103 protein-coding genes and 6 tRNA genes (1 of these 109 running past the window's edge) are annotated in these 115,343 nt (G+C 49.0%); 35 read left to right on the forward strand and 74 right to left on the reverse strand.

The window, feature by feature from the left end:
* Nucleotides 1-571 precede the first annotated feature (571 nt).
* Nucleotides 572-985: a hypothetical protein gene (locus tag CWE15_RS06660; protein WP_126757317.1), complete on the reverse strand. Its 414-nt coding sequence runs from the start codon at nt 983-985 to the stop codon at nt 572-574.
* A 16-nt stretch (nt 986-1,001) separates the two neighbouring features.
* Complete coding sequence (locus tag CWE15_RS06665; protein WP_241971863.1) at nt 1,002-1,574, reverse strand: nucleotidyltransferase domain-containing protein; 573 nt, start codon at nt 1,572-1,574, stop codon at nt 1,002-1,004.
* A gap of 109 nt (nt 1,575-1,683) precedes the next feature.
* On the opposite strand from CWE15_RS06665, the gene CWE15_RS11935 reads away from it, so the two are divergent.
* Nucleotides 1,684-1,824, forward strand: coding sequence for a hypothetical protein (locus CWE15_RS11935; protein ID WP_157980726.1), 141 nt, complete (start codon nt 1,684-1,686; stop codon nt 1,822-1,824).
* Between the two features lie 328 nt (nt 1,825-2,152).
* Here the strand turns inward: CWE15_RS11935 and CWE15_RS06670 are convergent, their stop codons facing one another.
* From CWE15_RS06670 to CWE15_RS06715, 10 genes are all read right to left on the reverse strand, one after another.
* Nucleotides 2,153-2,995, reverse strand: coding sequence for a pirin family protein (locus CWE15_RS06670; RefSeq protein WP_126757318.1), 843 nt, complete (start codon nt 2,993-2,995; stop codon nt 2,153-2,155).
* Between the two features lie 153 nt (nt 2,996-3,148).
* On the reverse strand, nt 3,149-3,697 hold the full coding sequence (locus CWE15_RS06675; protein ID WP_126757319.1) for a response regulator transcription factor: 549 nt from the start codon (nt 3,695-3,697) through the stop codon (nt 3,149-3,151).
* Between the two features lie 4 nt (nt 3,698-3,701).
* Entirely contained in the window at nt 3,702-4,913 is a 1,212-nt protein-coding gene (locus CWE15_RS06680; protein ID WP_126757320.1) for a sensor histidine kinase, read from the reverse strand.
* 18 nt (nt 4,914-4,931) lie between these two features.
* Nucleotides 4,932-6,986 carry a TonB-dependent copper receptor gene (locus CWE15_RS06685; RefSeq protein WP_126757321.1) on the reverse strand — a complete coding sequence of 685 codons (2,055 nt, stop codon included), beginning with the start codon at nt 6,984-6,986 and terminating at the stop codon, nt 4,932-4,934.
* Between the two features lie 168 nt (nt 6,987-7,154).
* Nucleotides 7,155-7,700 carry an EAL domain-containing protein gene (locus tag CWE15_RS06690; protein ID WP_126757322.1) on the reverse strand — a complete coding sequence of 182 codons (546 nt, stop codon included), beginning with the start codon at nt 7,698-7,700 and terminating at the stop codon, nt 7,155-7,157.
* Entirely contained in the window at nt 7,697-8,002 is a 306-nt protein-coding gene (locus CWE15_RS06695; RefSeq protein ID WP_126757323.1) for a PAS domain-containing protein, read from the reverse strand. The genes CWE15_RS06690 and CWE15_RS06695 overlap by 4 nt, the downstream gene beginning before the upstream one ends.
* Nucleotides 8,003-8,029: 27 nt before the next feature.
* Entirely contained in the window at nt 8,030-8,464 is a 435-nt protein-coding gene (locus CWE15_RS06700) for an MgtC/SapB family protein (protein ID WP_126757324.1), read from the reverse strand.
* Nucleotides 8,465-8,479: 15 nt separating this feature from the next.
* Nucleotides 8,480-8,809 carry an NINE protein gene (locus tag CWE15_RS06705; protein WP_126757325.1) on the reverse strand — a complete coding sequence of 110 codons (330 nt, stop codon included), beginning with the start codon at nt 8,807-8,809 and terminating at the stop codon, nt 8,480-8,482.
* Between the two features lie 123 nt (nt 8,810-8,932).
* Nucleotides 8,933-9,853, reverse strand: a complete 921-nt coding sequence (locus CWE15_RS06710) for an HAAS signaling domain-containing protein (protein ID WP_198674986.1) — start codon at nt 9,851-9,853, stop codon at nt 8,933-8,935.
* Between the two features lie 43 nt (nt 9,854-9,896).
* On the reverse strand, nt 9,897-10,259 hold the full coding sequence (locus CWE15_RS06715; RefSeq protein WP_126757326.1) for a PadR family transcriptional regulator: 363 nt from the start codon (nt 10,257-10,259) through the stop codon (nt 9,897-9,899).
* A 198-nt stretch (nt 10,260-10,457) separates the two neighbouring features.
* On the opposite strand from CWE15_RS06715, the gene CWE15_RS06720 reads away from it, so the two are divergent.
* Nucleotides 10,458-12,017, forward strand: coding sequence for a sensor domain-containing diguanylate cyclase (locus CWE15_RS06720; protein WP_126757327.1), 1,560 nt, complete (start codon nt 10,458-10,460; stop codon nt 12,015-12,017).
* 35 nt (nt 12,018-12,052) lie between these two features.
* Here the strand turns inward: CWE15_RS06720 and zapE are convergent, their stop codons facing one another.
* On the reverse strand, nt 12,053-13,189 hold the full coding sequence (gene zapE / locus CWE15_RS06725) for a cell division protein ZapE (protein WP_126757328.1): 1,137 nt from the start codon (nt 13,187-13,189) through the stop codon (nt 12,053-12,055).
* A gap of 162 nt (nt 13,190-13,351) precedes the next feature.
* Between zapE and CWE15_RS06730 the strand changes: the two genes are divergently transcribed.
* Nucleotides 13,352-14,842 carry an MDR family MFS transporter gene (locus tag CWE15_RS06730; RefSeq protein ID WP_198674987.1) on the forward strand — a complete coding sequence of 497 codons (1,491 nt, stop codon included), beginning with the start codon at nt 13,352-13,354 and terminating at the stop codon, nt 14,840-14,842.
* Here the strand turns inward: CWE15_RS06730 and CWE15_RS06735 are convergent.
* The 7 genes from CWE15_RS06735 to CWE15_RS06765 form a co-directional block, all read right to left on the reverse strand.
* Nucleotides 14,839-16,020: a multidrug effflux MFS transporter gene (locus CWE15_RS06735; protein WP_157980727.1), complete on the reverse strand. Its 1,182-nt coding sequence runs from the start codon at nt 16,018-16,020 to the stop codon at nt 14,839-14,841. The two genes, CWE15_RS06730 and CWE15_RS06735, sit on opposite strands and share 4 nt — an antisense overlap.
* A 163-nt stretch (nt 16,021-16,183) precedes the next feature.
* Entirely contained in the window at nt 16,184-16,930 is a 747-nt protein-coding gene (locus tag CWE15_RS06740; RefSeq protein WP_198674988.1) for a DUF5020 family protein, read from the reverse strand.
* A 1-nt stretch (nt 16,931) separates the two neighbouring features.
* Entirely contained in the window at nt 16,932-18,866 is a 1,935-nt protein-coding gene (locus CWE15_RS06745) for a methyl-accepting chemotaxis protein (RefSeq protein ID WP_126757330.1), read from the reverse strand.
* 94 nt (nt 18,867-18,960) lie between these two features.
* Nucleotides 18,961-20,868 carry a diguanylate cyclase gene (locus tag CWE15_RS06750; RefSeq protein ID WP_126757331.1) on the reverse strand — a complete coding sequence of 636 codons (1,908 nt, stop codon included), beginning with the start codon at nt 20,866-20,868 and terminating at the stop codon, nt 18,961-18,963.
* Nucleotides 20,869-20,956: 88 nt separating this feature from the next.
* Nucleotides 20,957-22,108 (reverse strand): cytochrome P450, encoded by a 1,152-nt coding sequence (locus CWE15_RS06755; RefSeq protein ID WP_126757332.1) that lies wholly within the window; start codon nt 22,106-22,108, stop codon nt 20,957-20,959.
* Between the two features lie 23 nt (nt 22,109-22,131).
* Nucleotides 22,132-22,815 carry a dienelactone hydrolase family protein gene (locus tag CWE15_RS06760; RefSeq protein WP_126757333.1) on the reverse strand — a complete coding sequence of 228 codons (684 nt, stop codon included), beginning with the start codon at nt 22,813-22,815 and terminating at the stop codon, nt 22,132-22,134.
* 80 nt (nt 22,816-22,895) lie between these two features.
* Complete coding sequence (locus tag CWE15_RS06765) at nt 22,896-23,120, reverse strand: hypothetical protein (protein WP_126757334.1); 225 nt, start codon at nt 23,118-23,120, stop codon at nt 22,896-22,898.
* Nucleotides 23,121-23,204: 84 nt separating this feature from the next.
* On the opposite strand from CWE15_RS06765, the gene CWE15_RS06770 reads away from it, so the two are divergent.
* On the forward strand, nt 23,205-23,645 hold the full coding sequence (locus CWE15_RS06770; protein WP_126757335.1) for an RrF2 family transcriptional regulator: 441 nt from the start codon (nt 23,205-23,207) through the stop codon (nt 23,643-23,645).
* Here the strand turns inward: CWE15_RS06770 and wrbA are convergent.
* Complete coding sequence (gene wrbA / locus CWE15_RS06775) at nt 23,629-24,228, reverse strand: NAD(P)H:quinone oxidoreductase (RefSeq protein ID WP_126757336.1); 600 nt, start codon at nt 24,226-24,228, stop codon at nt 23,629-23,631. The genes CWE15_RS06770 and wrbA overlap by 17 nt on opposite strands.
* Nucleotides 24,228-25,358 (reverse strand): GNAT family N-acetyltransferase/peptidase C39 family protein, encoded by a 1,131-nt coding sequence (locus tag CWE15_RS06780; protein WP_126757337.1) that lies wholly within the window; start codon nt 25,356-25,358, stop codon nt 24,228-24,230. The genes wrbA and CWE15_RS06780 overlap by 1 nt, the downstream gene beginning before the upstream one ends.
* 169 nt (nt 25,359-25,527) lie before the next feature.
* On the opposite strand from CWE15_RS06780, the gene purM reads away from it, so the two are divergent.
* Both purM and purN read left to right on the forward strand, forming a co-directional pair.
* Complete coding sequence (gene purM, locus CWE15_RS06785; protein WP_126757338.1) at nt 25,528-26,568, forward strand: phosphoribosylformylglycinamidine cyclo-ligase; 1,041 nt, start codon at nt 25,528-25,530, stop codon at nt 26,566-26,568.
* Nucleotides 26,568-27,212 carry a phosphoribosylglycinamide formyltransferase gene (gene purN, locus CWE15_RS06790; RefSeq protein ID WP_126757339.1) on the forward strand — a complete coding sequence of 215 codons (645 nt, stop codon included), beginning with the start codon at nt 26,568-26,570 and terminating at the stop codon, nt 27,210-27,212. The genes purM and purN overlap by 1 nt, the downstream gene beginning before the upstream one ends.
* Here purN and CWE15_RS06795 read toward each other — a convergent pair.
* On the reverse strand, nt 27,209-27,979 hold the full coding sequence (locus CWE15_RS06795) for a DUF3108 domain-containing protein (protein WP_126757340.1): 771 nt from the start codon (nt 27,977-27,979) through the stop codon (nt 27,209-27,211). The two genes, purN and CWE15_RS06795, sit on opposite strands and share 4 nt — an antisense overlap.
* 177 nt (nt 27,980-28,156) lie before the next feature.
* Between CWE15_RS06795 and fadE the strand changes: the two genes are divergently transcribed.
* Nucleotides 28,157-30,586, forward strand: a complete 2,430-nt coding sequence (gene fadE / locus CWE15_RS06800) for an acyl-CoA dehydrogenase FadE (protein ID WP_126757341.1) — start codon at nt 28,157-28,159, stop codon at nt 30,584-30,586.
* 74 nt (nt 30,587-30,660) lie between these two features.
* On the opposite strand, the gene CWE15_RS06805 is transcribed toward fadE, so the two are convergent.
* Both CWE15_RS06805 and CWE15_RS06810 read right to left on the reverse strand, forming a co-directional pair.
* On the reverse strand, nt 30,661-31,221 hold the full coding sequence (locus CWE15_RS06805) for a thioesterase family protein (protein WP_126757342.1): 561 nt from the start codon (nt 31,219-31,221) through the stop codon (nt 30,661-30,663).
* A complete protein-coding gene (locus tag CWE15_RS06810) occupies nt 31,218-32,150 on the reverse strand; it encodes an isopenicillin N synthase family dioxygenase (protein ID WP_126757343.1) in 933 nt (310 codons plus the stop codon). Before CWE15_RS06810 ends, CWE15_RS06805 begins: the two co-directional genes overlap by 4 nt.
* Before the next feature lie 306 nt (nt 32,151-32,456).
* On the opposite strand from CWE15_RS06810, the gene CWE15_RS12120 reads away from it, so the two are divergent.
* From CWE15_RS12120 to CWE15_RS06830, 4 genes are all read left to right on the forward strand, one after another.
* The gene (locus tag CWE15_RS12120) at nt 32,457-36,521 is read left to right on the forward strand and encodes a S8 family serine peptidase (RefSeq protein ID WP_126757344.1); all 4,065 of its coding nucleotides are present in this window, start codon (nt 32,457-32,459) and stop codon (nt 36,519-36,521) included.
* A gap of 72 nt (nt 36,522-36,593) precedes the next feature.
* Nucleotides 36,594-37,052: a hypothetical protein gene (locus CWE15_RS06820; RefSeq protein ID WP_126757345.1), complete on the forward strand. Its 459-nt coding sequence runs from the start codon at nt 36,594-36,596 to the stop codon at nt 37,050-37,052.
* 11 nt (nt 37,053-37,063) lie between these two features.
* Entirely contained in the window at nt 37,064-37,759 is a 696-nt protein-coding gene (locus tag CWE15_RS06825) for a 2OG-Fe(II) oxygenase (protein WP_126757346.1), read from the forward strand.
* Nucleotides 37,760-37,833: 74 nt separating this feature from the next.
* Nucleotides 37,834-38,181 (forward strand): hypothetical protein, encoded by a 348-nt coding sequence (locus CWE15_RS06830; RefSeq protein WP_126757347.1) that lies wholly within the window; start codon nt 37,834-37,836, stop codon nt 38,179-38,181.
* Here CWE15_RS06830 and rrtA read toward each other — a convergent pair.
* Together rrtA and CWE15_RS06840 are read right to left on the reverse strand one after the other, a co-directional pair.
* Nucleotides 38,173-38,736, reverse strand: a complete 564-nt coding sequence (rrtA, locus tag CWE15_RS06835; RefSeq protein ID WP_157980728.1) for a rhombosortase — start codon at nt 38,734-38,736, stop codon at nt 38,173-38,175. The two genes, CWE15_RS06830 and rrtA, sit on opposite strands and share 9 nt — an antisense overlap.
* 30 nt (nt 38,737-38,766) lie before the next feature.
* Nucleotides 38,767-41,208 (reverse strand): alpha/beta hydrolase family protein, encoded by a 2,442-nt coding sequence (locus CWE15_RS06840; protein WP_126757349.1) that lies wholly within the window; start codon nt 41,206-41,208, stop codon nt 38,767-38,769.
* A gap of 178 nt (nt 41,209-41,386) precedes the next feature.
* Between CWE15_RS06840 and CWE15_RS06845 the strand changes: the two genes are divergently transcribed.
* From CWE15_RS06845 to CWE15_RS06865, 5 genes are all read left to right on the forward strand, one after another.
* The gene (locus CWE15_RS06845; RefSeq protein ID WP_126757350.1) at nt 41,387-41,974 is read left to right on the forward strand and encodes a hypothetical protein; all 588 of its coding nucleotides are present in this window, start codon (nt 41,387-41,389) and stop codon (nt 41,972-41,974) included.
* Nucleotides 41,975-42,089: 115 nt separating this feature from the next.
* Entirely contained in the window at nt 42,090-43,664 is a 1,575-nt protein-coding gene (locus tag CWE15_RS06850) for an AbgT family transporter (RefSeq protein ID WP_126757351.1), read from the forward strand.
* A 103-nt stretch (nt 43,665-43,767) separates the two neighbouring features.
* Entirely contained in the window at nt 43,768-44,943 is a 1,176-nt protein-coding gene (gene argE / locus CWE15_RS06855) for an acetylornithine deacetylase (protein ID WP_126757352.1), read from the forward strand.
* Nucleotides 44,940-45,545 (forward strand): ribonuclease HII, encoded by a 606-nt coding sequence (rnhB, locus tag CWE15_RS06860; RefSeq protein WP_126757353.1) that lies wholly within the window; start codon nt 44,940-44,942, stop codon nt 45,543-45,545. The genes argE and rnhB overlap by 4 nt, the downstream gene beginning before the upstream one ends.
* A complete protein-coding gene (locus CWE15_RS06865) occupies nt 45,542-46,321 on the forward strand; it encodes an SDR family oxidoreductase (protein WP_126757354.1) in 780 nt (259 codons plus the stop codon). Before rnhB ends, CWE15_RS06865 begins: the two co-directional genes overlap by 4 nt.
* Before the next feature lie 94 nt (nt 46,322-46,415).
* Here the strand turns inward: CWE15_RS06865 and CWE15_RS06870 are convergent, their stop codons facing one another.
* The 5 genes from CWE15_RS06870 to CWE15_RS06890 all read right to left on the reverse strand — a co-directional run bounded on the left by CWE15_RS06870 (nt 46,416) and on the right by CWE15_RS06890 (nt 52,102).
* A complete protein-coding gene (locus tag CWE15_RS06870) occupies nt 46,416-47,990 on the reverse strand; it encodes a dihydrolipoyllysine-residue acetyltransferase (RefSeq protein WP_126757355.1) in 1,575 nt (524 codons plus the stop codon).
* An 11-nt stretch (nt 47,991-48,001) separates the two neighbouring features.
* Nucleotides 48,002-48,979, reverse strand: a complete 978-nt coding sequence (locus CWE15_RS06875; RefSeq protein WP_126757356.1) for an alpha-ketoacid dehydrogenase subunit beta — start codon at nt 48,977-48,979, stop codon at nt 48,002-48,004.
* Nucleotides 48,979-50,163, reverse strand: coding sequence for a thiamine pyrophosphate-dependent dehydrogenase E1 component subunit alpha (locus CWE15_RS06880; protein WP_126757357.1), 1,185 nt, complete (start codon nt 50,161-50,163; stop codon nt 48,979-48,981). The genes CWE15_RS06875 and CWE15_RS06880 overlap by 1 nt, the downstream gene beginning before the upstream one ends.
* A gap of 148 nt (nt 50,164-50,311) precedes the next feature.
* On the reverse strand, nt 50,312-51,349 hold the full coding sequence (astE, locus tag CWE15_RS06885) for a succinylglutamate desuccinylase (RefSeq protein ID WP_241971865.1): 1,038 nt from the start codon (nt 51,347-51,349) through the stop codon (nt 50,312-50,314).
* A 24-nt stretch (nt 51,350-51,373) separates the two neighbouring features.
* On the reverse strand, nt 51,374-52,102 hold the full coding sequence (locus CWE15_RS06890; protein ID WP_126757359.1) for a DUF599 domain-containing protein: 729 nt from the start codon (nt 52,100-52,102) through the stop codon (nt 51,374-51,376).
* A gap of 182 nt (nt 52,103-52,284) precedes the next feature.
* On the opposite strand from CWE15_RS06890, the gene CWE15_RS06895 reads away from it, so the two are divergent.
* Nucleotides 52,285-53,190, forward strand: coding sequence for a GGDEF domain-containing protein (locus CWE15_RS06895; RefSeq protein ID WP_126757360.1), 906 nt, complete (start codon nt 52,285-52,287; stop codon nt 53,188-53,190).
* On the opposite strand, the gene tilS is transcribed toward CWE15_RS06895, so the two are convergent.
* Genes tilS through dnaE form a run of 3 tightly spaced genes read right to left on the reverse strand, consistent with a single transcriptional unit; the run spans nt 53,187 to nt 58,607 of the window.
* Nucleotides 53,187-54,155, reverse strand: a complete 969-nt coding sequence (tilS, locus tag CWE15_RS06900) for a tRNA lysidine(34) synthetase TilS (RefSeq protein WP_126757361.1) — start codon at nt 54,153-54,155, stop codon at nt 53,187-53,189. The genes CWE15_RS06895 and tilS overlap by 4 nt on opposite strands.
* Complete coding sequence (gene accA, locus CWE15_RS06905; protein ID WP_126757362.1) at nt 54,142-55,098, reverse strand: acetyl-CoA carboxylase carboxyl transferase subunit alpha; 957 nt, start codon at nt 55,096-55,098, stop codon at nt 54,142-54,144. Before accA ends, tilS begins: the two co-directional genes overlap by 14 nt.
* 14 nt (nt 55,099-55,112) lie before the next feature.
* Entirely contained in the window at nt 55,113-58,607 is a 3,495-nt protein-coding gene (gene dnaE / locus CWE15_RS06910; protein ID WP_126757363.1) for a DNA polymerase III subunit alpha, read from the reverse strand.
* A 245-nt stretch (nt 58,608-58,852) separates the two neighbouring features.
* On the opposite strand from dnaE, the gene CWE15_RS06915 reads away from it, so the two are divergent.
* On the forward strand, nt 58,853-60,880 hold the full coding sequence (locus CWE15_RS06915; RefSeq protein ID WP_126757364.1) for a sensor domain-containing protein: 2,028 nt from the start codon (nt 58,853-58,855) through the stop codon (nt 60,878-60,880).
* A 24-nt stretch (nt 60,881-60,904) separates the two neighbouring features.
* Here the strand turns inward: CWE15_RS06915 and CWE15_RS06920 are convergent.
* The 5 genes from CWE15_RS06920 to dnaQ all read right to left on the reverse strand — a co-directional run bounded on the left by CWE15_RS06920 (nt 60,905) and on the right by dnaQ (nt 63,327).
* Nucleotides 60,905-60,981 (reverse strand) — tRNA-Asp (locus tag CWE15_RS06920).
* 25 nt (nt 60,982-61,006) lie between these two features.
* Nucleotides 61,007-61,083: transfer RNA gene (locus CWE15_RS06925), tRNA-Asp, on the reverse strand.
* A 41-nt stretch (nt 61,084-61,124) separates the two neighbouring features.
* A tRNA-Asp gene (locus CWE15_RS06930) sits at nt 61,125-61,201 on the reverse strand.
* A 138-nt stretch (nt 61,202-61,339) separates the two neighbouring features.
* Nucleotides 61,340-62,620, reverse strand: coding sequence for a TIGR03503 family protein (locus tag CWE15_RS06935; RefSeq protein WP_126757365.1), 1,281 nt, complete (start codon nt 62,618-62,620; stop codon nt 61,340-61,342).
* Nucleotides 62,599-63,327 (reverse strand): DNA polymerase III subunit epsilon, encoded by a 729-nt coding sequence (gene dnaQ / locus CWE15_RS06940; protein ID WP_126757366.1) that lies wholly within the window; start codon nt 63,325-63,327, stop codon nt 62,599-62,601. The genes CWE15_RS06935 and dnaQ overlap by 22 nt, the downstream gene beginning before the upstream one ends.
* Before the next feature lie 54 nt (nt 63,328-63,381).
* Between dnaQ and rnhA the strand changes: the two genes are divergently transcribed.
* Complete coding sequence (rnhA, locus tag CWE15_RS06945; protein WP_126757367.1) at nt 63,382-63,861, forward strand: ribonuclease HI; 480 nt, start codon at nt 63,382-63,384, stop codon at nt 63,859-63,861.
* Nucleotides 63,862-63,869: 8 nt separating this feature from the next.
* Here the strand turns inward: rnhA and CWE15_RS06950 are convergent, their stop codons facing one another.
* From CWE15_RS06950 to CWE15_RS06975, 6 genes are read right to left on the reverse strand one after another with little or no spacing between them, the layout of a single operon-like run.
* Nucleotides 63,870-64,931, reverse strand: coding sequence for an efflux RND transporter periplasmic adaptor subunit (locus CWE15_RS06950; protein WP_126757368.1), 1,062 nt, complete (start codon nt 64,929-64,931; stop codon nt 63,870-63,872).
* Complete coding sequence (locus tag CWE15_RS06955; RefSeq protein ID WP_126757369.1) at nt 64,928-68,293, reverse strand: efflux RND transporter permease subunit; 3,366 nt, start codon at nt 68,291-68,293, stop codon at nt 64,928-64,930. Before CWE15_RS06955 ends, CWE15_RS06950 begins: the two co-directional genes overlap by 4 nt.
* Nucleotides 68,294-68,332: 39 nt before the next feature.
* The gene (locus tag CWE15_RS06960; protein ID WP_126757370.1) at nt 68,333-68,536 is read right to left on the reverse strand and encodes a YgaP family membrane protein; all 204 of its coding nucleotides are present in this window, start codon (nt 68,534-68,536) and stop codon (nt 68,333-68,335) included.
* A 60-nt stretch (nt 68,537-68,596) separates the two neighbouring features.
* Nucleotides 68,597-68,905: an ArsR/SmtB family transcription factor gene (locus tag CWE15_RS06965; protein WP_241971866.1), complete on the reverse strand. Its 309-nt coding sequence runs from the start codon at nt 68,903-68,905 to the stop codon at nt 68,597-68,599.
* 53 nt (nt 68,906-68,958) lie between these two features.
* Nucleotides 68,959-69,357, reverse strand: a complete 399-nt coding sequence (locus CWE15_RS06970) for a rhodanese-like domain-containing protein (RefSeq protein WP_126757371.1) — start codon at nt 69,355-69,357, stop codon at nt 68,959-68,961.
* Between the two features lie 15 nt (nt 69,358-69,372).
* Entirely contained in the window at nt 69,373-70,131 is a 759-nt protein-coding gene (locus CWE15_RS06975) for a methyltransferase domain-containing protein (RefSeq protein ID WP_126757372.1), read from the reverse strand.
* A 48-nt stretch (nt 70,132-70,179) separates the two neighbouring features.
* Here CWE15_RS06975 and gloB point away from each other — a divergent pair, with 48 nt between their 5' ends.
* The 3 genes from gloB to CWE15_RS06990 all read left to right on the forward strand — a co-directional run bounded on the left by gloB (nt 70,180) and on the right by CWE15_RS06990 (nt 73,149).
* Nucleotides 70,180-70,944, forward strand: a complete 765-nt coding sequence (gene gloB, locus CWE15_RS06980) for a hydroxyacylglutathione hydrolase (RefSeq protein ID WP_126757373.1) — start codon at nt 70,180-70,182, stop codon at nt 70,942-70,944.
* Nucleotides 70,945-71,020: 76 nt separating this feature from the next.
* A complete protein-coding gene (locus CWE15_RS06985; RefSeq protein ID WP_126757374.1) occupies nt 71,021-72,616 on the forward strand; it encodes a lytic transglycosylase in 1,596 nt (531 codons plus the stop codon).
* A 2-nt stretch (nt 72,617-72,618) separates the two neighbouring features.
* Nucleotides 72,619-73,149 (forward strand): hypothetical protein, encoded by a 531-nt coding sequence (locus CWE15_RS06990; protein WP_126757375.1) that lies wholly within the window; start codon nt 72,619-72,621, stop codon nt 73,147-73,149.
* On the opposite strand, the gene ligA is transcribed toward CWE15_RS06990, so the two are convergent.
* From ligA to CWE15_RS07005, 3 genes are read right to left on the reverse strand one after another with little or no spacing between them, the layout of a single operon-like run.
* Nucleotides 73,126-75,159, reverse strand: a complete 2,034-nt coding sequence (gene ligA / locus CWE15_RS06995; protein WP_126757376.1) for an NAD-dependent DNA ligase LigA — start codon at nt 75,157-75,159, stop codon at nt 73,126-73,128. The genes CWE15_RS06990 and ligA overlap by 24 nt on opposite strands.
* Nucleotides 75,160-75,186: 27 nt before the next feature.
* On the reverse strand, nt 75,187-76,188 hold the full coding sequence (gene zipA / locus CWE15_RS07000; protein ID WP_126757377.1) for a cell division protein ZipA: 1,002 nt from the start codon (nt 76,186-76,188) through the stop codon (nt 75,187-75,189).
* A gap of 23 nt (nt 76,189-76,211) precedes the next feature.
* Nucleotides 76,212-79,676 (reverse strand): AAA family ATPase, encoded by a 3,465-nt coding sequence (locus tag CWE15_RS07005; protein WP_126757378.1) that lies wholly within the window; start codon nt 79,674-79,676, stop codon nt 76,212-76,214.
* A 163-nt stretch (nt 79,677-79,839) separates the two neighbouring features.
* Between CWE15_RS07005 and CWE15_RS07010 the strand changes: the two genes are divergently transcribed.
* Complete coding sequence (locus CWE15_RS07010) at nt 79,840-80,514, forward strand: hypothetical protein (protein ID WP_126757379.1); 675 nt, start codon at nt 79,840-79,842, stop codon at nt 80,512-80,514.
* On the opposite strand, the gene rmuC is transcribed toward CWE15_RS07010, so the two are convergent.
* Nucleotides 80,480-81,685, reverse strand: a complete 1,206-nt coding sequence (gene rmuC, locus CWE15_RS07015) for a DNA recombination protein RmuC (protein WP_241971867.1) — start codon at nt 81,683-81,685, stop codon at nt 80,480-80,482. The two genes, CWE15_RS07010 and rmuC, sit on opposite strands and share 35 nt — an antisense overlap.
* Before the next feature lie 33 nt (nt 81,686-81,718).
* Nucleotides 81,719-83,233 (reverse strand): fumarate hydratase, encoded by a 1,515-nt coding sequence (locus CWE15_RS07020; RefSeq protein WP_126757381.1) that lies wholly within the window; start codon nt 83,231-83,233, stop codon nt 81,719-81,721.
* Between the two features lie 127 nt (nt 83,234-83,360).
* Here CWE15_RS07020 and CWE15_RS07025 point away from each other — a divergent pair, with 127 nt between their 5' ends.
* The 5 genes from CWE15_RS07025 to yciH are packed head-to-tail and all read left to right on the forward strand — an operon-like array spanning nt 83,361 to nt 87,254.
* Complete coding sequence (locus tag CWE15_RS07025) at nt 83,361-84,731, forward strand: anthranilate synthase component I family protein (RefSeq protein WP_126757382.1); 1,371 nt, start codon at nt 83,361-83,363, stop codon at nt 84,729-84,731.
* Between the two features lie 24 nt (nt 84,732-84,755).
* A complete protein-coding gene (locus CWE15_RS07030; protein ID WP_157980729.1) occupies nt 84,756-85,352 on the forward strand; it encodes a CoA pyrophosphatase in 597 nt (198 codons plus the stop codon).
* A 45-nt stretch (nt 85,353-85,397) separates the two neighbouring features.
* Nucleotides 85,398-86,102, forward strand: a complete 705-nt coding sequence (locus CWE15_RS07035) for a sensor histidine kinase (RefSeq protein ID WP_126757384.1) — start codon at nt 85,398-85,400, stop codon at nt 86,100-86,102.
* Between the two features lie 55 nt (nt 86,103-86,157).
* Nucleotides 86,158-86,916, forward strand: coding sequence for a hypothetical protein (locus CWE15_RS07040; protein WP_126757385.1), 759 nt, complete (start codon nt 86,158-86,160; stop codon nt 86,914-86,916).
* Between the two features lie 5 nt (nt 86,917-86,921).
* Nucleotides 86,922-87,254 carry a stress response translation initiation inhibitor YciH gene (yciH, locus tag CWE15_RS07045; RefSeq protein ID WP_126757386.1) on the forward strand — a complete coding sequence of 111 codons (333 nt, stop codon included), beginning with the start codon at nt 86,922-86,924 and terminating at the stop codon, nt 87,252-87,254.
* On the opposite strand, the gene CWE15_RS07050 is transcribed toward yciH, so the two are convergent.
* From CWE15_RS07050 to CWE15_RS07060, 3 genes are all read right to left on the reverse strand, one after another.
* Entirely contained in the window at nt 87,251-87,556 is a 306-nt protein-coding gene (locus tag CWE15_RS07050) for an STAS domain-containing protein (protein WP_126757387.1), read from the reverse strand. The genes yciH and CWE15_RS07050 overlap by 4 nt on opposite strands.
* Before the next feature lie 174 nt (nt 87,557-87,730).
* Nucleotides 87,731-89,017, reverse strand: coding sequence for an amidohydrolase family protein (locus tag CWE15_RS07055; RefSeq protein ID WP_126757388.1), 1,287 nt, complete (start codon nt 89,015-89,017; stop codon nt 87,731-87,733).
* On the reverse strand, nt 89,017-92,103 hold the full coding sequence (locus CWE15_RS07060) for an amidohydrolase family protein (RefSeq protein WP_126757389.1): 3,087 nt from the start codon (nt 92,101-92,103) through the stop codon (nt 89,017-89,019). The genes CWE15_RS07055 and CWE15_RS07060 overlap by 1 nt, the downstream gene beginning before the upstream one ends.
* Before the next feature lie 187 nt (nt 92,104-92,290).
* Between CWE15_RS07060 and CWE15_RS07065 the strand changes: the two genes are divergently transcribed.
* Genes CWE15_RS07065 through CWE15_RS07075 form a run of 3 tightly spaced genes read left to right on the forward strand, consistent with a single transcriptional unit; the run spans nt 92,291 to nt 93,764 of the window.
* Nucleotides 92,291-92,758 carry a c-type cytochrome gene (locus tag CWE15_RS07065; RefSeq protein WP_126757390.1) on the forward strand — a complete coding sequence of 156 codons (468 nt, stop codon included), beginning with the start codon at nt 92,291-92,293 and terminating at the stop codon, nt 92,756-92,758.
* Nucleotides 92,759-92,763: 5 nt separating this feature from the next.
* Nucleotides 92,764-93,390 carry a cytochrome b/b6 domain-containing protein gene (locus CWE15_RS07070; protein ID WP_126757391.1) on the forward strand — a complete coding sequence of 209 codons (627 nt, stop codon included), beginning with the start codon at nt 92,764-92,766 and terminating at the stop codon, nt 93,388-93,390.
* 2 nt (nt 93,391-93,392) lie between these two features.
* The gene (locus CWE15_RS07075) at nt 93,393-93,764 is read left to right on the forward strand and encodes a response regulator (RefSeq protein WP_126757392.1); all 372 of its coding nucleotides are present in this window, start codon (nt 93,393-93,395) and stop codon (nt 93,762-93,764) included.
* Nucleotides 93,765-93,824: 60 nt separating this feature from the next.
* Here CWE15_RS07075 and rplS read toward each other — a convergent pair whose 3' ends face one another.
* The 5 genes from rplS to ffh form a co-directional block, all read right to left on the reverse strand.
* Entirely contained in the window at nt 93,825-94,187 is a 363-nt protein-coding gene (gene rplS, locus CWE15_RS07080; RefSeq protein ID WP_126757393.1) for a 50S ribosomal protein L19, read from the reverse strand.
* A gap of 30 nt (nt 94,188-94,217) precedes the next feature.
* Nucleotides 94,218-94,967: a tRNA (guanosine(37)-N1)-methyltransferase TrmD gene (gene trmD, locus CWE15_RS07085; RefSeq protein ID WP_126757394.1), complete on the reverse strand. Its 750-nt coding sequence runs from the start codon at nt 94,965-94,967 to the stop codon at nt 94,218-94,220.
* Nucleotides 94,967-95,509, reverse strand: a complete 543-nt coding sequence (rimM, locus tag CWE15_RS07090; RefSeq protein ID WP_126757395.1) for a ribosome maturation factor RimM — start codon at nt 95,507-95,509, stop codon at nt 94,967-94,969. Before rimM ends, trmD begins: the two co-directional genes overlap by 1 nt.
* Before the next feature lie 13 nt (nt 95,510-95,522).
* Nucleotides 95,523-95,777, reverse strand: a complete 255-nt coding sequence (rpsP, locus tag CWE15_RS07095) for a 30S ribosomal protein S16 (protein ID WP_126757396.1) — start codon at nt 95,775-95,777, stop codon at nt 95,523-95,525.
* Nucleotides 95,778-95,904: 127 nt separating this feature from the next.
* Nucleotides 95,905-97,272 (reverse strand): signal recognition particle protein, encoded by a 1,368-nt coding sequence (gene ffh, locus CWE15_RS07100; RefSeq protein ID WP_126757397.1) that lies wholly within the window; start codon nt 97,270-97,272, stop codon nt 95,905-95,907.
* A gap of 256 nt (nt 97,273-97,528) precedes the next feature.
* On the opposite strand from ffh, the gene CWE15_RS07105 reads away from it, so the two are divergent.
* Together CWE15_RS07105 and CWE15_RS07110 are read left to right on the forward strand one after the other, a co-directional pair.
* Nucleotides 97,529-98,191 carry a cytochrome C assembly family protein gene (locus tag CWE15_RS07105; protein WP_157980730.1) on the forward strand — a complete coding sequence of 221 codons (663 nt, stop codon included), beginning with the start codon at nt 97,529-97,531 and terminating at the stop codon, nt 98,189-98,191.
* Nucleotides 98,192-98,246: 55 nt separating this feature from the next.
* Nucleotides 98,247-99,539: an HlyC/CorC family transporter gene (locus CWE15_RS07110; RefSeq protein ID WP_126757399.1), complete on the forward strand. Its 1,293-nt coding sequence runs from the start codon at nt 98,247-98,249 to the stop codon at nt 99,537-99,539.
* Here the strand turns inward: CWE15_RS07110 and CWE15_RS07115 are convergent.
* Both CWE15_RS07115 and gshA read right to left on the reverse strand, forming a co-directional pair.
* Entirely contained in the window at nt 99,536-100,159 is a 624-nt protein-coding gene (locus CWE15_RS07115; protein ID WP_126757400.1) for a transglycosylase SLT domain-containing protein, read from the reverse strand. The genes CWE15_RS07110 and CWE15_RS07115 overlap by 4 nt on opposite strands.
* Nucleotides 100,160-100,247: 88 nt before the next feature.
* A complete protein-coding gene (gene gshA, locus CWE15_RS07120; protein ID WP_126757401.1) occupies nt 100,248-101,855 on the reverse strand; it encodes a glutamate--cysteine ligase in 1,608 nt (535 codons plus the stop codon).
* 221 nt (nt 101,856-102,076) lie between these two features.
* Here gshA and CWE15_RS07125 point away from each other — a divergent pair, with 221 nt between their 5' ends.
* Complete coding sequence (locus CWE15_RS07125; protein WP_241971868.1) at nt 102,077-104,590, forward strand: response regulator; 2,514 nt, start codon at nt 102,077-102,079, stop codon at nt 104,588-104,590.
* Between the two features lies 1 nt (nt 104,591).
* Nucleotides 104,592-104,765, forward strand: a complete 174-nt coding sequence (locus CWE15_RS11960) for a hypothetical protein (RefSeq protein ID WP_198674989.1) — start codon at nt 104,592-104,594, stop codon at nt 104,763-104,765.
* A gap of 16 nt (nt 104,766-104,781) precedes the next feature.
* Here CWE15_RS11960 and CWE15_RS07130 read toward each other — a convergent pair whose 3' ends face one another.
* From CWE15_RS07130 to CWE15_RS07190, 13 genes are all read right to left on the reverse strand, one after another.
* On the reverse strand, nt 104,782-105,912 hold the full coding sequence (locus CWE15_RS07130; RefSeq protein ID WP_126757402.1) for a sodium ion-translocating decarboxylase subunit beta: 1,131 nt from the start codon (nt 105,910-105,912) through the stop codon (nt 104,782-104,784).
* 1 nt (nt 105,913) lies between these two features.
* On the reverse strand, nt 105,914-107,707 hold the full coding sequence (oadA, locus tag CWE15_RS07135) for a sodium-extruding oxaloacetate decarboxylase subunit alpha (RefSeq protein WP_126757403.1): 1,794 nt from the start codon (nt 107,705-107,707) through the stop codon (nt 105,914-105,916).
* 10 nt (nt 107,708-107,717) lie between these two features.
* A complete protein-coding gene (locus CWE15_RS07140) occupies nt 107,718-107,978 on the reverse strand; it encodes an OadG family transporter subunit (protein WP_126757404.1) in 261 nt (86 codons plus the stop codon).
* A gap of 108 nt (nt 107,979-108,086) precedes the next feature.
* A tRNA-Arg gene (locus tag CWE15_RS07145) sits at nt 108,087-108,163 on the reverse strand.
* A gap of 24 nt (nt 108,164-108,187) precedes the next feature.
* A tRNA-Arg gene (locus tag CWE15_RS07150) sits at nt 108,188-108,264 on the reverse strand.
* A gap of 12 nt (nt 108,265-108,276) precedes the next feature.
* A tRNA-Ser gene (locus CWE15_RS07155) sits at nt 108,277-108,369 on the reverse strand.
* Between the two features lie 196 nt (nt 108,370-108,565).
* The gene (gene csrA / locus CWE15_RS07160; RefSeq protein WP_126757405.1) at nt 108,566-108,757 is read right to left on the reverse strand and encodes a carbon storage regulator CsrA; all 192 of its coding nucleotides are present in this window, start codon (nt 108,755-108,757) and stop codon (nt 108,566-108,568) included.
* A 180-nt stretch (nt 108,758-108,937) separates the two neighbouring features.
* The gene (gene alaS / locus CWE15_RS07165; protein ID WP_126757406.1) at nt 108,938-111,553 is read right to left on the reverse strand and encodes an alanine--tRNA ligase; all 2,616 of its coding nucleotides are present in this window, start codon (nt 111,551-111,553) and stop codon (nt 108,938-108,940) included.
* A 75-nt stretch (nt 111,554-111,628) separates the two neighbouring features.
* Entirely contained in the window at nt 111,629-112,132 is a 504-nt protein-coding gene (locus CWE15_RS07170) for a regulatory protein RecX (RefSeq protein WP_198674990.1), read from the reverse strand.
* Complete coding sequence (locus CWE15_RS07175) at nt 112,125-113,213, reverse strand: agmatine deiminase family protein (protein WP_126757407.1); 1,089 nt, start codon at nt 113,211-113,213, stop codon at nt 112,125-112,127. Before CWE15_RS07175 ends, CWE15_RS07170 begins: the two co-directional genes overlap by 8 nt.
* Nucleotides 113,210-114,049 carry a 23S rRNA pseudouridine(2605) synthase RluB gene (gene rluB, locus CWE15_RS07180; protein ID WP_126757408.1) on the reverse strand — a complete coding sequence of 280 codons (840 nt, stop codon included), beginning with the start codon at nt 114,047-114,049 and terminating at the stop codon, nt 113,210-113,212. Before rluB ends, CWE15_RS07175 begins: the two co-directional genes overlap by 4 nt.
* A gap of 4 nt (nt 114,050-114,053) precedes the next feature.
* A complete protein-coding gene (gene scpB, locus CWE15_RS07185) occupies nt 114,054-114,614 on the reverse strand; it encodes an SMC-Scp complex subunit ScpB (protein WP_126757409.1) in 561 nt (186 codons plus the stop codon).
* Nucleotides 114,611-115,343, reverse strand: partial view of a segregation and condensation protein A gene (locus tag CWE15_RS07190; protein WP_126757410.1) — the 3' portion only. It continues 98 nt past the right edge of the window; 733 of the gene's 831 nt are visible here — the last part of the coding sequence; its start codon lies off the right edge, out of view — the gene reads right to left on this strand; it ends in the stop codon at nt 114,611-114,613. Before CWE15_RS07190 ends, scpB begins: the two co-directional genes overlap by 4 nt.

A 115,343-nucleotide genomic window follows, 5' to 3' on the forward strand; every position in this document is an offset into this window, starting at 1 on the left:
ACCGGTAAGGTCTTTGCCCTCACGCAATTGCGCTAAGGCAGCTTCCATGTCGAAGTTTGGTTTGGTCATGTGTCATCTCGTTTTTGCTTAGTTTATCGAAATGACACAGAATTCTGAACACTACCGCACAAATTCATCGCTCTGTGACCTGGGGTTTTATTGATTTTGTTAACGGCAACTGTAACAGAGCGCACTACTGTGTATTCCTGCATGTATTCCAATAGCAACATTAATAAAAACAAATCACCAAATATCAAAGCAATAGCATGTCAATTAAACTTCCCCCAGCTCCACCAAACAAAATAACCCTAAGCCTTTGGCTTGGGTTTTTTTGTTTCTGGGGTGGATGAGAGCCCCCGTAAGGGTTCGCCAAAATGCCGGGAGCATTTTGGTATCAAGGCGAAGCCGCAGACCCGAAGGGCGAAAGCCAGGGACGGCTTTCGTAATCCCCCAGCTCCACCACATTCAAATAAAAAAGGCGCTACCTTTCGGTAACGCCTTTTTGTTCATAACCCGTAGGTAAGGCATTGCCTTACGTTAATGCATCATTTGGTTTTGATGAACGTCGCCACTATTCTAGCTTTAGCTCTTTCACTAAGCCTTGCACTTCTCTAGCTATGTTTAGTAATTCATTTAGTAGCTGAGAGTTCACATCTAATTGCCCTTCATACTCTGCCAGGTTACGCGCATTATGGCATTGATCCAGAATACGGCACTTTACCCTATCCAGTGCTAGCCTATGCTGTAAACACTGGAACACTATGTAACGACTATCTGCACGATAGCCATGCCAGCGTAACGCTGCTAAAGAAAAGGTATATGCTGCTCCATAAGCCAGCATAAACTGGCTATCTTCACTTAGCTCTTTAAGCGATGCATCGTTTAATTTGTTATCGCCTGCCCGCAACATGCCAGCAAATTCAACTTCGTCAAACGGCTCTAATTTTAACTGGTTTATTCTTACTAAATTTTTTAGCGCTTCCATGTGGGCTCCTGCAGTGTTAATCCTTTAACAAATCCAGTCTCGCCTGTGCCAATACTTTAGTCAAAAAGTTTTGGCCTTCGGCTATCCGGGCTGCAAACTCTTTGGCTGTATAAATAGTGGGGTTTATAGTGCGTTGCAACTGTTCTTCGGCGGGCTCTAATAATTGTAGTATGTCGCTATAGCTAAGGTTTTCACCAACTAACATAACATCCACATCACTGTCTGCATGCTCTGTACCCTTAGCAATAGAGCCATAAATAAAAGCTTGTTCAAGCTGTCCCAGTATAGGTGTTAACGCGTTTTGCATTATGGCGACAACACCAAAGGTTTTTTTGACAATCGCAATTAGCTCACTCGCTATGGGCGAAGCTTTGTTAGCTTGGTAATGGTTTTGGTTGCCCTGCTTTTGCATTATTAACAGGCCTGCATCGGTAAGCTTATTCAGCTCGCGGCTTATAGCGCCACGCCCCATATCTGCATAGCGCACTATTTCATTCAAATAAAAGCTTTTATCTGGCTGACCAAATAGCATAGCTAAAACTTTCTGTTGTGCTTTGGTAAAAAGCGCATCACCAATTGTTGTGTTCACTCATAACACCCCAACCAAAAGACCCATTTTGGGTACTATAAGACCTAAAATGAGTCTTGTCGAGCTAAGTTACACAACATGACCAGAAGACCAAAACGTAATTAAAGCCATGAATTTCGACTCGAAGGAGCGTGACGGAGAAAGCTCTAAGGCCACGCCAATGAAGCCAGAGCAGTTTAGAATACGTGAGCTTGATAAGCGAATTCGCGACATTGAGATGGAAAAAGACATATTAAAAAAGCTACTGTAGATTCAAATGGTCAATGCAACAGATTCACTATAATACAGGTTTGCATGAGGACTTCTGATGAAACGAGCTACCCAGTAAAGAAACTGTGTACGGTGTTCAATGTTCACCGCAGCAGAGCAGAGATGGTGACCGCTCAAGATGTACCTTAAAGCCGTTATCGCGCTGGGCGTCTGATGGAAAGGCTTGGCCTTATTAGCTGTCAGGCTCAGCCACACTTACTCCACTGGTGAAATGTTAGCTAAACACGTCACCTTGAGAGATACAAGGTAAGGCATTGCCTTACGTTAAAACATTGCCGGGAGCATTTTGGTATCAAGGCGAAGCCGCCTTATTCCGTTAAGGTACCGTCTCGATAGTCTCGCATCGCTTGCTCTAACTCTGCGTGGGTGTTCATAACAAAGGGGCCGTATTGGGCAATGGGCTCGTTAATCGGCTTGCCACTTAAAAGTAAAAAGCGGCTCGCTTGGTTTGCCTGAACGGTTAATGTACTCCCTTCTGACAAGATGCTAACAGCGTCTAAGGGGGCCACCTCACCTTCTATGGTTAACTCGCCTTGGTAGCAATATACAAACGCATTATGCCCTTCGGGGAGTTCAACGCTTAACTGTGTGGCTTGTTGCATGTCAACGTCAGCCATAATAGCTTCGGTACTTAACCCTTGAATGGCTCCTGAAAATTCGGTGTCGGCCATTTGCAGGTTGCCTGCAATCATTTTTACCTGGACGCCCTGGCGAACCGTTTGCCATGGCATACTGCTACTGGGCACATCTTGGTAACTGGCCGGTAACATTTTTTCATGGCTAGGTAGGTTTATCCAAAGTTGAAAGCCACGCATGCGGCCTTCTTCCTGCTGTGGCATTTCGCTATGAATAATGCCTCGTGCAGCATTCATCCATTGCACATCACCAGAGCGTAAGTCGCCTTTGTTTCCTAAGCTGTCTTGGTGCAGCATATGGCCTTCCAGCATGTAAGTCACCGTTTGAAAGCCCCTATGCGGGTGCTCTGGAAAGCCTGCAATATAGTCGTTGGCATCGTCTGAGAAAAACTGATCAAGCATTAAAAACGGGTCGAGCCTTGCTACTTGGCTTTGTCCAAGGCTGCGCTTAATTTTAACACCCGCACCATCACTGGCAGCACGGGCAGAAATGACCTTTGAAATTGTGCGTTGCATACAAATAACTCCTTTAGGACTGTTTGCTGACTATAAGGAGCAGCTTACTATCTATTTTGTCGTTATAAAATGGCGTTTATTCGCACGGTTCGTTCGAATAATTAGATAGGTCGAGAACAGTAAGGTGGGCGTTTTGCTCTTCTGGCATGGGTATTACTTTTCATTAGAATGGGAGCCGTAGGGGCTTTTTCGCTGTAACTTGCGTTGCAAGGTACGGCGATGCATATTCAGTGCACGCGCTGTTGCGGAAACATTGCCCTTATGTTTTAGCAACGTTTGCTGAATAAGTTCCCACTCCAACGTTTCCGGAGCAAGTGGCCTCAGCTCTACTGATGGCACACACTGTTTTTCTACTGCATGGTTTAAGCTGTCAAGCAGCGTATGTATTTCAACGGGTTTGCTTAAATAGTCATCGGCGCCATTTTTCATAGCATACACAGTCGTGGCAATACTTGCGTAGCCCGTTAACACAATCAAACGGGCCTGGGGCCAACGGTTACGAATGTCTGGAATAGCATTCAAACTCGAATCGCTTTCTAAATGAAGGTCCAACAGAACAGCATGGCATTTTGTGTTACTTGCTAAGGCACTGGAAATACTTTCATGTGGCTCACTGCTCCACTGATGCCGGGCCAGCCGGCGGGCCAATACTCGACTAAATGCGACATCATCATCAATATGGATAAGGTGTTTTTTTTGCATCGGCTTATTGGAGTGGGAGGCTCACTGTTTGTTTCAAAATAGGCTCTTGGTAATGCATCGCTAACGAGCCACCAAATCGTTCGAGTGTAGCGTGGCTTAACAAGGTACCAATACCCAGCCCTTGCGTACTTTTCACTGCCGTTTTACCAAGTTGTTGTAGCAGTGCTTCCGGAAAACTCACTACTTCATTTTCTATAGTGAAAATCCAACAGTGTTGGTGTTTCGAGGTGTCAATCCAACTGTGCACCTTTACCCAAGGCTCTTTTGCACTATTATTTTCAATCGCATTACGAAGTAAGTTTAACAGTGCCGGCAACAAACTGTAGTCGGCATACATTACTTTATCGCTGTGCTCATCCAGCCCGAACCAGCGTACGTGTGCCTGTGGAAACTGTAAATTCAATTGGTTTTTTAATGTGTGCAGTATCGAAGCGACTTTAAAGCTCTCTGCACGCTCTTGATAAATGGCTTGTGTCGTTCGCCTTAAGTCACCTAATAGGTACTTCATATGCTGTAACGGTGGTGCAAGCTCCGCTACTTGCTGTTGAGAAGCGTCACCGGTTTCTGTAATTTCATCAACCCAAAGGCTCAACGTATTTAACGGTGTAGCGAGCTCATGCGTCATTTGTACTGTTGCCGTTGCCAATGCAATAACCTGCTCTTGTCGCAACTGCTCTTCTCGTAACCGTGCCAGTTCTGTTTGCTGGTCTGCTAAAGCATGCTTCAACAAATAAATAACCACAGCAAGAATAACAGATGCAAGTAAAAAACTAACCGACATGCCGGCATAGTGTGCCTGGTGCTCATGCGCACTAGTCTCTAGCCATAAGTCACCCACATAATAAAGTTGAAAAGCGAGCAAAGGCAGTGACGTAACTAAAGCTTGCCGCAAGGGTAACGCCAAATAAATAAGCGCAACTAAAATTAACTGTAGTGCATTGGCGGAGCTCATTGCGCCACCGGCCTTCGCAACCATAAGCCCCCATAGCGTAATGGCTAAACAAAATTGAACGATTAAAGCATAACGAAACGCGTGCGTTTCAAGCCAATTACTCGTGAACAGCGCACACGCTGCAGCAACGGTAAGCCACAACCATCCAGACGGCACTTCTGGGCCAACAAATACCAAGTAGCCACTGACAAAAGAACAAACAGCTACGCTGGCAATGAAAAGTACGCGAAGTAGGAAATTTATACGCTGCTCACTATTCTGCAAACTAGCTCCTTAGGGGCACTACAATCGATAACTGATATACAACCAACCACTTCGTCCAGGCTCCGGCACCTTCATCAAGCTTGGATAGCCTGCAATAGTACTGGCATTGCGACTTAAGTGCTCTGCGTATTGTTTGTCAAACACATTGTCGATACCTAGATGAAGCTGTAACTGTGCATTCACATGCCAAGAAGCATTCAAAGCAACAACAGCGTAACCGGACGTTTCCGTATTGTCTAAGCCAACAATCGTGCCTTGTTGCGGCGCAATACGCGACTGCGCCTGTGCCGCCCGGACTTGGGCGCCTAATTGCCAATGACTTAACTGGTAAGAAGCGCCAAACTTCATTTCTAATGGCGCCTGTTGAGCTAAAGGTAACCCGTCCGTTTTATTTTTCCCTCGGGTATAGTTTAAGCTCGCAGTGAATTGCAATACATCACGTATTTGCCATTTGGTGTCAATTTCAATGCCTTGAATTTGTGCATCAATGTTTCGGCTCAACTCGGTTGAAGGCGTTTGCTCTATTAAAATATAATCATCAATGTGGTTCCAAAAATAGCTCACCGCGTAACGAAGGTCATGGCCTGCCTGCGTCGTGGTGTCTTTCATCCAACCAATGTCAAACTGCCGTAGCGTTTCCGGCTTAATATATAGCGCACTCGCACTGGTTTCCGACTCGCGCCCACGGGCTATCATTTCCCAATAGTCAGGGAAGCGGCTAGCTTGCCCCGCACCGGCATAATAGGTGGCACTTCCCTTTTGCACTTCGAAACGCATAAACCCACTGTGTAATGTGTCCTCACGTTGTTCATTCGCTGTTGGATTTACTTGAGTTTGCTGCATATCAAGGTGGCTGCGCAAGTCTTCAGCACGCCAGCGATCAGCACGATAACCATAATAAAACCTATGCGCTTCAGACAATCTCGATTGACCTTCAATATAAAGACCCATTTGCTCAATTTTAGCGTCCGTAGTGCGCTTCTGCTCAGGCAAAGGGCGCATATTGACGTTCATGCTCATTCGGTCGCGGTGTGTACTTTGCATCCCATCAAAGCCAACCTCAACGTCATGCGAATACCATGGCTCAAAACGAACCCGCCCTGACACCCCCCGCGTATATCGATCCGGGTTATGCGCTGCAGGCATGATAACGCCAGCCTCAACCGCCGAAGTATTTCGTAATGAGTAATTATCCATTATATGGTCAATGTAACCGTAATATACCCGCCCCTGCATGTTGGCAATCAGCGTACTTACATCCTGGGACTGCCAAACCAAGGACAGGTTTTCACGGTAGAAGGAGCTACCATCCATCATACGGTCAGCATAAGCAGACTCTCCATCACCTAAGCCAACCGAAAGCGTTAACTCCTGTTTGTCGGTTACATACAGGCCCGCTACAAGCGCTGCGTGCCACCGTTCATAGTGCGAATGTACGTTTGCTCCCTCACCGTCTGCATAGTTGTCAGAACGAGCAAAGGTATAGTTACCACGCAAATAACCTTCATCCGTACCCGTTTGTAACTCAGCGTTGGTTTCTGCACGCCCAAAACTTCCACCGGTCATTGAAATGAAGCCGTGCCATGGTTGTTCAGTGAAATCAGGCTTATTGCGTTCAAAGTTAACCGTTGCCGCTGCTGCAGGAGGGCCCGAGGCCACATTGTAAGGCCCTTTAGTGACGCGAATGCTATCATAGCTTTGCGGCGACACATACGCCGTTGGCGGGTCCATCCGTGACTCACAGCCCCCCAGCAGTGGCATACCGTCACTCAAAATATTGATGCGCGAGCCCGCCAACCCACGAAATACAGGATCACTACTAGCTCCTCCTTTTCGAACCACCTGAAACCCAGTAATACCCTTTAAATAATCAGCACCGTCGTGTGCGGGCAGAGGTTGACGAGGCACTTTTGTATTTTCCACCACAACACTTGGCGATTGCATTACGGTGCCCGTTACTTGAATACGCTCGAAAGACTGTTTGCTTTGTTCTTTTGTTTCTTCTGGCTCTGCAGCAACCACAGAGCCAACATAAAGCATAGGAATGGTAAGATATAAAATACGTACAACCATGACTACATCCCAAATTAGGTACAAAGGTGCTGTATTTTACGAAATAAAAAAGAAAAGAAGATGTGACAAATTGTCGCAGGGGAGCGCCCACCCTATAAATCGTAAACTGCCTCTGGCTTTTAAAATGTCCGAGGCAAAGGCCTGCTCTTCACTACTTGCTTGTAGCCCTTAAGGAAGAATGGTAGCGACAGCAAGTTCAGTCTCAACACCTTCAGCTACAAGGTTCATACTTTGCCCAAGGGTTATAATCGATTGAGCTAGCAGAGCCTCTTCAGCTTCCACATCTAAACTCCTGATAAACATTCGGTCTACCTTTAACTCATCCAATGGCAGGCGTGTCAAATAGGCCAAAGAGGCATAGCCTGTGCCGAAGTCATCCAGCGAAATGGACACGCCTAGTTCCCGTAGCCTGTTCATTTGCTGTACAACAAAGTCTATATCTTCCGCAAGCATGTTTTCCGTGAGTTCAAAGCGGAGCTTACTCGCTGGTGCGCCCGTTTTATCTAGGGTTTGTTTTACTCGCGGCACTAGGACGACACTGCGAAATTGGACAGGACTTACATTGACAGATATGCGTAAATGTTGTTTGTCACTTTGCCCACGCCAAAGCGCCAGCTTTTGACAGCTTTGTTCTAGAACCCACTCGCCAATGCTGATAATGCTTCCTGTTGCTTCCGCTATGGGAATAAAGTCATTCGGGGGAATAGAGCCTATGTCAGCATGCTGCCATCTTTATGTTTTAAACTGAGTCGAGCAGGAGGGATCTCTTTGCGGTTCTCAAACATCCAAGCAACTGACTTCTTAACGTCGTCACGCATTTCTTCGGGAATAATAAGGTCGTATAGTGTTTTTTCTAAAGCTCCATTAATGGAGTAGCCGTAAATTCTTTCCGACGCTGCATTCCAATAAACAACGGAACCGTCCATACGATAACCTTGTATCGACATGGACTGTGTGTCTTCAAAAAGCTTATGAAAACGTGTCTCATGTGTTTTATTGCTGGAAGTGTTCGTCATAAACAGTCTGTTGCTCCAAGCCCACTCTTAATTTAAATTCTTTGCCTTCCTTTTAAACACACCTGAAAATTGGAAAATGAGAAAGCCAACCAAAGAAAGGACGATGGCTATTTCGTAGCGGGAATAAGCCACTGAAACCCCGATAGCCCCTGTATTCCAAATACCTGCTGCTGTCGCTGTTCCATTGACACTGCCACTTTGCTTAAAAATGGCCCCACCCCCAATAAAACCCATGCCGGTAATTAGCCCGTACATCACCCTAGCTTCGGCGTCGGAGCCTTGGTACACGTCCATACCCACTAACATAAAAGCACAGGTAGCAATGGACACCAAGGGAAAAGTCCGCAGCCCTGCCCCACTGTCATGCAATTCGCGGTTGAAGGCAATGGGCAAGGCCAGTACAAAGGCTATGCCAATTTGATACAAGCTAAATATGATGAGCGAAATATCAAGCTCCGGCATAGGCGCTCCTTACTTTTACCCGTACTTACGGTTAAACTCTTCGTCGCTCATTACCAGGTAAATTATAAACTCGATAAAGGCAATAATGGATGGAATAAAAGTCCAGCAAAACAGTAAATATAAGACTCCTTGGCCAATGCGCCCCAAGTAAAACTTATGCACGCCTAAACCACCCAAAAAGAAGGCAAAGAGCGCTGCCGCTACTCTGTTTTTCCCACTTGCCGTAGTTGGCCCAAACACATTCGGGGGCGGGCTTTGACGCACACCACACTTGGGGCATATTTCAGCTTTCGCTTTAATAATTTCACCACACTCAGAGCAAAATACCTCGTCACTATTTTTCATTCTTCATTCCATTTTTTTGTTTTAGTTATTAGCCTATAACGGCGGTTTTATTTGAGCTACTAGTCTAATGTAGCACCGTTTTTTAAAAAACCGCAAACATTCCATAACGAACCTTATTAGTGACTATGTTAATACTCGAGCTCGTTTTCCGTCCCGCAGGCCCTCAAAAAACATGAGCAGCCCTACAACCACTAAAAACACAGTCGCCGAGCGCTCTAGCTGCGCCACGGAAAACAGCCCAGACGCTGCTTCTGCCTGGTGCAGCAAAAGCGGGTTTAAACGAGCCGTGTATAATGCAATACCCCCTAGCAGTACATTGACCACAGCATTCAGGAACAAACTCTTTTGACTCCATAATCGGGTTCGCAACTGCCATACGCTAGCCACCATGCCAAGCAAAATAACCGGGGTTGCCCAATAGAAAGCGGCTAATGCTTGGGCGCTAAACAGCATGGAGTGCGGGGACCATATAACCACGAGAAAGAAAATATAGCTGGCTAAGTTCATAAAGATATCGTGTAACTTTATATGTTGCCAAGCAGGCCCTACTGCCGGCAGTTCGGTTGGTTGCCAAGACTTAGAACAAGCCAAGGTGGGTTGTTTTTGCTGCCGCGACATCAACCAATAGGTAATTGTAATAGCAGTAAACGCAAAGTACCCTTGTTCAAGAAAACCTTGCAATACACTGAGCATAAACCTGAAAATGCTAAAGGTGTCATGGCTTGTCCAAGCCATTGCGCTGCTGAACACTTGCAATACAAACAATAAACCAAGCACTAAGCCCAATGTATTCTTGTACAGGCCCATATACGCCGTATGGATAAATGGGCTTGGCGGCACAAACTGATGCGCAACCTCGCGCGGATGCCCCAGTTTTTTTAATACCCGTGCTATTTCTTGATCCGTTAACTGACTCTGTTCAGACTTTATAGCGTCTAGCTCGTCAAGAATATTGGCCTTCAGTTCACGCCCTATTTCGTCACGTTTTTTCTCGGGTAATTCCCGTTGTACTGCTGCTATATATCGCTCCACAAGATTCATCATCTTCTCCCTTCGGCTGATTGGTTGGCCGAGGCTGTTTAGTCCATTATGATACGTTAGGCGTTGTTTGCTGCCCCATGGTCTCACTTAGTACATCTGTTAATGCGCTATTCAAGCCTTGCCACTCCTCAATTAAAGGAGCTAATAGCGTATGGCCATGGGCAGAAAGCTGGTAATAACGTCGCTCCCGGCCTTCTGCATGACGCCATTCACTTTCTAACAAGCCTTGATCGGCTAAACGCCGAACCAAGGGGTACAAGGTACCTTCGTCAATGTCTATTCCTTTTGCCTGCAGCTGTTGCCGCAAGGAATAGCCGTAATGGGGCTGCTGCAGTGAACTCAGCACCGCTAGCACCAACACCCCCCGGCGTAATTCCAATCGTATTTTGTCGAGTTGTGCCGCTGTCATGTTATTGCCCTTTTCGTTTCTTCGCTCATACTATGCGCCACATACTGTGCATCGCATAGCAATATACTAGACGCCGCACAGTATCAGTGCAAGTTTTTCTTTCTTCTTTAAACTGAATAAAGGTTGAACATGAGAAAGTTGTGGTAGACTAGCCCTGACTTACAAAATATCAACTAATAGGTATGGTCTTTTTCGAATATGCAGCACCACTGGTATAAAAAAATTAAACTTCGTAGCTTAATTTTATCTCTTGGGGTATTAAGCATATTATTGACTCTCGCAAGTAGTTACCTCGCTGCCTATAAAGTACAGCGGCAGCTACTTATTGAAAATACTCTCGAGTCAAACCGAGTTTATTCCGCCAAGCTTGCCAATGTTGCCGCAACCTTTGTTAAAACCAGCTTAGGCCATTTAGGCTATTCAGCCTCTATGTTGACCAACAATATGGATAACAGACAGCGTTTGACTGCCGAGGTGGAACGCTTACATAAGCAGTCGGGTCAATTTAACTCTGTCGTGGTCGTCGACAAAGAAGGTCGAATTATTGCGTCCTCACCTGCGGTGTTTGCCGAGAACAACCTGACTGTGTCCACACCCAGTGCTAGCCAGTCTTTAAATGCTAAACGTCCTTTGGTGACAGACCCCTTTTTATCGCCCGCTGGCAACTACCTTGTTAGTTTGTCGCAACCTATCTTTTCAGAAGCAGGCGACTATTTAGGTTACATTTCCGGTTCTATTTATTTAGAGAAACAAAACATACTCAACTTTTTGCTTGGTTCACACGACTACAAAGACGGTTCCTACTTATATGTGGTCGATCGCAATCGCACCATAATATACCACCCAGAGGCAAGCAGAGTAGGTGAACTTGTGTCCATAAACGACGCTGTTAATACTGTGACACAAGGCACCCATGGCGCTACCCCCATTGTCAATTCCAAGGGCATTGATATGTTGGCGGGCTTTGCCCCTGTAGAACTTGCTGGCTGGGGTATTGTGGCGCAGCGCCCGTTAACAGCAACACTAGCGCCATTAAATAGCCACATGAAGCAGGTGATATTGCAAAATAGCCCTTTAATTCTTCTAATTCTTTTAGGTGTATGGCTTGCTTCTACTCTAATTTCTAGACCACTTTGGCACTTAGCAAAAAGCACCAGCCCTCAAGACCCTACCCCTCGCCAACATATTAATGTCATTCGTGCTTGGTACTTTGAGGCAGCACAACTGAAGTCGGCCATTATCAAAAGCACGGAACTCCTTAACCAGCGTATTCAAGAACTCTATAACGACAGCCAAACCGACCCCATGACAGGCTTATTGAATCGCCGCGGCATGCAGCATGTATTAGAGCAATACGAGCTCAATGAAACACCATTTGCCGTGATGATGTGTGACCTAGACCACTTTAAAGTTATTAATGACACGTACGGTCACGACATTGGTGATCAGGTCATTATTACCTTCGCGGCACTCCTAAAGCAGCTTGATGTTGCAGGCATTACCTTATGCCGTAGTGGTGGCGAAGAGTTTATTGTGCTCATTCCGCACAGCACAAAAGCAGAGGCTTGCACCCACGCCCAGTCGCTACATGCACACTTAGCTCAAACCAGCTTGCCGCTAAATGCCCCTGTTACCGTGTCGATTGGCGTAGCGGAATGGACGGGGCCTACAGACACAGTGCATAGTGTTCTTAAAGTAGCAGACCAAGCCTTATACAAAGCCAAGGAACAAGGTCGAAATACCACTGTCAGCGCTTAACATAGTGAAAAGTAATTCACTCTACCTAACCCTATTTAACGCCCAAACCGCGCCAGCTGCATTTCTTGTAAGCGGCTATACGTCCGTTGAAACGGGAATAACAAGGCACCCTGTGTATAGAGTTCGTCCAACGGCACAGCAGCATTGATATAAAGAGGAACGCCCCGGTCGTAGCACTCGTCTACCAAGGCTATAAACCTTCGCACGCCGTCGTCTTTCCGCGACAACTGAGGTAAGGTGCGGTCCCCTGCTTTCACTTGCATCACACCGTCTTCGGTACCACGCGCTATATGGGTGGACTTTGAGTCACAGGTGAGCTGCGGCAGCTGGTCTAAAAAGATGGCGCTGAATTGATCGCACAACGCAATAAAGTCAACGGCAGCAAGTGGCTGCTCGCACAAGTCCGAATACTCACACCAAAGGATATGTTCGCTCCGTTGTTGCACCGTTATAGCAACCGGGCCCAGTGTGAGCTCAGGGCCTTGCAACAGGTGCTCTTGCTGCTTTTCCACTGCCTCATAAAACTGCTGGGCAAAGGCGTCCGCATTGTTCACCCAATACTTCTGTAGCACTTCACCTGGGTGCAGCCGATGGTCTTCCCCGCCATCTACGGACAGGACCTGCATATGCTGCTTGAGCGCTGCAATGGCTGGTAACAAACGCTCGCGGTTAAAACCGTCTTCGTAGAGCTGGTCTGGGTGTTGGTTGGAGGTGGCCACCATAACTAACCCTTGTGCAAACAACTCTTGCACCAAACCACTAATCAAAATAGCGTCGCCAATGTCACTCACAAACAACTCGTCAAAGCACAGTACCTTAACCTCACTGGCAAGCTCGTGAGCTAAAACGGTGAGCGGGTTTTCCTGCCCTGTTAACTGAAATAAACGCTGGTGCACCCAGCGCATAAAATGATGAAAGTGTTGGCGCTTCGCGGGCACTGCTAAGCTTTCATAAAATCGGTCCATCAGCCAGGTTTTACCCCGCCCGACTGGGCCATATAAATACACACCCTGTACTTGTTCATGGCCTGAATGTAATGCTTTATAGCAAGCCTGCAGGCTTTTAACCGCGGCTGCTTGTGCTGCGTCTGGTTTAAAACCACTCGCCAGGGCCTGCTGGTATGCCTCAAGCGGGCTTAGTTTCTCCGTTGAGGGCAAGACAGAAGATGTCATAAAATCAAATATTCCTTTTTCATATGAACAACGGGCACACGGGAATGGGCCTATGGTACACAGAACAACACCAAAGCCAACCAAGGGTACAGGCATATGGGGGTGAAAGTATGTTAAGTTGAGCCTGCTAAATCCTTCTACTTTTATTCTTACGGAGTCCGTGTGTCCCAAAAGCAAGAAACAACCCATAAGCACAGGCCTTGGGTACTCGCCGCCCTCATGTTGTTTATGATGCTGGCCGCTATGGATGTGACCATAGTGTCTACGGCAGTACCACAGGTTGTGGCTGACCTTGGCGACTTTTCTTTGTTTACTTGGGTGTTTTCTATTTACCTTTTAGCCCAAACCGTCACTATCCCCATTTATGGAAAGCTCGCCGATGTGTATGGCCGCAAACCTATTTTACTAACCGGCAGCGTTGTTTTTCTGATGTCTTCTGCCGCAGCAGCCGCTGCTTGGAATATGCATTCCCTCATTTTGTTTCGGGGCATTCAAGGGTTAGGTGCGGGGGCTATGGTGGCCACTATTACCACCCTCGCTGGCGATTTATATTCCTTGCGAGAACGGGCAAAAATTCAAGGCTTTTTGTCCAGTGTTTGGGGGGTTGCCGCGATAGCTGGCCCCTTACTTGGTGGTACTTTCACCGAGTTTATTTCTTGGCGTTGGATTTTCTTGGTGAATGTGCCCATTGGCATTGTGGCGATCAGCTTGCTCGTCGCCTTTCTGCATGAGCAGCGTGAACCAAAGCAACACCAAGTGGACTATTTAGGATCTGCCGCCATTTTAGCAGCCGTTAGCACCCTTATTTTAGCGCTATTAGAGGGCGGACAAGCGTGGCCTTGGCTGTCCTTCCAGAGCGTGGCCATTTTTACTTTGGCTTTGGTGTTTATTGCTTTTGCAGTGTGGACCCAGCGCCGAGCGGCCGAGCCTATTATGCCCGGCTGGCTGTGGCGGCGCCCGTCCCTCGCCGGGGCGAATATTTCCATGATTGGCATGGGCTTTATGGTCATGGGCCCCGTTGCTTACTTACCCACCTTTGCTCAGTCTGTGTATGGCGTGAATGCTATAACAGCTGGCTTGGTATTAGCTGTCATGAGCCTAAGTTGGCCCACGGCTTCCGCCTTGTCGGGCCGCTTATATTTGCGCATTGGATTTCGCAACACAGCGCTTATTGGCAGCAGCTTAGCCTGTACTGCCGCCCTGCTATTTCTCTTGTTGCCTTACCAAGCGCCCTTGTGGCGAGTTGCCGCTATTCAAGTGCTCATAGGCGCAGGCTTCGGCTTAATGTCCACTTCAACCCTGGTAGGCGCTCAGTCCTCGGTAGATTGGGGACGGCGCGGTGTAGTAACCGGAGCGAATATGTTTGCGCGATTTTTAGGGCAAAGTTTGGGGGTTGCTGTGTTTGGGGCTTTGTTTAATGCCAGCTTAAAGCGTGCAATTCAAAACCCACCGGCTCATTTACACACCAGCTTACCCGCTGAGCTCGACTCTATTTTAAGTGTGCTCAATACTGCAGGTATAAGCCTACCGGTTAAAGAGTACCTGCGTCAGGCCGTGTATAACGCAACCCACGACCTGTATACAGGCTTGTTTGTGGTGGCCACCCTCACGCTCTTTACCATTTGGGCCAGCCCGAAGCACTTTAGCTCTTAAGCTGGATCTGCTGGCGTCAATTGCTTACCCAGAATGCAGAACACCAAAGCTGCAAAACCCAGTACTGCGAAGGACAAAGGTAACCAAATAATGTGCGGGGTGAACAAGCTCACCACATAGCCTAAACCACCACCAATGCTAAACTGCATCACGCCCAGCAAGGCAGACGCGGTACCAGCGTTTTCTTTTACGCTGGCCATGGTAGCAGCAAACATATTCCCGGTAATAAAGCCTGTGGTTCCTATGCTCAGAGCAAGCAGTAAAGCGTAGCTCCAGAGGTTCACCTGGCCCCACTGAATAACGGCCGATAAGGCTAAACCGCAGGCGACAAAGGCTAGTAAACCTGCATACAGCAGCTGATTGGCGCTAAAGCGTTTGAGTAAGCGCATGTTCACCTGGCTCATAGCGATCATGGTGGCGGCATTGGCAGCAAACAAGAAACTAAACTGCGTCGGCGACAAGTTAAAACTGTCGATAAAGGCAAAGGGGGCGGAGCCCACATAGATAAAAATAAATCCGAAGGTTGCGCCTATGGCCATTGTGTAGAAAAAGAACCCTGGTTGAATGAGCTGACGAAGGTAGCCATGGATAATGGTCACCAGCGACAGGGGCACACGTTTTTCCACCGCCAGCGTTTCCGGTAAATGACGCATGGTCAGTAACAAGCTCACCGCACCAATCGCGGCCATAACCCAGAAGATCACTTGCCAATCGGCGTAGATCAACACCAAACCACCAATCATTGGCGCTAATATGGGCGCTAGCATCATCACTTGCCCTAAAATAGAAAACACCCGTGCCGACTCTTGTGTGTCACAGGTATCAGAAACCACAGCTCGCCCAGCTACCGAGCCTGCACTAGCCCCGAGCGCCTGAACAAAGCGTGCAATCAATAAAGTTTCAAAGCTATTACTGAAGGCCGCTGCAATTGAGCCAATAACAAACAAAGCCAAACCGCCAAGCAAGGGAGCTTTGCGTCCGAACCGGTCCAGCAAGGGGCCATAAATAGCCTGCCCTACCCCTAGACCAATCAGAAAGACAGTTAATGTTTGCTGTACTTGGCCAACGCTTATTTCTAGTTTTTCAGCAACCGTTGGAAACGCAGGTAAATACATATCAATTGCGGCCGCAACTAAAGCACTTAAAGAAGCTAGTAAAATAATGACCGCAAAGGGCAAGTTGTTTTTAGGGATGCTGGTTTTAATAATGAAAATCCTTCATGACAAAAAGCCAGGCAAGTGCCTAGCTTTAGAAACGGTTCGTTCTATCAACGTGGTTTTGGTACGGCCCGCATAATACGCTTTCCGCGCTTTTAGCTCAAGAACTAAAGCCGTACAAAGCTTAGAAGTGAACTTTCACCAAAAGGTTCATGTTCGACTCGTTGGTACGGAAAAATGGATTGTCAGCAATGCCGTACTTGTTGCGCCAATACACATATTCAAGGCCCATATAAAGCGGCTGAGACAGTCCCAGCAATGGGTGAAGACCCCATTTCAGTTGTATGTTGGTATTGAAGCTTGAACGCTGATCAGCGGTGGTATTCGTCCAGTCAAAAAAGCCATCAAACAAAAAGCTTTGTTGGCCCAGCGCAAATGGCACAGCCCAAACACCGGTTAATTGCCAGTTATTGGTTTGGTGGTCATTCACTCGACGGTAGGCATTCAGTTGTGCAAATTGAAATCCAGGTACGCTGAAATCGGCTCCCACGCCATATAGAAAATTGGTTTGTAACTCGGACATTTCCACCGTAGTACTCAAAAGCAAGTCATCTACAAAGCCGTAGCTGTAGCTTTTTCCTGTGAGCTTCGACGCACTTAAGCGTGGCGCCCATTCGGCATAGTTACTTCTGCTTCCATCGGTTTCGCGCGCGTGGTCAAGAAAGAAAAAACTGTCGCCCCAGCTGGTCGCTGCAGCATGCTCTATGGTGTACACCTGCTGAGTCGGTGTTCCTACACGGTAATGATGACCTTTCAAATACGTTACACTGAAATCCTGCCATAGAACCTCAGCACTGAGTGGTAGAGCTGCCGAGCTTGCGATAACACCCGCCATAAAACAAAAAGAAACATGCTTACTACTTTTATTCATCTTATACCTTGAATTGATTTACCAATACACGCAAATGCTCTGCTCGCTGCTGGAGAGCGCTAATAGCTTCAAGCTGCTTCTCTGCATCCATATGGATTGTACTTGCACTATCTGAAATAGACTGTGCCGATTTATTGATATGTTCGACAACGGAGCCTTGTTCTTCTGTAGCGGCTGCTACTTGGTGGTTACTCGAGCTTATATTGTCAAACTTTTCTTTAATGCTCACAAGCCCTAACGCCGATTCTTTTGTACTTATTGCTACTCGTTGGCTATTCGCAGTTCCTTCATCTATCGCTTGCGTTGACTTATGTGCTGTTTCTTGAAGGTGCGCAACTTGGTCCCGAATCTTCAAGGTAGAGTCTTGTGTTCGTTTCGCTAAATTACGAACTTCGTCAGCCACAACCGCGAAACCTCGCCCTTGCTCACCCGCTCGTGCAGCTTCAATAGCGGCATTTAACGCAAGTAAGTTGGTTTGCTCGGAGATGTCGTTAATCACCTCAACCACAGAGTTGATTGCTGCGGCTTGCTCTGCAAAGTCCATAATAGTTGACTGAATAGCGCTCATAACAGAGTTAAGCTCCTGCATGGTGCTTGATGTTAGCTCCATCCGGTCATTAGTCTGATGCGTTTCCTCTACTGCATTTTCCGTGTCTGTAGCTGTTTGCTGAGCAATGCCTGTCACTTCACGGATGGTTTGTCCCATTTCGGTAATAGCGGTAGCGACTAAATCCGTTTCAGCTCGCTGTGCATCCGTCGCATTGAACGTATTATGTGCAAGCTCTGCAAGCTCTTCTATGCTTGCCTTCATTTCTGCTTCTGTGTTCTGAATTTCTGCAACGAGTTCTCGGATACGTTCGAGAATGGCATTGAAACCTTTGGCTAGCTGCCCTAGCTCATTATCGTGGTTGTCATCCAGCCGATTCGTCAAGTCCCCACCAGCGCCTGACATTTCTACCAGACGATCTCCAACTCGGCGTATCGACTGACTTAGTGAGTTTGCAAACAGGACAGCTAAAAATACGCAAATAATCGCCAGCACAATACTGATAACAACAGAGAATGACACTGCGCTATTGATGGTACTGCTTATTTCACGTTCTGGTTGCACTGCGACCAGCTTTAACCCAGTGTTTGAAATCTGTTGAGTTGCAATATAAGCCGACTCACCACCGACTTCAGCCTTTATCAACGAGAATGCTTGTTCCCCACTTTGTTGCGTATGACTAATCGAAGCATAAGCATTCGTACCTCCCAACATACGGCCAGCATAAGAGTTATTAGGGTGAACAACTATTTGATTGTTCTGATCAACAACAAACAAATAACCATTTTGGCCCAACGTATGCCCTGTGACCATTTCAGTCACATCAGACACATCGATTCCTATCCCTGTTACCGCGGCAATCTTGCCGTCTAGGTAAACAGGCATATTGACAAACAAAGTGAGTTTGCCAGTACGTTCATCGCGATCAAGCGTGACTAAATTATATGGCTTCCCATCGACAATGGTATAAAACCAGTCATCACGCTCATCGCTTCGTGAAACCTGCTTATATATGCCTGCATCTGTATAATATTTTTGGGTTTTTGCCGAAACCCAAAAAAGAGTGTCTGCATCCGCATCTTCCTTCTGTTGCTTGAAGTATTCCATTACGCTACTCGACAGGCGAGAGCTCTGCTCGCCTTCACGCACCCATTCTTTCAGCATGCTATTTTGAGCCATATATTGAGCTGTATATATAGCGGGCATAAGTTCATTGCGAACTTCCTCAGCGATCCGTCCAACGCTATTCGGTATATACTCCGACTCCGTTTGTTCATAGTACAAACCAGAGAAGTTATACACATTCACAACTGTGGACACTAAGGTGAGTAACCCGAGTGATATAGCTGTAAAAGCAATAAATAATGTACGTAAGGTGTATTTGTTCATGGTATTACTCACAATTAAAGGACGAGAGGCTTAAAAATTTTACTCGTAAACTCTTTATCGGGTTGCATTCAACAGACTTGAAGAAAAACTCTTTTTAATGTGCAATAAATGGGCAAAACTTAACTTGCTTTCCTCCTGCATTTTTTGCCTCGTACAAACGCTCGTCGGCACGGCGAATCACATCTTCCGGTGAGTCTCCTGGTAATAAAGGAGCCACTCCAAAGCTCACCCCTAAAAACGGGTGCGGCCGGGAACTGAATTCATGGGGAATTTCTAAGCACTCAATATCATGAATCATACTTAAAATGGCTTCCCGCTGCGCTTGTGTGTCACTAACCGGTAGCAACAAAGCTAGTTCTTCGCCACCATAACGGTAAGCATGTCCATGAAACTTACTATTTAAGTAACCGGCTATGGTTTGTAAAGCCACATCACCTGCTTCATGACCGTAGTTGTCATTAAATAATTTAAAGTCGTCAATGTCGCCAAGCACTAACCAATAATGACCTTCTTCACGCAGGTGATTGCGTAAATCACGGTCGAACGAGCGCCTATTTAATAAGGAGGTTAACCCGTCTAAGTGAGCTAAACGGTCCAGTTCTTTATTTGCTTCTTCAAGCTCTGCGGTACGCTCCTTCACTTCATGCTCTAGCTGCTCTTGCGCTCGAATAAAACGGGCTGCAACGGTTCGGAATGCTTGCAGAACCAGCTCTACTTCACCCCGAGCATGCACTTTTTCTTTACTTTCTCGAACCACTTCGTTGTAGTTCTTTGCGTCTACCATGTTGGCAACCTTCGATAAATAGCGCAGGGGTTTTGACACGTCGCGCCGAATCAGCCAGTACACAACGACTAAAATAAAAAGCACAAGAATAACGCCACCAATAGTGAATTGCAGAGGCGCAATCAGTGCTTTACTGCGAATTTCCCCCAGTGGATATGCTGTGATATACCACCAGCCTGCATTCTCAATATGCTGCACAATTAATATTTGTTCGGAAAGAAAGCCATACACAACGGCATTTTCTTTCAGTTTATTCGCTGCCTCCAGGGCATGAAACATGGCCGTTGCTTGCGCGTCCTTATAGCTTGTCGCTTCACCAATAACCGGCACGCTTAAGCTTTGAAAACGAATGTTTGAAGCCCCTACCACTTCCCCTTTGCTGTTCAACACAAAGTGCTCTGCATTCGGCTTTGGCCGTGCTGTTAAGTTATTTATCAACCAGTCTAAACGCACATCAAAGCTCGCATTCACCAAGTGCTGTCCATCACGGTCAACGGGCTTTTGGTAAGTAAGCGTCCAATAACCTGCTGTGGTGTCGTGGTATAGCCCGGTCCAACCCGGCCGACGCTCTGGGTTTTCTGATTGCAATGTAGACTTCACCACAGAAAAGTCGGTAATGACTAGGTTCTTGTCGGCTAACAAGCCCCATGGGTGTTCTAGGGAGTATTGAATGAGTGCGTTTTCAGGCAATGAAAAATGCGTACCGGCCACTAAGCCTTCCCAAGCTGGGCCCAGTTTATTAAGTGTATGCTGCGCAGCAAGAATACGTAGTTTAAATTCTTGAGTTAAGGGCTGTTGGTGAGGACCAATAAATGAAGTAACCCCACGAAAATACCCTTCGTAAAAGCTGACTCCGTGGTAAAAGTCGCTTTTTAGGCGCAATACACCAGGCGACGTTTCTTCGTACCAAGCGTCGAATCGTTCTGCCCAATCCGGATGATCTAGAAAAATATCATAGCGACGTAAGAACTCTTTTTCTAAGTTTTCGGCATTTTTTTCAATATACGAAAGGAACAGTTGTGAGCGTTCAAGGCGGCTGTCGATGTCAAACTGAAGTGTTTGAATAATCGATGTTTTTGCACGCTCGTAAGTTAAGAAAAAATGAATCGTTGAAGCACATAAAAGGACTACACATGCCCAGCCACTAATTTGCAATAAAAGTTTAGTGGTAACGGTTTTTTTTGCCTGTTGCGCCCGATCATGCTTGCGTCTATCCATTGAGCCTGCTCAATGTGTGTAAGCCTTTTTATATTATTAGTCATACACAAACACATCACAACCTTTTTTCACGGGTGGAAATAACCAACTAAATGAAATGGACTGGTACCCGTTCGTAGCCACCTAATGGAGCAACTTCACGTATACACTGTAAACTGTCGTCTGCTCTCAGCTGGGGCGTTTGGCGTATCAGTTGCATAAGGACAATACGCAACTGCCACGTTGCTAAAACTTGCCCAGGGCACACATGTTTGCCGACACCATATACAAGGTTATTCGCAGCATGCCCCTTCGGGTCAAATTCGTTTTTTGCAAAAACAGACTCATCCCGATTTGCCGACGTCCAATTCAATTTAACTCGAGCACCAGCAGGTATATGGACGCCCGCAACATGCACGGGGCTTCGAGTGACACGGCGGTTCGAAACAAAAGGGCAGTCTATTCGCAACACTTCATTAATGAATTGCTCTTGCTGTTGTAATGAAAACTCTGCTATTTCAGAAAACAAATGGGGGTTGGTTTCCTTTGCTTGCACCAAGTAGGCCACCAAAACGCCAATGCAAAGAGCCATCGAGCCTAAGTCACCGCCTGTCCAGTTACGTAATATGGAAACAACTTCAGCCTCCGTTAACAACCGACCGTCAAGACAAGCCTGTTGCAACTTCTGAGTAACCGAAAGCGCTTCCTGCTTTTGTGCTGTGTGCTCTAATGCTGCCTTAATCATGTTGTCAAAGTCTTGCGCAACCTTTGCTTTCTCGTCATCACTCCCCGACCGCGTGGCTGCATGGTTGTTCTTCATCCACTGCAGAAGTGGCTGCTCTAAGTGACTAGGCCAACCAAGCCAGGCACATTGAGCCCGCACTGCAAACACAGCTCCTAAGTCGTTTACAGCGTCAATGGGTCCTTTTTGCTGCATCAGCTCTTGAACGAGTTCTGCAGCTATTTCTTCGAATACTGGAACAAAGGGTTGCAAGGCGGCGGGGGTTAAGAAGGTATCGATTAATGCTCGATAGCGGCTATGCTCTTCTCCATCTAAGCCGTTGGGTATTTGTAAAAAACGGGACACGGCACTAGAAAAGCGGCTATCGTCTTTTGCGGCTGCCACCACGTCCTTGTGACGCAGCAGCACCCACTCCCCTAAGTTGTTTTTCACCACTGCATGCTGGCTTCTTAGCTCGTCGGTAAAGGCCCTTAAGTCGCGGCCAACAGCTGAAAGGTCTTCAGGCATATGGTCTGGCATGCTGTGCTCCTGTACTTAATGGATTATTGGCTTAGCTCTTGTCGGAAGAATGTAAGGGTTTTGTCCCATGCGTCCTCAGCATAAGCTTGGTGGTACACCTCGGGGCGGGTGTTATTGAAAAATGCATGATCTGCATTCGGGTAAATATGGATGCTGACCTTTTTCCCTGCCGCTTTTAAGTCCGCTTCTAACTGCTTGGCGGCACTTGGCGGTACCGAGCTGTCGTTTTCAGCAAAAAACCCAAGCACTGGCGCTTCTAAGCTTGCAATATCTGGGGTTACGTCTGGGTGAATACCATAAAAGTTTACACACGCCCCCACTTGTTCATTACTGCATGCAGCAAACAACGAAAGCTGGCCGCCCATACAAAAACCGACGGTGCCTACGCTTTTACTGGTATTGCCTGCATGGCTTAATAAATACTGTACAGCGCCACGTAAGTCATTCGCTGTCCGCTCAATATTAATGGCCATCATCATGCGGCCCGCGTCATCTGGGCTGCTCGTCGACTCACCATGGTATAAGTCTGGAGCGAGGGCAATGAAGCCAGCAGCAGCAAAGCGGTCACAAATTTCTTTAATGTGGTCCACTAACCCCCACCACTCCTGCAACACAATGACACTTGGCCCCTTCCCACTCTCAGGTAAGGCTAAATAGCCTTGGCAAGTCCCACTCTGACTTTCAAAGGTTATCATTTCACCTTGCATTATAGACGCTCCTCATAAAGTAAACGCTTGAAATATATAGCTCTTACTTTAGCAGCTTCTTTATTTTTTGCAGCTGTGGCCTATCTTAACGCTAGACCCAGTTCGTCTTGGGCTATCAGGCGCAACACATAAGAAAGTTTAAATAAGCCGGCGAACACTATTTGCAGCATGTGCATAATAGCCACTGTTCGCAGCGGCAGCGCGTCACCTTGTATCCATGCCAGGTAAGCGGCTACAAGGAAACACAGTAACGTGAAAACCATAGCACTATTCGCTGCCATCAGAAGTTTGTTCGCTTTCGCCATAATATACATTCCTAATGTTTATTTATATTGCGCATTATTAATGTATATTAAGTAGAATTCAACCCCTAGCGCTGACGAAATTGTATGCAATTAAAAAAATATACCGACTATGGTCTCCGGGTTTTAATGTACCTTGGGTGCCAGCCAAAAGAGCACAGGGCCAATGTCCGCTTAATTTGCGAAGTGTTCAATTTGTCGGCTAACCATGTCAACAAAGTTGTACACCACTTAGCGAAGCTAGAGCTTATTGCAACCCGCCGGGGTAAACACGGTGGCTTTAGCTTAGCCAAGCCCATTGAGTCGATTCGACTAGACTATGTCGTGAGGCAATTAGAAGGTGATGAAGAATGGATTGAGTGTCGCACACCTGAGTGCGTCGCCCTGCCAGCTTGTAAGCTCAACAGTATTGTGGGGGAAGGAAAAGCTCTGTTTTACCAGCATTTAAGCCAGTTTACCGTAGCGGACTTAGTCGCAGACAATAAAACAGAGCTACAACAACTTTTTGTGGTTAACCTGCAAGCTTAGCCGCGAGCTTGGCAATATGCTCACCTTGGAAGCGGGCTCCATCAAGCTCGTTGTCGCTCGGTTGACGGCTATTGTCAGCACCTGCAATGGTGCTTGCACCATAGGGCGTGCCACCGGTTATTTCGTCCATACGAGTTTGGCCAGTAAAGCTATAAGGTAAACCCGAAACCACAAAACCAAAGTGTAATAACACAGTGTGGAAATTCAATAAGGTCGCTTCTTGGCCACCATGCTGGGTGCCCGTTGAGGTGAACACACCACCGACCTTCCCTACCAAGCTTCCGTTAGCCCATAAGCTACCGCATTGGTCGAGAAAGTTTTTCATTTGTGACGCCATCATGCCAAAGCGCGTTGGAGTACCGAAAATAACTGCATCGTAACGAGCCAAGTCAGCGGGTTTCGCCACCGGGGCTGCTTGGTCTTTCTTGTACCCTGAAGCGTCCATAACGTCCTCGGGAACTAACTCAGGTACCCGCATAATGTCCACGTCAGCGCCGCCTTGCTGTGCACCTTCTGCAACGGCCTGCGCCATGCTTTCGATATGTCCGTAACTGGAATAATATAAAACTAATACCTTCGCCATTATGTATCCTTCTTGTAATAGACAACCACTGCAGCACGTAACTTGCTTGTGCCATAGCTAAACGCCCGCATGAACCGCGCCAAAGGAACAGGCATGTACTGCCGCTCTGTTGTAGTTTGCCATGGAAGTAGGTCGTCATCCGGGTCATTGATATAAACAAAATAGTCATCCACCGATGTAATCAACACCCAATGAGGCGACTTCGTGCGATCAAACTGGTACATGCTGATCAAAGCAAGCACTAACTTTCCTTCAGCTAGGTCGGAGCGTAACCTTTCAAGACTGTAGGCAGCTTGAAACATTGGCACTTTTGCTAGTTTAAGTTTTTTAATGTCGTGCTTTTGAATACGCGCCATCACCTCACGCTTTTCCTGACTACGCACCGACTCTAGCATGACAGGCCCGGCTTGACTAACCCAAACCTCTGCCTGCAAGAAACGCTTAATTGCCGCCCCTGCTAAGCCATGTGGGCCACAACCACCGTGGCCTGAGGTCATAAATATCGTGGTCGCTTCACGCCATATCTCTAACTCTTCGTGACCAGGCTCTGCGCAAGGCAAGTTATAATAAGCAAGGGCCATGAGTAAGCACGCAGGTCCACAAGTGAAGCCGGTGGTTTGCGTCAAGAGTGGTACGACACGTGGCACGCAAGCCGTATCAAAAAAATGCAGCTGCTTTTGTAAAACCCATGCATCGGACAAGTCTTGGTAGTAAGCAGGCTTCAAGCGCAGCAACACATAGTTCCGTTGGCGGCAAAAATCTAGAACGGCTTCTTCTCGAATGCTCACTTCAAGCCTTAAAAACACGCGATGTTGATGACGAGCTTGTTGCTCTGCATATTCTAACAAAGCAGAGCCCAGACCCTGCTGCTGCCAGCTAGGGTCAATAACTAAGGAATAGAGGCGTGCCAACTGTGACCCTTTTCGGTACAGCAAAATACCATAGCCCACACATAACCAATGCTCACCAACAAGCACCTCTAACACAAACAGCGCCCCCTGCTCATGCTGAATAAAGCGCTTAAAACTACGGCGACTGATAACGTCGTAAGGTACCCCACGTTTATGAATAGACTGCAATGCATCGATATGATGCAGCTGGCCGGGAAGAATACGATGAACATATGCCATAGAGTGGCGCCTTCAGGCTTAAAAACAACAATATTTGACGCTAGAAATGCAAGCTTGGCAATAGAAATAAAAAATATCTTCGCTTTACCATTCAAGCTTGGCTCGACTGCTGTTAAAATGCCCATCCGATAAAGCCACCCTGCCTGCGAAGGCTAATTGAGGACTTCTCGTGAGCGAACAAAAATCGTCGTTAAGTTATAAAGATGCTGGTGTTGATATTGACGCTGGTAATGCCCTGGTAGAACGTATTAAGCATGTGACACGCCGCACACACCGCCCTGAAGTGATGGGAAGCATTGGCGGCTTTGGCGCTCTTTGTGAGCTACCGACAGGCTACAAGCAGCCCGTGTTGGTTTCGGGTACCGACGGTGTAGGCACCAAGTTACGCCTCGCCATCGACTTGAAGCAACACGACACCGTTGGTATTGACCTGGTTGCTATGTGTGTCAACGACTTGATCGTGCAAGGCGGTGAACCCCTATTTTTCCTTGACTACTATGCCACCGGCAAACTCAATGTGGACGTTGCCGCCGCTGTTGTAAGCGGTATTGGCGAAGGCTGTGTGCAAGCAGGTTGCGCTCTGATAGGTGGTGAAACGGCTGAAATGCCGGGCATGTACGAAGGCGACGACTACGACCTTGCCGGTTTCTGTGTAGGTGTGGTTGAAAAAAGCGAAATTATTGACGGCAGTAAAGTGGCCGCTGGCGACGCCTTAATTGCCGTTGCCTCGAGTGGTCCCCACTCGAACGGTTACTCGCTGATTCGTAAGGTAATTGAAGTTAGCAATGCCGATGTTAATGCCGATTTAAATGGCAAGCCTTTGTGGCAACACCTTATGGCACCCACCCGAATTTATGTAAAGCCAGTGCTTGAATTGATTAAGCAACTGCCTGTCCATGCTATTTCTCATATTACCGGCGGTGGCTTCCAAGAAAACATTCCACGTGTATTACCAGAAGGGACAAAAGCGGTTGTAGATCGCAGCAGCTGGACGTGGCCAGATGTCTTTAGCTGGCTACAGGAAAACGGCAACATCGCACGCGACGAAATGTTCCGTACCTTTAACTGTGGTGTTGGTTTGGCTATTGCTGTGCCTGCAGACCAGGCTGAAGCTGCAGTGGCTTTCTTAAATGATGCCGGCGAGCAAGCCTGGATTTTAGGCCATATCGCCGAAAAAGCCGACCATGAAGAGTCAGTGGAATTCGTTTAATGAAACGTATTGTTATTCTTATTTCTGGTTCGGGCAGTAATATGGTCAACATTGCTGAGCAATGCGCGAATCAGCGCATTGCCGGTCTGGTTGTTGCTGTGATTGCGAATAAGGCAGGTGCAGCGGGCATAAAAAAAGCAGAAGCTCTCGGCATTGACACTGCGGTGCTTTCCCACCGCGACTTTGAAAGCCGTGAAAGCTATGACCAAGCCTTAGCAGCCTTGGTTGAAGAGTATCAACCCGATGTGGTCGTACTGGCTGGCTTTATGCGTATTCTTACGGCTGACTTTGTCCAGCAGTTCCAAGGTCGGCTGTTGAACATCCACCCGTCGCTACTGCCTAAATACAAAGGGTTAAATACGCATGCCCGCGCCCTTGAAAATGGCGACACGGAGCACGGTGTTAGTGTTCACTTTGTCACCGAGGAGCTAGACGGCGGGCCCGTTGTATTGCAAGCGAAGGTCCCTATTTTCCCTGGCGACACGGAAGAAGAGCTTCAGCAACGGGTGCATGAACAGGAATACCGTATTTACCCCTTGGTGGTGCATTGGCTCTGTACCGACCGACTTCGACTAACAGCACAGGGCGCAGAGCTAGACGGGCAACTGCTCGGCGCTTCAGGCTACGCCGCCGAAGACGACTAACCTTGCCAATTGAGTGCGCGAAGCACCAGTTTCGCCTGCTCTTTCCCTTCTTTTAACTGTTGCATTTGGACCAATGTAAAGTGGTGCAAAGGCGAAAACCAAAAATAGGTTTCTCTGCGGTTGGTTTCACGCACACGCATTACTTTTACCGTGTCCATCAAACCGAATGGCACTTCCAAGGTTTCTTTGCCCACCACTCGAAATGTATATTCTGTGAGCCGCCCGCTTTCATCGATCAATGGGTATGTCCATTCATTCAACCCGCTCAGCGGCCGCAATGCCACGTCTATCTGCAATTGGTGCAACACCGCATTGGCATCGAGTAAGCCCGCTTGCCAAGGTGCGCTAATAGGCTCTCCTGCAAGCTGTTGTAAGCTTTCATTGTGATAGTCAAACTGAATAGCTAAAGACTTATTCGAGCCTGTTCCGGTACGCTGGTAATGAAACTCCAAGGGTTTCACCTGGGTACCTTCTAGAATAAATTCCGTTATGTGCTCACGTCTATCACTCAAAAACAGCATGGCTGCGTCTGTATAGGTGTCGTACACCCACACTCCATTTTCTTCTTTGCGCAAGGCTCGCCCTGCTTCACCCCGCTTGGTGCCACGCCGCGTTAACTCATACATGGCTTCATACGCCTGCGTCAGACGCTCGGCACGGGCCACTTGTTCCGTGTCTGGTGCGGTAGCTAGTGGGCTTGCCATGACTTGGGCCCCCATAAATAAAACCATTGGTATTACAATGGCCTTGTACCAAAACTGCGCCATAAGATGTCCTTTTCGTGTGCGCTTCTCGAGCGCTTAGTGTGCTAAAAGCTTGCCACAGCTTAGCAAAGAAATATAGACAGGAAACGACAGCCTAAGTTCCTACAAACACTTGCAAAGGAATTGTAATTGTTCTAACGTGCACCTGACTGGTCAGACCTCGAAATTAGGAGAATACCAATGAGTGTCACTTTCTGGTGTATTGCCACTTTTATTGTATTAAGTGGATTAATTTATCACCGAGCTTCATTAATAACCTTTACCATCGGAACCCTAGTAATGCTAATTATTGGGTCGTCCGTTGGTCTATTCCAATGGGTGCCTTGGGCAATTGCAGGTGTTGTTTTATTGCCTTTGCTGATAACCCCTTTTCGCCGTTCACTTATCACCAACCCAATTCTTAAGACATTTCGCAAAATCATGCCGGAAATGTCGGAAACCGAAAGTGATGCCCTCGAAGCGGGTACCGTTTGGTGGGAAGGTGACGTGTTTCGCGGTAACCCTGACTGGAAAAAATTACACGAAATTCCAGCCCCTGGTTTAACCGCTGAAGAACAAGCGTTTTTAGACGGCCCCTGTGAAGAAGTTTGCAAAATGACCAGCGACTGGGAAGCAACCCACGAGCTTGCAGACTTACCTGAACATGTTTGGCAGTACTTAAAAGACAACAAGTTCTTCGCCATGATCATTAAAAAAGAATATGGCGGCCTAGAGTTTTCTGCTTATGCACAATCCCGTGTACTGCAAAAAATTGCGGGGCATTCCACTATTTTGGCCACAACCGTCGGTGTACCTAACTCCCTGGGTCCAGGTGAGTTATTGCAAATGTACGGCACGGACGAGCAAAAGAACCATTACTTGCCACGCCTAGCCAAGGGCTTAGAAATTCCGTGTTTCGCCTTAACCAGCCCAGAAGCTGGCTCTGACGCAGGCTCTATTCCTGACACAGGTATTGTTTGTAAGGGCGAGTGGGAAGGCAAAGAAATTGTCGGTATTAAACTAAACTTCAGCAAACGTTACATTACCTTAGCACCTGTTGCTACGGTCATTGGTTTAGCCTTTAAAATGTATGACCCTGAAGGCTTATTAGGTGACAAAGAAGACATTGGCATTACCTCTGCCCTGTTGCCACGAGATATTCCTGGTATGGACATTGGCCGCCACCATTTACCGCTCAACGTGCCCTTTAATAACGGCCCTATTTTCGGTAAAGACGTGTTTATTCCTCTCGACTTTATTATTGGTGGCCCTGCCATGGCAGGGAAAGGCTGGCGCATGCTGGTAGAATGCCTGTCGGTAGGCCGTGCTATTACTCTGCCTTCAACCAGTGCTGGCGGCGCCAAGTCACTTGCCCTAGTAACAGGTGCTTACTCACGCATTCGTCGCCAGTTCAAAACGCCTATCGGTAAAATGGAAGGGGTTGAAGAAGCTCTTGGCCGCATGGGTGGTAACGCCTACCTCATGGACGCTGTCACTAAAATGTCAACCACAGGGATTGATATTGGTGAAAAGCCTTCGGTTATTTCGGCCATTGCTAAATACCATATGACTGAGCGTCTGCGCACATGCATGAATGACGCCATGGATATTCACGGCGGTAAAGGTATTTGCTTAGGACCAAATAACTACTTAGGGCGCGGCTACCAAGGCGTACCTGTCGCAATTACGGTAGAAGGAGCGAACATTCTTACCCGTAACCTGATGATTTACGGCCAAGGTGCCATTCGCTGTCATCCGTATGTATTGGAAGAAATGCAGTCAGCTCATTCAAGTAACCAGAAAGAAGGCTTAGCTCGCTTCGATAAAGCCTTGTTTGGCCATATTGGTTTTGCCATGAGCAACTTCTTCCGTTCCGTTTGGTTAGGTTTAGGTGGCTATCGTTTTGTTAGCGCTCCTGTGTCGGGCGAAACCGCTAAGTACTACAAACAAATGACCCGTTTTAGTAGCAACCTCGCCCTGCTTTCCGACGTGGCTATGGGGCTTTATGGCGGTGACTTAAAGCGTAAAGAGCGCGTTTCTGCTCGCTTAGGCGACATGCTCAGCTACTTGTATATTGGTTCAGCCGTGCTGAAACGCTATGAAGACGAGGGGCGCCCAAAAGGCGACTTGCCTTTCGTTCATTGGGCCATGCAAGACACCCTATACCGTTTACAAGAAAGCCAGCGTGCTTTATTCGAAAACTTTGCTCCTGTGGGCGGTTTAATGAAGCTGATCATGTATCCGTTTGGGCGCTTTGTAAAAGCTCCTTCTGATATGCTTGAACATAAAATTTCACGCATTTTAATGGAGCCGAACGAAACCCGTTCACGTTTAGGTGCAGGTCAATGTTTGTCAAAAGACAGTGCCTTTGGCTACGTGGAAAGTGTACTTGCTGATATTATTGCCTGTGAACCACTGCACGCTAAAATTGTGAAGGCAGCCGGCGAACGCTTGCCATTTGTCTTCTTAGACAAGCTAGCGGCTAAAGGCAAAGAACTAGGCGTGCTCAGCAATGAAGAAGTAGAACTGCTTGAACGCGCTGAACAAGGTCGTATTAAAGTGATTAGTGTAGACAACTTTGATATTGACTACATTAAAGCCGGTGTTAACGGTAAAGACATCGCCGCTTAACCACTAGCTAGGCAAGAAAAAAAACCGCTCACCTGCTAAGCACGTGAGCGGTTTTTTATATTAAAGCGTTGCTTTTACTGAGAACCTGCAGCCCGCTCTCGGCGTGACCGTTCTGAAAGTTCACTTAAGCCCTGGGCCCACGTTTGCACCCACTCGGGCAACTCTGGCGCTTCCATATGACCATTGCCGGTCGCGTCTAATAGCTCTTGTGGCTTCATACCTCCGGTTTTTTTATTCCAGAACATGCCACGAATAACCACAATGGCAGCGACCCTGTCGTGTTTGTCGAGTATTTTGTGTTCTAGGTACGCCCATTTCTGATCCCAGCCCAATAAACGCGACTCCACATAAAAACGGTCAAACGCTTTTAATTGCCGAATAAAGCGCGCGGTCACGTCGCCAATGACTGGAATGCATTTTTGCGCACGAGCCACCTGAAAGCAGCCAGTGCGAATAAACCAGTCCATGCGTCCTAAATCTGCAAAGGTTAAATAACGACCGTTATTTACATGCATATTCAAGTCTAAGTCGTGCGGCAACGCCCGTGACTGAACCCGTAATGTGTCGAGAGGATTACAACGGGGCGTGCGCGACCGTTTGAGCAAAATCCAAATTAAGCGTCCTAGTAAACTCATTTAATTAAACCTATTTCCCGTAAGCGTTCCATTAAGTAGTCATTTGCAGTAATGGGTTCGTCTTTCTTCGGATTCTCCGGCGTAACACAGCTGTCTAAAGCGTCGATCATCACCTCGGAGTTAAAGTGCAAGAAAAACGGAATAGAATAACGGCTTTTGCTGCTATAAGGGGCGGGCGGGTTCACCACTCGGTGCGTGGTCGAAGGCAACACACCATTGGTCAGACGCTGCAGCATATCGCCCACGTTACACACAATAGCCCCTTCTAAAATGGTCACTGGAATCCAAGCGCCTGACTTTGACAGCACTTCAAGCCCTGGCTCGCGCGAACCAATTAATAAGGTAATCACGTTAATGTCTTCGTGAGCTGCCGCTCGCACTGACGGCGTGCCTTCATCAATAATGGGTGGGTAGTGCAGCGGACGAAGAATGGAGTTCCCCATATTAGTGCGAGTTTTGAAGTAGTCTCGCGGCTGCTTTAAGTAGACTGCAATACCTTCTAGCACCCGGCTACCTAGAGCATCAAGCGCCTTAAACAGACTTAACATTTGATTTTTAAACTCAGGCAGCTCTTCAGGCCACACATTCGGTAGTAACGCTGGATCCGTTTGTGGACCTTCAAGCTCACGGCCAACATGCCAAAACTCTTTTAAGTCAACATGTTCTGCATCTTTAGCTATTTCTGTCCCAAAAGGGGTATAGCCACGCGCACCACCGCCCCCTTCTTGATGGTATTTTTTCTTCACATCTTCCGGCAAATCAAACAATCGTGCGGTAATGTCGAGCGCACGATGAATGTCATCTGCAGGAATACCATGGTTGGTTAAGGCGACAAAACCATTCCCTTCATAGCCTTCACCAAGGGTTTGTACAAAAGACGCAAAGTCTTTTTCATATAAAGCCACATCTACGTGAGGAATTGAACTCATTGCTACTACCTTTCAAGTCATAAGTTAACCAAACGATCCTATACCGCAGATACGTAAGGTACAAGCGCATCCTACGCTAAGAGTGGAAAACTCAGCTCTATTTTCGGTGTTCACTGCATTAAAGCATCTGCCCTACATTTACAATTTGTTACAAGATCAGGCAGAAAAAACACAATACTAACAACCAACCCCTTCCTTTTGCTGCGCGTTTTGCCTACATTACCTACTGCGGTAGACAAGATGTAACCGCATTCCAAGACAACCATAACAAATGCAACAGCCATTCTTTAAAGGGAAGGATAGAGTATGAAACCTACTAAGAAGAGCTCGCATAAGCTCAGTCTGGTGGCTACTGTTGTTGCGTCGGCATTATCGCTCGGCGTTTCAGCAAGTACACTGACACCAGTACAAACTGAGCTTGCAGCCTCCATGGTCGAGCGTGCAAACGCTGACGAAAAAGTAAAACGGCAACTCGCCCAACAAGAATTTCCAACCTACTATATTGTTGAGCTGCAGGACGCCCCCGTTGCAACCTATAAAGGGGGTATTGAAAACTTACCCGCCACTCACCGTAGTGCTACAGGCACAGAATTACTCGACGTAAATTCAGCTGAAGTGCAGTCTTACGCCGCCTATCTAGAAGCCCGTCAGAATGAACTTGTCAGTGTTCTTTCTGAGAAGTTTCCTCAAATTAACGTTGAGCGTAACTTAAGCTTATTGATGAACGGCCTTATTGTTTCACTTCCAGGCCAAGTTGACGTAAAAAGTCAGCTAAGTGCCATCCCAGGTGTGAAGCGCGTATATGAACATGAAATGTTCTATGCAAACACAGACGTCTCTCTCGACCTCATTAACGCACCAGATGTATGGGAAGCCATCAATGAGGGCGTTGCCGGCCAAGAACGGGCCGGTGAAGGTGTAAAAGTAGCCATTATCGACGGTGGTATTCGCGCTGAACACGCTATGTTCCAAAGTAATGGACATGTTCGTCCGGAAGGTCTACCAAACGACGACTACTGTTCAACTATTGAACCTACTTTCTGTAACGACAAGCTTGTGCTTGCCCGTTATTACACCCCAACCTTTGCGGTACACCCGGATGAGTACTTAAGCCCACTCGACCTAGGTGGCCACGGTACGCACGTTGCGGGTACTGCCGTTGGTAATCCAGTAGCAACCAACTACCAAGGCGTAGATGTGAATATCTCAGGTGTGGCACCGGGTGCTACGCTGATGGTGTACAAGGCTCTCTTTAGAACGCCTACCAGTCCAGGTGGTGGTTCTAACATTATGCTAGTTTCAGCACTGGAAGATGCAGTAGCTGACGGCGCCCAAGTGATCAACAACTCTTGGGGTGGTGGTGGTGGTGCAGACCCTGCAAATAGCGCCTACACGCCTATTTTTGAAGCTGCTGAAGAAGCCGGTGTGCTTATGGTTACCGCAGCCGGTAACGACGGTCCTGGCGACACGTCCATTGGTTGCCCTGCCTGTGCCGAATCTGGTTTAGCGGTAGCCAATACACAAACGGGTCGTTTCTTTGCCGACTTTACCACCACAGCACCCGGCTTAGATGGCGCACCATCTATCATGGGCTCAGGTGATTTCGACTGGCCAACAGACCCTGAAGTTGAAGAAAACGCGCCACGCATTGCTATTACTGCAGAAATTAATTTTGCCGGTGCTGTTGACGCTGAAAACGTAGAAGGTTGTAATGCTTTCGCAGAAGGTGCATTTGAAGGGCAAATCGCACTCATTTCACGTGGTACCTGTGCTTTTACCGACAAAGCCAATAATGCAGAAGCAGCAGGTGCCGTAGCTATGGTGCTATATGACAATGCTGAAACAGGCGTTATCAGTATGTCCATGCCAGGTGCAGCCCTGCCTTCTGTTGCTATTTCGAAAGCAGATGGCGAGGCCATTGTTGCCGCCTGGCAAGAAGGTGACACAGCCACTATATCGCCTGATCCAATGAGCTTCGTTGACGAAGGCTCTGTTGACATTATGGCTGCCACTAGTTCGCGTGGACCAAATGGCGACGCTAGCTTCCTGAAACCAGACTTAGCAGCACCGGGCACTAACATCTTATCTGCTTATGTTCCGCAAGGTGAGCAAGATGGTTTCGGCGCTATCTCGGGTACTAGTATGGCAAGCCCACACGTTGCAGGTGCTGCCGCGCTGGTTCGTCAGTTTATGCCGAACCTAGATGCTAAGCAGTTAAAGTCTGTTCTTATGAGCTCGACAGACTCAGGCGTTAAGATGCAAGACGCAGAAACTGCAGCAGGTCCTTTCGACCGTGGTGCAGGCCGCTTGAATGTTGCCAACGCAATTAACACGGCAATCACCTTCGACTCGCCTTCATTTGCTTCAGTAAGCTGTGTGATTAGCTGTGAGTTCGAACGCACAGTAACCAACTTGCTTGACACGGAAGGCACTTGGAACGGCACCGTTAGCTTCTCATCTGAAGGCGTTTACGGCACATTAAGTGAACCAACGCTAACACTCGACGCTGAAGGTGAAGCAAGCTTCACGCTAGCTGTTGATGTTAACTACGCGGAGCCAGGCTGGGTATTTGGTGAAGTACTCTGGCAAGACGCATCGGGTCAGTTCGCTGACGCGCGCATGCCTATTGCTCTTGTTGCCCAGCACACAGCTGACGCACAAGTACTTTCAACCACCGTTGAAGATAACGCGAACCTAACCACGGCTGCCCCGGCAACCGTCCGTTCACGCTTAGGTAGTAGCGACGATCAGTACCCTGTAAGTTTCACGATGCTGGTACCGGAAGGCACTGCTCTTGACTCAAGCTCTATCACTGTTGACGCTCGTCACTCAAGTGAAGTTGGCTTCAGTGTTGCGCAAGACGGCCGTTCCATGACTTGGGCGGGCGTAGTCAATGACTTGCCTAGCAATATTACCTTGGCGAACAACCCGTTCCCATATGCAGGTTTGTCTCTCACAGACTTACCAGTTGAGAACTTTGCTCTACCATGTGATACCGGCTGTGATGAAGTAACCTATAGCCTACCAATAGGCGCTTTAGGTGGTTTCACTTACGACGGTACTCCAGTCGAAAGTCTCTACTTCAGTGAAAACGGGATGACCACGGCTGACCAACCATTTGGTTTCTCATTCATAAACCAGCCAATGCCACACCCTGCTAACCCGAACGCAGTAATAGCACCATTCTGGTCTGACTTTGCAGTTGGTGGTGGCGATGGTGGTACCGTGTTGTACAACCTACTCAATGACAATATAGACGACTGGCTTGTTATTGAGTGGAATGACGTTGCGCAATGGGGTGACACCTCTGGTAAGCGTTACAGCTTCGCAGTTTGGTTTGCTTTAGGTAGCGACCGTGTGTACTTCAACTACATCGACATGCCTGCTGACTTAGGCTTTGGGAGTGTTGGTTTTGAAGACGTAGCGGGTGAAGCAGGCTTTACAGCTTACTATGACGGTGAAGGCCAAGCGCCAATGTCAGGTGACGCACTGCAAGTGATGTTCGACCGTGGTGAAAAAGGGTACGTTGAGTTCTCATACGATGTAACCCCTGAAACCATTGGCCAGGCCAGTGACGTAACGGCCACTGTGGTTGAAAATGAAACGGTTGAAATTGACTTCGCTGAAAGCTTTGAGCTGGGTGTGAAAACCCTGTCTCAAGTTCGCTTAACAGGCGATGAAAGCGTGCGTGAAGCCGTGCAACCTATGACCTTTAAAGCAGAAGGTGAAGGTACGGTTGAAATCGTGACCCAGCCTGAGAATGGTACTGTTGTTTCGGCGCAAGCTGAAGAAGAACCAGCACCAGGTGAAGGTGAAGAAGGCCCAGCCGCTGAAGAAGAAGCACCTGAAGAAGCGCCAGGTCCGTTTGCATTCGTGTACACGCCTGAAGCCGACTTTGTGGGCGAAGACAGCTTCACATACCGCATTGTCGACGCCAATGGTGCAACCACGTCAACAGGTACTGTCACAGTAACCGTTGAGTCGAGTAACGTAGCTCCAGTAGCAAGCGCAACAGGCGGTGGTACTGTGAACGCAGGTGACACGGTTCAATTAAGCGCAGCGGGTAGCTCCGACGAAAACGGAGACGAGCTCAGCTTCACTTGGACCCAAACCGGCGGTACGTCTGTGACCTTAACAGGTGCCGACACAGCCACAGCTTCGTTTGAAGCGCCAGCGCTGAAAACAGAAGGCACGCTCACCTTTACAGTAACGGTTTCTGACGGTGAACTCACCGACACAGCCACTGTAAGCGTGAAAGTGAACCCTGTGAAGAGCGACAAAAAGTGGTACGAAGGTAGCTTCGGAATTTTCGCAGCTTTACTTGCATTACCATTGGCAATTATTCGTCGCCGTCGTAAGCTAACAGCTTAATTCGGCTCGAATTGTCATATAACCAAGGGGCCTTACGGGGCCCCTTTTCATTGCAATAAAAGGACATTCATTATGAAAAAAACACGACGTTTTGTTACCGCTTGTGTGCTGAGCCCGTTTGTTTTTCTTGCTGCTTGCTCTCAAGAGGCTCCCCAACCCAAACAAGAAACGCCAAACTTGTCCGTTATCGACACGCCTGTGTTCGCTCCCGTGCAACCGGCTGCTGAAGGGCTAGAAGACATGCTCGCAGAAATTCGCGCCACCGCCGGTATTGCTAGAGCACAAAACCCTGCCAGCTGTAAGCTTGCAGAAGTAGGCGTAAAGCCTTGTGGTGGGCCTGAGCGCTACATTGTGTATTCAACAGAAACCGCCGATGAGAGCAAGTTACTCGAACTGATTGAACATTATAATGCGGCTAGCCAAGCTTATAATGAAAAGCATCAGCTTGTTTCTGACTGCAGCATTCAACCACGCCCACGTGTTATTTTGAACCAAGGCCTTTGCGTTCCTCAAGCCACCCAAACCCATTAGAGCAGCTACCCATGAAAGACTTTATAGGTATATACGACAACGCCCTTTCCCCCGAGTTTTGCGAGGGCCTCATACAGCGTTTTAATGCTAGCCCTCATCGGCAACCGGGTCGAACGGGTCACGGTGTTGACCCGGCAAAAAAACGCAGTGAAGACCTGTATCTCGAGCATTACCCTGAGTATCAGGCAGACCTCGAAGTCATTCGGAATGCCACCCGCACCCATGTGCTTGAGTACTTTAAAACCTATCACTTTGGCTTAATTGCGCCGGTTGCTTTAAAGGTAAAACACCCACAAACAGGCAAGGGGGTCGACTTAACCCATGAAAACTTTGCAGAGCTTGGCACTGGTAATGAAGAGGGGTATATGCGTTTGCTGTACCGACTAGGCCCCATTCAAGCACAAAAGTACCTCGCCGAAAAAGGCAACTATAACTACTGGCACTGCGAAGTGTACCCGCAAAAAGGCTCAGTAGAAGCCTTGCATCGTACCCTTTTATTTATGTTCTATTTAAACGACGTAGAAGAAGGAGGTACCACCGACTTCTACTACCAAGACAAGCAAATTAAGCCTAAGCAAGGGCGTATGGTGATTGCTCCGGCTTACTTTACTCATACTCACAGGGGCACTACACCGGTCAGTAACGACAAATACATCCTGACCAGTTGGGTGCTTATGAATACGGGCGAGTCTCTATTTGGAGGTTGACGCTGCTATATAAATAAACAATGAAAATTATGTTAAACTTAACTTATTGTTAACAGGCAACAGGAACGCGGCAGGTGTCGAAAAGTAAAGCCAAGAAACAAAAAAACACAGGGTTACCAAGCTCCGTGCGGACCTTTACTTGGTCTCTGGCCGCAAGCTTTATCATTGCTCTCGGCTTGCCTTTACTCTTTGACGTTTATCTAAGCCTGACTCCTCAGTTGGAGCCTCACCTAGAGCGTGAGAGCACAGTAATCGCCCTGTACACTGCTCGCAGCATTGCCCTTGCGGTATTTGTTATGGGCAGTTTATTAGCTTACAGGCGCTGGCGTGAAGAACAAAAACTGAAAGTTATCCAGCAAAAAGTACGAGCTTTTCGCAAGCGAAAGCAACAAGAAAAGCAAGAGTCCAACACGTTAAGCTAACTTGACGGGCTTTTGCAGTAGCCCCAACACTCCACCCGCTAACACCCCATAAAAATGAGCTGAAACAGCTAACGCATCTACCTCCGAACCGCCTAAAGAAACAGCCCCAACAAACATATCGTAGGCCACCTTTGCGCATACACCGATGAGTAATAACCAACCAAACGCAGCTTTTTGCCGCACATCTTGCACCGCTCCCCAAGCGAAAAGGCCATAGATAGTGCCGGAAAATCCAACGTAATAGGCTACCTGGGAGTCAAATAAATACATGCCCAGGTTACTCATCATAGCGACACCAAGAATAGCGAATACATACCGCTTGCCTTGGGCGTATTCAGCAAACAGTAACCAGAGCAAAAAAACACCCGCCACATTCATCACAAAGTGGCCAAGCCCCCAGTGCACCCACTGGCCTGTTAGTAAGCGCCATACTTGTCCTTGTCCAATAAGGTCTCGCTCGTAGGTCAACAACAGCTTGACTGGCTCAGGCAATATAAACACCAGCAGCAACAAAAGTACCACCGCTACGGGTGGTACTGTGTATTGCTTTGCCACTGGCACGCTTTTTAAAAAGTCCGGCACCTGTTACTCACTTCTTGGGTGTAAATAATTCCACCATTCTGGCTGGCCTTTTAAGTGCTTGTCAAAAAACGCCATGTAGGTATCCCACCAGCGGAAACGCGCGTCGCGGGGAATAATATGGTGGTCTGCGCCTTTAAACTCGACCAGCTCAACTTCCTTGCCAAGAATTTTTAATGCCGTGTACATATGGTGGCTTTCACCTGGCGGCACATTCGTGTCCGCATCGCCATGAATCAGAAGCATAGGGGCTGTCACTTTATCCGCATGGAATACTGGGCTGTGCTCCGTATACAGTTCAGGGTTATTCCAAGGGAATGAGCCTTTACTTGCTTCGCCTGAATACAAGAAGCCCCACCAACCTTCCCCCCAGTACGAGGTGATATTACTTATACCTGCATGGGACATAGACGCACTAAAAATGTCTGTTTTCGTGGCTAACAGCATGGTCATGAAACCACCATAGGAAGCACCTAAGTGCCCTACCCGGTCTGCGTCAACGAAGGAGTGGGCGGCTAAAAACTGCTTAGTACCATCAATAATGTCTTCCGCCGTATAGTCGCCCCACGCATTCACATGGCGAGCTGAAAATTCTTGGCCAAAACCTGTAGCTCCGGAAGGCTGAATAACATACACCACATACCCTTGCGCCGCCCACTGGTTAAACGGGTAGCGTCCGGTAAACGCCCGCTGCACCGGTGAAGTACCGCCATAGTAATAAACTAAAGCTGGGTAGCTGGCTTCCGGGTTAAAATTAGGCGGCAAGTGCACACGGCCGTATATGGTGTCACCCGCTTTGTTCTTAAAGTTCCACTCACGAATGTCGTGAATTTTATAGTCTTGATACTGGCTAGCACTGTCCCACAATACAGTCGGCTCGCTTGCTGTTACCGGCATATAAGCCATGCGGCTTGGTGCCGTCGCTCCCGTGCCGGCAAAATACACCCGGGGCTCTGCTTGGTCACTCACGCTAAAACTTGAAATAACATCCAAGCCCGTGGCCAGTTTTTGAAAGGTGCCTTGTTCAACCTCATAAGTATACAGCTGCGTGGTGTCGCGTTCAGTGACTGAAAGCAACACATTGCCATTTGCTAGGGCTTCTATACCACCAATGGCAGGGTCAAAGTCTAAACTCAACGCAGTAACCTGGCCATTACGCTGCAACTGGTATAGCTGTCCGTCATAGTTATTGGCTAACCAGCCTTCAGGTAAATTGCGCCCCGCTCCGTTTCCAAACTCAGGGCCTGCCACCACATAAATAGCGTCCCCCACATAGGTCACAGCACCTAATGTACGGTGCTCACCCAACTCCAGCAACTCTCCGGTTTCTAAGTTGAGCTCTTGCAGCTTTGTTAAGCTATGAGCTGGCTCTGCATAGTCTAGCAAGCGCTGGCTCAGTAACACCTGTTTACCGTTAGCATGCACACTGCGTAAGCTCACACTAGAGCTACCTTGAGTTAATTGCTGCAACACCTGCGTGCGCGTATTCAATGCATACACTTGGCTGTTGTCGCGGAAATAACTCCAACGGTCTTCTAAGGCCCGGTAATGCTTGATCATGTCACCGTCTTGCTCACCTTTTTTTGTCCAGTTGAACAACAAGGTGGTGTCGTCGGCCCAAAGCAGGTTACCTACGCCTGGCAATTCAGCGGTCAGGGTGGTGAGTTCTAAGCTTGCTACATCAAGCAGTTTAATGTGGCTGCCTTGCACAAAGGCAAGCTTTTCACTGCTGCCATGCCAAGCGAAACGGCGACTGTCACCACCTTCCCAACGGTAAACAGTACGGTTTGCCGCCACATCAAACAGCTGTAAGTCCACTTGCGCTTTATTGCCTGTAGCCGGCGTGTAGTGTGCTTTTCGCCACACGAGATACTGGCCATTCGGTGATGCTTCTACCAAAGTCGTGGTTTCCGTATCAAACACTTTTTCTTGGCTTAAGCGCAAGCTATCAGGCCGCTGTGTGTCAATTTGGTCATGCTCGGCTTTGCCTTCCCACTGCAAAGTTAGGTCATCCCAGCGCTTAGCTCCTTCCACTAACACAAGTACTTGGTGGTCGCCCGTGCGCAGCGCTAATTCAGCGGTTGTTCCTTTCGCTTCAATGCGCTCGCCATTTACATAAAAGGTTACCTGTTCTGCACCTTCCACGCTTAAACTTCCTTGGGTAAAACGCTGGGTTGCTATAGGCAACTGCAATACAGGCACGCTTTGTACTTCACCTGACTCATCTGCCAGTTTGCTCCCCGTGGGCAATTGATACATCCACTGCTGCACCAGTGAGTCACGAAGAGCATGGGTCTGAGCACTATCGGCAAGGGCCACACCCGCCAAGTTGGTGTGCACCTTTTGCACCCATACGTGGTCACGCTCCACAGCCGCAGCAGAAAAAGCAAACCATAAACTTGCCGCCAAGGCAGAGCGTTTTAAAAATGATTTTTTTGTTTTTATCATAACCGAAACCTATTTCAATATCGTTGACAGCATCATACCGTAAAGGGACACAATTTGGGTATGCCACTGGTCTTTCAAAGGCTCCCTCTGAACGTAAGCCTTTGGTAAGTCCCGTCACTTAAAACAGAAGCATGTTATACTTCTGCATTCTTTGAACGCTTTACTTTGGAGTTTTCCGATGCAGGTTAAAACTTATGCGCGACGCTCGCTTGGCGCACTCGCCGCCAGCTTACTTGCTACCTTTAGCATCACCAGCCAAGCCATCACGTTGACACAGCCAAGTTATACCCATGTGTCTGCAGCTTATACCAACAGTAACAACAATACCCGTGGCCTCTTTATCGACGTAGAATACGAACTGCAACATAAATTTTATGTCACGGGTACGTTTCAAAACAGCAAATACACGACGCAAGGGCACACCTCTCGTGAATCTATTATCGACTTAGGCTTAGGTAAATATTTCACCATAGCAGACGGGCTCACCCTCGACGCCTCGGCTTCCCTGGGACGCTACACGCCCAGCAGCAGCTTATTCGACAGCGGCAACAACTTTTATACCCTGAATACAGGCTTTAGAAACCGCTTTGAAGCCTTTGAAACGCGTCTGGGCTATCGCCATATTAAGTTTTCAGGGCAACAAGCAGACCAAGGCATTGTCGCCTCCGCTTGGTATTACCCCACCCCCCAAATGTCCATTGGCATTACCTTTAACGACGTCTACTCCAAGTCCACGTGGGGCTTTGGCGCACGCATTCTGTTCTAACAGGCTACTTTTTAACCAACTCGCTCTACCCCTAGCGCACTGTTCAATGTATTCTTAATCGGTTATGTTAACTATTCATGTATAAGAACACGTGCGCTAACCACGGGGAACAACAATGAGCACTGATAATAATGTTACAGGGAGTAACCAGAACACACGTTTAAATCGCATTTTAAACAAAGTGGAAAAAGCTGGTAACAAACTTCCAGATCCTGCCGTCATGTTCGCAGGCCTGATACTGATTATTTGGGGGCTAAGCTATGCCCTCTCCTTTTACACGTTTAAGTCACCGCTACCGGGCTCTACGGAACCCGTGCAAGTGGTGAACTTACTCGCACCCGATCGTCTCGCCGAATTCCTTTCAACCATGGTCACCACCTTTACCGGCTTTGCGCCTTTAGGCGTGGTGCTTGTGGCTATGCTAGGTGTGGGAGTGGCCGAGCGCAGTGGTTTTATTAATGTCGCCATTAAGCTGATGATCGACTCCACAGCGAAAAAGCTGCTCACACCTGTACTCATTTTGGTCGCCATTATCAGCCACACGGCTGTTGATGCAGGGTACGTATTGGTTATTCCACTCGGTGGTATGATCTTCTACGCTGCTGGGCGTCACCCTCTAGCCGGTATAGCCGCTGCCTTTGCGGGGGTGTCCGGTGGCTTTAGCGCCAACTTTATCCCGAGCGCTATCGACCCCATGATTATGTCGTTTACCCAGGTTGCTGCGGAAATGATGGATGAAAGCATTCAGCTCAACCCGCTCAACAACTGGTTCTTTACCGCTGCGTCCTCATTCTTAGTGGTTGCAGTCGGTTGGTGGTTAACCGACAAGGTCATCGAGCCACGCTTGCAAAATACCGCCATCGACGGTGACACAGACGATATTCCTGAAATTGCAGAAGTTAGCAAACAAGACCGCAAAGCGTTCCGCGCAGCCGTATTAACTATGCTTGCCGGTATTGTCTTGCTTGTGGCTATTAGTATACCAGAAGGCTCTGCCCTGCGTGATGCGGACGGTGAGTTGGCGTCATTTACAGCCCCTCTCATGCAGTCTATTGTGCCCCTCATTTTCCTCTTTTTCTGGATACCCGGCATAGTGCATGGCTATGTGGCAGGTGTTTTTAAAGAAACCCGCGACGTCATTGCAGCCATGACCAAAGCTATGGAAGGGATGGCCTACTACGTCGTCATGGCCTTTTTCTGTGCGCTCTTTATTAAGGCCTTTGGCGACTCTAAAATTGGTATTATTATGTCCATTAATGGTGCCAACTTCCTTAAAGCCTTGGCTTTACCTGGTAGTGTCACCTTGGTGGGTATTATCTTTTTGGTTGCCTTTATTAACTTGTTTGTGGGCTCTGCTTCCGCCAAGTGGGCGCTGATTGCACCTATCTTTGTCCCTATGCTCATGCAACTCGGTTACTCACCTGACTTAACCCAGGCCGCTTACCGAGTAGGTGACTCAGCCAGTAACATTATTACCCCGCTGCTGCCCTACTTCCCGTTAGTCGTGGTTTACTGTCAGCGCTACGTAAAAGGCACCGGCATTGGCACCTTGGTGTCCATTATGCTGCCTTACTCTATTGCGCTTCTGGTAACTTGGTCCGCCTTCCTTATTTTGTACTGGACTGTGGGCTCGCTGATTGGCTTACCATTAGGTATTCAAGCCAACTATTTATACCCAATGGCGGGTTAACCCAACACCAAAGCCCTCTCAACAAAAAGGAGTCCCTTAGCGGCTCCTTTTTTTTATGCTAAGTGCTACTATGAGTACTTCCATGTTTTAGTAAGAGACTCCTATGGCACAGATACCCGCATTTTTAGATATGTACCGCGCACTCGTGGCCACCCCCTCCGTGTCCTGTTTAAATCCTGAATGGGATATTTCCAATAAGGCCGTTATTGACCAGCTCGCTGTATGGCTGACTGACTTTGGCTTTCAAGTCAGCATTCAAGAGCTTGAAGCGCAGCCGGGTAAGTACAACTTACTAGCACGCATTGGCCCTAAACACCTGTCCGGTGGTTTATTGCTGTCGGGCCATACAGACACAGTTCCTTGGGACGAGGGGCGCTGGAGCAAGAACCCTTTTGAATTAACCGAAGCCGACAACAAACTCTATGGTTTAGGCAGCGCCGATATGAAGGGTTTCTTTGCTTTTGTGCTGGAAGCTTTGCGTGACATGGACCTAACGCAGCTAAGTAAGCCCCTGTATATTTTAGCCACGGCTGACGAAGAAACCACCATGTCAGGAGCCCGTGAGTTACATCGTTTTGCCAATTTAAAGCCGGAATTTGCCATTATTGGCGAACCCACCAGCATGATGCCCGTGCGCATGCACAAGGGCCACATTACCGACAGCATTCGGGTGACCGGCCGCAGTGGCCATAGCTCCAACCCAGACGCTGGCTTAAATGCTATTGAAGTGATGCACAAAGTCACCCACGAGCTGCTACAACTACAACAGCACCTACGCGACAACTACCATGAGCCCGCGCTAGAAGTGCCTTACCCCACGCTAAACCTGGGGTATATTCAAGGGGGCGACGCTGCCAACCGAATTTGTGCCTGCTGTGAACTGCACATGGATATGCGTCCTTTACCAGGCATGGGCATCGACTACTTAGACAATTTACTGGTCAAGCAGCTCAGTGAACTAACCAAGCAATACCCAGGCGCCATTGATATTACCCCCATGCATCCACCAATTCCTGGCTATAGCTGCCCAGCCGACGCCAGCTTGGTAAAACTTGCTGAAGAGATTAGTGGGCACCCTGCTGCCCCGGCCAATTACTGCACAGAGGCACCTTTTATTAACGACCTCGGCTGTGAAACCATTGTGATGGGGCCAGGCTCTATTGCACAAGCCCACCAGCCCGATGAGTTTATTCGACTGGATGAAATTAAGCCTTCCTTAGACAAGTTGCAGCAAATGATTCAGCGACTGTGCTTTAACCAAGCCCAGGAGGTTTCATGACAGTTCGTGAAGAAGTCCTTATTTGTGGTGTTGACGAAGCCGGTCGTGGTCCCATTGCAGGCCCTGTGGTTGCCGCAGCGGTCATTTTAAACCCCGCGTCCCCTATAGAAGGACTGAACGACTCTAAGAAACTTAGTGAGAAAAAACGCCTCGCCCTGAGCGAAGACATTAAAACCAATGCTTTAGCCTGGGCTATTGCCCAATGCGACGCCGACGAAATTGACCAGTTAAATATTCTGCAAGCGTCCTTAGTGGCCATGAAACGAGCAGTACATGCTCTTAGCCCGCAAGCAGAGCGCGCGTTGATTGACGGCAACCATGTACCTAAAGGTTTAACCATACCTGCGCACGCAATTGTTGGCGGTGACGCCAGCGAGCCGGCGATTGCCGCCGCCTCGATTTTAGCGAAAGTAGAACGCGACCGACAAATGCTGGAGTGGCATGAAAAGTACCCCCAGTATAACTTCAAACAACATAAGGCTTACCCTACCAAGCAGCATTTAGAGCTTATTCAGGAGCATGGTATTTGCCCTATTCACCGAAAAAGCTTTGCTCCCGTTAAACGACAGCTAGAACGAGATCACGGAGAAATAAAAGCATGAGTATGTTACAAGGAAAAACCGTCTGGTTAACGGGGGCTTCGTCAGGCATTGGCTTAGCTCTCGCTGAGGCCCTGGCCGCTAAGGGCGCACGCCTTATATTAACAGCGCGCTCAAAAGACACCCTCAATGCATTGGCCGCGCGCTTACCTGGTGAACACCAAGTTGTTCCCATGGACTTAATGCAGCCTGAGTCCGCCTTAGCGCAAGCACAGCAGCTTGCTGCCAGCCAGCCTATCCATTACCTCATTAACAATGCGGGCGTGTCACAGCGAAGCTTAGCGCTCGAAACCAATTTCCAGGTATACCGCGACCTAATGGAAATAAACTATTTTAGCGTTGTGGCGCTCACCAAGGGTGTGTTGCCACACATGGTACAACAAGGCCATGGCCATATTGTCACGGTTTCGTCTGTTGCAGGTAAGGTAGGTACAAAATTACGCAGCGGTTATGCAGGTGCTAAGTTTGGTGTTATTGGCTTTATGGACTCGCTCCGAGCAGAAGTAGCCGACAAAAACATTCGCTGCACCACTATCTGCCCGGGCTTTATTCACACGCAAGTGGCCCACAACGCACTGGGTGCCGACGGCAATAAGCGCAATCAAGCAGACCCTGACAACGCTGGGGGCATTTCTGCTGAACAATGTGCCAAGGAAATTATAATAGCCATTGAGAAAAACAAAGCGGAAGCCGTGATAGGTTCAGGGGTTAGTAAGTTGGCGCCGTTACTTCAACGCTTCTTCCCTGGTTTGGTGCGCCGCATGGTGGCTAAGCGGTAGGTCAGGCAATGCCTGACGGAGAAGGCAATGCCTGACTTTCGTAAAATTACACTGCCTGTATGGACAGTAATATCGTCCATACAGGCCCGCCTTATTAGCGCATCACGGTCAACATTTGCATTGGTGACTCTAAGAACTGCTGCCAACGTTTGTTGAAGTTAGCAATGGTGGCGCCGTCAATAATGCGGTGATCACCGGACCAACTCGCTGTCATTATTTCACGAGCCACCACAGAGCCGTCGTCCGCAAAACGAGGTAACTTTTGCACCTTGCCTAAGGCTACAATGGCTGCTTCTGGCTTGTTAATAATAGGTGTGGTTACTGTTCCACCCACAACGCCAATATTCGAGATGGTAATAGTACCGCCCTTCATATCAGCAGGCGCTACCTTGCCTTCTCGCGCACTTGCGGTGAGTCGGTTCACTTCTTCTGCCACTTCGAGTAACGACTTGGTTTGCACCGACTTAATATTCGGCACCATTAAACCAACCTTCGTTGCTACAGCCATACCAATATTGTGGTCGTCGAAATAAGTAATTTCCGTTGCGTCACTATTTAGCTGTGCATTCATAATAGGGAATTCGCTCAGCGCCAGTGACATGGCTTTAATAAAGAAAGGCATCAAAGTGAGTCGAATACCTTGTTCTGCATACTGGGCTTTTAGCTGCGCATGCAAGGCGCGCAACTCGGTTAAGTCAAACTCTTCCGCATAAGTGAAGTGAGGAATCGTCTGCACCGACTCGGTCATTAAGCGGGCCATGGCAGCGCGCACGCCTCGCATAGGCTCTGTGCGCGTACCGCCTGATGAAACAGCCGCGGTTGCTTTAGAAGACACAGGCGTCGCTTGCGCCGCTGTTTGCGGCTGTGACTGAGCCTGAGCCAAGTCTTCTTTTAAAATACGCCCTTTTTTCCCCGAGCCTTTTACCTGGGTCAGGTCAATGTCTTGCTCCCGAGCTAAGCGGCGTACTGCTGGGCTGGCCAATACTTTGCCAGGTGCAGCTGCTTGCGGTGCTTCAAACGCGCCACCCGCTGCGCGGGTCGTAGGTGCCGCTGGGGTGGTTGCAGAGGCTTGTTCTGTCGCTACCGGAGCCGCAGGTTCGCCCGTGCCAGACAATGCAAAGAGGGGCTCTCCCACTTTCGCAATATCTCCTTTCTTGTAATACAGGGTGCTAACAACTCCATCGGACTTAGCTGGTATTTCTACTACCGCTTTGTCCGTCATCACTTCAACGACCACTTGGTCTTCAACCACCTGCTCGCCTTCAGCTACACGCCACTCAACAATTTCGCACTCAACAATACCTTCACCAATGTCTGGCAAAATAAAGTCGTTACCGGGTGCTGCTGCAACCACAGCTTTGCTTTCTGCTTCGGTGGCCGAGTCTGATACCTCAGGCTCGCTCGCGGCTGGTGCAGCGGGTGCGGAAGCGCCCTCACTGTTAATGGCAAACAGTGGCTCGCCTACTTTGGCGATATCGCCCTTGCTGTAATACAGCTTCGCTACAGTGCCGTCGAATTTAGCAGGTATTTCTACCACGGCTTTATCGGTCATTACTTCAACAACCACTTGGTCTTCCTGAATGGCGTCGCCTTCTTTCACTAACCATTCAACAATTTCGCATTCCACAATGCCTTCGCCAATATCTGGCAGAATAAAGTCTGTGCTCATGGGTGCTCCTGTTAGTAGTTCAGTGAACGTTTAATGGCTTCGTACGTTTTCAGGTGATCTGAAAAATACTCTTTTTCATGGGCCAATGGATATGGCGTGTCGATACCCGACGCACGCATGACCGGCGACTCCAAGTACAAGAAACATTTTTCTTGAATGGTCGCTGCCACTTCACTACCGAATGCCATGGTATGGGGGGCTTCTTGGCTTACCACCAAACGGCCTGTTTTCATGACCGACTCAGCCACCGTGTCCACATCCCAAGGTAAAATACTGCGTAGGTCAATAATTTCAGCGTTGACTCCATCTTTCTCAGCCAGGGCTACGGCTTTTTCAATCACTTCTACCTGAGCACCCCAGCCTACAATGGTGACATCTGTCCCTTCTTTTACCACTTCTGCTTTACCTAGAGGCAGCGTGTATTCGTCTTCGGGAACCTCACCCACTGCTGCACGGTATAAACGCTTCGGCTCGAGAAAAAGCACTGGGTTCGGGTCGAAAATCGCGCTGAGTAGCAAGCCTTTCGCTTGATACGGGTTACGCGGCATAACAATTTTCAAGCCTGGCGTATGGGCAAAGTAGGCTTCTGGCGACTGAGAATGATAATGTCCGCCGTGAATACCACCACCATACGGAGTCCGAATGGTCAGTCCGCCCACATTGAATTCGTTACCCGAACGGTAACGGAATTTCGCCGTCTCGTTCACTATTTGGTCAAAGGCTGGGAATATGTAGTCACCAAATTGAATTTCTGCCACAGGGAATGAACCCTGTGCCGCTAAACCATTGGCAAAACCAATAATACCCTGTTCTACCAAGGGGGTGTTAAAGCAACGCTCACGCCCGTATTTTTCTTGTAAACCACTGGTTGCACGGAAAACACCGCCAAAATGGCCCACATCCTCACCAAAAACGCTTACTTTGTCGTTTTTAGCCATGGCAATGTCGAGCGCACTATTAACGGCTTGTAATAAGTTCATCTTGGCCATTATTTTACTCCCGCCGCAGTTGCTGGGTAAGCATCTGGGTACTTACGAATATGTTCTTTTAATGCTTCAAGCTGTTCTTTTTGTAGCTGTGTTGGCGTGTCATACACATCGGTAATAATTTCGTCGATATGTGGCGCAGGCACAGTTTCAGCTTTTTTCAGCGCTGCAAGCACTGCTTTTTTATGCGCTTCCATTTGCTCTGCGGCCGCTTCTTCAGTCATCCAGCCTTTGCCTTCTAACCACTTCTGGAAGCGAGCCATAGGGTCTTTAACGCGCCACTTGGCTTCTTCTTCTTTCGTTCGGTAACCGGAAGGGTCGTCCGACGTTGAATGCCCCGCCATACGGTACGACATGGCTTCAATCAGCACAGGCTCACCCTCTTCTAAAGCAATGCGGCGTGCTTCCTGAGTCGCCTGATACACAGCTAAAATATCGTTTCCGTCCACACGAATGGCCTTCATACCATAGCCTGTGGCTCGCGGCGCAATACCGTCACCGGCAAACTGTTCTGTGGCCGGTGTTGAAATGGCATAGCCGTTGTTACGGCAGAAGAAAATGACCGGTGCTTTATACACAGCCGCCATATTGAGGCCCGCGTGGAAGTCTCCTTCAGAAGCTGCCCCTTCACCAAAATAGACAAGCGTACAGTTCTTATTACCGTCCAGCTTTTGCCCATAGGCATAGCCAGCTGCTTGCGGTATTTGTGTGCCAAGCGGAGAAGAAATGGTCATAAAGTTCAAAGCTGCAGAACCGTAATGCACCGGCATCTGGCGTCCTTTACCTAAGTCCAGCTCGTTGGAAAAAAGCTGGTTCATAAAGTCGTCTACGGTAAAGCCTCTGAACGCCAAGGCGCCTTGTTCGCGGTACTGGCTCATGATCATGTCGTTAAAATCGATGGCCGCTGCCGAACCAATACTTGCGGCTTCTTCGCCAAGGGATGATAAGTAAAAGCTGATGCGACCTTGTCGCTGGGCAGCAAACATTCGTTCGTCAAGTAAACGAATGAATTGCATGGTGTTAAACATTTTCAGCGCCAGCTCTTTGTCGATCTCAGGTAACGCTGCGCCCTTATGCACAGTACCGTCTTCTTTAAGCAGCTGGAACATGGGAATGTTCACCGCATGTGCGGGGATTACCGTTAATTCGGAGGTAATCTGAGTTTTAGGTGTCGTTTCCTTTGCCATAATATACTCTCACTTAATTCTTTGCGGGCACTTTACCTTTACGTAAAGGTCGTTGCAAACTTCGCGATTAAACAAACCTATAACAAACTGTTCATTTGTGCGTACACTTGCGGGCTAACACTGTTTGTTACAAGCATTCAGCAACAACTCAGACCAGCTTCATGCTGTCGACTGCTATGGGCACAACCGTTAGTAACGCACGCTGCCCGAGCGCTACTTTAGCATTCGGGAAGACAATCGCTTCTCCTTCCGCTTCCACCTTGTAGCGCGTCTCGCCATCGCGCGCTAGCTCATATCCCACAGGGAAACTGGTAAAGTTTGCCACTTCGTTAGGAAAGTTCAGCTCGAAGTCGGTTTCGGTACGGTTGATATTGCGACACACTTGGTAAATATGCAGTGCTTCAGGCTGCAAAGGCGCAAGCTCCAATGTGTCCCTTAGTAGCTGCTCGAGCATGCTTTTTACCTGCGCAAAACGGCTCATGTCGTTTTGTCCGAAGGGCCGTACTTTACCCAGCTCAACAGTAAACGCATCTGCTCCAAACTCATTCACTGAAAAATAAGAGAAGGTAGTGGTGGGGCCGTCATGTAAAAGCACCACGGGCACGCCCATGGCGTGTAACAATTGTAACTGCTTCTTTTTGTATGGTTTGCCATTCGTGTAAGGATAAATAGCAAACTTCTCATGGGCTGAGTCGCGTATGGCTGTGTGCATATCGTAGTGCAAGCGTTCGCGAGGCTGCCCTTCTTGGTTTGGGGCACTTTCAAAGAAACGTGCCACATACTGTTCAAGCTGCTTGGCTCGCTCTCGTTCTTTATTCACAAGGCCAGGCTCTTGGCTATGCTCCCCACTGAATAAACGGTTCATGTTTTCTTCTACAAACCGACGACCCACATTTATTGCACCTGGGTTGGCAATTAAAAACATCACCCGCGACTTTGTTTCTAGCTCACCTGCCCGTAGTCGTTCAATCAAGTCGTCGCAAATTTCAATGGGTGCTGTTTCATCTCCATGCACCGCACAGGATAAAATAATATCGCGCTCATTCGGTTGTGCTGGCGTAAACACAATGACGCCTGTATCCCAAATGTCCACTTGGGTGCCATTGTCCAAAGTTACAGCTTGCTGAGCCGGAGCTGACCATTCGTGGTCGCGTGTCCAACGCAAAAAATTTTTTACTAATGTCAAACCAATATCTCCCTCATTGTGCGCTTAGATATCGCCCTTCGCTTTTGGGCCTGGCACATAGTTTTGAGTTGCTAATAATGCTTTTAATACGCGCGAGTGATATTCCCGACGAAACAAAACGCCCATCACCACTACGGCTGCTATCATTAACAGCCATGGGCTGACAAACCAACACAAGTAGCCCAAGGCAAAATAGTAAGCGCGTAAACCATAATTATATTCATGACCTGCTTGATCAATCACTTTTGCCGTATTCACGGCGTAGCGCATTTTCCCTTCTTCATCAACGGCCGCCTTACTCACTGAGGGTGCCATACCCAGTAAAATAGAAACAAAACCAAACTTTCGGACCGCCCACGTGAACTTAAAAAATGCATACACCATGATCATGGCTAGTACGCCAAGTTTAATTAAAACCAAGGTATGGCTTTGCTGGGTGACAAAGGGTAGCTCATGTAATACACGTACAAAGGCATCGTTCGATGCGGTGACTGTCAGTACCCCTGCTAATACAAAAATAGTTGACGAAGCAAAAAAGGTAACGGTTCGCTCAACATTGCCAATAAGGGAAGCATCGGCAATATGTAATTCTTTATAAGCTACAGCCTTCATCCACTCTACACGCAGCGTGCACAAAATACTCGACAAGCAATGGTGGGTTTTAGCCCGCTTACGAGCAAAGCGGGTATAGCCAAACCAAATTGTAAAAAACCAAACAAAAGCAATTACATCCAATAATGGAATATGTGCCATCACGTACTCATCCTTTCTAGTCTGGACAAAATAAGAAAGCGTCCTACCAATATTTCTGCTTTCTATTACAACAAAAGAAAGCTTGTCTATTTAACCACATGCGCCGTCAAATAAATAACACAAATTATGGCAGGTTATTTGCATAAAGCTCTTCAAGCACCACACAAGTAAAGGATATTCACGTGCATATTATTGAACAAGAAGACAGGAGCGTCGTTCAAGTGATGGCCTATTCACAGCGGCTACAGCAAGAAGGTAAGTTGGCCGAGCGTCTCCAAACCACCTTAGAGTTAGAGTCGCTGCTTGCCATCTATGGTTCTGAAGTGCGGCAAGCCATGGGTGTCACCAGCCTGGCATTTGCCGCTGAAGAGACCGTATTTGCCGTATTTGGCCATATTGAGCAGCAACCACAGCACCAAGCAGCTTTACACGCGGACAACCAATACTTAGGTGAACTGGTTTACAGTAAGCAGCAAGGCTTCTCTGCCGCTGACTTAAAACGGTTAGCCAAGTACCATCAGCAGCTTGTGTTTCCACTGCGCAATGCACTGCAATATGCAAAGTTACGACGCCAAGCCATGTTCGACCCTATGACAGGTGCCGGTAATCGTTTGTTACTCACCGAGACTTTGCAGCGCGCTATTGTCACAAAGCAACGAGCCAAACTCGACACGACTTTACTCCTGCTCGACCTCGACGGCTTCAAACAAGTGAATGACACAGCCGGTCACCTAGTCGGCGACGCAATTCTTAAGCGCTTTGTTGAAGTGGTCAAAGCGCAGCTACGTGGGTACGACAGTCTTTACCGTTACGGCGGAGACGAGTTTGTAGTACTGCTACAGGAAGCGGACGCATCGAGCTCTCAGCTCGTCTTTACGCGTATAAAACAAGCAGTTCTGCAAGACCCCCTACTTAGTAAGCACAAGGTGGGTTGTAGTGCAGGTGCCGTTGCTCTGTCCGATACATGCGACGAGCGCAGTTTAATGGCCCAAGCTGACAGTGCTTTGTATAGAGCAAAACGGAGCGGTAAAGGGGTTGTTAAGTTTGCCAAACAAGACAACAACGAAGCCACACCTTGTGTAGGTTAATTGCAGCTAAGGTGTAAGCTTCGTTTCACCCGCTGCACCTGCCATTGGCCCCAACGCACCCCCACCTTCCCTTGCGGTAGTCGTTGCAACTGCTGAATAAGCTCTGCAAGCACCGCTGCGCTTGGCATTCTTGCCTCATTCAATTCAAACCAGCGCCGTAACAAAGCTTTTTGCATTGGCACAGAACGGGTTGTCCAGCCGGTTAGGTCTAACACCTGCCCTTGCATGATGCCGTTTAACACTGTGTCTAACAGCTCTGACAACAAGGCGTGCTGCTCGGCACACAGCTGCGTCGAGCGCAGCACCGTTTGCTCTATAGCAGGCCATCGAGACTTTAACCGAGGTACAATGTCGTGGCGTAAAAAATTACGCTCTATGCGCGTGTCGTAGTTGGTGTCATCCTCTATCCACTGCACACCAAAGGATTCACCATAAGCATACAGTTCCGACTTACTAACCCCTAGTAACGGCCGGCAAAGCCGCCTTTGCCCCACAAATGGCGCAATAAACGCCATGGCCGACAAGCCTTTCGGCCCCGCCCCACGTTTTAATTGGAGAAAGAAGGTTTCAATTTGATCCGACCTATGTTGGCCCAATAAAATCACGGCGTCTGCTTCCGTCAGCTCAGCCATACGGGAATAGCGGGCGTCACGACCAAGCTCTTCCAAGCTTTCACGGGCCCCCTGAACAATATTTAACGGCTCAATATGGTAAGGAAATTGTCGGCGTTCGCAGTCACTTGCCAGAAACTCGGCCCATGCGCCTGACTTCGGGTGAAAGGCGTGGTCTAAGTGAATAGCAAGGTAACGAAATTCTGGATGTTCGCGACGGAAGCGATCGGTCAAGTCTAATACGGTTTGGGAGTCAACCCCACCGCCAAGCGCAACAACAATTTGCTGGTTCGGCTGCAGTTGCAACCGAGCCAGCTCATGGGTAAAGGTCGAATAGAGATCAACAGTAGCCAAAGTTCATTAGCTTTTGGTAACGCCCTTCTATCAGCTCGTCTTCTGACAAACCTTGTAGTGACTCGAGATCCGCCAGAATCTGTGCTTTTACACGCTCTGTTGTGGTCGCAAAGTCACGATGAGCACCACCGAGAGGCTCCTCAATAATTGCATCAATTAAACCAAGCTCAAGGGAACGCTGTGCTGTCACACCCATAGCCGCTGCGGCAAGGTCTGCTTTGGTGGCACTTTTCCATAAAATAGAGGCACAGCCTTCCGGTGAAATCACAGAATAGGTACTGTACTGCAACATGTTTACGCGATCACCTACGCCTATAGCTAACGCCCCACCTGAGCCGCCTTCACCAATAACGGTGCAAATCGTAGGTACTTTTAAGCGCGACATGACTTTTAGGTTGCGGGCAATGGCTTCGCTTTGCCCACGCTCTTCTGCACCAATACCAGGGTAAGCACCTGGCGTGTCAATGAAAGTAATAATGGGCATGTTAAAGCGTTCTGCCATTTCCATTAGGCGCAATGCTTTGCGGTACCCTTCCGGTTTCGGCATACCAAAGTTACGACGAACCTTTTCGCGCGTTTCCCGCCCTTTTTGCTGACCTATGACCATGACAGGCTGCCCGTTTAAACGGGCAACACCGCCTACAATGGCTTTATCGTCTGCGTAAGCACGGTCACCAGCTAGTTCGTCAAAGTCAGTGAAAATAGCTTCAATATAGTCCAAGGTGTAGGGACGCTGTGGGTGACGTGCAAGCTGGGCCACTTGCCATGGACCTAAGTTCGAAAATATTTTATTCGTTAACTCAGAACGTTTTTTCCGTAGTAATTTTACTTCGGTTTCTAAATCTATGTCTAAACCACCTTTAGCACCAACCGCTTGTAGTTCATCGATTTGTGCTTGCAGTTCTGCAATAGGCTTTTCAAACTCTAAAAAACTCTGTTTCATTTGTACGTGTCCGATTAAGATTCAAAGTTCAGACGCACATTCCCTTCACCAACCAATTGTTCTACCTGGTAAAGTAAATCGTCTGTGGGTTCGACGTACCACTGAGCTGGCGTCATTAAACTAACGCTTGCTCCCTCAATGTAACAATCCAACTGTATTGGGCAAGTCCCTCGAGGCGCTTGCTGTAATGTTTCTATCAAGCGCACACTCAAACGACTTTTCCCTTTGTCGCCTGCCGTGTCTAAGTGTACAGACACTTGAATTGATTTGACAAATTGTGCGCGGGCTTGTTCCAGTGTCATGGCTTCACTTGCGGTCATTGTATTCCCACCGCTGAAGTGATCAAACCCGACCTCTCCTTTAATCCACACAACTTGGTCTTTTGCCAGCAAGGTTTCGTATTTTTCAAACACATCGGCGTAAAAACGTACATCAATACGAGCCGACTTGTCATCGAGTGTCACTAAGCCCCAACGCTGGCCTTTTTTATTCACTAAAGAGCGGATATCAAGAATTAATCCTGCAATAGCCACTTGATTTCCACGGCCCGTTTCGCTGATATCGCTTAGCCGCCCACGAGTATAATGCTTAAGCTCTTCACGGTACCGGTTCACCGGGTGGCCCGTTAAGTATAGCCCCAAGGTTTCCCGTTCGCCTTCAAGCCATACGCCTTCTGGCCAATGGGGTACCTTCACAAAGGCACATTCAGCCGTTTCCGTAGCAACCGGCATGAGCCCAAATAAGTCTGCCTGGCCGGCTGCATCGTCTTTTGCAGCTTGTTCGGCTTGGCGCATGGCTTTCTCTAAACTCGCCATAAGCGCAGCCCGATGCGGACCCAGTTTATCTAACGCGCCCGCTTTAATCAGCCGCTCCATAACCCGACGGTTTAATTTCTTTAAATCAACGCGGCGGCAAAAATCAAACAAGTCGGTGAAAGGGCCGTCTTGGCGCGCTTGAATAATCGACTCAATTGGGCCTTCCCCTACCCCTTTAATAGCCCCTATACCATACACAATATGGAGATTTTCATCGACGGTAAACTTATACTCCCCCGTATTCACATCCGGCGGCAATATGGTTAACTTCATACGTTCACATTCGTCAACTAAGGTGACTATCTTGTCCGTGTTATCCATATCCGCTGACATCACCGCAGCCATATACTCTGATGGATAATGCACCTTCATCCACAAGGTTTGGTAGGCTACTAAGGCGTAGGCGGCCGAGTGAGACTTGTTAAACCCATAGCCGGCAAACTTTTCTACAAGGTCAAATATCTTAATAGCCAGTTCTGGGTCAATCCCATTTTGCTGTGCGCCCGTTTCAAAAAGTTCACGCTGGGCGGCCATTTCTTCCGGCTTCTTCTTGCCCATAGCTCGACGCAACAAGTCAGCGCCCCCTAAAGTATAACCCGCCATTTCTCGCGCAATTTGCATCACCTGCTCTTGGTACAAAATAATGCCGTACGTTGGTTCAAGAATAGGCTTTAAACATTCATGCTGGTACTTAGGATCAGGGTACGATATTTCTTCCCGCCCATGTTTCCGGTCAATAAAGTTGTCTACCATGCCCGACTGTAAAGGCCCTGGGCGGAAAAGGGCTACCAAGGCGATAATGTCTTCAAAATTGTCCGGCAACTGACGTTTAATCAGCTCCTTCATACCCCGCGACTCTAATTGGAAAACCGCGGTAGTTTCCGCTTTTTTCAATGACCGATAGCACTTAGGGTCGTCCAGCGGGATATTTTCAATTCGAATAGGCTCCGCCCCTTGCTTTTGCAGGCGCTCATTGGCCATATCCACTGCCCATTGAATAATAGTCAGGGTGCGTAAGCCCAAGAAGTCAAACTTCACCAAACCGGCTGTTTCTACGTCGTCTTTATCAAACTGGGTAACGGGGTGGTTGCCTTCTTCATCACAATATAAAGGTGCAAAGTCGATAATTTTGGTGGGGGCTATAACCACCCCACCCGCATGTTTACCCGCGTTTCTATTCACCCCTTCTAAGCGCCGCGCCATATCAATCAGCTCTTTTACTTCATTGTCTTCCGCATACATCTGCGGTAACCGTGGCTCGGCCTCAAAAGCTGCTTCAAGGGTCATGCCGGGTGGCATGGCCGGAATGAGTTTAGAAATACGATCAACAAAACCATAAGGGTGGCTGAGTACCCGACCCACATCGCGCACCACAGCTTTTGCCGCCATGGTTCCAAAAGTAATAATTTGTGATACAGCTTCGCGCCCATATAGCTCTGCCACGTGCTCTATCACCTCGTCCCGTCTGTCCATACAAAAGTCCACGTCGAAGTCGGGCATAGACACACGTTCTGGGTTCAAAAAACGCTCAAATAGCAGGTCAAATTCAAGGGGATCTAGGTCGGTTATTTTAAGCGCATAGGCCACCAAGGAGCCGGCCCCTGAGCCTCGGCCTGGGCCCACGGGAATCCCGTTGTCTTTACTCCATTGAATAAACTCCATGACCACCAGGAAGTACCCTGGAAAACCCATGTCGTTGATCACTTTTAGCTCTATATCCAGCCGCTCTTGGTAAGCGGGACGTTTTGCTTCCCGTACCTCGGGGTCTGGAAATAAAAAGTTTAACCGCTCTTCCAAGCCTTCTTGTGATTTCAGCACCAAGTATTCACCGGTTTCTAACCCTCCCGTAGGGAAGTTCGGTAAATAATAAGTGCCAAGCTCAAGCTCTACGTTGCATCGTTTCGCTATTTCAACGGTATTTGCCAAGGCTTCTGGAATGTCGGCAAAGAGCGCCTGCATTTCTTCAGTGCTGCGTAAGTATTGCTGTTCACTGTAGTTTTGTGGTCGACGCGGGTCAGCTAACACACAACCGTCATGAATAGCCACTCGTATTTCGTGGGCTTCGAAGTCTTCTGGTGCTAAAAACACCACTTCGTTCGTAGCCACAACGGGTAAGTTGTACTGTTGTGCTAAAGCCACCGCTTCATGAATATACTCGTCTTCACGTGCACGGCCTGTGCGGGTTAACTCAATATAAAAGCGGTCCGAAAAATGTGTTTGGTAGAAATGAAGGGAGCTTTCAAGCGCTCTTTTGTTGTTCTTCAGTAACCCTTGGCCTATGTCACCTTCACGACCACCCGATAACAGAATAACCCCCTCTGCTAAGTCCGTTAACCATGTTTGGTCGACACAAGGTGTTCCGAATTTATGGCCGCGTAAATAAGCTTTCGAAATGAGAGCAGTAATACTTTTATAGCCCGCCATGTTCATGGCCAATGCAGTTAAACGTAAAGGCGTTTCTGGCCAATGCTCATTCAGCACCCGCAAGTCAACGCCTATAATAGGTTTAATGCCCAGCTTACGTGCTTGCTGGTAGTAGCGAATTAAACCAAACATATTCATTTCATCGGTTAAAGCCATGGCAGGCATATTTAGGTTGGCCACACTTTTACACAAAGGTCCTACTTTCTGTAGGCCGTCTACCATGGAGAAATCACTATGAATACGTAAATGAACAAATGCAGGCTGACTCATTAACTCGTCTTTCGTTAGATTTATTAGATACCTTCATTGTGCCTTAAAGCTTCGGCAGGTAAAAGGTACATTACACCCGGCTGCGTGTGAAATGGGCGATAAAAATTAAACTCGCCTTTAATTAACAATGCATATACTATTTAGTTAACACCTAACCCACATAGCTATGTATATGCGAATATGCGCTGCGTGTACATTTAGCTATTCAATGAAGAGTCAGTTTTACACGCCCTGGTACCCTTTGTATGGAAAGGTTAAATATTGATGAAAGCGCCGCTGTTCTCTACAGCATGCTTGTTAAGGAAAACAATGCGCAGGCCACTTGGGTCAGTGAAAATGTGGAAAGCATTACAGGCTATTCTGCTGCGCAAATACTTCAGCCCGGTTGGTGGGAAAGTATTATTCACCCCGAAGACCGCCAAGTTGAGCAAGATGTAACGAGCCGGTTGCAGCATCAAGGCTATATTACCTACGAATACCGTGTGCTTTTTTCCGACGGAAGATACCACTGGATACGTGACCAAATTCGCGTCATGCCAAGTGAGTCAACAAATGAAACTGAACTCCTGGGTGTTTGGCGCGATATTACCCAGGAGCGCGAAATACAAGCCCTGCTGCAACAAGAACATGAACGACTGGAATATACACTTGAAGCCACTGGTGACGGCATGTGGGACTGGTGTCCTGACACTGCTACTTCATTTTGGACAGACAATAACTGGTATATGCTGGGGCTCACACCAACATCCGACGGTTTGATCGATGCCTCTCTGTGGAAATCCCTTTGCCATCCGGACGATTTCTGCTCAGTGGAACAATCTATCCAAGACATTTGCCAGCAAAGGAAACACTCTATTCACATAGAGTATCGACTTCGACACCAAGCCGGCCACTGGGTTTGGGTATTGGTCAGGGGGAAAGTGGTGGAATGGCACCCTGACGGTCGACCAGCCCGAGTGATGGGGTTGCATACCAACGTTACCGAGAAAAAGCAGGCCGAGCTGGAGTTACACCAGCAAAAACAAATGCTCGACCAATTAACCCATCAAGTACCGGGCATGCTTTCGCAATTTACCCTACACCCCAGTGGGGACGTTGAAATGACGTACATTGATGGTCAAATAACGGCTTTATTTGGCGTGACCGCGGAAGAAGCGCGGGCAAACCCCATGCTGCTTGCCAAAAATATACACCCAGACGACCTAGCGAGTTTAATCGCTTCCCGGACAGAAGCCGCGGCCCACATGGAGAACTGGGAATACAGGTACCGATTAATGTCTGAAAGTGGCGAGGTACGCTGGTTGGAAGGCGTATCTCGGTTCATCCCCCAAAGCGACGGTAGCACCGTTTGGTATGGCTACACCGCCGACGTAACAGACTCTGTACTCGCTGAACAAAAGCAACGACTTGCCGCCAGCGTGTTTGCCCATACGCATGAAGCAATTTTTATCACAGATGCTGATAGTAAGATTATCGAAATCAACCCCATGTTCACTCAAATCACCGGTTATTCCGCTGCTGAAATAGTCGGTCAGCATGTATCGGCTCTTTTATCTAGTGTTCTGGACGAGGCTTTGTATCATCAGGTAGAAAAGTGTTTGGAACAAAATGGTTTTTGGCAAGGAGAAGCATGGGGTACGAAAAAATGTGGCACGTTATATTGTCAGCGAATAACCGTGTCAGCCATTTATGACAATAGCGGAGCCCCCACGCATTTTATTGCTTTATTTTCTGATATTACAGGCTTCAAACAGCAACAACAGAAACTTGAGTATCAAGCGTATCACGATAGCTTAACAGGGCTGCCAAATCGCACGCTGCTGTTCGACCGTTTAGAGCAAGCTCTCGCTGCTGGCCGCAGAAATCATACCTATGTCAGTTTAATCTACATTGACTTAGATGACTTTAAACCTATTAACGATAAGTATGGTCACGCTACCGGTGACATGGTCTTAAAAACCATTGCGAAGCGAATTACCGAGTGCTTACGCGACACAGACACGGCGTCACGTATTGGCGGTGATGAGTTTATTGTCTTAGTAAACAGCGACACGAAGGCAGGCTATCAGTGCATTCTCGAACGTCTAGGTACGGCTATTAACACGCCTGTCGTCATAGATAGCGCTATGGTGACCGTTTCTGCCTGTGTAGGAATTACGCATGCGAAAAGCTCAGACACCAGCCCTGAAACTATGATTAAGCAAGCCGATGAGGCTATGTACTTAGCGAAGCGCGATGGGAAAAACAAGTCGGTAGAATATACTGGCACGTAATCTTGAAAGGTAAAGTGTAAATACTGGCGGAACGGACGGGATTCGAACCCGCGACCTCCGGCGTGACAGGCCGGCATTCTAACCAACTGAACTACCGCTCCAACGGTATTTACTTTATTCCAGCAGTGGCGGAACGGACGGGATTCGAACCCGCGACCTCCGGCGTGACAGGCCGGCATTCTAACCAACTGAACTACCGCTCCACTGCGGAATAATACATTCACAAAACGTCAGCCTAAGTTACTGGCGGAACGGACGGGATTCGAACCCGCGACCTCCGGCGTGACAGGCCGGCATTCTAACCAGCTGAACTACCGCTCCATTTCTAGTAACTGCGGCAAAGTCTTGCTTAATGCGGCGAGGATAATACGAGTACAGCGCATGGGAGTCAACCCCTTTTTAACCAAGAATGGCCTGTTTGTTCATCTTTGCAGCAATCTGTTCGTTTTTAGTCTCTTTTTACAGGTTGTCTGGTGTTTTCTTTCCGTGCCTGCCGCGTTTGGGACTTTTGCTCAGTAGCATAATAAGCATCCAAATGGCCACAATCGCTAAGTTTGTTGCCACAACAATCAATATTTTTGTTTGGTGTGTCATACCTGTCTCTTCAGGTGGCGCTTCTTCTAGTTCCTGCTCAGCTACTAATTCTTCAACCACTGGAGCAGGCGGCACAATACGCTGAGCCTGAAATGCATACTCGCTTAATGTCGCCACGAACTCTCGCCCTGTTACATCCGTCGCCGCTAAAGTACCCGTCAGTTCAAATACCCCAAAGCTGTAGTTGGGCACTGAGACCTCTAGGCTATCTCCCTGAGCAGTACTGATATGAATGGGTTGTCGCTCGCCATTCGGGTAATTTAACTGCGCAGATAGAACCACACTTTGTGGGTCAATTAAGGTCTCATCCATATGAAACGCTAATGTGTGCGGAGCACCTTCTTCTTCCGCAACCCTTGCATGGGCTTGCACGGGCTGTTCGTGCACCACAAGCGTGTCGCCTTTAACCAAGCGTTGATGCAGTGGTGTTTTCACCACATAACGGGGGGCATACTCGCCTGGCACCATGTCAAGCGTTAACATGCCAGTAAAAATGCCGTCTTTTGGCACTTCATCCATCCCTTTGCCATCATCCAAAAACTCGCCCACATGCACAGGCTCTACCCCAAAGTTTTGATACTCAGCATTGTTGGTGCTGTAAAACATGACGTCGAGCTGCACAATACTACGCAAATTATGCTGCTCAACGGAATGACCGTCTTGCTGCAAGTACCCCGTTACTTTAATTTTTTCGCCAATAAACGCCATCGCTGGCAGTGGCTCTGGGTGAAAGGTCAACTCGGTTAACACCATAACGCGGCTTTCCGGCAGTATGTCTCCTGTTACTTGCCAAGGGCCCGGCATAGGCTTGGTAATACGAATTAGGTCAAAGTCGTCCCCTGTCTGCCAATTCACTGTGTCCGTTGGAAATCGGCTGGAATACCATTTGCGGCCATCGGGCAAAATAAGAATGACAGGCGGTGTGTCTATTTTGCGATAAAACACTAAAGTCACTTCGTCGACTGCATAGTCAATACGAAAGCGCTCGTCGGCAAGGGGTATTTGCTGCTCGAAGGGCGAAGCTAAAGGAGTCACTGCTGTTTCCGTAGGCAGCGCTGACTCTTGTGGAAATGCTTGCCCCAGTGTCAGGCTAGTCAAAACCACAGCCGTAACCAGCTGACGCATTAATGTTTTAGTTGTTGCCAAATGGGTTCTCCATGCTGTGCCATGTCGCTTAAATACTTTTCGTGGGCAGCCTCTTCTTCGGCATTTGCAGGTAAAACCTTTAGCGCTGGCCTGTCTTTTGTGACCCACTGCGGCGCCCCGTCGCTTGTCTGGCCCTCTTTGTCTTGACTCGACTGAAAACCAAGCTTTTTTTGCCCGCCTGTTAGGAAAATATAAACGTCGGCTAGTATTTCCGCATCCAATAATGCGCCGTGTAAAACACGGTGCGTATTATCTATGTCGTAACGACGACACAAGGCATCGAGGGAGTTTCGTTGGCCTGGGTATTTTTTCCGCGCGTAGGCTAAGGTGTCAAACACCGTGGCGTAGTCAGACAGTTGACCAAGGGAGGGCTTAAGTAAACCCAACTCCATCTCTAAAAAACCCACGTCAAAAGGCGCGTTATGGATCACCAGTTCAGAGCCGCGTATAAACTCTAAAAAGTCTTTGGCCACTTGGGCAAAAACGGGTTTGTCTTCCAGAAACTCATTGCTTATGCCGTGTACGTCCATGGCGCCCTGCTCAATCACACGGCCGGGGTTGAGGTACACATGAAAACTTTCTCCCGTTAATTTACGGTCAATCATTTCCACACACCCAATTTCAATAATACGGTGCCCTTCGGCCAAACTAATCCCGGTGGTTTCTGTATCCAGGATGATTTTACGGGTTTGCTCTGTTTGTGTCATAGGCTCCTGCCACGTATACTCGCACGTTCAATTTTAATTATGGTACCAGTATCCATGGCCGGGGAAAAAGAAGTTGTTATATATACAGATGGGTCTTGCTTGGGTAATCCCGGGCCAGGCGGTTATGGTATTGTTTTGCTCTATGGTAAACACCGCAAGGAATTAGCTCAAGGGTATAAACTAACAACGAACAACCGCATGGAGTTGCTAGCCGCTGCCGTAGCGCTGGAAACCCTCACCCGCCCATGTCAGGTGGAGTTGTGGACTGACAGTCAATATGTACGCCAAGGCGTTACTCAATGGTTAGCTGGTTGGAAGCAAAAAAATTGGCGCACTGCCGCTAAAAAACCCGTAAAAAACGTCGATCTCTGGCAGCGCCTAGACGCAGCGCAAAGCCGCCACAAGGTGAATTGGCACTGGGTGAAGGGCCATTCAGGCCACCCGGAAAACGAGCGCTGTGACGAACTAGCTCGACACGAGGCAACCCACGCAGCAGTCCACGAAGACACAGGCTACCTCGCTGAGCAAACCTAAGCCGCGTCTTACTCCTGTACGACCACAAGGTCACCCACCTCGACTCCTGAATGAACTTCGAACCAAAGCATACCCGCATGCTCTAGCTGGGTGTCACCTAAGCGTACTAAGCGACGCTCAAGGCGCTGCTGTTTCGCCACATAGACATAGCTGAGCTGGCCTAAACGCACCACGCTGCTTGCTGGTACTGCGATAATATTACGGGTTCCTGTCGGCACGGTTAAGCGACCATACATGCCTGGATTTAATGCCTCTTCCGTTTGTAGTTCAAGCCTGACCTTAAAGCTGCGAGAGCCTGTGTCCGCCATGGGTACAACTTCCGTTAAAACGGCCTTGTACACCTTAGCGTGAGCATCCATATAAACTTGAAAGTGACGACCTGGCTGCATAGAAGCTAACACAGACTCACTGACAGCGGCTTCAAAGCGCACACTTTTAGGTTGATACAAACTGACTAGTTGCGTGCCGGGTGTGGCGGTGTCACCTGTGTAAACCGTGCGTTCGCTGACAACGCCGGCAAAGGGCGCAGTAATCACACTGTAACTGGCACTGGTTTCGGCTTCTGCCAACGCTTCACGGGCGCCTAAAAACTGGGCCTGCGCTGTGTCACGTTGGGCTACCGCTTCATCAAGAGCCGCCGCTGGTAATAGCCCTTGTTCAACCAAGGCAAGCACCCGCTGATAGTTGCTTCGTGACTCATTCACCCGCGCCTGAGCCGCAGCTAAAGCTTGTTGTTGCTGCCGCACCCGCGCACTTAAGTCGTCACTTTCTAAGCGCAGTAGTACATCCCCCTGCTCGACCCGGTCACCTGACTCGACCAACACCTCAGCCACACGTGCTGTGATGCGTGCAGCCACGGCTGCTTGCCGACGTGGTTGAATATGACCACTAAACTGACGTGTTTCTTCCGTTTGTAAGCTGACCACTGCACTTACCTGCTCTGCGGCTTGAGGCTCAATGGCTGCAAGCTCTTCGCCGACTTTGTCAGTCCAAGTGCCTGCCAAAAAAGTAAACACTAAAATAAGCCCAGTAAAAGCCATTACAAGTAAAATGATCCGTTGCTTGCTCATACATTTTCTCCTTCATTCGCTTTTACAGGCTTCGCTGACATTTCTTCCAACGCTTGCGCGCTCAAGCCATGTCCCGGTACGTTTTTGTATATCAGGTGATACACCACAGGTATCACCAATAAAGTAAAGAGTGTGGAAGCTGTAATGCCAAAAATAACCGACCAAGCTAAACCACTAAAAATGGGGTCTAAAGTAATCACAGTGTTGGCTAACATGGTGGTCCCCGCTGTCAGCAAAATGGGTCGCGTTCGGGCGGCGCCCGCTTCAAATAAGGCCGCTTCTAACGTGCTGCCTTGCTTTAGTCTTTGTTGAATAAACTCAATTAAAATCAACGCATTTCGAACAACAATACCCGCTAGCGCTATCATTCCAATCATGGCCGTTGCAGTGAATAAGGAAGGGTTGGGGTACCGTCCTATATCTGCGGCAAACATATTTAAAAACCAAAAGCCCGGCATAATGCCTATCACTGTCAGTGGGATAGACAACATCATAATGCCCGACACAGCCTTTAGACCTGTTTGAAGCACCATCACCAGGTACACTCCAAGCAAGGCCACGCCATAAGCGATACCTAAGTCACGGAAGACATCCAAGGTAATTTTCCACTCTCCTTCTCCACTCCAGAGCACTTGAATGTCTTCTGGTACAGACCAGCCTAAGCCAGAGCCATTGGTAAAGTAGGTACGAAGCCACTGGGGTCGGTACGAATGGGACTCGCTATTTTCATCGGCCATCATATCCACAACGGCATCGGCTGGAACACGGCCCGTTACTTCACCATATACATACACCACGGGTTTTAGATTTTTATGGAAAATAGGCCTATCAGCAGCAAGCTCTACAAATTGCCCTAACTCCGCCAGTTGCACTAAAGGAGCTGGTGCAGCGGCCACGCCACGGCCTGTCTCCACAAGTGCCGTGCCTTGCTGGCCCCGCACATACAAAGACAAGAGTTCGTTCAAACTTTCTCGACTCCCTTTTGGCAGGCGTAGGTCTATCGGTAACGGGTTTATTTCCGTAGATACCTGCAAGTAATCAAGGGTCCACCCTTGCGTAGCTGCCACTAGGGTACGATGAATATCCGTAGCCGCTATACCTGATAAAGCAGCTTTTTCACGATCCACAACAAAACGCATAACAGTGGTTTCATTCGGAGCTGACGTCACCACCTGGCTAACAAAGTCTTCCTGCGATAACCGCTGTGAAACCAGCTCTGCAGCTTGCTCTAAACGTGTGTAGGGTGTGTCATCTTGCCCATACACTTCACCTACCAAGGTCGCCATGACAGGAGGGCCTGGTGGCATTTGCACAATTTCTAGCTGACGCACGCCTAATGAATCAGCGAGCGACTCTAAGTCATCCCGTAATCGACTTACAATTTCATTCGACTGCATGGTGCGCTGGTTTTTCTCCACCAAGACCACCCGCGCTTCCCCCTGGTGCGCTGAACCACGGCGGAAGTAATGCCGCACCATGCCGTTAAAGTCCATGGGTGAAGCAATACCACTAAATGTAGACACAGACTTCACTTCGGGCACCCTTTGTAGGTACTCGGCAAAGGCATGCATCACCTCCGCACTTTGCTCCACGGAGGTGCCCACAGGCATGTCAACCACAAGCTGGAACTCCGCTTTATTGTCGTGGGGTAACAACTTTAAAGGCACCAACCGCAAGGCAGGCAAAGCAGCAGCCAGCACAAATAGCCCTGCGATGAACCATAAAAATGTTTTACTACGGCGGCGCGACTGAATTAAAGGCCGTAACGCTGCTTGGTAGCCACGGTACAGCAGGGTTGTTTTTGGGTTGTAGTCGCCGCGGCGTTCAGCCACTTTCATGAGCTTCCAAGCCAGCCAAGGTGTCACAAAGAAAGCCGTTATGGTGGAAAATATAACAGCGACCGGCACGTTAAACGCCATCGGCCCCATGTACGGGCCCATCATGCCGGTAATAAAAAACATGGGCAAAAATACAATAATAATGGCCAGGGTTGACATCAGCAGCGCACTGCGAATTTCTGTCATGCCCGAAACAATGGCTGCTTTACTTTTCTTGCCTTGGTCCGCCATGTGCCGTTCAATGTTGTCGATAGCGGCAATGGGGTCATCGACAATCAAGCCAAGGGCTAAAATAAGCGCAAACATGGTGACTCGGTTAATCGAGTAACCAAAGGCCAAGTCCATACCCAATGTAGCGCCATAGCTAATGGGAATGGCAATAGCTACTACCGCAGCGGCTCGCCAGTTTAAGAATAAACCAACAAACACCACCACCACGAGCACAGCCACTGCCAAGCTAGAAACAAGCTCTACCACCTTGTCGTCTGCTGTTTCTCCATAGTCTCGAATCACTTCAAGCCCAACACCGGCTGGTAGCCAGTCTGCTTCAAGCTCAGCAAAGGCTTGCAAAATATCGTCTGCAACCCAAACCGCATTAGCCCCCCGTTGTTTGGCAACGGAAATAAACACCGCCGGGTACTGAGCCTGCTGATACTTCTCAACCTCTCCTGCAACCCCAGGATAAAAGAAAGTATAATGTTCAGCCTGCTCAGCCCCGTCGGTGACTTCAGCCACGTCACGCAAATACACAGGGGTTCCATTCACGACATTGACAACCGTGGCGGCAAGCTCAGATGCTGAGCGAAAGAATACTCCGCTTTCCACCGACAAACGCAAACCATGGCGATAAATATCACCTGCTGTTGTTTGCGTGTTGCCGGTTTGCACGGCTCGGGCAATATCATCAATACTGGTGTTGTGCGCTGTTAAAGCTTGGCTATCAAGGGCTATATGAATACGTCGACCTTGCCCACCAATGACCTGAACTTGGTTGGTGTTTGCAATGGCTTTTAGTTTTTGGGTTGCCTGCTCGGCAATACGGCGCAACCCAAAACTATCGACTAGTTCTGCATTTGTGCTGTATAAAGCAGCCACTAGCATGGGCACGTCGTCTATTTCAATCGGCTTTACATGCCACTGCGCTACCACATCGGGAATGGCGTCCTGGTTGGAATACAGCTTATTATACAGCTTAACCAATGAGTCTGCTCGGTCTTCACCCACATAAAAGCGAACGGTTACGACGGCTTGGTCACGGTGCGATTGAGAATATACGTACTCTACCCCATCGATTTGGGACAACAGCCGCTCAAGGGGTTCTGTAACTTGCGTTGCAACTTGCTGGGCGGCCATGCCTGGGGCGGAAATAACCACATCCGCCATAGGCACAACGATTTGTGGGTCTTCTTCCCGAGGCGTTAAAAGCAGCGCAGCAACACCCACGAGCAAACTTAACACAATAAAAATAGGCGGAAAGGTACTCGACAGTACCTTGCCAATAATACTTTTATTCTTTGTCGTCATGTGGGCTCCTTTTTTATGCCTCAGGTTCAGCAGTGCTGACTACTTAAACGCCTGTCCTGGTTTCATTCCAAGCTTTTTCAGCAAAATGGCTAAGGGACAAAAGCCTGTAAAAGCTGTTTGCAATAAATTCGCCCCCACAAATGCGGTAAGTATTAGCCAGTGTTGACTGACTTGCCATGCGAGTAAAACTGAAATTAATACCACTGTGCCTGCAAAGGCCATAACAATACGTTCTATACTCATGGTGCCACCTCTATTATATATTAGTAATGCTTAATATTTATAAGCAAAAAAAATGAATCGCTAACGACAAAAAACGTCGTAGAGCGACTCTAAAATACGCAGTGCTTTTTCATCAGCAATACGATAAATTACTGAAGTCCCTTCCTTGCGAAAGGTCACTATGCCTTGGCTACGCAACCGCGCTAGGTGCTGAGACAGTGACGACTGAGACAGCTCAAGTTGTTGTTCCAGTTCACCCACAGACTTTTCGCCACTGACTAAATGGCACAACACCATCAGTCGGTGGCTATTGCCCAGCGATTTCAGGAGCTCTTCAGCTGCAGAAGCATTTTTCTGCATCTGCTTAATTGATAAGACATTCATATCCATAACTGAATATTAGCTCCTGATAATATTAAACGCAAGTGTTGTTTTGCCAACTTCTAACTTTGGGTTGGCTTTCCTGCTTCATTCCAAGCATTCATACCACCTGCAACCGAATAGACCTTTTCAAAGCCCATGTGTTGCAAAGACTGCGCGGCGAGTGCACTTCGGCCACCTGAACGACAAATTAAGTAAATCGAAGCTTCGCGTAACTGTTCTAAGGCAAGTTCAGGCGCACAACTTGCGTTGGCCACCTGTGGCAAGCTATTTAATTGGAACTCTAACACCCCGCGTGGCAAGTTTGCTGCTTGTGCAATATGCCCTGCGGCATACTCTGCAGGCTCTCGCACATCAATCACAATCACATCCTTGGCCGTTGCTTGTGCTTCAAGCTCATGAACATCTACTTCTTTTATATTTGCTTTTGCTTCTGCTACTAATTGCTGACTTGTTTTCATAATGACTCCTACTCATTATTTAGGGTGAACTTTATTCGACTGAATGCGCCCTGCTGGCACGACCCCTTTGTTTTTAACCTGTGCCGGTTGAAAACTCGGCGAACGCACTAACGTGACTGGCCATTCACGCTTTTGCACTATCATGGCATAGCCAGCGGCTAAAAAGGGTACACGCTTTAACAAGCCTTGGCCTTTCGGAGAGCCGCCATGGCGCGATGGCCATGGCACAGCATAGCCGAAATAGCCCGCATGCAGCACCTGATAATTTAACAATGACAACCAATCTAACACCCGCGCCGGCGTAAACAAGCGGCTTTGCCAAGGTGCTCGCTGCCGCCAACTCGGCCATAATCGCGCAAGGCTATGCAGAGCATAAGGGTTACTCATGGCCACCAGCATATACCCGTCGTTACGCAATGCCCTGTCGGCTTCACGCAGCACTTGGTGAGGATCATTGCTGTACTCAAGCACAAAAGGCAAGGCTACCCAGTCGATGGCGTCTTGTGTAATTGGCAAAGCGGTTAACTCTGCTTGCACATCGCTTTGGCTTCCTGGGTGAATATGAAAATGAGCTTTAATACGTGCATCGGGCCAGGGCACGTCTAACCCACTCAACGTCAGCATATATTCCCCAAATATAATAGGGTCTTCTTCTGCTAACCACTGCCCAAGCGCTTGCCGCCACCATGTCCCTTGCTCAATATCATACCAGCGTTCAGGCGCCTGTACTCCGTCTGCTTGCATGTGCTGACGCCGTGCTGATTTCAAAATCATAGCAAACCCTCGTATACTGAAGCATGAATAAATTATTCTAGGAGCACCATGCGCGTTACATACATTAAAGCTTTCAATGACAACTATATTTGGGCCATGCAAAGTGAAGACAACCGGTGTATTGTTTTTTGTCCCGGCGACGCAGCCCCAGTGCTGGCCTGGCTAGAAGAGCACAACTGCACACTCGCTGCTATTCTTGTGACGCACCATCACTACGACCATACAGATGGCATCGCTGACTTAGTGGCCGCCACACAATGCCGCGTCTACGGCCCTGCAGCAGAAACTATTCCATGCAATTCTCATCCAGTGCATCCTGGAGACACCATAACACCTGCACCTGGCTTTCCAAACTTTCAAGTCATAGCCTGCCCTGGCCACACCTTAGGCCATGTTGCATATTATGCTGCACCCCGCTTATTTTCGGGTGACACCCTATTCGCTGCGGGCTGTGGTCGCATGTTTGAAGGCACACCCGACATGTTCGTCCATTCTCTCGACACCTTTCGTGCTTTACCCGCAGACACAAAGATATATTGCGCCCACGAGTATACGGCTGCTAATCTGGAATTTGCTCTTGCTGTCGAGCCAGACAACCAAGACATTCAAGAACGAGCCGCCCTTGTGGCAAAGCAACGCAGCAACCAAGAAGCCACAGTGCCAAGCTTATTAAGTATAGAATTAAAAACGAATCCTTTTTTGCGCACCCATCTACCAAGTGTGCAAAAAGCAGCAGAACAGCGGGCTGGAAGGCAAATAACTCGAAAAGAAGAGGTGTTTGCTGTGATCAGGGAGTGGAAAGACACCTTCTAATTCCATACAATGTGCCTAGAATTTCACCAGCCATAACCACTTAAGCGTTTGCTTAAAGTGAGGAGAATAATAATAAATGAAGTACTCGTTCCTTCAGCGCAGCGCCCTTTTCGGCGCAGGTTTACTATTAAGTGGCTGTCAACTTATTGCACAAAACGAATTAGAAGCGCCCGTTACAGCAGAGCAGATCCCTCTACGAGAGGGGGTTGAACGCTATGCCATGACGCTACCCACAGAACAGCCTCAGCCTATTGAGCGCAATGACCTGTCGCCGTTGCAGCAAGCAGATCTGTGGGACCGCATTCGACTGCAGCTCACCTTAGATATACCTGAACACAGTCTTATTGAAGCCCATCGGAATTGGTATCTAAACAACCCGAATTATATCGAGCGCGTATCTCAGCGGGCCGGCCCTCTGCTGTACTTCATTGTAGAAGAAATTGAAAAGCGCGGCTTACCCCTCGAACTTGTACTTGTGCCCATTGTAGAAAGTGCCTACGACACCTTCGCTTATTCCCATGGACGCGCCAGCGGGCTATGGCAGTTCATCCCAAGTACCGCCATCCATTACGGCCTTGATATTAATTGGTGGTACGACGGCCGCCGCGATATTGTCGCTGCAACCGAAACCGCTCTTGACTACTTCGACCGCTTACACAAAACCTTTGACGGCGACTGGTTATTAGCTATTGCTGCATACAACGGCGGGCAAGGCCGTGTCGCTGCTGCTGTAAGAAAGAACAAGTCTCAAGGCAAGCCCACTGACTTTTGGTCTCTTTCACTGCCGCGAGAAACCCGCAATTATGTGCCAAAAATTCTTGCCTTAGCGAGTTTGTTGCACGAGCGCCACGAACAAACCTTAAGTTGGCGTTATGTCCCTAACCAACCTGTGCTTGACGTTATTGACGTAGGCCAACAAATGGACTTGGCCTTAGCCGCCAATATGTCAGGACTAGAGCTAGATGAGCTGCATCGTTACAACGCAGGGTATAACCGTTGGGCTACTACGCCTGAAGGTCCTTTTCATTTGTTGCTGCCTCGCCATGCAGCGGAGCAATTTAAAGAAAAGTTAGCTGAAACAGACCCTGCTACTTGGGTAAGTTGGAACCGCCACAAGGTCAAGCGAGGTGAGAGTTTAATCACCATTGCGCGCCGCTACCACACAACGCCTCGAGCACTGCAGCAGGCGAACAATATCTCAGGCAGCTTAATTCGCGCGGGTGACTACTTACTTATACCGGTAGCGAGTCAAGCGCTAAGTGACTACAGCCTGTCGACCGATCAACGGTTGGCCCAGTCTCAAAGTACTCCTAATCAAGGCCAGCGCATCGATCACAGGGTTGTTAGCGGCGACACTTTATGGGACTTAAGCCGAACATACAATGTCGGTGTAAGCCGTATAGCGCAATGGAACAATATGGCGCCTGGCGATATGTTACGTCCTGGCCAAACCCTTGCCATTTGGGTGCAAAACGAAGGCCAAACAACAAGCTCAGGTGTTACCCGTACGGTGCAATATCAGGTACGCTCGGGCGACTCGCTTGCGCGCATAGCCAGCCGTTTCCGCGTCACCATTCGTGACATTGAACGCTGGAACCAAATTAACCGAGAGCGTTACCTGCAGCCCGGGCAACGTCTCACCTTGCATGTCAATGTTGCTCAAGGAGGATAAACATGTATCACTCTTTAACTGCTGGTAAACGCACTTTTGCTTTCCTGTGCACGCTGCTGCTGGCCACATTCAGTTGCGTCAGCACCGCAGAAGAAGAGCAAGGCTTTCAAACTTCCATCGTCGGGACTGCCATTCTTGGCGACGGCACCTTGGTGAATATTAACTATCCACTGGCCTTTGAAGAGGTGAACGACATTTGGTACTTTCGCGCTGGCCAACAGCGCGTCGCCATTAGCGAGCCACCGCGCCAATACAATATGCAATTCGCCGTACAGCCTACCGACAATATGGCGTACTTAGCAGAGTTTAGCGACCGCTACATGCGTAGCTTTCAAGTCACCGTGGGCAAACATGTTATTGAGTTGCTACCGACATCTGAAGCTAAGTACGGCCTGCGATTAAGAATTGATAATCAATATTTACTGTTCGATCGCCGAACGCCGTCCTTAAGCATTCAGCTCGATAAGAATGGTATTACCGGGTTTCGTCCCGACGGCTTTATTCGCGACCTATCCATCCGCCGGGTTGAGTAACGCCAGTAAGTCTTCTTCCGTATGCACAGGAATGCCGAGCTCCTCTGCCCGAGTGCGCTTAGAGCCGGCATTCTCCCCGGCAAACACACCTGTGGTCTTACTCGAGACACTTCCTGCAACCTTTGCGCCCCGCGCTTCAAGCATGGCCTTCGCTTCCGCACGTTTTAACTGGGTCAAGGTGCCTGTTAACACATAGGTGTGCCCCGCTAAATCAAGTGCGTCTTCATCTACCGGAACCACTGCTTCCCAATGCACCGCCCGCTCGCCTTCTGTCAGCATACGAATGACATCGAGGTTATGAGGCGCTCGGAAGAAATTATATACATGAGCTGCAACCACAGTCCCTACATCACTAACTTCTTGAAGCTGTTCTTCCGAGGCCGCCATCAGCGCATCTAAGTCACCGAAGTGGGTTGCTAAGTTTTGTGCTGTCGCCTCCCCGACTTCACGAATACCTAGACTATATAGGAAGCGGGCAAAGGTGGTTTTTCGGCTTCGAGCAAGCGCATTGACTAAATTTTCTGCTGATTTTTGCCCCATACGAGGCAAACTCGCTAATTGGTGCACACTCAGTTTAAATAAGTCCGCTGGGTGCTTAATCCATTCTCTATCAACCAGCATTTCTACGAGCTTATCGCCCAAGCCGTCCACATCAAGGGCCTTGCGTGAAGCAAAGTGCTTAATGGCTTCTTTCCGCTGTGCGGCACAAAATAAGCCACCGGTACAACGTGCCACAGCTTCGCCCTCAACCCGTTCTACCGCCGACTGACAAATTGGGCAGGCCTCAGGGAAGACCACAGCGGTGCTGTCCTCAGGTCGCTCTTCAGCCACCACACCTACCACCTGAGGTATCACGTCTCCCGCTCGGCGGATAATCACGCGGTCGCCAATGCGGACGCCTAAGCGTTCAATTTCATCGGCATTATGTAAAGTGGCATTCGACACCACCACGCCCCCAACTGTGACAGGCTCAAGCCGAGCAACTGGGGTGATGGCTCCAGTGCGGCCCACTTGAAAGTCGACACCTCGTAGCCAAGTCAACTCTTCCTGCGCAGGGAACTTATGAGCAACCGCCCAACGTGGTGCCCGCGCCACAAACCCAAGTTTTTCTTGCAGGTCAATGGCATCAACTTTAAACACCACTCCATCGATTTCATAGGGCAAGTCACCCCGGCGGTCTAAAATGTCTTGATAATACACTTCACAGGCTTTGTTGCTGGTTAAGCGTTTGGTTTCGCGGCATACAGGAAACCCCCACGCCCGCAATTGTTCAAGTCGTCCGTAATGACTGTCGTTATCAAGTTGACGAGCAGGTGAGACCTCACCCATAGCGTAAGCATAAAAGTTCAGACCGCGCTCGGCCGTTATCCGAGAGTCCAATTGACGTAGGCTACCTGCAGCAGCATTGCGCGGGTTGGCAAATACTTTAGAGCCCGTGGCAAGGGCTTTTTCATTCATCCGCTCAAAGTGAGCGATATCCATAAAGACTTCCCCTCGCACTTCAAGTCGCTCTGGGTAGTCACCACGCAACCGAATAGGTATTGCGCGAATTGTTTTCACATTGGCGGTAATGTCTTCGCCTTGATAACCATCGCCACGCGTCGCACCTCGCACCAGCACGCCTTGTTCGTAAAGTAAGCTGACTGCCAAGCCGTCTAGTTTAGGCTCTGCGCACCAAGCAATATCTCCGCTCACGCCAGCTCGTTCTTGCACACGCTGTTGAAACGCCTGCAACTCGTCATGGTCAAAAGCATTGTCGAGGGAAAGCATAGGTACTGCATGCTGAACCTCCGGTAACTGGCCATGAGCTACGGCCCCCACCCGTTGACTGGGTGAGTCTGCAGAAAGCCACTCAGGGTGAGCTTGCTCTATTTCTTGCAAACGGCGGAAGAGCCGGTCGTATTCGGCGTCCGGAATACTGGGTGCGTCCAGCACGTAATAATTGTAATTATGGGTATCGAGTGCTTCGCGCAGGCGCAGCAGCTCTTGGTAAAGAGGATCAGTACTCATGGTATATAGTCCAGTTAAAACGCGACGTTAGCTTTTCTGTGCCATGCCGGCTGCGCCAGCCACATGCTGCTGACGCTCAAACTCTCGAATGCGCTGATAAGTATGCTGCACCGACTGTTTGGTAATTGGGTTGCGGTTGCTATCGAGCACAGCAGCCCGAGGCATGGCTTCCGCTATTTTATTGGCCGCGTTGTACATCATGGTAAAGGCTTTATGACCATCGCCAGGCACTGGTAACTCCATAAAGAGCACCACGCCACGGGTCGAAAAGGTTTCAATTTCGTCTAAATCAAATACGCCTGGGTTAAACATATTGGCCATACTGAACAGGGTTGGGCCTTTACCCGCTGTGTCCACATGCCGGTGGAATATGTCCATGTCGCCAAACTTAAAGCCAAGCTCTGTCACCGTTTGTAATAAAATAGCCCCTTGAATATCACCCGACACATACAAGCTAATCACTTGTGGCTCTTTCTCTGTGTTTGGTGTGTTTGTTTGTTCTGCTGCTGTGGCTTCCTCGGCAGGCTCTTCAGCACTTTCTTCTAGGTCCAAGGCACCAAGCTCGGGAGTTTTCTCCTCCGCATGCTCAGGCAGTGCTTCGCTGCTAATACTTGGTTGCTTTTGCTCTTCTTCAGGAAAGCTCATGGGCAACTGCTCTACAGCAACTTCTGGCTCTTGGCGCTCTGGGGTTGCTTTCGCACTTGTCGCTACGTTTGCAGGCTCGCTCCCCCCTTCGTCAAACAAGGTAGGTTGCTGCACTTCTTTCTTGGCCGTGTCTGCTTTAGCGGGCTGTTTTGCCGCCTTGCTGTCTGCTGTTTTAATGGTTCGCACCGCGCCAATGCCAAACTCATCGAACCCCGAACTGTCAGTTGCTCCTGGAGTGGACTGAGTCGGTGTCAATGAGGGCTCTGCTTTCCGAACCACCCGTTGTTTACGGCTGTTTTTACGAATCGACCAGAGCCCGTGCGCTAACGCCGCTAAAATAACTAAAAGACCAACAATAATGAGCAAAACTCGCAAACCATCCATCACTTATACCTTGTTCGTTGTTGTTAGGTGGCATCAGCAATTGCTAATGCTTCCTCTACGTCCACTGCAACTAAACGCGACACCCCTGGCTCTTGCATGGTCACTCCCACAAGGTGTGTCGCCATTTCCATTGCTATTTTATTATGACTAATATAAATAAACTGCACCGATTCTGACATCTCTTGCACCAAACGGCAAAAGCGACCTACGTTAATATCGTCCAGCGGTGCGTCCACCTCGTCGAGCAAACAAAACGGCGCAGGATTTAACCTAAATATGGCAAAAACAAGCGCCAATGCAGTCAGCGCTTTTTCGCCACCCGACAGCAAGTGTATAGTGCTATTTTTCTTGCCTGGCGGACGGGCCATAATAGTCACCCCCGTTTCCAACAAGTCGTCGTCGGTCAGCTCTAAGTATGCCATACCTCCCGAAAAGACTTTAGGGAACAAACGCTGTAAATCCGCATTTACTTGATCAAATGTATGTTTAAACCGCGTCCGGGTTTCTCGGTCTATTTTCTTAATGGCCTCTTCTAGTATATCGAGTGAGGCCTGTAAGTCTTCATGTTGGGCATCGAGGTAAGCTTGGCGTTCCGCTTGCGCCTCTACCTCTTCAATGGCGGCAAGGTTAATTGCCCCTAGCTGAGCTATTTTACTGCTGCATGTATCTAAGGCTTGCTGCCACTTTTTCTCTTCCGCTTCTTCCGGCAAATTCGCCAACACGTCCTTTAAAGACACACCCAGCTCATTGAAGGTGTCGAGCAATGCATGGCCACGCTCCCGAGACGCTGCTAATTCAAGTTTGCTAGCTTCCACTCGCTCGCGCTGCTTCACAATTTGCTCAAGCACCGCCGACTGACCTTTTTGTAAAACGCCTAACCGCTCTTGTACCGCGGCAAGGCTTTCCTTTTCCAGCAGTAGCCTTTGCTCTACGTCTTCTCGTTGCAGCAAGGCTTCCGCTAACTGCTCTTCAAGCAATAGCACTTCACTTTCCGTGTCCGTTTCTTGGCTCAGTGCTTGACGCTGCTCTGCCAATCGTTCTTGTTGCTCTTTCAGCCGCTGAATTTGTTGCTCTAAGTGCTGCCGTTTGCTTTGCACCTGCTGGCTTTCTAGTTGCAAACGATGCACCTGCTGTTGGCTTTCCACCACGGCCTGCTGCGCTGATTGCAACTGCTGCTGGAGTGTTTCGCCACGTTGCTCGGCCGCTTCAATACGTGGGCCGTAGTCCGCCTCGTCTTGCTCTAATTCAATTTGGCGCTGCTCTATGCTTTCTTGTTCAGCCATCAGTGCTAGCCAGCGCTCTTCCAGCGTATGCTGTTCTTCCTCTAAAGCCACTTTGCGTGCTTGTTCACGCGCGAAATCGCGCTCTGCACTTAAAAGACGCTCTTGGCTTCGTGCAACCTCTTGCTGAACAGTATTCACCTGTTGCTGAACCTGTTGCAGCCGGGACGCGTTTTCCGCCTGTACCTGTTGGTGTGCAGCCAATTCTTGCGCAAGGGCCGAACGCTGTGTTTTTAACTCCGCCAGCGCAGCGTCTAAACGTTCCGCTTCCTGTTGCCAAACCAATTGGCTATCGGCATCGTCAGGGCGACCGAGCACCCAGCCGCGGCCAAGTACTCGACCGTCTGTAAGCGCTACTGTATGCCATTCAGGTTGTTCCAGCAGCTGCTTCGCTGTGGCTTCATCCGTAGCGACAGCGACTCCTTGCAGCAACGCAAGCTGCTGTGCTTTGGCACCTAGCTGCAAAGCCAAGCTTTCTGTAGGCCACTCTAAACCTGGCGTGAAAGCCAATAAAGGCCTGTCAACAGCCACGGGCCACTGGCTGGGCTGCTCAGAAAATACCGGGGCAGCTAACCAGTGTTGTAATAGTGTTTCTGTGGCCGCAAGCCATTCATTAGGCACCTGTAAAAAATCACGCAATACACCTATGCTCGGGTGCTGTTCTAACCATGCCTTTAATGCAGGGAGCTCCTGCGGCTCTTGGCTACGCAGTAAGTGCTCTACCGAGCCTCGCTGCCCTTCAAGCTGGTGCTGTTGGCCAGCAAGCGCTTGTTCTTGTTGCTGTAATGTTTGACTCGCCTGCTCGTAGCCTTGCTGCTGCTCTTGCAACTGTGCCAGCTGGCTGTTTGCTTCTTCAAGCAAAGCTTGCTGCTGTTCCAATTCAGAACGAAATACATCGAGCGCCTTGGTGTCTTGATGCTGCAAAGTAGCAAGCTCGTCAGCCAACTGCTGTCGCCGTTGTTGCCCTTGCGTCATCAACTCTGTCGTTGCACGGCGCTCGGCTTGCAGCACAGCACTACGCTCCGTTAACTGAGACTGAGTGTCCCGCAACGACTGCCAGTCCTCTCGCCAATCCTGGTAACGCATGTCTGCTTCTTCGCGTTGCTCATTCACCAAAATGGATTGTTCTTCCGCAACCAAAAGCTGCTGCTGCAGATCTTCACCTGTTCCTTGCAACTCGTCACAAAGTGCTTGTTCTGCCGCCAACTCTTCTGCCAACTGCGTCGCATTTCTTGCGTATGTAGCCGCTTGCTCGGCTCGTTGTTGTGCCAGCTGACGTTGATAGCGAATGTCTTGTTCCAAGCTCGTGACCTGGCTCGACACCTGGTAAAATTGCGCTTGGGTTTGCTCTACCGTATCTTGCAGCGCTTGTTCTTGTTCTCGTAATTCCGTTTGACCACGCTCGCTGCCGCGCTGCTCTGCCTGCCACTTCTCCAGCTCCACTTCTTGGCTGGTGAGCTCTTGTTCCACTCGGTCGCATTGCTGCTGATAATGTAGCCAGCGCAGAGCCTGCAATTCACTTCGCAAGCGGCGCTCTTCCGCTTTTAAGGTTTGGTAACGACGCGCAGATGCTGCTTGGCGCTGTAACTTAGCCAGCTGTTTACCCAGCTCTTCGCGCACATCCGTTAGACGCTCTAAGTTTTCGCGGGTGCGGGCAATTCTATTTTCAGTTTCTTTACGGCGCTCTTTATACTTGGAAATGCCTGCCGCTTCTTCAATGAAGACACGTAATTCTTGGGGGCGCGACTCAATTAAACGTGAGATCATCCCTTGTTCAATAATGGCGTAGCTACGAGGCCCTAACCCCGTACCTAAAAACAAGTCGGTAATATCTCGTCGGCGACACTTGGTGCCATTTAAAAAGTATACGGACTGTCCTTCGCGGCTGACTTGCCGCTTCACAGACACCTCGTTGTAGTCTGCAAACTCGCCCTGCAAGCGTCTTTCCGTGTTATCGAAGACCAACTCCACACTTGCCTGAGACACGGGTTTACGGGCCGTGGAGCCGTTAAAAATAACATCCGTCATCGCGTCACCGCGCAGGTTCTTAGCACTACTTTCGCCAAGCACCCAGCGAACCGCATCAATTACATTCGACTTTCCACAGCCGTTCGGCCCGACAATGCAGGTCATCTGCTCGGGGAACGCCACTTTCGTTGAGTCTACAAAAGACTTAAATCCTGTTAATCGAATGTATTTTAGTCGCATGGAATCAGTTTAAAGTTATTTGAATGAAAATCATAGCACCTGGCTGCACTGTGAAACGTGAAGATGAGTTAAATGCTGAATTTTCATCCTTTTGCTGGGAATTTGAGCAAGCAAGGTCATACTTATCAGTTCCATTGGCATCCAAGGAAAGGAACTATTTGTTATGCACATGCAACATTATCATGCATTTTTAAATTATTTAGCCGCCGCCGATGTGGCCGCACTTATTATGGACAATCAAGGAAGGGTGTTAGCACATAACCCATTAAGCCAAGCCGTACGGCTGCATAAGGGGCAACGTCATTGGCAAGACCATTGCTTAAACTCACAAGGGCCTCGGCCTCACTCTGGGCAAACTGTGGTGTACTGGCACCCCAAATACAAGGCGACAGCTGCTCGCTTAGTAACAACCAAACTACAAGACTCCGGGCTTGTTCTGGCTCTCTTTTTAAACGCAGAAGACATTTCTAGCATCCAACAACAACTGGGTTTTGTACTCTATCACCCACAAGACAACGCCTGTTATTGGTCAGACTATGCCGCGAGCTTGCATGAGGAGTCTGCACCTTATTACAGCAAGTTGAGTATGCAACATTTTTTACAGTGGTATGTACCGCATCAGCGCGACCGTTTGCTGTACGCCATGCTTGAGTGTGAACGGGCCCATAAAGCGCAGCAGGTAACTTTACGTATAGCCCACTCGGGCAGGTGGGTCCGCTACTTGTGGCTCACCCTGCCAATCAATGGCAAACCACTAACCTGCGCGTTTATCCGGCAGGTCACCTCGCCGCGGGTCAAAGCCCTTATTCGTCCTCGTCTTCAAGTCGTTCAGGGCTGATTTTTTTGCTTGGTTGTACGCCTAATTCGCGAAACTTTTCAACGCGGCTAATTAAGTTACCTCGACCTGTCGACAACTTATTCATTGCCGCATCAAAGTGCTTGCTGGTGGTGGCTAAGCTATGTTCAATACGACTCAAGTCGTCCAAGAAGCCAACGAACTTGTCGTACAGCTTAGCCGCGTCACTGGCAATGCGCTTTGCATTCTGGCTTTGGTGTTCATATTGCCAAATGTTGTGCACCGTTCGCAGTGCCACCAGTAAATTAGTTGGGCTAACCAACATAATGTTTTGGTCCAGCGCCAGCCGAATTAATTCTGGGTCTTTGTCCACGGCTAATAAAAAAGCAGGCTCAATTGGCACAAAAAGCAATACATAGTCTAGGGTGGTCACCCCTTCGAGCTGCTGGTACTTTTTTCGCCCCAAATCTCGCACATGGTTTTTTAACGACTGAACATGCTCCGCCAAGGCTTTTTCTCGCTCCGCGTCTGTTTCAGCATTAAAGTAACGTTCATAGGCTGTTAGCGACACTTTGCTATCAACAATCACTTGGCGCTTTTCAGGTAAGTGAATAATGACATCTGGGCGGTAGTTTTTGCCTTCTTCTGCTCTGCGTTGAGCTTGCACTTCATATTCGTGACCGGCCCGCAGCCCCGACTGCTCTAAAATGCGCTCTAAAACCACTTCGCCCCATACCCCTTGCTGGCGGCTATCGCCCTTCAGAGCACGGGTTAACGACTCGGCTTCTGCTGTCATTTGCTTATTCAGTTCACGCAGGCTTAACAGCTCTTTTTGCAACGACATACGCTGACGCCCTTCCTCAGCATATTGGCTACCCACTTGCTGACGAAAAGCTTCCAGCTGCTGTTTTAAAGGATTCAAAGTAGACGCTAACCGTCGTTCGTTTGCCGTTTCAAATTGCTGCGCTTTTTGTTCAAAAATACGCTGGGCTAAGCGTTCAAATTCGTTTTTTAAGCGTTCTTCACTTTCACTTAAACTGGTGAGTTTGTCTTGCATATGTTGGTGGGCCGCACCAGCAAGTGCCCGCTGCTTATCCAGCTCCGCGGTTAGCAATACCCGCTGCTCTTGTAAATAGCGGTTGCGTGCATGGGCACGCGAAAGCAACACCAGCAACAACACAAAAAGGGCAGCAACGACTGTTGCTGCCCCCATCCAGAATGTACTTGAAAAGGTGTCAGTGACCATTTATTTGCTGTCAAGCTCTGCTATTTTAACGGACCAAATAGCCGGGCCAGCTTCATGGGCATTATTCCCTAAACTGTCCACTGCTACGGTGACCGGCATGTCTTCCACTTCAAATTCATAAATGGCTTCCATACCTAGGTCTTCAAACGCCACCACTTTCGCTTTTTTAATGGCCTTCGACACCAAGTAGGCAGCCCCACCCACGGCCATCAGATACACAGCATTATGCTTGGCAATGCTAGCGACTGTTTCTGGACCACGCTCCGCTTTTCCGATCATGCCCAAAATACCGGTTTCTTCCAGCATTTGGTCGGTAAACTTGTCCATACGGGTCGCCGTTGTTGGTCCTGCTGGGCCAACCACTTCGTCGCCCACTGGGTCCACTGGGCCAACGTAGTAAATAAACTTGTTTTTCAAGTCCACCGGTAGTGGCTCGCCCTTATCCAACATTTCTTTCATGCGCTTGTGGGCTGCGTCTCGGCCTGTATATAGTTTTCCAGACAACAGTACGGTTTCACCCATACGCCATTCAGCAATATCTGCAGGTGTTAGCGTGTCCAGGTTCACTCGGCGCGCACTGTCGCCCACTTCCAAGGTAATGTCTGGCCAGTCTTCTAAGCGCGGTGGCTGCAAGTCGGCTGGGCCGCTTCCATCGAGTGTAAAGTGGGCGTGACGTGTCGCAGCACAGTTTGGAATTAAGGTCACAGGCTTCGAGGCAGCGTGAGTCGGCATGGAGTTAATTTTCACATCCACCACTGTGGTTAAGCCGCCAAGCCCTTGGGCACCAATTCCTAATTTATTCACACGCTCGTAAATTTCTAAACGCAAGGCTTCTTCCGGCGTTTCAGGGCCACGATCAATCAGCTCTTGAATGTTCACAGGGTCCATCAGTGACTCTTTTGCCAATACGGCCGACTTCTCAGCTGTACCACCAATACCAATTCCTAGCATACCAGGTGGACACCAGCCCGCACCGAGCTTCGGCATGGTTTCCACGACCCAGTCAGCAATGGAGTCGCTCGGGTTAAGCATGGCCATTTTGGTTTTGTTTTCAGAGCCACCCCCTTTCGCTGCAATCATCACTTCAACTTTATTGCCAGGTACCATGTCAATGTGCACAACAGCTGGGGTGTTGTCTTTGGTGTTGACTCGAGCTCCAGCAGGGTCTGCTACAATCGAGGCTCGTAGCGGGTTGTCTGGGTTGCTATATGCGCGACGCGTGCCCTCGTTCACCATTTCTTGCACCGTTAAGTCTGTTTTGTCCCACTGCACTCCCATGCCTACTTTTACAAAGCAGGTCACTATGCCTGTGTCTTGGCATAAAGGGCGATGCCCTTCTGCTGACATCCGCGAGTTCACCAACATTTGCGCTATGGCGTTTTTTGCTGCTTCACTCTGCTCTCGCTCATAAGCTTCTGCGAGTGCATCGACAAAGTCTAAGGGGTGGTAATAAGAAATAAATTGCAGCGCATCTTCAATGCTATCGATAAAATCTTGTTGACGAATTACAGACATGCGAACCTCATTTAAACTGGTCAAAGGTGTGTGTTTTTATGGCCACCCAGACTCAAAAAAAGTGTCGAAATATGAGCCGTATGATACCCTTAAACAGATTTAATCGCTAGTCACAGGCTACTTACCTATGCATAAAGAAAATAATAAAAACACAACTATATACCCCGTTGAATATCGCCTTTGGAGTAACACGCAGGCACTTTTTGCTCCTTTTGCCGACGAACCTTGGGCCATTTTACTCGACTCCGCCAATGCCCATCATCCCGACAGTCGGTACGATATCATCGTACGTAAACCAGAACGGACCATCCGCCTTATCGACCAACAACTTATCTGCCAGCCCCCCTTACCCGAAACCTCAAACACTCCCCCAACAGACCTCTTCACCACCATACAAGCTGCCCTCGCACCCTATCAAGACATGCAGTCGAATATCCCATTTTGCGGTGGCGCTGTGGGCTACTTTGGTTACAATGCGGGACAAAATGCAGGTTATGAAAAAGCAGGGGTCGCGTCTGACATTGCCATGCCCGACGCTGCCGTCGGTATTTATACCCACGCCTTAGTTATTGACCATCAGGACAAACAAAGCTACATCGTTGCACCCAGCCATATGAGCCAGACCGACGCGGAAGCTTTTTGGCGCGCAGAAGCTCCAACCGTTGTGCCTTTTAAGCGCCACAGTGAGTGGCAGAGTAATCTCACCGAAGCAGAATATATTGAACGTTTTGAACGCTTCCAAGCCTATGTCGCTGCGGGCGAATGCCACCATATCAACCTTGCTCAACGTTTTACCGCGGAATGCACCGGCAGCAGCTGGCAAGCTTACACCACCTTACGGGAAACCAATGGCACCCCTTTCTCCGGGTTTATGAACTTAGAAGAAGGAGCCGTGCTTAGCTTATCGCCCGAACGCTTTGTGCGTGTCAGTGAAACTGGCGAGCTACAAACCAAGCCCATCAAAGGCACCCGCCCTCGTCATGCGGTACCCAGCAAAGACGCGGCGCTTGCTGCTGAGTTACTCGCCTCGGAAAAGGAGCGCAATGAAAACCTACTCGTGGTTCAGCTATTAACCGACGACATTCGCCCAGTCTGTGTACCTGAAAGTATTCAAACTCCGCAGCTGCTGGCCATAGAAAGCTTTCCTGCTGTGCATCATTTGGTTAGCACCCTTGTCGCGCAGTTAAAGCCAGGCCACGACGCCCTCGACTTAATGCGGGCCGTCATGCCCGGGGGGTCTATCACCGGCCATCCGAAGCAGCAGGCCATCGACGTCATCGCCGAGCTCGAGCCACACCAACGCTCTGTGTATTGCGGTAGCCTAGCGTATTTTAGCTTTCACGGTGCGGCCGATAGCAATGTCACTATTCGTACCTTGTGCCACAGCCAAGATAAGCTGCATTGTTGGGCTGGCGGTGGTATTGTGTCCCAGTCGGTAGCAAGCGAGGAGTACCAAGAAACCTTCGACAAGGTTGCTCGCATACTGCCCTATTTATAATCTAGAAGGAGTATTAAGCCGTTTGTGTCGTGCCAATTAAATGAATTTGTAACTCAGTTTAGTTTGCATCCGCCTGCAGCTCAGGCATGGCCTGATTTCGCTTGGCATAAATCCGCGGTTTTAATTCCTGTCCGTCAGGGGCGTAGCGAGTTAGAAGTTATTCTCACTCGCCGCACCCCGCACTTACGCCACCATGCAAGCCAAATTTGTTTTCCCGGTGGACGAATGGACGCAAGTGACCCTTGCTTGCAGTACACTGCTTTACGTGAAACCCAAGAAGAAATTGGTTTAGCACCGCAGCAAGTTGATATTATTGGGCAATTACCCGAGCAACCCGTTCTTTCTCGTTTTATGATTCAGCCATACCTGGGTGTGGTAACAAGCGAGTCCCCTTTCTATTTAGCCACAGATGAAGTAGCAGAGGTATTAACTGTACCGCTCCGCGTGCTCTTGGATCAGCGCAACCATTTACAGGTAAAGCGCAATGACCCGCTGTATCCGACGGTGCACTTTATTCCTTGGCAGGGGCAACTTATTTGGGGCGCAACAGCTGCTATCATTCGAACCCTCGCTGACCAAATGAACCCGCAAGGCAAGCATCTATACACTCCGGTCTTTTAACGATAAGCTCAACAAGCTGAGCTAGACATCTTCTTGGAGCGAATAATGCCCGCATCGACAAATAACAACGAAAGCCCTATCGACTTCGCCACGGTATTAGCCGCCAGCGTGCATGACATGAAAAATGGCCTCTTTCTCTTATTGCAGTCTATCGAACAGGTAGCCGCCGAGGTAGAAAGTGCTCAACCTCGCAGCCGCCTGGCCGATATTCACTATGAAACCCAACGGTTAAATACGGGCTTAATGCAATTGCTCAGTTTGTACCGTCAAAGTCACGACCACTTGCCTTTGAATATGCAAGAAGTGTTTCTTGACGACATTGCCGACGAACTTGTGGCTAATAACCAGTTTTATGCGCGCCACCATCATGTGGAGCTTCGGGTGGACTTAGTAAATGAAGGCAGCTGGTATTTCGATCAACATTTAGTTTTAGTCTTGCTGAACGACGTGGTTATCAATGCGCTGCGCTACGCCAAACAGCAGGTGCAAGTAAAGCTAGGAGTCGACACGGTACTCAACCGTTTTTATGTTGAAGTGCACGACGACGGTGAAGGGTACCCACAAAGCATGATAGACAGCATGGGGATTGAGCCAGGCAATATGGTATTAAGTGCCGGCCGCACTGGGCTTGGCTTATACTTTTCTCACTTAATCGCCCAAGCGCACCAGCAAAACAACAAACAAGGCTCTATCTGGCTCAGTAACGATAGCCCTCTAGGTGGCAGCAAGTTTACATTGCAACTACCGTAATAAATGGAAGTCAGGTACAGTGATATGCATAACAATAAGGACGTAAAACCATAATATGCTCCTAGCCATTATTATTCTTATTTTCGCTTTAGCTCTTCTAGCTGTCGGTGTAAATGCTATTCAGCAGCATAAGCAACGCGTTGAGCTAGAAAGGCGGCAAAAAATACACCGTTACCGCAATATACTTGAGGAAACGGAAGACTTAATGACCATCGCCAGCGACTTTCCCGTGGGTAAAGCATTGATGCATGTGCTCCGTTGTCGGGCCCGAGACTCGTTAAAGCTGCTCATTGACGTACAGCCTAATGTGGCCGAATTGAAAGCCCGGCTGGAAGAGTATGAAGAGGCCATTGCGGGCTACAATCCCAACGACAAAAGCCTATTAGTTGAAAACTTCTCCATACCGGCTCATGACAAACAAATCGTCGTCATGTTACAAGGCCTGAAGAAGTTGCGCAAAATGCTACGCTCTGAACACGGCCGCAATCGAGTCGACAGCAATATCTTCCATGAAGAAGACAGACGTATTGAAAAAGCCCTTATACGCATTAGCGCCGAAAGCCTTATCCGACGTGGTGAAGCTGCTTTCAGTACAGGCATGATAGGCTCTGCACGACAGTATTTAGAAAAAGCCAAGCGAACCTTAGACGAAGTCACTTTCAGTGACGACTACATCACAAAAAAGCTGGCTTATATTGACCAAAAGTTGAAGGAAATAATGGAAACCCTGCGGGTAGCCAATGCCAAAGATGCAGCCAAGCGGGACGAAAAGTCTGATATAGACGAATTATTTCAGCCAAAGAAAAAGTGGTAGCGGACATGAGTTTAAAAGACCAATTAAGCCAGCTTGTGTACAGTACAGAGCAAGGCAAAATAACTCCCGAAGAAGCACCCGAGCAGGTTCCTCAAGGCGACGGTATTGTCCGCATTCGCCGTGAAACCAAAGGCCGTAAAGGCCGCGGTGTTACTGTAATTGAAGGCTTAGGAGTAACCCAGGCCGAGCTAAAAGACATAGCAAAACAATTAAAGAAGCGCTGTGGCGTAGGCGGTAGCACAAAAGAATATGCAATTGAAATTCAAGGAGACCAGCGGGAAGCCTGTGCCGAATGGTTACGGTCGAAAGGCTATACAGTGAGGTTTTCTGGCGGTTAGTTTACAGTGAATACCTTGTCGAACTGAGCATTCAACAGCACCTGCCGCACTTCGTCACGGCAATTTATTAAGGCTATTTCAATCGAGGTGCGGGCAAAGGTTTTCCTTAGGTTAAGCAGCATGCCCAAACCTGAGCTGTCGATATGCTCCACCCCTTTGAAGTCAATAACAATTTTCTCCACCGTCGGGGCTATCCCCGTATATGCTTCACGAAATGCGCCCACCAAATGAAAGTCGAAAACACCCTTCACCATAATGGTGAGCTGGTTATCTTCTGTCGAATAGCGAATAGGTAAGGTCATAAAGTTGTGGTTATATCTATTAGTTACTACTTATTTAAGAATACACTGTTATGAACTATACTGCCACTACAATTACTTATATAAAGGTACAGTTTAGTTTGTCTTTGCTTCACTTTCATGGGAAAGTGCCTCTCTCTAAGGCCTTCGTAGCAACAAGAGAGAGGCAACAAATGTTTACAGGTCTGGACGTTGCTTGTATTTCTCGTAGAGCTGTAACTGCCTATTACTTAAGTCTAGGGCCCGTCCCTCAATAAACATATAGCCAATATTCTGCGTTAGCTGGTTCAATACATCGCCTGCCGAAACAATCACGGTGGCATGTTTACCCACCTCGAGAGAACCCAGCGTATCTTCAACACCCATTAAGCGAGCTGGGGTTAAAGTAATAGCGCGCAAGGCGTCTTGGTATGGCAGCCCGAAGGCAACTGCATGGCCTGCCGCAAATGCAAGGTTTCGGCTATCCCAATACCCAGGGTAAGCAATAGCAAACTCTACCCCTGCAGCCGCCAACACAGCCGGTGCCGTGAAAGCCGTATCGTAAGCCTCATCAACCCGGCTTGGAAGCCCGTAAGCATGGCCGTACACAACCGGAATACTCTCAGCTGCTAAGGTTTCTGCAAGCATCCAGCTGTCACGCGCGCCCACAAAGGTGAGGTCAAAACCATAAGCGCGGTTGAACTCTATTGCTTGCTCTAGTTGGCGTCGGTCATTTGCGTGCACATAAAGCTTCATTTCGCCTTGAAATAAAGCCCGCATGGCTTCCCAACGTTGATCAACCTGCTGCTGCGTGCCAGCCAAACGGCCTTCGTGGTACGCATGAGCTGTTTCGAAAACTTCAACCAGCTGCTCGTAGGCTTTTGCATTCGCTTTGCGTTGCTCTGCAGGTGAGCGGCGTTCCCACCAAGCACTGTTCAAACCAACCCGAGGCCAACTAATGTGCAACGCCACAGGGCCCGCTTCCAGCGCATCGGCCCAATGCCAACCATCGAGCTGCATCAAGCTCGAGCGGCCATTCACTAAGCGGCCTTGCGGTACAACTTGGGCATGGGTAATTCCCATATACCGCAGCGTCGGAATAATGTCTGAGTCGGCATTAAATGCATGGTGTGCTAACACCTCGGGGGTGACATTCCCTACTTCCCGTAAGTCGTTGGTGGGCCGCGCTTGTTCAAGTTCAATCATACCCAGGGTGGTGTCTAAAGCCACCAGGCCTGGGTACACGTGCTGACCTGAAACATTCAGCACTTGGGTGCCAGCTGGAACATCTAAGTTCTTACCCATGGCAGCAATACGGCCGTCTATCATCAGCAGGTCCGTATTGGCCAAGGTCCCTTGACTCACCGTGTGCAGGGTTCCCCCTTGCAATAGTATGGGCTGGGTCTGCTTTTCACCCGGCACTAAGTTGTGCGCTTGCAAAGGCAGCGCAACAAGTAATAAAAATACGCCTAAAATACGTTTCATTAATGCGCTCCTTCCATTTCAACAAACTCCGTCCAACGCCACACATCGTGGTTGTCTTCACACTGCCACGTTGGCTGCTCTGCACGATACCCATTACGGTTGCCACGTTTGGCTTCACTGCCTTGGCTTAGCACCTTTTCAATAAGCAGTTGGCGTTCGTTAGCCACTTCGGCTCGGCGTGCAAGGTCGGCTTGTCGGTCAAAGTATTTCCGCCCTTCTATCCAGGTTTGCTGAACTTGCGCATAGGCAGAAAGCGGTGGCGCATTCCACAAAACAAAGTCTGCATGCTTACCAACCGTAATACTTCCAACATGCTCTTCAACTTCCATTTGCATGGCTGGGTACAGGGTGATCATTTTCAAAGCTTCGTACTCGCTCATGCCGCAGTAGCGAACAGACTTAGCTGCTTCCGTATTTAATCGGCGTTGTAAGTCATTACTATCCGAGTTAATGCTGGTCAGCACGCCTTTCTCCATGAGTTGGCAAGCATTTTGTGGCACTGCGTCATAGGCTTCAAATTTGAAAGCCCACCAGTCAGCAAAGGTAGACGCATTTGCACCATGTGCACGCATCTCGTCGGCTACTTTGTAACCTTCTAGAATGTGCGTAAAGGTATGAATGCGGAAGCCTAACTCTTCCACCACGTCCATCAAGGCCAGCACTTCCGACGCCACATAGCTATGTACGTGGGTATGACGTTTGCCTTGGAGTATTTCAAGCAAGGTTTGCATGCGGTAGTCTGTGCGCGGTGGAGCAGTGCGTCGACGCTCCGTTCGGCTCAGCGCTGCATAGGCTTCTTGGGCTTGACCGTACTCTCGAGCAGACTGGAAGTAGTCACGAATAAGCGCAGCAACACCCATACGGGTTTGTGGGTAACGAATTGTGTTCATATCGCCCCAGTTGCTTTGTTTTACGTTTTCACCCAAGGCCATTTTTATGGTCCAAGGCACTTCTTTGAATTTCAAGCCTTCCGCGTCTTGTCCCCAGCGTAGCTTAATAGCTTGGCCTTGGCCCCCAATGGGGTTCGCTGAGCCATGCAGCAAATGCGCAACCGTGGTACCGCCTGCCAACGAGCGATAAATGTGAATATCGTCTGGGTTAACCACGTCACCAATGCGAACTTCGGCCGTCACAGGCTCTGTGCCTTCATTCACCCCTTGCGAAATAGCAATGTGTGAGTGCTCATCAATAAAGCCCGGTGTAATATGCATGCCGGCAGCGTCTATCACCTGGTAGCCCCGCGGGGTTGACAAGTTTTTGCCTATTCGGTGAATCAAACCATGACGCACAATAATATCTGTGTCCGTTAATATTCCCTGGTCATCGGCCGTCCAAATGGTTGCACGACGAATATGCAAGTTGGCTTGTTCTGGCTGTTGTCTCATTCCAAACCCAAGGTTTGGCCAGGTCAACTCGCTCACATATTCGGGACTGCCTGCAGTAGCCTTGCTTGGCGCGTCGGCAGCTGGCGGCTCTGGACGGGTCGCGGTGAAGGTTATTAATTCACTGGCAGCGTTCTGAGCGCGCCCTGCAAAGCCAGTTAACGACTCAGGCTGTAAACGAAACCTATGCACGCCTGCAATGCCTATCGAAGACAAGTCGGCATGGAAGTACAACACACTGTCTTCTGTGCGTACGCCCTGAAGCCGAATACGGGTGTCACCTTGACTTAAACTGCCGCTCATTCGCCCTTCATTTTCAATGGTTAAGGTCAGCTCTTGGCCCGCAAATGTCAGCGAGTAGTCGCCGGCAAAAGAAGCTGGGTGCATTTCCTGCAACCGAGACTCTTGCCCTTGCAGCCAGACCGACACAATCTCACCATCAGCAAATAAGTCCCCGCGGCTGACCACAAAGTCGGCACGGTAACCGGTCTGCAAACGCCCGGCTTGATCCGCCACACCTGCTATTTCAGCAGGAACTGTGGTTAAGGCTGCAAGCGCGCGCGTGGGCGACAAACCATGCTCCACGGCTTTCCGCACATTGGCCCAAAAGTCCGACTTCTTCTCTAAACCATGGCTAGTAAAAGCGAATCGAACGCCGGCATTAGCAAGTGCAGCCGGGTTTCCAGGTGCTCGTTCCCAATGGCGTAAATCAGCCAGTGGCACATCAAGTTCTGCAAATTGCCCCTGCATGTCAGGCGCTGCAGGAAAGTTAAGAGGTAAAATCAGGTCGACGCCGGAAGCCTTTACTTCATTTAAGCGGGTATATTCAAAACCCGAACCAACCACAGTTAAAGGAACGGAGAATTCAGAAAATACACGCGCCGCACGCAGCAAGTTATGCTCATCCGACGCTTCAAATACAAACCCCTCCGTTTGTACACGCGCCAATGCGTCTAAGGCGGCATTGAATTCAACCGGCCCTTGCATGCTTTGCTTGCCTTGCGCTTCTTTATACCAAGCAGCGTCCGACAAGGTTTGGCGAATTAACGCGATACTTCCCATCAGCGAGCTTGGGTATTGCTGCTTAGAGCTGCCCTTATCAAAGGAAGCGAAGTGGCGTGCATAAGCTTGGTAAATCACATCGTTCGGTCGTTTGTCTGCCAGCGACACTGTGGTGGCGCGACCACGAAAAATACCGTCAAGGCGAGCTGTTTGCACTGCTGTGAAGCCCAAGTCTATATAACCTTTGGCATCACGGTTTTGCACTTTCACAGTGTCAAACCAATTACGCTCTGCGTGAATGGCCGCATTACTTCCATTCCCACCTTCACGCGCATTACTATACTGCGGGCGCTGGCCACGGCTACGTGGAGCTGGCGTGCCAGCCTGCTCTACAGCATAGTTGCTATAGGGGTCAATGAACCCAGGGTAAATCGTATAACCTGTGGCGTCGATCACCCGCGCCCCTTCAGGCGCTCTATTGTTGCTATTAATGGCTTGTATTATGCCGTCTTTCACGACCAGTGTGGCATGCTCTAACGACTTCCCCGGCTCTGTCACAACCGTTGCGTTGGTCAGTGCCACAAAACTCGGGTTCTTTTCGTGTAAGCCACGAGCGGGCGTGGTTTGGTCGGCCAGGGCAAGAACACTTACCCCCGCAGCCGCCACCGCACTAAGGCCAAGCCAAGCGCTTCTTCGCTTCATCTTCCTACCTCATTGTGATTTAATTTTGTTATTCTTTAGTTGTGACTGGTTTATAAGCAAATGGCAAGGCCGCTCCGATGAAGCGTCCGCAGAGAACGATAAACCTCAGAATCTTTTATTTCTTTCCCAAGAAAAAAGTGTATGGTATGAATATTAGAGCTTGTTAATCAATAGGATAATATTTCACATGAAAATTTTTAAGTTACTTCCGTTTGTGGCTGTATTAGGTCTTACATGTACTGCACCACTCGCTTCTGCTGACACATTCGTTGATGCTGATGACACCGTTGAATATCGTCAGCAGGCTTTCTCGCTCATTCGCGATAACTTTGGCATCATGGCGGGTATGGTGCGCGGTGAAATTACATTCGACGCAACGCAATTCCAACAACATGCAGACGCAGTTAAGCATTTAGCTCATATTCCTCTAGCGGGCTTCTCAGGTGCGGGAGAAAACGTCACTAAGGACAGCGCAGCCTTGCCTAAAATCTGGCAAAACTGGGATGACTTTAACAGTAAAATGGATGATTTAGTGAATGCTGCAGCAGAACTTGCAGAGGCAGCTGAAAGTGGCAACATCCGCACTATAGCCCCTAAGTTTATTGTCACAGCGGGCACCTGTAAGCAGTGCCACGACAACTACAAAGCAGACTAAAGGCTATGGTTAAAATTTGGGACGGCTTTATTCGCGGCTTCCATTGGTTACTCGTGGCCTGCTTTGCAGGCCTTTGGTACACAGGTGGTAAGCTTGAGCATATTGACGTGCATGAAATGCTTGGCATTTTTTTACTGGCTTTACTACTCACGCGAATTATCTGGGGGTTTGTAGGCAGTCATTCTGCGCGCTTTCGTCACTTTCTTGTAAGCCCTGCTGCAACCTTCAGGTACATGCGGGAACCAAGTAGCTTTCGCCAACATACCCATAACCCCATGGGCGCTTTGTCGGTGCTTATTATGCTCTTACTCTTGTTGATACAAGTGGTTACGGGCTTGTTTACCGACGACACTATATTTTACCGCGGTCCATTAGCCCACTTGGTTAGCTCAGATATGCGCTCCACCCTAACCAGCCTGCATCTGCTGAACTTTGAGTTTCTAAAAATCATTGTTGGCTTACACTTACTCGCCATTATTGCTTACCGCTTTTTCGGTCAACCCCTGACGAAAGCCATGGTGACGGGAATGAAACAAGCCGAGGAAAGTGAACAGCCGAAACTAGTGAATGGTGCTTGGGGTTATGTTTTGTTAGCCTTCATCTATGCTTTACTTACCTGGTGGTTAGGTTAACTATGACAAACATTCTTATAGCCGACGACGACTTTATTAGCTTAGAAGTGCTGAAAGCCATGCTCGCTCAGTATGCTGTGACGGTACACACGGCAGCTGACGGGCAAGCGGCTGTCGACACAGCTTTACAAGTCACTCCTGCGCTCATCATACTCGACTATGAAATGCCCAAGTTAACGGGTGCCGAAGCTTGCAAGCAGTTGCGGCAGCACGCTGTCTTCGCTGACACCCCCATTATTGCACTAACCGGGCACCAAAGCCCAACGGAGATAGAAGCATGCCGAGCCGCGGGTATGAACCACACGCTCCACAAACCCGTCTCGCCAGACGCACTGCAAGACCTATTTAGTACCTATCTTCCTGAGCTCCTATAAAACGACAAATTGCAGGCACAAAAAAACCCAGCCAAGGCTGGGTTTTTTATGTGGGGTCGATTAAGAGCCCAATTTCTCTTTAATACGTGCAGAACGACCGCTGCGCTCACGCAAGTAGTAAAGTGTCGCACGACGAACCGCACCACGACGCTTAACAGTAATACTGTCAACCATTGGGCTGTGCGTTTGGAACGTACGCTCAACACCTTCACCGCTCGAGATTTTACGAACAGTAAATGCGCTGTGTAAACCACGGTTACGCTTACGAATTACCACGCCTTCAAAGGCCTGAATACGTACACGCTCACCTTCTTTAACTTTAACATTAACGATAACGGTATCACCCGGGCCAAATGCTGGCACTTCGGTTTTCAACTGCTCGTCTTCGAGCTGCTGAAGAATAGACTTATTTACTTTAGCCATTGTATATCTCCTCCTAGAAATAACTGCACGTCATTCTTTGGTGTTAAGCAAAGCCTGCTGTTCGTCAGTCAGAGCTAGGTTATTAAGTAGATCGGGCCGCCGTTGCTGGGTTCGTTTCAGAGCCTGTTGCAACCGCCACCTGCGAATTTCTTCATGGTGCCCACTCAGTAACACTGCTGGCACCCGTTTACCATCGAGAACTTCAGGCCGAGTATAGTGTGGGCAATCAAGCAAACCCTCTGTAAAAGAGTCTTCTACAGCGGAGCGTGCATCCCCCAGCACACCTGGCACTTGTCTTGCTAACGTGTCGATCAGAACCATGGCCGGCAACTCGCCTCCGGAAAGGACAAAATCACCTATGGACCATTCTTCGTCAATATCTGCCTCGATAACACGCTCGTCAATTCCTTCATATCGCCCTGCTACCAGAACAAATGAAGTGGTTTGACTCAGCTCATCAACCCCTTGATAGTCTAACTTGCGACCTTGCGGCGACAAGTAAATAACCTTGGGAGTTGAACCGCTTTCTGCTGCCACCGCTTGTTTAGCATCTGCAATTGCAGCTCGCAAAGGAGCCACCATCATCAACATGCCAGGACCACCGCCATAGGGGCGATCATCCACAGTGCGGTGCTTGTCTTCCGTATAGTCACGTGGGTTCCACGTGCTCACAGAAAGCAAGCCAGCTTCAACGGCGCGACGTGTTACACCTGACTCTGTAATTGCCTTCAGCATTTCAGGAAACAGGGTAACGACACCTACAGTTAAACGGTCAGCCATTAGAAGTCAGCTGGCCAGTCAACCGTTACGGTCCCAGACGCCTTATTCACTTCAATCACATACTGCGACTGAATAAAAGGTATCAAACGTTCACGTTTGCCGAACGCGTCATTGCTGTTCGCCTTCACAACCATTACGTCGTTGGCAGGCGTGGACAGCATATGGTCTACCGTGCCCATGTCATACCCTTGGGTATTCATCACACGTAGCCCTTCGAGATCACGTAAGTAAAACTCGTTCTCTTCCAGTTCAGGCAATGCACTTGCCTGAACCGCAATATCCATGCCCGTATATAGCGCAGCTACATCACGGTCATCAACATTGGCTAACTTTGCTACCAAGCCTTTATTATGCCAGCGCCATTGGCTGACTTCGGCTTGTTGCCAATTACCATCCCGGCCAATAAACCAGGGTGCGTAATCAAAAATACCCGACAACTCATCAGTGAACGCGTTGACCCGGAGCCAGCCTTTAATACCGTATACGGCACCTAGGTTCCCTAACACCACAAGATCATCGGTCGTTACTGCTGTAGTAGTCATGACAATACTCGTCTTAGGCAGCAGCAGTTTGTTGTGCTTCTTGAACTAACTTAGCGACACGCTCAGAAAGCTGTGCGCCTGTTCCAAGCCAATGCTCGATACGCTCAAGATCAATGCGTAATACTTCTTCCTGGCCACGAGCCAGTGGGTTAAAAAAGCCGACTTTTTCAATGAAACGACCGTTACGAGCGTTTCTGCTGTCGGCAACAACCACCTGGTAGAATGGACGCTTTTTTGCGCCACCCCGTTGTAATCGAATGGTTACCATTACCGTCCTCAATATAATCAATAAAACAAAGTTAAAGTTAAGCTTCCTACCCACATTCTTGGAACAAGAGCAGGAAGCCGCGTAAGTTTACGGATCTCACAGAAAATTGCAAGGTTTAACGCCGTAATTATCTGCCGCCTGGGAACATACCTGGCGGCATTTTACCGCCCATTTGGCGCAGCATCTTCGCCATGCCGCCCCCTTTCATCTTCTTCATCATTTTTTGCATTTGGGTGAATTGCTTCAACAGGCGGTTCACATCTTGCACTTGCACACCCGACCCCGCTGCAATTCGACGCTTACGAGAACCTTTAATAACGTCTGGGAATTCTCGCTCTTGCGGCGTCATAGAATTAATTATAGCTTCCATTCGCACGGTTAGCTTGTCATCCATTTGCCCTTGAAGCTGACCCGCCATTTTTCCCATGCCCGGCATTTTGTTCATTAAGCCCATCATGCCGCCCATATTGCGCATTTGCTCAAGCTGGTCCCGGAAGTCTTCCAAGCTAAACTTCCCGCTTTTCATTACTTTCTTGGCCATTTTCTCGGCTTTAGTTCGGTCGACCTTTTGCTCTACTTCTTCAATTAAAGAAAGCACATCGCCCATACCAAGAATACGCCCAGCTATTCTATCTGGGTGGAATGGCTCTAAGGCGTCGTTTTTCTCGCCAACACCTAAAAACTTAATAGGCTTACCGGTAATATGACGAATCGATAAAGCCGCACCACCGCGGGCATCACCGTCAACCTTGGTCAAAATCACCCCGGTTAAGGGCAAGGCTTCATTAAAGGCTTTTGCTGTATTGGCCGCGTCCTGACCTGTCATGGCGTCGACCACAAACAAGGTTTCAATGGGGTTTATTGCCCCGTGCAGGCGCTTTATTTCTGCCATCATGGCTTCATCTATGGCCAAACGACCCGCCGTATCCACCAGCACTACATCCATAAACTGCTTGCGGGCATGGTCTATTGCTGCTTGAGCAATATCAACAGGGTCTTGGTCCGCCGTAGACGGGAAAAACGCCACATCGACTTCTTCGGCTAAACGTTCTAGCTGTGCAATGGCCGCTGGGCGATACACGTCAGCACTCACCACCAGCACTTTTTTCTTCTGCTTTTCTTTTAAGTGGCGTGCTAACTTGCCCACACTGGTGGTTTTACCCGCACCTTGCAGACCCGCCATAAGCATAACAGCAGGAGGTTGTGTGGCTAAGTCAAGGCCCACATTCGCCTCACCCATAGCCATTTCAAGCTCAGTGCGAACTATTTTTACAAACACCTGCCCTGGGTTGAGGTTTTTATTTACTTCCACCCCTAAAGCACGCTCTTTTACCTTCCCAATGAAGTCTTTAATCACAGGCAGCGCGACATCTGCCTCTAATAGAGCCATGCGCACTTCACGCAGGGTGTCTTTAATATTGTCTTCGGTCAAACGACCGCGACCACTAATATTTCGCAAGCTTTGCGAAAGGCGATCGCTTAAATTCTCAAACATAACGTATTCCTGTTTGTACAGTTTGCGCTATTATACGGAAAGCAGTTGGGTTTGGCGATTGAAGTCCGTATACTAACCTAAGTTGCAAGACGAATCATTTACAACGATAAGAGACCCAAAAATAATGCTGATACAGTTACTTACATTGCTCTGTATCCTTCTTTATGGAGCTGGTATTTTCTTTCTAAACCGCCGCCTTCATGCTCCATCGGTATACACTCGACGTATTCTTATCTCTAACATTGGGGCAGTTGTCGTGCATACAACACTGCTCACAGCGCTACTTGCCGAGCGTGGCCTCAATCATTTAAGTTTTCTCATTGTCCTCAGCATTATCGCATTATTATTAGGAATTTTCTCCGTCAGTCGGGGTCGCCAACTCGCAAGCCTTATGTTACGCCCTGCTATTTTTGGTTTTGCCATTGTCAGTATTCTCTTGCTCATGCTGATACCCGAGCGAAGTCACATGCAGTACGCCATGAGCATTGGCCTGACGGTGCATATTATACTTTCCTTACTGGCATTTAGTTTACTTGTACTGGCCTCCCTTTATGCAGGCCAAGTGCTATTTTTAAATAAAGTGCTAAAAGAACGCTCCGCTCGCGCTCTCGACGCGCATTTACCGCCGCTGCTGGCCGTAGAGCAATACTTTTTCCGCTTATTAACCGCAGGCACCTTGGTGCTTACCTGTGCTATTGTTGCGGGCGTATTATTCGTCGACGGCCTATTTGCAGCCACCCAGTTACATAAAACCATTCTGTCCTTTGTCGCCTGGCTCTGCTTTGGTGGCATTGTTATAGCCCACTACGTTCGAGGCCTACGGGGCAAACCTATCATTCTACTCACACTGACCGCTTCGTCACTACTCACATTGGCTTACTTTGGTAGCCGCTTTGTTCGCGATATTCTTTTATCTTGACATCTCGTCCTCTGCCCATACATTAGTAGTCGTCACCCAAAAACAGGAATAACAATTGGACCAACTATCTTTAAGCACACTGTTTATTATTTTAGGTGTGTTGCTGTTAATATCCGCCTTTTTCTCTGGCTCTGAAACAGGCATGATGTCGGTGAACCGCTACAAGCTTCGTCACTTAAGCCAAAGTGGTGACAAAGCAGCGCGGCGTGTCAACTTCTTACTCGAACGACCCGACCGTCTTATTGGCCTAATCCTCATTGGCAACAACTTGGTTAACATTGCCGCTTCCGCCGTGGCTACCGTTATTGGCATGCGCTTGTACGGCGACTACGGTATTTTACTGGCCACAATTGGACTGACCCTTGCAGTACTCATTTTTTCCGAAGTGACACCGAAAACCATTGCCGCTTTGCAGCCCGAAAAAGTTGCTTTTCCAAGCTCCTTTGTACTTAAGCCTATGCTGCGTATACTGTACCCACTTGTGGCTGCCGTTAACTTCATTACCAATAATTTCCTTCGACTGCTCGGCTTCGACCCGAAGAATGCAGGCAAAGACACGTTAAGCGCAGAGGAATTACGCAGCGTGGTGCACGACGCAGGAGCCATGATCCCTTCTCGTCACCAAGACATGCTACTCAGTATTCTCGATTTAGAAAAAGTCACCGTGGACGACATCATGATTCCTCGGCATGAAATTAATGCCATTGATATCAATGCGGACTGGAGTCAAATTAGCCGCCAGCTCATGAACATGCAAAGTACCCTGGTTCTTCTATATCGCGGTGAAATTGACGACGCCATTGGTTTCTTACATGCCCGCGACATGCTACAAGTCGTGACCCGTAATCAAGACGAAGCGGACAAGCCCTCACTGGTGCGTGCTGTTCGTGAAATTTACTATATTCCAGAAGGTACACCCCTGAGTGTTCAGCTCATCAAGTTCCAACAGAACAAAGAGCGTATTGGCCTAGTGGTAGACGAATACGGTGATATTCAGGGTCTCGTAACCCTTGAAGATATTCTTGAAGAAATTGTGGGAGACTTCACCACCACCATGACAGGGCAAGCCGTCGAGACAATAGCGAAAGAAGACGACGGCAGTGTCGTCATTGAAGGGACTATTAACCTGCGCGAGTTGAATAAAGAACTCAAGCGAAATTTCCCTACGGACGGCCCCAAAACCTTAAATGGCCTGTTGACAGAGCTACTAGGGGATATTCCTGACAACCCCATGTGCTTGGTTATCGACGACAACCGAGTTGAAATTATTGAAGCGTCCAACAGTGTCATCAAGTCCGTTCGCTTACTGCCTAAGCGTAAGCGAACGAAACGTAAGTCGCAGGACTAGCCAAACAATAAGCGGCGCAGCCAGCCTCGGTTCAATTGTTTCTCACACGACCGCAACTGCTGCGCATATTGGTTTGAACGTGCGTCTACTCGTCGCGACACCTGCACCAACCATTGCTTTTGTAAATAAGTACGGCGTTTATAGCCGCCCCACCCCTCGTGGTAATTTAAGTATTGGCCGTAAGCATCCCACTTCGACACACCATTAATACTATGTGACTTGGTAATAAACCACCCCATAAAGTCAATGGCATCATCGAAGTTGTCACGGCGTGCTCGGCGCTGTCCTGTTTCTCGAATATAGTCATCCCAGGTCATGGTTTTCGCTTGTGCGTAGCCATAAGCGTCACTCACACGCCCCCAAGGAATAAAGCCAAGTAGGTACTTACGAGGTGGCTGCGCACGCGCTTGAAATGAGCTTTCTTGATACATCATCGACATAGGGACATGAATAGGCACACCCCATTTGTCGTTCATTTTCTTAGCTCCTTTCCACCAGTCGCGACGCTCTTCAAATATATTACAAATATTGGAAGGGTCGCTCGGTGGCGGCGTCGTACAACCAGAAATAAAAGCTGTAGAAACAACAACTAATGCAATTGCTGCAGTTTTTTTATACATTGTTGGAACTTTTCCTAATAGCAGCACTCTTACTTAATGAATGGTGTATATGTAGGCACCATCATCCCCTGGATTAATAAGCTTCATTTTAACGCCCCTCTGGGGCGTTTTTTTTGTGCTGAGCCTGAGCAAAGTACTCTGCTAGAAAGTCACCGAAACTACCTGTAGTAGCAGCTTCCATATGGGCTTTACTGGCCAAAGACTCCTGGGTCCATTGAGCAAACTGCTCTGCTGAATAGAACTCAAGCTCTGAATTCATTAATTCGGTACGATACTGCCGAGCTAGTTGCATACCCGGAGACACACCTTCCGCTTGCGCTTTGCGGTGCATAGCCACCACCTGACCAGACAAAGTCTGTTCAGGGTCAGAAATGGCAGGGCGCCACACATTCAGGCTCTGCTGGTAGAGGGCTTCAGGCTCATTTTCATCCAGTACCACCGCTATGTCTTCTAGCTCTGCGAAAAGATCCGTCAAACGTTCTTCCACGCTCGCTATGCCACACGCATCTGTCAGGAGTAGGCCTGGCTTACGCCCCTGAGCTACCACTTCATCCACGAGTCGCTCTGTGTCCACTTGCTCTTCAAAACTCAAAGGCTCACTATGCGTGAATAAACAATACAAAAGGAACAGGTCTATAAAACGCATTTGGTGCTCATCAATCCCCACATTACTAAAGGGGTTCACATCCAAAACACGCACTTCAATATACTCAATACCACCACGCTCCAAGGCTTGCGCCGGCGTTTCACCATTTTGTGGTATCTGCTTGGGTCGAATTGGCGAGTAGAACTCGTTTTCTATTTGCAAAATATTCGGGCTTAACTGCTTCCACTCATCCCCTTCGAGCACGCCAATGGCTTGAAAACGCTCAGACGGTGTAAATACCGCGCGTCGCAGTGCATCCACATACTCTTCGAGTAGGTTATAAGTAATTGGAAGCCTTGCCTGTTCTGGGTTGGTATAACCTAAGTCACTCATTCGCAGCGAGGTTGCATACGGAAAGCCTGCTAGGCCCCCGCCCATGTCTTCCAACCCAATGTCCACGGTCGTATGACGAGTGAAGGACTTGCACAAGACGGGTGAAGCACCAAACATATAAGGCAATACCCAAGCAAGGCGTTTGAAGTTACGAATAAGCCCTAAGTAACGATTCGAGCGAAACTCTATACTATCGCGGTCACCGTCTTCTTCAGCCAATGCGTGCCATAAGCTATCGGAAATTGAAAAGTTATAATGCACCCCAGCAATGGTTTGCATCATGGCCCCATACCGATAGGTCAGCCCTTGGCGGTACACCCGCTTCATGGTGCCCGCGTGAGAGTCACCGTATTGGGCTATGCGAATATCGCTAAGATCATTCACATAACACGGCATGCTCATAGGCCATAAGTGCTCATCGCCAATGGCATGGTAAGTATACCTATGTAGGTCGCGTAGCTGCGCCATGGTGTCTTGCACGGAGCGTGACACAGGGGTTATAAACTCTAATAAGGCTTCTGCATAGTCGGTTGTAATTGCAGGGTGTGTCAGGGTGGCCCCTAAGCTTTCCTCTGGGTGCATGGTCACAGCCAAGCGCCCTTCTGGAGTGATGCGTAACGACTCGCGCTCGATACCGCGCTGAATACCCTTCATTCCTAAGCGTATGTTTTTATTCTCAAGCAACGCGTCTAAGGCAAGACCATTATGTAACTGCATAGTATCTCGGCTTTTCTCTGATATGATATTGGCTAGTTTGCCATAAATGGCAATAAAAAACAGTTTAAGGAGTGCCCGTGGCACAAAGTTCGCGATCAAAAGTATTACTACAGTTTCAACGAAGTTATTGGTTTATCAACGCGCTCGGTCTCTTGGCGCTATTTTTTCTGCCGAGCACCTTCATTTTTCCGTTATTGACACTACTTTTAGGGTGCGCTTGCGTGCATGGCTGGTTTACCTGGCAAGGGCGCAAACAAAGCGAAACTCACACGGCAACGGCTTCCCCCGTATTCTTTGCCCCCAGTAGCACCCAGCTTCTTCAGCAAGTACTGAACGACTTGCCGAATCGCGTATATTGGCGCGACAAAAACATGCAGTTTTTAGGCGGCAACCAAGCTTTTTTAAATGACTTTGGCTTTGAAAGTCCAGAAGATATTATTGGCAAGCGCATAGTTGACCTACCCATTTTAGAAAAAAACATCGACCTCTTCGCCCGCGACCAAGAAAAGCTCAGTCGGCGAAGCCATGACGCCTACCAAGAAGCCTCCGTGCAAATGCATAATGCCGCTAACGAATTACGTTGGGTTGAGCACTCTTCTGTTCCTCTCTACGACGAGTTAGGCGAGGTTATCGGTGTGCTGGGCAGTTACTACGACATATCTGACATTAAAGCCGCCACAGAACAAATGGCCCGAGCCAAAGAGGCCGCAGAGCAAGCACAGTACGAGGCAGAACAAGCCAACCAGTCCAAAAGTGACTTCTTGGCCAATATGAGCCATGAAATTCGCACGCCTATTAATGCCATAGTCGGCATGGCCAACCTCACATTAAAAACCGAATTAGACGCCAAGCAAAAGCGCTACATTCGGGTCATCAATAGCTCTTCGAAAGCCTTACTTGGGGTCATTAACGACATTCTCGACTTTTCAAAAATTGAAGCCAATAAGCTCACCATCGAGCGTATTCCTTTTGATTTAGACGAAGTGCTGGCCACCATAGCCGATATGTTTGCCTACAAGGCCTACGACAAAGACTTAGAATTTATTATTAATTTACCAGCCAATATTCCCACCCTACTCATTGGCGACCCGATGCGCTTAAGTCAGGTGCTTATTAACCTGGTGAGTAATGCCGTGAAATTTACCGACGAAGGCGAAATTAATATTACCTGCACCTTGCTGGAGCAAACGGACGATACTATTTTCTTCCGTATATCAGTGACCGACACGGGTATTGGCATGAGCGAAGAGCAGCGAGCCAATCTATTCCAAGCCTTCACTCAAGCAGACTCCTCCACCACCCGTAAGTTTGGCGGCACCGGGCTGGGCCTTGCTATTTCACGTCGCCTCATTCACTTAATGCAGGGTGACATGGGCATGACCAGCTCCCTGGGGCAAGGCTCTACCTTTTATATTGAAATCGCTTTACCGGTCCAAAAAGAACAAGACATCTCGCACCAACAGTTGCTGCTCAAAGAACTTGAAGGTACACGTATTCTTGCAGTCGACGACAACCTGAGCACCCGGGAAATGCTGTATGAAATGCTGCGTTCATACGGCATTAATGCCAAAGTCAGCCGAAGTGGCGAACAAGCACTGGAGTATTTGCAAGAGGCCGTGGCCGAAGGCGAGCCGTTTCAAGTGGTCATTGTGGACTGGCGCTTACCTGGCATGGACGGCTTAAGCCTAGTCGAGCGTGTGCAACGAGAATTTGCAGAAGACCTGCGCCCAGCCATGATCCTTGCCACGGGTTACTATGCGGAAGAGCTTGCCGAAAAAGCCAAGCAAGTGGGTGCCCACGACTTTATAACCAAGCCCTATACCACCAGCACCTTGGCCCGTGTTATTTCTTCAGCTGTGTTCCAGACCCGTCAAGACAGCCAAGAAAAGTCCGACGAACATAGCTCGCAGGTTCAGCAAAGCTTACGCAATGCGCCTGTCCTTGTTGTAGAAGACAATGAAATTAACCAACATGTGGCCCGAGAAATTTTAGAAAGCCACAAGTTTAGTGTAGACGTAGCCGAGCATGGTGAAGAAGCCGTGCGCATGGTACAAGAAAAAGCCTACGCCATTGTGTTAATGGACATTCAAATGCCTGTGATGGACGGCTACAAAGCCGCTGAAACCATGCGTCAGCAATTTAGTTATCAGCAGCTACCCATTATCGCCATGACGGCAAACGCCATGAGCGGTGACAAAGAACGCTCCCTCGCCTCGGGCATGCAGGGGCACATTCCTAAGCCAATCGACGAAACCTTGTTGCTGTCGCAAATCAATAAATGGGCGGTTCCTGGCCCTTATAAGGCCAAGCCTCAACCCGTGCCCGTCGCCACAGAAAAGCCTGAAAGTAGCCGCCGTTACCCACAAATTAAAGGCGTCGATTTCGACGGCGCCTTGGCTCGCCTAAACCACAATACAGACCTGTATATTCGCTTGGTTGGGCAGTTGGTAGAACAATACCGAGAAAGTGCCATGACAGTGTCCGACTTTATTGCCAAAGGGAAATTCGAAGAAGCGAAACGCTACTTCCACACCCTAAAAGGCGCTTCGGCCAACTTAGGCTTAACCAATTTACAAGAAAAGGCCAACGTGCTGGAGCAAGCCGTGATCAACGGTGACATGGGCACAGTGGCAGACCAAATATTAAACTTAAAAAAATTACTCGATGTGGCCGAGCAAGCCAGCCAAGACTTAGAGCTGCTAAGCAAGGCCACCGACCCGGAGGAGCCCGCATAATATGATACGCATGCTATTTTTAATTCCACTGCTGCTGTGCTTGATTTGGATTTTTTACCTGCAAAGCCGAGGCTATAGCTTACGCCAAGGCAAGCAAGGTTTTGTTTATATTTTAATTTTTAGCAGTGTGATAGCCGCTTTTTACTCGCTGATGTGGTGGCTCACTAATTTGTAGCGAGCCACAGCAATACTTAACCCACCAACGCCAGGAGCACCCCGGCGGCAACCGCCGAGCCTAACACCCCCGCCACATTTGGCCCCATAGCATGCATCAGCAGAAAATTGTGGGGGTCTGCCCGTAAGCCTTCTTTATTCACGACACGCGCAGCCATAGGCACCGCCGATACACCCGCAGCACCTATCAATGGGTTTATGGCGGTGCGCCCAAGCTTATTCATCAACTTCGCCATCAGCACGCCAGCAGCCGTGCCAATCACAAAAGCCACCGCGCCTAATACCAAAATCCCCAAGGTTTGCACCGTTAAAAATTGACCCGCTGACAGCTGTGCCCCGACTGACAAACCAAGAAAAATAGTCACTATATTAATCAGCGCATTTTGCGCAGTGTTATTTAAGCGCTCAACCACGCCCGACTCACGCATTAGGTTGCCAAAGCAAAACATGCCAATCAGAGGGGCCGCAGTTGGCAATAGCAAGGCTGTGAGCAACACCACCATCAAGGGAAACAAAATACGAGCTCGCTTTGACACCGGCTTTAATTCCACCATGCGTATTTCGCGCTCTTTCTTGGTGGTCAACAAGCGCATGACAGGCGGCTGTATAATCGGCACTAAGGCCATATAAGAATACGCCGCCACGGCAATAGCTCCCAATAGCTCCGGGGCTATTTGCGAGGACAAATAAATGGCCGTGGGGCCGTCGGCCCCCCCAATAATTGCGATGGCAGCGGCTTGTTGCAGGCTAAACTCCAACCCTGGCACCCAGTTCAACGCAATCGCACCAAGCAAGGTTGCAAAAATACCAAATTGGGCCGCAGCCCCTAGCAGCAACACGCGCGGATTACTTAGCAAAGCCCCAAAATCTGTTAACGCCCCGACACCTAAGAAAATAAGCAACGGAAACACCCCTGTACTCACGCCCGCTTGGTACAGGTAGTACAGCAGGCCCCCAGGCTCGCTTAAGCCCGCCAAAGGAATGTTGGTTAACACAGCGCCAAATCCAATAGGTAGCAAAAGCAACGGCTCAAATTGATAGCGAATAGCTAAAAAAATCAGCAATAAGCCAACGCCTATCATCAGCAACATGCCCAAGCTTAGCGCCTGAAAACCCGTGGTGTTCCATAGGGTAACAACAATATCCATATTACTGCCCCGTCAGCTGCAAGAGCGTTTGTCCGGTATGAACACTCGCCCCTTCTGCCACTTCAATCGAAGCAACCACACCGTCATATTCACTGCGAATTTCCGTCTCCATTTTCATGGCTTCTAAAATAATCACCACATCGCCGGCGGCCACCGTGTCGCCTGGCTTTACTTTGACTTGCCAAATATTACCCGACAAAGGCGAAACAACTTCATGGTCTACGTGGCCTGCCGCACTCGCTTGTACCGTCGGCTCCGCGCTTTGGCTTGGTTTCGCTTCCCTCGTCGCCACCGACGTAATACTACCTGCAGGGCCTACTTCCACTTCAAATAGCTGGCCATTTAGGGCCACATCGTAGCGCTCTACAGGGCCAGTGTCGGCGGCTGCTTGAGCTGGTTTTACCGCAGCGCTTGGGGCTGGCTCAAACGCCTCCGGGTTATTCCTATTCTGCAAGAATTTCAAACCTACTTGAGGAAATAAAGCATAGGTCAATACATCGTCTGCAGGCTCTTCCGCTAAGCGAAAGCCCTCTTGGTCTGCTCGCTTATGCAATTCCGCTGAGAGCTTCTCAAATTCGTTATCTAATCGATCAGCGGGACGACAGGTTAAGGGCTTTGCGCCTGCTAAAACCTGCTCTTGTAACTCTTTATGCACGGGTGCTGCCGTGGCACCATACTCCCCTTTCAGTACTCCCGCAGTTTCCTTACTAATAGACGCATAACGTTTACCACTTAGCACGTTGAGTACCGCCTGGGTGCCAACAATTTGAGAGGTAGGCGTCACCAGTGGAATAAAGCCAAGATCTTCCCGAACGCGTGGAATCTCATCGAGCACTTGCTCAAACTTGTCTAAAGCACCTTGTTCACGCAACTGGTTTTCCATATTGGTCAACATGCCCCCCGGTACCTGCGCCAATAAAATACGCGCATCCACCCCCTTCAACGAGCCTTCAAAGGCCGCATATTTATCTCGCACACCACGGAAGTAGCTTGCCACACCTGCCAATGCATCCAAAGACAAGCCTGTATCGCGTTCTGTGCCTTCAACCATGGCCACTAGGGTCTCTGTAGCAGAATGCCCATACGTCATGCTCATGGGCGATATGGCTGTGTCTAGCATATCAATGCCTGCGTCGATGGCTTTCATATAAGTCGCATTGCTGAGACCTGTGGTGGCATGACAATGCAACGCAAGCGGAATGGATGTTTTCGCTTTAATAGCTTTAATCAAGGCTTCTGCTTCATAGGGCCGTAATAGCCCTGCCATATCTTTAATACAGAGGGAGTGGCAGCCCATACCTTCTAATTCCACCGCCATGTTGACCCAGGTGTCTAGGGTGTGCACAGGGCTGACCGTATACGACAAGGTGCCTTGCGCATGTCCCCCATTGGCAATGGCTGCTTCAATGGCTGTTTGCAGGTTGCGCACATCATTCATGGCATCAAAAATACGAAACACCTCAATGCCGGTCTCGCGAGCACGCTCCACAAAACGTTTCACCACATCATCTGCATAGTGGCGGTAGCCCAGCAAGTTTTGCCCCCGCAGCAACATTTGTTGCGGCGTATTCGGCATCGCTTGTTTTAATATCCTTAAACGCTCCCAAGGGTCTTCACCTAAGTAACGTATACAGGCATCGAAGGTGGCCCCACCCCAGGTTTCAAGCGACCAGTACCCCATAGCATCGAGTTGCTCAGCCATAGGCAACATATCGTCTATACGCATGCGCGTGGCAAGTAAAGACTGATGGGCATCACGTAAAACAAGTTCCGTTAGTTTTAAGGGGTTGCTCATAGGGGCGCTCCTAGGGTTTATGTTGACCACGATACCGATGCACAGCAGCTGCAATTGCTGCCTGTTGCGTGGCGTCTAAAGAGGGTGTTTTATTAGACACTGAAGCTGGCGTGGTCTGTGTATTCGCAGCCGGCGAAGAAGAATTTGAACGATCAGGAAACAGAAAAACTAACCCGTAGGTTAGTACTGTCAAAAGAATTAAAAAGAGGAATACTACGAGAAGTCCTGCAACAAGAATATCAAAGGCATTGATAAGCAGGTTTTGTATCATGCAGTCACCACAGTATCTATTAAATGTGAAATTATAGTGTACTGCAGTTATTTAATTTTGCGAGCCTTACCTGAGTTTTCCAGCAGCTCGTATACAAGTTTAATTAAATGGCGCGCTCGGGAGGATTCGAACCTCCGACCGCCTGGTTCGTAGCCAGGTACTCTATCCAGCTGAGCTACGAGCGCATCACTTAATTACATTTGTTAAACTGGCGCGCTCGGGAGGATTCGAACCTCCGACCGCCTGGTTCGTAGCCAGGTACTCTATCCAGCTGAGCTACGAGCGCATTCAGTTTAACTGGCGGTGAGGGAGGGATTCGAACCCTCGATAGAGCTATAAACTCTATACTCCCTTAGCAGGGGAGCGCCTTCAGCCTCTCGGCCACCTCACCGCGAACTTGTGGACGTGAATTCTAGAGACTTCCTAAGATATGTCAACGCCTTTTCTTCGATTTTTTTTCAACTGCGTCATAATTAATCACTTCGTTGAAAAATCATGCTAAAAATAAACTTTCTTTCACTTAAAATAGAAGAAAGCCGAACCAGGTCGGCTTGCTTTGTTGGAACACAACAGAAGAAAAGAGTGAATTATTCTTCTGTTTTGTCCTCTTTTTCATTTTCTTGCTGAATACGCATGTAGATTTCTTCCCTATGAACAGAGACATCTTTAGGTGCGTTTACGCCAATGCGTACTTGATTCCCTTTCACACCTAAAACGGTCACGGTTACATCGTCACCTATCATGAGTGTTTCGCCAACCCGTCGGGTTAATATTAACATTAGAAAGCTCCTTCAATACCGAGTTTAAAGGGAAGCCACCTAGCTTCCCTGGTGTTGCTGTTCTTCCTGAGCAACGCTTTTACAGATGCACTTCATCCTGAACACACCTGCAATAGCTATGCGGCACAATGCCGATAACAAATAGCATAGCATAATGCCGGCTCTCTTAAATATCGTTTTTTACTGCAGAGCATTCTCTAGCCAAGCGGCAGCTTTCGCTAAGGCTTGCTCTAACTTCTCCGGCTCGCTACCGCCAGCTTGCGCCATATCTGGGCGGCCACCTCCTTTGCCCCCCACTTCAGCCGCAGCCTGATTTACAAGATCACCTGCTTTTACTAAATTTGTCAATGACTTAGTTACACCGGCAATTAAATTAACCTTACTTTCACTGCGTACTGCAAGCAGAACAACCCCATCGCCTAGACGCGTTTTCAAGTCATCAAGCATGTCACGTAAGGCTTTCGGCTCGCCCCCGGGTATTTCCGCAACAACCACTTTAGTACCATGCACTAATGTCGGGTTGGCAGCTAACTCAGCCACCATATTTCCTGCAACTTTACGCTGCAATTCGCTGTTCTGTCGCTCTAACTGCTTTTGTTTGTCTAATACTTGTTCAATACGCTCTGCAAGCCCAGAAACGTCGCTTTTCACTTTGTGCGCTAAGGCCTTTAGTTGTGCGTCTTGGTCTTGGGTGTAAGCCAAGGCCACGGCTCCTGTAACCGCCTCTATGCGCCGAACACCGGAAGCGATACCCGACTCACTGATAATACGGAATAAACCAATGTCACCGGTTTGCGCCACGTGTGTCCCACCGCAGAGCTCAATGGAGTAGCCTCCCATACGCACCACGCGCACTTGGTCGTCATACTTTTCGCCAAACAAGGCAACCGCACCAGCGGCTTTCGCTTCATCTATTGCCATCACTTCTGTGGCTAAGCGGGTATTTGCTAGTACCTGCATATTGACTTCTTTTTCAATACGGGCCAATTCAGCAGGTGTTACAGCCTGCCCGTGGGAGAAGTCAAAACGTAAGCGCTCTTCGTTTACCAATGAGCCTTTCTGTTGAACATGCTCGCCCAATACCTGCCGCAATGCAGCATGAATGAGGTGTGTCGCAGAGTGATTCCGACGAATGGCCGCACGGCGTTCATCATCAATCTGGGCAACCAAACTTTGGCCAACTGATAATTCGGCTTGTGCCACCCCTAGGTGGCCAATGCCCTTACCTAAGTAACGCGTGTCAGTCACGGTAAACATCACAGTGGCGCTTTCGTCATTTGCAGTCAGGACACCTGTATCTCCAACTTGTCCACCGCTTTCAGCGTAAAAAGGTGTTTCTTCCAGCACCACAGTTGCTTCGGTGCCCGCTGCAACGTGCTGCACAGGCTCGCCCGCCACAAACAGCTCCACAATTTTCGAGCTCGCCTGTACCTCTTGGTAGCCTAAAAATGTGGTTTCTGTGGTTGCAGTCACTTGAGCGTTGTAGTCCACTCCGAATTGAGAGGCTTGCTGTGCTCGCTTTCGCTGCTCGGCCATGGCCGCATCAAAGCCGGCCTGGTCCACCTTCACTCCACGCTCGCGGGTAATGTCTGCGGTTAAGTCCAGTGGGAAGCCATAGGTGTCATACAGTTTAAATGCCACATCACCGGGCAAGGTATCGCCCTCCCCTAAGCCTTGCATAGCTTCTTCTAACAAGCTTAAGCCACGCTGCACGGTACGGGCAAACTGTTCTTCTTCTTGCAGCAAGGCTTTCACAATCTGTGTTTCTGCTTTTGCCAACTCTGGGAAGGCTTCACCCATTAAGCGCACTAATTCAGGCACTAACTTATGGAAGAAGGGTTCACTCACACCTAGTTTATGTCCATGGCGCACTGCTCGGCGAATAATACGACGTAAAACATAGCCACGACCTTCGTTCGAAGGCATCACACCGTCGGTGATCAAAAAGGCACAGCTGCGTATATGGTCGGCAATAACTCGCAACGACTGCTGACTTAAGTCTTCACAGCCAGTTAGCTCTGCTACTTTGCCAATGAGCTGAACAAAGGTGTCTGTTTCGTAGTTGGAATGCACGTCTTGCATCACTGCGGCAATTCGCTCTAAGCCCATACCTGTGTCCACAGAAGGCTTAGGTAGCGGATTTAAGGTGCCGTCGCTGTCCCGGTTGTATTGCATAAAAACCAGGTTCCATATTTCAATGTAGCGGTCGCCGTCTTCTTCTGGGGTTCCCGGTGGACCACCCCATACACTTTCACCATGGTCGTAGAATATTTCCGAACAGGGTCCACAAGGGCCCGTGTCGCCCATTTGCCAAAAGTTGTCTTTTGCTCCAATACGGCTAATGCGGTCTTCCGGCACCTGCATTTCTTTTGCCCAAATGTCGTAGGCTTCATCGTCTTCTTCAAACACAGTCACCCAAAGCTTTTCTTTTGGAATTTTGAGCTCGTCCGTTAAAAACTGCCAAGCATACTGAATCGCTTCACGTTTGAAGTAGTCGCCAAAGCTAAAGTTGCCCAGCATTTCGAAAAAGGTGTGGTGACGTGCGGTATACCCCACGTTTTCTAAGTCGTTGTGCTTACCCCCTGCGCGCACACAACGCTGTGAGCTTGTTGCGCGTGTGTAGGGCCGCTTCTCTGTGCCAAGAAATACATCTTTAAACGGCACCATGCCCGCATTGGTAAAAAGCAATGTGGCGTCATTCCCTGGAATTAATGAGCTGCTCGGCACTATTTCATGCCCGCGTTCCGCGAAAAAGTTTAAAAATAAGGAGCGAATGTCTGCGCTGGTCATACTCATGAAGTGCGTTCCTGCTTGATTATTCAGTGGTGTCGGAAATCCGTAAAATAGGTCAAAGATTATCACGAAAGTAGATTAGAATATAGCGCTCTGCCATTCCATATCGTCGCTTTCTGTGGCTGCCATAGCTGCACGAATATGTTCCATGGAAAAGCCTCGTGAAGCGAGAAAGCGTTGGCGTCGTGCGTATTCTTTGCGGCAGCTGCCGGCACTCTGGTTAAACTTCCGCGCCAAAGCCTCCGTTGCTATCGCCACCCAGTCCAGGGCCTGTTCAGCGAACGCCGCTTGCATCAGCTCGTCTCGAATACCTCGCTTGGACAGCTCCGCCCGAATTTTCATCGGCCCTTGGCGCTGCATACTGCGATGGCGAATAAAGCTTTCGGTAAAGCGTTCGTCTGACTGCAAACCACGTTCAGCTAAGCGTGCTATCACTTGCTCTACTAACGCCGCGTCATACCCCCGCTGCTGCAACTTTGTTTGCAACTCTGCTTGGCTATGCTCACGGCGACTTAGTAAATTCATGGCGCGACGTTCAATGTCGCCTTTATCGGTTGGATCTGCTGGCAGCCGTCTAGTCACCTTGCGCCTCTAACTCTGGCTCAACCCAACTGGCACAATGCCATCCTCCACCCCCTACCAGAAGGCCTCGGGTTGGGGTCCGAATAATGCGACAGGACGGCAATGCTGCTGACAATACTTGGAAGGCTTGGTCGTCTTCTGGCACATGAAATTCTGGCATAATGACCAAGTCGCCCGCCCGAATAAAGTTCAAGTAACTGGCCATCAACGGCATGCCGGCTATACGCCTGCGAATACCCGGTCGGGCTTCAATACTGTCTGCTTCTTGGGCTGTTAAACGGGGCATTTTCGGCAAAGGCATACGGACTATTTCTAAACGACGTCCTTGGGCGTCTTTTGCCCGTTCGAGAAAATTCAAAACCCGCCGACAGGTAGCGTAGTCAGGGTGGGTGGGGCTCGCTGGCATATTCAACGCCACCAGACCTGGCCCAAGAAAGCACGCCATGTTGTCCACATGACCACCGGTTTCATCGGCGCTAAGCTTGCCCGGCAACCAAAGAACCTTCTCAATACCTAATGACTCTTTTAACGAGGCTGCAAATGCGGCCTGGCTCCACTGTTCATTGTTTCCACGAAAAATGGTGCTGCCCGTACAGGCCAACCCAGTACCTTCACCGTCCGTGTATATGGCACCGCCTTCTAGCACCACATCAAAACGTTTTGTTTTCGCTTGCAGGGTACGGCTTAACCAGTCGCGGGCCATAATATCTAAGGGCCATTGGTCATCAATGCCGCCCCAACTGTCAAAGGCAAAATGGCGGTGAACACCGTCGGCGCCTACAAAGGGCGCACAGTCCCGTAACCATACATCGCCATAGTCTACTTCGTGTAGGATCACTTCAGGCCCATCCAGTGAAGCTAAGGCCTGCTCTGCTTTAGCTCGCTCGGCCCCCGGAACCATTAAGTGAATGGCTAAGGTTTCATCTTTTAGGCGCGACAACAGCGCCAATAACTCGCTTTGTGCTTCAGCCCCGGCCGCCGCAAAAATATCGGCGCGGTAAGGCCAGCGCAACCATAAAGCGCGTGCAGGTGTCCATTCAGGTAGCCACTTGCCAGACGCGCTGGTTAACTCTTTACTCATGAACGACGACGTCCTCTATTTGCACGTCGCGCCCGTTTTAACTGACGCTCTTTATCTTCAGAGGTCAACACAGGCGCCGACTCTAACTTAGGCAGCTCTGCCAATGAACGTAAGTAGTTTACAGCGTTGAGGTCCAGGTCCATCCAGCCCCCTTGCACTAAACCTTTCGGCAGCAACTGTTCTCCCATACGAATACGAATTAATCGGTTCACCATCAGCCCCTGCGACTCCCACATACGGCGAACTTGGCGGTTACGACCTTCTGTTAAGCTGACATGGAACCAACGGTTCAGTCCTTCGCCTCCCTGTCGTTTCACTCGGGTAAACTTGGCCATACCGTCGTCGAGCATCACCCCTTGACGTAAACGCTGAACCATTGCGTCGTTTACTTCACCAAAGACCCGCACCGCATACTCGCGCTCTACTTCATATTTAGGGTGCATTAAACGGTTGGCAAGCTCACCGTCTGTGGTAAACAGCAACAGACCCGAGGTATTAATATCTAAGCGGCCTATCGCTATCCAGCGCGACGACTTCAAATAAGGCAAGCTTTCATAAACCGTAGGTCGTCCTTCAGGGTCTTTGCGCGTCACTAATTCCCCTTCCGGCTTGTGATACACAATCACACGACAAGGTACTTCTTCTTCGGTTTTAACTTCTACTTTATGGCCGTCAATCCGCACATCAGCACCCGGCCCAACTCGCTCCCCTAAGTGAGCGACTTTGCCATTCACCCGAATTCGCCCTGCGCTAATTTTAGCTTCTATTTCGCGGCGCGAACCGTGGCCTGAACGTGCCAGTACTTTCTGTAGCTTTTCCGTTTGTTCTGTTTTCACTGTGTTATACCTCGTTTGTGTCACGCTCCCGCGTGTCGGGTTCAGTCGGCTCTACTAATGCGGGAAGATCAGCCACCGACTGAAGAGAAAAATAGTCTAAAAATTCTTTGGTTGTAGCAAACAGCGCAGGTCGCCCAGGCACTTCTTTATGGCCGACCACCTTCACCCAGCCGCGCTCTTGTAAGGTGCGCATAATCTGCGTACTTACTGACACCCCACGTATGGCTTCAATTTCACCACGGGTGGTTGGTTGCTGCCAAGCAATCAAGGCCAAGGTTTCCAATAAAGCGGCTGAATATTTTGGGGTTCGCTCTGGCCACATATGTACCAAAGCCGGGCCCAAGTCGGCCCGGGTTTGAAAGCGAAAGCCCGACGCCACTTCCACTAGCTGCACGCCGCGTTCACGGTAGTCTTCTTGCAGTTGGTCAAGTACTTGCCGTACCCGTGGTTTATTCAGCGAAAACTGACTAAGAACGCCACCCAGCAGTTGGTCCAAGGTCACCGGCTCTTCTGCCGCAAAAATGGCCGCTTCCACCAGTTGTTTTAATTGGGTGTCTGAAATCATATTCCTTGCTCAACAGCCTCTGCTTGCCGTGATACATACAATACCGAATAGGCTTCGGCCTGCACAATACGTATTAGCCCTTCTTTGTTTAATTCTAATATGGCCAAAAAGCTGACAACCACTCCCGCTTTGCCTTCTGTCACATTAAATAGCTGCACAAAGTCAACCTGAGGTGCCTCACTTAACCGTTCGAGTATTTGACTCATACGCTCTCGGGTTGACAGGGCTTCACGCTTCACTTGGTGATGGCGCTGCGCTTTTACTAATTGCATCACGCGCGCCAGCGCTAAGCTTAACTCGGCCACACTCACTGGAGGTGGCTCTTGCACAGCCAACTCGTGTGCATTGGTATCGGCATGGGCGGGGAAAAAATCACGCTCTTGCTGTGGTTGTTGGTCCAGCTGGTGAGCCCCTTCACGCACCACTTCATAGGCTTGTAAGCGACGAATCAGCTCAGCCCGCGGGTCCGCCTCTTCTTCCTCTGCGCTGGGTGGTTTGGGCAGCAGTAGGCGGCTTTTAATTTCCGCCAACATCGCTGCCATGACCAAGTAGTCCGCAGCCAGCTCAAGCTTTAGCTCGCGCATCAGCTCCACATACTCCATGTATTGCTTGGTAATAGGCAGTATGGGTAAGTCTAAAATATCCATTTTTTGCCGCCGAATTAAATACAGCAGCAGGTCCATGGGACCGGAAAACGCTTCCAGCATCAGCTCCAAAGCTTCAGGTGGA

Origin of the sequence: Aliidiomarina taiwanensis (assembly GCF_003987015.1) — a bacterium.
Taxonomy (GTDB): Bacteria; Pseudomonadota; Gammaproteobacteria; order Enterobacterales; family Alteromonadaceae; genus Aliidiomarina; species Aliidiomarina taiwanensis.

Excerpts from the sequence above, each read along its gene's own strand:
- wrbA (WP_126757336.1), bottom strand. The coding sequence starts at position 24,228 with ATGGCGAAGGTATTAGTTTTATATTATTCCAGTTACGGACATATCGAA.
- CWE15_RS06695 (WP_126757323.1), bottom strand. The coding sequence starts at position 8,002 with ATGACGAACACTTCCAGCAATAAAACACATGAGACACGTTTTCATAAG.
- CWE15_RS07065 (WP_126757390.1), top strand. The coding sequence starts at position 92,291 with ATGAAAATTTTTAAGTTACTTCCGTTTGTGGCTGTATTAGGTCTTACA.
- rnhB (WP_126757353.1), top strand. The coding sequence starts at position 44,940 with ATGACAGTTCGTGAAGAAGTCCTTATTTGTGGTGTTGACGAAGCCGGT.
- rmuC (WP_241971867.1), bottom strand. The coding sequence starts at position 81,685 with ATGGGGGCAGCAACAGTCGTTGCTGCCCTTTTTGTGTTGTTGCTGGTG.
- CWE15_RS06670 (WP_126757318.1), bottom strand. The coding sequence starts at position 2,995 with ATGCAACGCACAATTTCAAAGGTCATTTCTGCCCGTGCTGCCAGTGAT.
- accA (WP_126757362.1), bottom strand. The coding sequence starts at position 55,098 with ATGAAACAGAGTTTTTTAGAGTTTGAAAAGCCTATTGCAGAACTGCAA.
- CWE15_RS07140 (WP_126757404.1), bottom strand. The coding sequence starts at position 107,978 with ATGATACAAAACCTGCTTATCAATGCCTTTGATATTCTTGTTGCAGGA.
- CWE15_RS06850 (WP_126757351.1), top strand. The coding sequence starts at position 42,090 with ATGAGCACTGATAATAATGTTACAGGGAGTAACCAGAACACACGTTTA.
- zipA (WP_126757377.1), bottom strand. The coding sequence starts at position 76,188 with ATGGATGGTTTGCGAGTTTTGCTCATTATTGTTGGTCTTTTAGTTATT.
- CWE15_RS06740 (WP_198674988.1), bottom strand. The coding sequence starts at position 16,930 with ATGAATAAAAGTAGTAAGCATGTTTCTTTTTGTTTTATGGCGGGTGTT.
- CWE15_RS06795 (WP_126757340.1), bottom strand. The coding sequence starts at position 27,979 with ATGGCGCAGTTTTGGTACAAGGCCATTGTAATACCAATGGTTTTATTT.
- CWE15_RS06710 (WP_198674986.1), bottom strand. The coding sequence starts at position 9,853 with ATGATGAATCTTGTGGAGCGATATATAGCAGCAGTACAACGGGAATTA.
- CWE15_RS07035 (WP_126757384.1), top strand. The coding sequence starts at position 85,398 with ATGCCCGCATCGACAAATAACAACGAAAGCCCTATCGACTTCGCCACG.
- gshA (WP_126757401.1), bottom strand. The coding sequence starts at position 101,855 with ATGCAGTTACATAATGGTCTTGCCTTAGACGCGTTGCTTGAGAATAAA.
- dnaQ (WP_126757366.1), bottom strand. The coding sequence starts at position 63,327 with ATGACACAAACAGAGCAAACCCGTAAAATCATCCTGGATACAGAAACC.
- CWE15_RS12120 (WP_126757344.1), top strand. The coding sequence starts at position 32,457 with ATGAAACCTACTAAGAAGAGCTCGCATAAGCTCAGTCTGGTGGCTACT.
- yciH (WP_126757386.1), top strand. The coding sequence starts at position 86,922 with ATGAGTTTAAAAGACCAATTAAGCCAGCTTGTGTACAGTACAGAGCAA.
- CWE15_RS06755 (WP_126757332.1), bottom strand. The coding sequence starts at position 22,108 with ATGCCAGACCATATGCCTGAAGACCTTTCAGCTGTTGGCCGCGACTTA.
- CWE15_RS06780 (WP_126757337.1), bottom strand. The coding sequence starts at position 25,358 with ATGGCATATGTTCATCGTATTCTTCCCGGCCAGCTGCATCATATCGAT.
- CWE15_RS06705 (WP_126757325.1), bottom strand. The coding sequence starts at position 8,809 with ATGAAAAATAGTGACGAGGTATTTTGCTCTGAGTGTGGTGAAATTATT.
- CWE15_RS06760 (WP_126757333.1), bottom strand. The coding sequence starts at position 22,815 with ATGCAAGGTGAAATGATAACCTTTGAAAGTCAGAGTGGGACTTGCCAA.
- CWE15_RS06865 (WP_126757354.1), top strand. The coding sequence starts at position 45,542 with ATGAGTATGTTACAAGGAAAAACCGTCTGGTTAACGGGGGCTTCGTCA.
- CWE15_RS06765 (WP_126757334.1), bottom strand. The coding sequence starts at position 23,120 with ATGGCGAAAGCGAACAAACTTCTGATGGCAGCGAATAGTGCTATGGTT.
- CWE15_RS07020 (WP_126757381.1), bottom strand. The coding sequence starts at position 83,233 with ATGTCTGTAATTCGTCAACAAGATTTTATCGATAGCATTGAAGATGCG.
- CWE15_RS06770 (WP_126757335.1), top strand. The coding sequence starts at position 23,205 with ATGCAATTAAAAAAATATACCGACTATGGTCTCCGGGTTTTAATGTAC.
- CWE15_RS06660 (WP_126757317.1), bottom strand. The coding sequence starts at position 985 with ATGGAAGCGCTAAAAAATTTAGTAAGAATAAACCAGTTAAAATTAGAG.
- CWE15_RS06715 (WP_126757326.1), bottom strand. The coding sequence starts at position 10,259 with ATGACAGCGGCACAACTCGACAAAATACGATTGGAATTACGCCGGGGG.
- CWE15_RS06700 (WP_126757324.1), bottom strand. The coding sequence starts at position 8,464 with ATGCCGGAGCTTGATATTTCGCTCATCATATTTAGCTTGTATCAAATT.
- CWE15_RS07050 (WP_126757387.1), bottom strand. The coding sequence starts at position 87,556 with ATGACCTTACCTATTCGCTATTCGACAGAAGATAACCAGCTCACCATT.
- trmD (WP_126757394.1), bottom strand. The coding sequence starts at position 94,967 with ATGGCTGACCGTTTAACTGTAGGTGTCGTTACCCTGTTTCCTGAAATG.
- CWE15_RS06685 (WP_126757321.1), bottom strand. The coding sequence starts at position 6,986 with ATGGTTGTACGTATTTTATATCTTACCATTCCTATGCTTTATGTTGGC.
- CWE15_RS06970 (WP_126757371.1), bottom strand. The coding sequence starts at position 69,357 with ATGAAAACAAGTCAGCAATTAGTAGCAGAAGCAAAAGCAAATATAAAA.
- zapE (WP_126757328.1), bottom strand. The coding sequence starts at position 13,189 with ATGACATCTTCTGTCTTGCCCTCAACGGAGAAACTAAGCCCGCTTGAG.
- ligA (WP_126757376.1), bottom strand. The coding sequence starts at position 75,159 with ATGAGTACTGATCCTCTTTACCAAGAGCTGCTGCGCCTGCGCGAAGCA.
- CWE15_RS06950 (WP_126757368.1), bottom strand. The coding sequence starts at position 64,931 with ATGAGCAAGCAACGGATCATTTTACTTGTAATGGCTTTTACTGGGCTT.
- CWE15_RS07075 (WP_126757392.1), top strand. The coding sequence starts at position 93,393 with ATGACAAACATTCTTATAGCCGACGACGACTTTATTAGCTTAGAAGTG.
- CWE15_RS06845 (WP_126757350.1), top strand. The coding sequence starts at position 41,387 with ATGCAGGTTAAAACTTATGCGCGACGCTCGCTTGGCGCACTCGCCGCC.
- oadA (WP_126757403.1), bottom strand. The coding sequence starts at position 107,707 with ATGAGCAACCCCTTAAAACTAACGGAACTTGTTTTACGTGATGCCCAT.
- dnaE (WP_126757363.1), bottom strand. The coding sequence starts at position 58,607 with ATGAGTCAGCCTGCATTTGTTCATTTACGTATTCATAGTGATTTCTCC.
- rimM (WP_126757395.1), bottom strand. The coding sequence starts at position 95,509 with ATGACTACTACAGCAGTAACGACCGATGATCTTGTGGTGTTAGGGAAC.
- CWE15_RS06875 (WP_126757356.1), bottom strand. The coding sequence starts at position 48,979 with ATGGCCAAGATGAACTTATTACAAGCCGTTAATAGTGCGCTCGACATT.
- CWE15_RS06675 (WP_126757319.1), bottom strand. The coding sequence starts at position 3,697 with ATGCAAAAAAAACACCTTATCCATATTGATGATGATGTCGCATTTAGT.
- CWE15_RS07130 (WP_126757402.1), bottom strand. The coding sequence starts at position 105,912 with ATGGATATTGTTGTTACCCTATGGAACACCACGGGTTTTCAGGCGCTA.
- CWE15_RS06750 (WP_126757331.1), bottom strand. The coding sequence starts at position 20,868 with ATGGATAGACGCAAGCATGATCGGGCGCAACAGGCAAAAAAAACCGTT.
- CWE15_RS06840 (WP_126757349.1), bottom strand. The coding sequence starts at position 41,208 with ATGATAAAAACAAAAAAATCATTTTTAAAACGCTCTGCCTTGGCGGCA.
- CWE15_RS06880 (WP_126757357.1), bottom strand. The coding sequence starts at position 50,163 with ATGGCAAAGGAAACGACACCTAAAACTCAGATTACCTCCGAATTAACG.
- CWE15_RS06825 (WP_126757346.1), top strand. The coding sequence starts at position 37,064 with ATGAAAGACTTTATAGGTATATACGACAACGCCCTTTCCCCCGAGTTT.
- CWE15_RS07115 (WP_126757400.1), bottom strand. The coding sequence starts at position 100,159 with ATGTATAAAAAAACTGCAGCAATTGCATTAGTTGTTGTTTCTACAGCT.
- CWE15_RS06720 (WP_126757327.1), top strand. The coding sequence starts at position 10,458 with ATGCAGCACCACTGGTATAAAAAAATTAAACTTCGTAGCTTAATTTTA.
- CWE15_RS11935 (WP_157980726.1), top strand. The coding sequence starts at position 1,684 with ATGAATTTCGACTCGAAGGAGCGTGACGGAGAAAGCTCTAAGGCCACG.
- CWE15_RS11960 (WP_198674989.1), top strand. The coding sequence starts at position 104,592 with ATGATACGCATGCTATTTTTAATTCCACTGCTGCTGTGCTTGATTTGG.
- CWE15_RS06915 (WP_126757364.1), top strand. The coding sequence starts at position 58,853 with ATGGAAAGGTTAAATATTGATGAAAGCGCCGCTGTTCTCTACAGCATG.
- csrA (WP_126757405.1), bottom strand. The coding sequence starts at position 108,757 with ATGTTAATATTAACCCGACGGGTTGGCGAAACACTCATGATAGGTGAC.
- CWE15_RS06820 (WP_126757345.1), top strand. The coding sequence starts at position 36,594 with ATGAAAAAAACACGACGTTTTGTTACCGCTTGTGTGCTGAGCCCGTTT.
- CWE15_RS06975 (WP_126757372.1), bottom strand. The coding sequence starts at position 70,131 with ATGATTTTGAAATCAGCACGGCGTCAGCACATGCAAGCAGACGGAGTA.
- purN (WP_126757339.1), top strand. The coding sequence starts at position 26,568 with ATGAAACGTATTGTTATTCTTATTTCTGGTTCGGGCAGTAATATGGTC.
- alaS (WP_126757406.1), bottom strand. The coding sequence starts at position 111,553 with ATGAGTATGACCAGCGCAGACATTCGCTCCTTATTTTTAAACTTTTTC.
- CWE15_RS07010 (WP_126757379.1), top strand. The coding sequence starts at position 79,840 with ATGCACATGCAACATTATCATGCATTTTTAAATTATTTAGCCGCCGCC.
- CWE15_RS07060 (WP_126757389.1), bottom strand. The coding sequence starts at position 92,103 with ATGAAGCGAAGAAGCGCTTGGCTTGGCCTTAGTGCGGTGGCGGCTGCG.
- CWE15_RS06745 (WP_126757330.1), bottom strand. The coding sequence starts at position 18,866 with ATGAACAAATACACCTTACGTACATTATTTATTGCTTTTACAGCTATA.
- CWE15_RS06990 (WP_126757375.1), top strand. The coding sequence starts at position 72,619 with ATGTATCACTCTTTAACTGCTGGTAAACGCACTTTTGCTTTCCTGTGC.
- CWE15_RS06985 (WP_126757374.1), top strand. The coding sequence starts at position 71,021 with ATGAAGTACTCGTTCCTTCAGCGCAGCGCCCTTTTCGGCGCAGGTTTA.
- CWE15_RS07070 (WP_126757391.1), top strand. The coding sequence starts at position 92,764 with ATGGTTAAAATTTGGGACGGCTTTATTCGCGGCTTCCATTGGTTACTC.
- rpsP (WP_126757396.1), bottom strand. The coding sequence starts at position 95,777 with ATGGTAACCATTCGATTACAACGGGGTGGCGCAAAAAAGCGTCCATTC.
- fadE (WP_126757341.1), top strand. The coding sequence starts at position 28,157 with ATGAGTGTCACTTTCTGGTGTATTGCCACTTTTATTGTATTAAGTGGA.
- CWE15_RS07175 (WP_126757407.1), bottom strand. The coding sequence starts at position 113,213 with ATGAGTAAAGAGTTAACCAGCGCGTCTGGCAAGTGGCTACCTGAATGG.
- CWE15_RS06870 (WP_126757355.1), bottom strand. The coding sequence starts at position 47,990 with ATGAGCACAGACTTTATTCTGCCAGATATTGGCGAAGGCATTGTGGAA.
- CWE15_RS06810 (WP_126757343.1), bottom strand. The coding sequence starts at position 32,150 with ATGAGTTCAATTCCTCACGTAGATGTGGCTTTATATGAAAAAGACTTT.
- CWE15_RS06955 (WP_126757369.1), bottom strand. The coding sequence starts at position 68,293 with ATGACGACAAAGAATAAAAGTATTATTGGCAAGGTACTGTCGAGTACC.
- CWE15_RS07005 (WP_126757378.1), bottom strand. The coding sequence starts at position 79,676 with ATGCGACTAAAATACATTCGATTAACAGGATTTAAGTCTTTTGTAGAC.
- CWE15_RS06890 (WP_126757359.1), bottom strand. The coding sequence starts at position 52,102 with ATGGCACATATTCCATTATTGGATGTAATTGCTTTTGTTTGGTTTTTT.
- CWE15_RS06805 (WP_126757342.1), bottom strand. The coding sequence starts at position 31,221 with ATGAGTTTACTAGGACGCTTAATTTGGATTTTGCTCAAACGGTCGCGC.
- rplS (WP_126757393.1), bottom strand. The coding sequence starts at position 94,187 with ATGGCTAAAGTAAATAAGTCTATTCTTCAGCAGCTCGAAGACGAGCAG.
- CWE15_RS06965 (WP_241971866.1), bottom strand. The coding sequence starts at position 68,905 with ATGGATATGAATGTCTTATCAATTAAGCAGATGCAGAAAAATGCTTCT.
- CWE15_RS07025 (WP_126757382.1), top strand. The coding sequence starts at position 83,361 with ATGCATAAAGAAAATAATAAAAACACAACTATATACCCCGTTGAATAT.
- scpB (WP_126757409.1), bottom strand. The coding sequence starts at position 114,614 with ATGATTTCAGACACCCAATTAAAACAACTGGTGGAAGCGGCCATTTTT.
- CWE15_RS07055 (WP_126757388.1), bottom strand. The coding sequence starts at position 89,017 with ATGAAACGTATTTTAGGCGTATTTTTATTACTTGTTGCGCTGCCTTTG.
- argE (WP_126757352.1), top strand. The coding sequence starts at position 43,768 with ATGGCACAGATACCCGCATTTTTAGATATGTACCGCGCACTCGTGGCC.
- ffh (WP_126757397.1), bottom strand. The coding sequence starts at position 97,272 with ATGTTTGAGAATTTAAGCGATCGCCTTTCGCAAAGCTTGCGAAATATT.
- CWE15_RS06960 (WP_126757370.1), bottom strand. The coding sequence starts at position 68,536 with ATGAGTATAGAACGTATTGTTATGGCCTTTGCAGGCACAGTGGTATTA.
- CWE15_RS07040 (WP_126757385.1), top strand. The coding sequence starts at position 86,158 with ATGCTCCTAGCCATTATTATTCTTATTTTCGCTTTAGCTCTTCTAGCT.
- rnhA (WP_126757367.1), top strand. The coding sequence starts at position 63,382 with ATGGCCGGGGAAAAAGAAGTTGTTATATATACAGATGGGTCTTGCTTG.
- gloB (WP_126757373.1), top strand. The coding sequence starts at position 70,180 with ATGCGCGTTACATACATTAAAGCTTTCAATGACAACTATATTTGGGCC.